Here is a 114,222-nt window from a genome sequence, read left to right on the forward strand (position 1 = left end):
GGCTGCGGCATGAACCGCCCTAAATGCTCGATGCATTGCGCCGCCTGTTCAAAACGACCGGCGAAGAGCAATGCAGCTGTAATCAGACCGACCAGCTGCGGCGTGCTCAGGGTCAACTCTTCACCCTGATGCTCATGCAATTGCAGTAACAGGACCACGGTTTGCTCTTCAAACAAATGCTCGAAACTGAAGTGCTGCAACAGGCTGACGGCGATTTCATGTTCTTCGGCGAGCAAGGCTTGCTCGAAGGCCGAACGCCAATCCTGCCGCCAGGAAAACCACTGGCACGCCCGCCGATGCCAGGAACGACCTGCGGGCCATTGTTCGTCGCGCATCACCCGCGACAACGGTGGAAAAACCTGCAGCCAGTCGGCCGAGTCGTGCCACGGCTCGATAAAGCAGCCCAGTGTTTGCAACGTGCGCAGGCACTGTGCGCCCTCCCCGGCGCCGAACAGATGCTCACACAACTCGGCATTGAAGCGCGGCAAATGCGCGAGCACCCGCCAGTTCTCGGCCAGCTCCGGCGTGAGGCTATTGAAGAGTTCGTGTTGCAGATAATCCAGCAGCGTATCTACCCGTTGCTGCGGCTGATTACTTTGTGACCAGTCACACTTTTGCAGCAGCGCCATGCGCACCCCGGCGCACCAACCGCCGGTACGCTGGACGATACGTGCAGCAACACTGCCAGCCTGCTCGGGCGACAGATGTCGCAGCGCCTGGGCGATTTCGTCCGGGGTCAGGGCCAGTGTCGGGGATTCGCATTCGTACAGTTCGTCGTCGAGCAACAGCCGCGGCCAGTTGCATTGCGGCCGTCGACGGGTGCCGATCCACCAGGTGAGCGCCGGACTACTGACCGTCAGCAAGCGGTCGAGCAACGCATCCAGCGCTGGATCCGGCAGCCGACAGTAGTCATCGATAAACAGCCAAGTCGGCAACGACCAGCGACTCAGCGCAGCCACCAGGCCGGACTCCGTTGTGTCTGCCAGTCCCAACGCCCGTGCCAATCGCAGACAAAATTCGTCGACCCTCATTGCGGCACCCGCCAGCGGTAGCCAGCACACTTCGCAGTGTGGCGGCGCCTGAAGCAGGCACTCGGCGAGCAACGCGCTTTTGCCGCTGCCGGCGGGCGCACAGATGAGCCTGACCCGTGCCACCGATTCCAGCAATGGCTCGCTCAATCGCGTGCGTTTTTGGTGATGGGAGGACAGTCTGGGGAGAAAACCGGGGCGATCCAGACAAGCTGTCATGGCGGTCATCGGATGAGCCTTTTTATAGTTGTGAGCTCACCCTAGCCCTCTCCCGACAGCTTGTTGACAAGTATTCAGCACGCTGATTGGCGGCCATAAAAAAGGCGACCATGCGGTCGCCTTTTTTATGGCCGATGTATCAGAACCGTTACCGCACACCCTCTGCACGCAGGGCCGATGGCGTGTAGTCGGCAGCCTTGGCTTCGAAGCCGAATTCATAGCTGTGCTTCTCTTCGTTCTTCATCCCCAGCGCGATGTAGCGGCCGGCAATAATGTCGTAGAGCGCTTCGAGGGTGTAGGCCTGAGTCTGGTGATCGTAGTAGTACTCAGCGTGACCTTCGGCGACGCGCCACAGTTGTCCGCGACCGTCGTAGTGATCGGCGAGCGCCACTTGCCAGCTGTCTTCGTCGATGTACATGTGGCGCTTGGCGTAGATGTGCCGCTCGTTCGCCTTGACCGTGCCGATCACTTCCCAGACGCGATGCAGCTCATAACGCGTCAGGTCCTGATTGATGTGCCCGGCCTTGACGATGTCGTCGTACTTGAGCTTCGGCGAGTCGAGTTTGTAGCTGTTGTACGGAATGTACATTTCCTTTTTGCCGACCAGTTTCCAGTCGTAACGATCCGGCGCACCGGAGAACATGTCGAAGTTGTCCGAAGTGCGCAGGCCATCGGCGGCGGTCCCCGGGCCGTCGTAGGCCACTTGCGGGGCGCGACGTACGCGACGCTGACCGGCGTTGTAAATCCATGCCAGGCGCGGTTCCTTCACCTGATCGAGGGTTTCGTGCACCAGCAGCACGTTACCGGCCAGCCTTGCCGGAGCCGTCACCGACTGCTTGAAGAAGGTCAGCACGTTGGCGGCTTTTTCCGGATCGATATCCTTCATCAGTTGCGGCACGGCGATCTCTTCTTCGAAGCGGATCGGCGTGTAGCTGCCGTTGGTTTGCGGCGTCACCTGGGTGATGATCCGCTTCACGTTGCCGCCGTGATAACGGGTGATGTGGTTCCACAAGACTTCCACGCCATTCTTCGGAATCGGGAAGGCGTAGTAGCGATTGCCGGTGAAGTTGGCCAGGCCGTTACCGTCGTTGATGGTGGTGACGTTAAGGGCGCTGCGCTTGGCCGATTCGTAGATTTCCGGTGGTGCGGCGACGGTACGATGGGTCGGATAGACCGGGATCTTGTAAGTCTGCGGATAGCGTTTGAACATCGCTACCTGACCTTCGGAGAGTTTGCTTTTGTACTGATCGACGTTGGCGGCGGTGATGGTGAACAGCGGTTTTTCATTGGCGAACGGGTCGGCAAGAAAGCCTTTACTGTCTACCGCTCCGGCGTTTTTCGCGAGGCCGCCCGTCCATGCCGGGATCGAGCCGTCGGCGTTGCCGGCCTTCTCGGCGCCGAGCGGGGTCAGGCTGGTGCCGAGTTTGTTCGCCTCATCCGGCGACACCGCCGCCATCACGTTGGCCGCCAACAGACTCAGGGCCAGCACACCGCATTGCAGAATCATTTTGCGCATTGCTTTCATCCTTCTCGGGCAGATCAGAAGTTCACGCCGAAGCTCAGAGCGACGAAGTCACGGTCTTCGAGGACGTTGTAGTCGCCACCGAAAAAGTCGGTGTAGCTGAGGCTCGCGGTGTAGGTGTTGCGGTAGTCGGCATCGACGCCGACGCTGATCGCTTTGGCGCCTTCGTTGAACAGGCCGTTGGGGCCGTAACCGGCAACGTCGTGCGACCACGACAGGTTGGGTTTGAGGTTGATCCCGCCAATCACGTTGGCGTAGTCGAGGATGGCGCGGCCGCGATATCCCCACGAAGTCGAGGTGACGAAACCGTCCGTGTCACCACCAAACCCGTACTGGCCGTACACCGAATCGCGGCCATAACGCAGCTTGCTGCGCGACTCCAGACCACCGACCCGCACCACCGCCGCTTCACCGACCAGGGTCAGGCGTTGGGCGCCCAGCACTTGGTCGAAGAAGTGTGTCAGGGTGCTCTGGATCTGCGTCACTTCCTTGCGCCGGTATCCCGTGTTGTCCGAACCCGGCGAGGTGGCGATTGGCGAAGCTGCGCCGCCGGCGATCGGGTTGAGCAATGCCAGCGTCAGGTCATTGGTGCTGACTTGCACCGGAGCGTTCGGCCGGTAGCTGATCTCGCCGGTCCATGCGGTGCCGGTGGGCAGCGTGGTAGAGAAACTGGCGCCGTACAGGCGAATGTCTTCCGGGTATTCGAGGTAGTAGCCACCGCGCCCGAGCATCACACTTTGCGCCAGGCCCGAACCGCTGCCGGGTGCCAACTGGTTGGCGATGCCGACCATGCCCGGCAATGCCGCCAGAGTCGAAAGCCCTGCCGTGGTGGTGCCGACTGTTGGCGTGCGGCTGTGGTAGTTCATGAAATAGAGGCCGTACTCGGTGTCGTCGCCGAGCCAGCGCAGTGCCGTGCCCCACTGCCCGGAATCCCGCGCATCGCGGTCGCCGCCACGCGGTATGACCACGCCTTCGCGGGTGACCTGAATGCCCTGGCCAAACGCGGTGGTCAACGGCACCAACGGCGCAATGGCCGGGTTGCCGACGGTGTAGCCGCTGGTGCAGCCGTCCGCCACCACGTCGACGCCGAAGAAAGTGCCGCAGTTGTCGACAACGGTCTGGTCCCACTCCAGTTGATAGAAGCCTTCGATGCTCAACTGGTCAGTCAAGCCCTGGGAGCCGAACAACATGTTCACCGGAATCAAGCCTTCCTTGATCTCCGCACCGGGGCGACGGAATGCCGACACGTCGATCGGGTTGATGCTGTTGATCGAGTTGCCGATGAAAGTACTTTCGCCCCAACTGACCACTTGTTTACCGGCGCGCACCGTGCCCGGCAGATCGCCGATGGAATAGTTGTGATAGACGAATGCATCGAGAATCTGCGCGCCGGATGATTTGGCGCCTTCCTTGCGGCCACTGTCGCTGATCTGCTTGAACTCGCGGTTTTCGTCCTTGAGTTCGAAGTCATACCAATACTTGCCACGGACGAACACACCGGTATCGCCGTACTTCAGTTCGAGGTCGTGAATGCCTTTGACTATTTTCGAGAAGGTTTCGCCCTTCTTGAAGTTCAGGCGTCCGTCATCACCGGTCGAGGATTGCCCGGTCCCACCGTTGACCGTACCGACCAGCGACTTGTCGGCATCGCGCATGCCCCAACTCGCACCGACCGACAACGACGAATCGAACGTGCCTTCGATTTCTCCGATATTAAAAGCGACCGCGTGCGCCTGGGCACAGCAACCCAGAGCCACCGCGGCTGCCAGCGCCTGCGGTGTGAAGATGGCGCGCATTGTTTTTGTTGTCATGCGTCTTCCCCAGTGAGTGACAGAAGGCCTCACCCTACTGCCGCGTGACCGGGTCGATAAGCGCACCAAGGAGGTATTCGCGCTGTCGCTCGAAAGGATGAACGCCCATGCACTACGCGGCTTTGCATCGACCATGGATCGGCTGGATAGAGGATCATCAGTGCCGCGCATGGTGCACATCAGCCTTTGCAGACTGTTGCATGCCCCGTAACAGTGCATGTCTGGAATCGGTATTTTTCCTACAGGGCTGAAACCGTATTCTGAGCGGGCTTTCACGGCATGCGCCGAAAGCCCCCAGCCTTGGCTACTGAGCAATTCAGGCCACTGTTGACAGATTTCAGATGAATCGATGATTCGGTTTATCGCCCCAGTGTTCACTGACGTTGATTTGTAGCTCCTTGATCCAACGTCTTACCTTGGCCGCTGCGTTTGCAGCGGCCTTTTTTATGGGCGATCGATTTTCAGGCAGAGGAGGCAGTGCGGGGCGACAGGACTTGAGCAAGCCCTGTCGAAGAGCAATCGCGATCAGAGTGAATACTTCTGCAAATTAGCCATCATTTCCTTTAGCGCCTCAATATTGTCCTTCGGATGCGCCGCCCCTTCGAAATCACAAATCTGCTGCCAGTGCGCCGCTACATCTTCCGGCGAGAAGCCTTCGCGCGGATCGAACCCGGCACCGAGGCTGCGTTCCCAGCGCACCTTGCCCATCCAGCCACCGCCGACTTCGAACAATCCGGAAGTCTCCTGGCACTGCTCACTGGCCAGATACACCACCAACGGGCTGACCAGTTCCGGTTTCAGTTGCTCGAACACTTGCGGCGGGATCAGTCCTTCGGTCATGCGCGTGCCGCCGGTTGGCGCGATGGCGTTCACCAGGATGTTGTTCTTGCGGCCCTCGATGGCCAAAGTGCGGGTCAGCCCGTATAGACCGAGCTTGGCCATGCCGTAGTTGGATTGGCCGAAGTTGCCATAGATGCCCGAGGTCGAAGCGGTAAAGATCACCCGACCGTAGTTTTGCTCGCGCAGGTGCGGCCATGCGGCGCGGGTGACTTTGTAGGCGCCTTCGACGTGGACGCGGTAGACCAGATCCCAATCGGCGTCGTCCATTTTGTGGAAGGTCTTGTCGCGCAGGATCCCGGCGTTGTTGACCACGACGTCGACGCGGCCGAAAACATCCAGCGCGTTCTGCACCAGTTTGTCGCCGTCGGTAACCGAGTCGTGGTTGGCTTCGGCGATGCCGCCGGCTTCACGGATTTCCGCGACCACGCGATCAGCCGCAGAAGCGTTGGCGCCTTCGCCCTGAGTCGAGCCGCCGAGGTCGTTGACCAGCACCTTGGCGCCCTGTTTGGCGAACAGCAAAGCGTGCGCCCGTCCGAGGCCGCCGCCGGCTCCGGTGACAATCACGACTTTATCTTCGAAACGCACAGACTCATTCATCGCGGCAACTCCAGCAGGCCAAGGGACAGTGACCCCGAGTGTCAGGCACGGGGCTTTCGGTCACAACAAACACGGCTGGGCCTGAATGGTGCGCGATAAGGCTGAGGGATGATGTGCAGCGCAATTAAAAGACCAAAAGATCTGTCAGGAACACGCCACTTTGCGCGGTGGCAGCGCAAAACGGTCACGAAACGCCAGGTAGTGCCTGAGCACCTGCACCGGCGCTTCGATCTGCGGATAGTGGCCAATATTCGGCAACAGCACGGTGTCGGCATCCGGTATCAACTCCCGGTAGCGCTCGACCATGTGCGCACCCGAAATCGGATCGAATTCACCATCGATGACCCGCATCGGCACTTCGCCGCGCTGCATCGCAGCCACCCAACGATCACGCTGCACCCGCCGTTCGGGGATGTAGTTAATCAGCTTGTGCATGATGCGCGGGCCGTGATTGCTGTCGACCAGGCTCCAGAAGTCGTCCAGCTCGCTCTCGGTCGGCCCTGTCTGCGGACCGAAAATCTGGCGAAAGCTTTTCACCAGTGCATCGCGGGTAAAGGCACGGCCGATCATCCAGCCCAATGGGCTGAGCAACAGTTTTTGCATCAGTACCGGACGATGGGTTTCCGGAAACAAACCACCGTTGAGGAACACGCAACTGGCAATCTCGATCTTGTCTTCGTAGTGCCGGGCTAGCAGCTCCTGCGCGACGCTATCGCCATAATCGTGAGCGAGGATGTGAACAGGCTGTTCGACCTGCAAATGCGCGAGCAACGCCTGTTGCAGATCGGCCTGCTCAAGCAGGCTGTAGCGGTGATTGGCCGGTTTGGCCGAATCGCCGAAACCCAGCATGTCGCAAGCGATCATTCGATAACGCTGGGCCAGTGGTTGCCACAGGTAATGCCAATCCCAACTGGCGGTCGGGAAGCCATGGATCAGCAGCAGCGGCTCACCCTGCCCCGTCATCCAGTAACGGATCGTCTGACCTCGAAAGACAAACGTCTGGCTGCGTTTACGCCAGACACACAGTGGAATCTCGGCAAGAGGCATTAGAGTTTATATCCAGGGTCGTGTTTATCGAGTTTGCGCAGCAGAGCCGGCCAGGCCAGCGCTCCACCCATGCCTTGAGCACTTTTGGTCACGCCGGCGATCATTGCCTTGGCGCCTGCCAGAATCTGCGGTTCGATGGCGATCAGTTCAGCGCCGCCGGTCTGGGCCATCACCTGAATGTCGCAGGCGCGCTGGAAGGTGAACATCATCAGGAAGGTATCAGCGATGGTGCCGCCACAGGTCAGCAGACCGTGGTTATGCAGCATGAGGAAATTGTTCTCGCCAAGGTCGGCCTGCAAGCGCGCCTTCTCTTCGTGGTTCAGCGCCACGCCCTCATAGCCGTGATACGCCAGGCTCGACAGCACGAACAGCGACTGTTGGCTGATCGGCAACACGCCTTGCCTTTGCGCCGACACCGCCACGCCCGAAGCAGTGTGCGTATGCAGCACGCAAACCACATCGTGCCGCACTTCATGCACGGCGCTGTGGATGGTGTAGCCGGCCGGGTTGATTTCGTATGGGCTGTCCATGAGTTTGTTGCCGGCCTGATCGACTTTCACCAGGCTCGACGCGGTGATTTCGTGGAACATCAGGCCGAACGGATTGATCAGAAAATCTTCGGTGCCGGGCACCTTGGCAGAAATGTGCGTGAAGATCAGATCGTCCCAGCCATGCGACGCGACCAGACGATAGCAAGCGGCGAGATCGACGCGGGTCTGCCACTCGGCGGCGCTGACCTGCTCTTTGACATTAAGGGACGACTGGACGGGGGCTACGCTCACTGTGTGCACCTCTGCGTTCTTATTGTTCTGCTCGTGTCAGCAGTCTAGTCGGCGCAGTCGATCGCGTAGTTGCATTGCCAGCCAGCTTGATGACTGAACGGGTCAGCCATGCAAACTCCTTGGATCCATGTCAAAGCAACGACGCCAACAAAGGTGCGGCGAATAAATTAAGCAAGCCGGTCAAGACCATCACCAGGCCCGCCACGGAGCCTTCTTCGCCACCCACTTCATGGGCCCGGCTGACACCGGCGCCGTGCGCACCGACACCAAACAGCGCGCCGCGCGCCAAGGCACTGCGCAACGGCAGCCACTTCAGCAACACGCCACCGAGCATCGCGCCAAACACGCCAGTGAACATCACGAACACCGCGGTCAGTTCCGGCACGCCCCCCAGATCCTGGGCCATAGGCATAGCAAACGGCGTGGTAATCGAGCGCGGCACCAGTGACATCGTCACCGAACTGTCGAGCGCCAGCGCCTTGGCCAGGCCGAACGAAGTCGCGATCGACGCAGCACTGCCGGCCAGCATGCCCAGCAGCAACGCCGACCAGTGCCGCATCAACAAGCGCCGCTGCTGCCAGATCGGCACGGCGAAGGCGACGGTAACAGGACCGAGCACCAGCATCAGCCAGTGGGTGTTGCTCGAATATTCGGCGTAAGCGGTGTGCAGCGGCACGGCGAGCGCCAGCAGCAGCGCCGGCACCAGAATCAGCGGCGACAACAGATAACGCCCGGTGCGGCGATAAATCCAGCGGCTGAACAGGTAAGCCAACAACGTGAAGGCCAGCCAGAACATCGGCATCAGTTCAAGTTTCATGGGAACGCCTCATGCGCACGGCCAGTTCCACGGTGAACGCGGTCACCAGCATCACCATCAACGTGCTGGCAGCAATGACCAGCAGGATCCGCCAGCCGTCATTGCGCAGCAAAGTGCCGTAATCGAGCAGACTCATCAGCGCAGGAATGAAGAACAGCAACATCTCGGCCATCAGCAAGCCAGCGCCCAATTGCAATGCCGCCGGTTTGACCCAACCGAAAGCGAAAGCGAGCAGCAACAGCACCATGCCGATAACACCCCCGGGAATGGGCCAGGCCAGCCATACCGCCAGCTGACAGCCGAGCAGGTAAAGACCGAGCAGCACGGCGAGTTCGGTCACCAGACGGGAAAGGTATTTGAGGGTAGCGGTGTTCATGATCAGCTCCTTACAGAGGCTCATTTTACGAAGCGCTCTACCATCCCTAAAGCGAATTGTTAGACTCACAACCATTCCAAAATGGAATCCGCTTATGGAATTCAAACAGCTGCGCAGTTTTGTCGAAGTCATGCATCAGGGCGGCTTCACTCAAGCCGCAAAAACCTTGCACATCAGCCAGTCGGCTGTGAGCAAACAGGTCGCACAACTGGAGCAAAGCATTGGCACGCCATTGCTTGAGCGCCTTGGCTCACAACTGCGCCTGACGGCCGCCGGCAGCGTGGTATTGCAACGCGCCGAAGGCATGCTGCGTCTGCGTAATGAGTTGCTCAGCGAACTGGATGACCTGAGTCAGCTGGCGCGTGGGGAACTGCGCCTCGGTTTGCCGTTGCTGGGCAGCGATGCGCTGTTCGCCGGAGCATTCGCCGAATACCGACGGCGCTATCCGAACATCAGCATTCAGTTGCTTGAGGGCGGCAGTCGCAACATCGAGCAAGCGGTGTTGAGTGGCGAACTGGAGTTGGGCGGCAGCCTGATGCCGAAGGATGCGCAGTTCGACTGTCAGCCGTTTTGTGACGAAAAACTCGACGCCCTGCTGCCGGTGGATCATCCACTGGCGAATCGGGGCGAGATCGGGCTGGAGGAGTTGGCCGACACGCCGTTCCTGCTGTATCAACGCAGCTTCGTGCTCAATGACCGCTTGCTCCAGGCGTGTCAGCAAATGGGCTTTACGCCCAAGGAAGGCGGGCGCAGTGGTCAGGCGGATTTTCTCGCGGCGCTGGTCGCCGCCGGGCAAGGCGTGGTGCTGTTGCCCAGCGTCGTGGCGCGCGGTCTGGTGCGACCAGGCGTCGTACGCCTGGCCTTGCGAGCGCCGGATTATTTGCGCTGGGACATCGCTTTCATCTGGCGCCACGGCGCCTATCTGTCGAAGGCCGCGCAAGCCTGGCTGGCGCTGCTGCGCGAGCGGGCGATCAGCCCTTGAGCGCGCCGATCAGATCCGCCAGCCACGGCTCGGCGTCGGTTTCCGGGGTGACGCTTTCGCTGGCATCGAGGCGCAGCATGTCTTGCACTTCACGCAGGCCGAGCTCGCTGAAAAACAGTTCGCGCATTTGCTCACCGCCACCGCAGAAGGTGTCGCCGTAACTCGCATCGCCCAACGCAATCACCGCACCGGGCAAACCACGCCAGGCGGCCGGCAATTGATCGCGGATCATCGAATACAACGGTTGCAGGTTGTCCGGCAACTCGCCCATGCCGGTGGTCGAGGTCACGGCGAGAAACGCTTCAGGCGCGAAAGCCTGAACCTCGGCCAGACTGGCGCGCGAGCTGTAGAAGGTTTCAAAGCCAGCGGCTTTCAGCAGGTTCTGGGCGTGGCGGGCGACTTCTTCGGCGGTGCCGTAGACCGAACCGGAGAGGATGGCGACTTTCATCAATCTGATCCTGAAGCTGAAAAAAAGAACGGCGATAGTAACAGCCTCAGCCGTGAAGTTGCGATTCGCTCTCAATGAGCGCTGATGGCCTATGGACAGGCATCGCCGATCTTCTAGAATGCGTGCCACTGACAGCTCTGAGGGGAATCACGGATGATCAGCGCCAGTTTGCTGCAAATGATGATCAACGCATCGAACGACGGAATTTCGGTCGCGGAAAGGGAGGGCGAACGGGACAACATCCTGATTTACGTCAACCCGGCCTTCGAACGCCTGACCGGTTACACCAGCGAAGAAACCCTCTACCAGGACTGCCGTTTTCTGCAGGCCGGAGACCGTGACCAGGAGAGCCTGAAATTCATCCGCGAAGCATTGCGTACCAACGGCTCGTGCCGGGAGGTGTTGCGTAACTACCGCAAGGACGGCACGCCGTTCTGGAGTGAATTGTCGCTTTCAACGGTAAAAAATGCCGATGACGGGCAGACGTACTTTATCGGCGTGCAAAAGGATGTGACGATTCAGGTCAAGGCTCAGCAACGTGTCGCGCAGCTGGAAGCCAAGGTCGCTGCCCTGGAAGCGGAAATCGCCGCTTTGAAAGCGACAAACGGTTAAAACAAACCATCGAACTTGTTGTCATTAACTACAATCACCAATGACTTTGTAACTATTCCTTTCGAGTTAGCCATGCAACGCGACGCACTCCTGACCCAGGATGAGCTGGATTTTATCCAGACCATGCAGCACAACCCGCAGCTCAATGTGCGGGATGCGACGTCGAGCCTGCTGGTTAACGGCGGTTCGCAAATCCGTGATTTGCTCACACGTCTGGCCGCTCACGAACAAGTGACTATTCAGGCCAACTTCGAAAACCAGCAAATGACGTTTCCGCTGCATCTGGTGGAAGACGAATTTCATGCGCTGCACCTGCGTCTCGGTGTGCCAAGCATCTACGAAGATGGCCCGATGGTTCGTCCGTGGCGGCTGGCACTTGAAGAGCCAGTGGCGCTGGAGAATGCCAAAGGCCAGGCGGGCACGCTGTGGGTTCACGAGGTTTCACACAAAGGCGTACTGCTGGAAGTGCGCAACAAGACCAAACCGCCCAAGCACTTCGCTCTTTGGTTCAGCCCTTCGGGTTATGAGCGGATCGCATTGCGCGGCAGTTTCGAGCGCGAAACCGAAAGTGGTTTCTACGCCTACGAGCTCAGCCAGACAGACAGCGACGAAACCGAGCGTCTTCGACAATTCATCCTGCAGCAACATCGTCTGACACACCCTGCCCTGCACACCTGATTCTCAGGTATCAAGCTTCCCCGCCAGAAACTGAGTCATGCGCTGACGCATGTTCGCCCCTTCATTACCCAGGCACGCCACTGATGTTCCGGCCAGGCTCTCTTGCGCCAGATCAGACGCATCGCCAGCGAGCATCAGCTGACAATCAAGACTCAAGGCGAGTCGATTCAGACGCCGGGGCAAATCGGCACTCGGGGCGTGATTGGAAAACAGCACCAGTGCGTCAGGTTTGGTCTTTTCGCAAATGAGGGTCAGCTCATCGAGCGGCTGGCCGGTGGTCAACACCCGAACGCCCGAGTCATTGCCACTCAGAAACAACGCCGCCACCAGCAACTCAAGCTCCCGGCATTGCCCGGCCAGTGCACTGACGATCACCCGTCGCGGTTGCGAGCCACGCAGGGTGATGATCCGATGCAACACACGCGCCCGAAGAAATCCGTCAAAGAACAGCCATTCGCTGGTCTGCCCGAAGGCATCCTGACGCTGCAACAATTGCAGCCACAACGGCATCAGGATGTCTTGAAATACAACGGGCAACGCATAAGAAGAAAAGATCTGACCGTAGACCTGGTCCAGTAGCTGATCATCGAAAGAGCTGATCGCCTGCTGGAGTTGCACCTGCCATTGCAGATAGTCGGCTTGCACCAGTTCATCGGGAATGATGTGCGCGAGGACTTTCAGCGGTTCGGTCTTGGCGAGGATCTTGCCGATCTTGCTGACCGCCACACCGCGATCAATCCAGTCGACGATGCTGCGAACACGCTCGATTTCGGTCATCGAATACAGCCGATGCCCACTGTCGGTGCGCACCGGCTGGATCAAGCCATAGCGACGTTCCCAAGCGCGCAGGGTGACCGGATTGACCCCTGTCACCTTCGCGACTTCGCGGATAGGGAAAAGGTCCTCGCACTCAAGCGCAGCAGATGTCTGAGAATCAGCGTGCGCGTCTGTCATCACAGGCATTTGGCCAACTTCCGGTCTTGTGAATTGGATCCCATTCTACCTCTGATGCCCTGTTTGCGTTCAAGTGGAGATATGCGACGAAAGTCTCTGGTTTAAACACGAAAATCAGGAATAATCCTTGCTTGCTGAAAAGCGCAGGCCTCCACCCCGGCCTTGCGTCAGGCGAAACTCCTACCCGGAGTGACGCAATCGAGATACGGAGATACACAATGTCTACTTCCCCCGTCACGCTGATGGTTGCGCGTCGCGTCGCCGATGGCCGCTATCAGGATCTGATCGCCTGGCTGCGCGAAGGCGAACAACTGGCCACCGATTTCCCCGGTTATCTGGGCTCCGGCGTGCTCGCACCGCCGCCTGGCGATAACGAATTCCAGATTATCTTCCGTTTTGTCGATGAACAGACTTTGCATGCCTGGGAGCATTCGGCCTCGCGTACCGCCTGGCTGGATCGTGGCAGCGATCTGTTTGCCCACCCCAAAGAGCATCGTGTCAGTGGCATCGAAGGCTGGTTCGGTACAAGCGTAGTCGGCCAGCGCCCGCCGCGCTGGAAACAGGCGATTGCGATCTGGCTGGCATTCTTCCCGGTGTCGCTGTTGTTCAATTTTGTCGTGGGCCCGTTGCTCGCTGACATGAGCCTTTTGCCGAAAGTGTTGATCAGCACGGCGTGCCTGACGCCGCTGATGGTTTATTTCTTTATCCCGTTGTCGACGCGGTTGCTGGCGAACTGGTTAAACAGCACGCCAGCGCGTCCGCTGCCGGTTACGCCGTCCGCGCAGAACCGCTAAAAGATCGCAGCCTCGTTGCACTCGAGTGCTCCTGCACAGCTGCAACATTGACGCAGTGCAGGAGCTGGCGAAGGCTGCGATCTTTTCAGGCCCGCCGCTGTTATAGTTTTTGCACCCACCGCGACGCGAGCCGTTCATGACTACAACCTCCGCCCCGATCCTGATCACTGGCGCCGGCCAACGCGTCGGTCTGCACTGCGCGCAGCGTTTGCTCGAAGACGGCTACAGCATCATTTTCACCTACCGCAGCGATCGTCCCGGGGTGCAAACGTTGCGTGATCTGGGCGCCATCGGGGTATTCGCGGATTTCTCCAGCGAAGCAGGCATCCTCGCGTTCATCGCCGAACTGCACACCCACACCGACAGCCTGCGGGCAATCGTGCATAACGCCTCCGACTGGCTCGCGGAAACCCCGGGCAGCGAAGCCGAAGCGTTCAACCGCATGGTCAACATCCACATGCTCGCGCCCTATCTGATCAACCTGCACTGCGCCGACCTGCTCAAGCAGTCGACACCCGCCGACATCATCCACATCAGCGACGATGTCACCCGCAAAGGCAGCAGCAAACACATCGCCTATTGCGCCAGCAAAGCCGGGCTCGACAGCCTGACCCTGTCGTTCGCCGCCCGTTATGCGCCGGCGATCAAGGTCAACGGCATTGCGCCGGCCCTGCTATTGTTCAATCCCGACGACGACGCGGCGTACCGCGCCAAGGCCTTGGCCAAATCCGCGCTGGGCATCGAACCCGGCAGCGAAGTGATCTACCAGAGCCTGCGCTACCTGCTCGACAACCCTTACGTCACCGGCACGACCCTGACCGTCAATGGCGGAAGGCACGTCAAATAACGCTGTCCCGCGAGGATGTTCGATGACCCGCTCCCTGCCCGAGAACTACCGTGAAATCCTCATTGGCCTCGGTGAAGATCCCGACCGTGAAGGATTGCTCGATACGCCGGCGCGGGCGGCCAAGGCCATGCAATACCTGTGTCACGGCTACGAGCAGAGCGTGGACACGATCGTCAATGGCGCGCTGTTTGCCTCTGACAGCGACGAGATGATCATCGTCGCCGACATCGAGTTGTATTCATTATGCGAACATCACCTGCTGCCCTTCATCGGCAAGGCCCATGTGGCTTATATTCCCACTGGCAAAGTGCTGGGGCTGTCGAAGATCGCGCGACTGGTGGACATGTTCGCCAGACGCCTGCAAATTCAGGAAAACCTCACCCGGCAAATTGCCGATGCGGTGCAACAGGTTACCGATGCCGCCGGTGTTGCGGTGGTCATCGAGGCCAGACACATGTGCATGATGATGCGCGGTGTCGAAAAACAGAATTCGACCATGAACACCTCGGTCATGCTCGGCGCCTTCCGCGACTCGAGCAACACCCGTCAGGAGTTCCTGCAATTGATTGGACGGAGCAAGTAAATGCCACAACTTCAGCCGGGAATGGCGCGTATCCGGGTCAAGGATCTGCGCTTGCGTACCTTTATCGGGATCAACGAGGACGAAATCCTCAACAAGCAGGATGTGCTGATCAACCTGACCATCCTTTACGCCGCGCAAGAAGCGGTGCGTGACAATGACATCGACCACGCGCTCAATTACCGCACCATCACCAAGGCAATCATCGCCCACGTCGAGGGCAATCGTTTTGCCCTGCTCGAGCGCCTGACCCAGGAATTGCTCGATCTGGTGATGACCAACGCATCGGTGCTGTACGCCGAAGTCGAAGTCGACAAGCCGCACGCGCTACGATTTGCCGAGTCGGTGTCAATCACGCTCGCGGCAAGCCGCTGAGCTTCAAGTTTCAAGCTTCAAGCTTCAAGCTTCAAGCGGTAAGCTAACAGCCGACCCGACCCGATCCAATCTTGCAGCTTGAAGCTTGCCGCTTGAAGCTGTCTCGCAGAGACTCCCATGAACGAGCAACAACGCCTCGAACTCGAAGCCGCCGCCTTCCGCCGACTGGTTGCGCACCTGGACAGCCGCAAGGACGTACAGAACATCGACCTGATGAACCTCGCCGGGTTCTGCCGCAACTGCCTGTCGAAGTGGTACAAGGCCGAAGCCGACGAGCGCCAGATCGAGGTCAGCCTCGACGACGCCCGCGAAGTGGTTTACGGCATGCCGTACGCCGAGTGGAAAGCCCAATTTCAGCAAGAAGCCAGCGCTGAGCAACAAGCGGCGTTCGCCAAAGGAAAAACCCATGAGTGACCTGAACACCCTGCGCGCCAGCCTCAAGAGCGGCGAACACGCTTTCGCCGACACCCTGGCCTTCATTGCCGCGGGCTATGACTACCAGCCTCAGGCGTTCAACAACGGTGGCGTGGAAAACGCCGCCGGGCAGAACGAAGGCTCGTGCAAGACTCTGGGTCTGGCGCTGCTGGAAGGCTTGAGTGACGAAGAAGCGCTGCTGGCGTTCGGCGAGCATTACCGCTCGGTAGTGGCCACGCCTGAGGGCAGTGATCACGGCAATATTCGGGCGTTGATCCAGCATGGCCTGGGCGGCGTGAAATTCACCGCCCAGCCCCTGACCCGCCGCTAACTTCAGCTGCAAACCCAATTCCTGTGGGAGCGAGCCTGCTCGCGAATACGGACTGACATTCGACATTGATGTCGACTGAAACAGCGCATTCGCGAGCAGGCTCGCTCCCACATTGGAACTGTGTTGAACCTGAAACCCGAGCACAAAAAAACCGGCCAATCGGCCGGTTTTTTTATGTCTGCGATTTAGAACGAAGCGTTCTGCAGACCGTCCAGGTAACGCTCGGTATCCAGTGCCGCCATGCAACCGGCGCCGGCCGAGGTGATGGCCTGACGGTAAACATGGTCGGCCACGTCGCCGGCGGCGAAGATGCCTTCTACGCTGGTCGCAGTAGCGTTGCCGTCGCGGCCGCCCTGCACTACCAGATAACCGTCTTTCAAGGTCAACTGGCCTTCGAACAGCGAGGTGTTCGGAGTGTGGCCAATGGCGATGAACACGCCGTCGACAGTGATTTCGTCGAAGCTGCCGTCGTTGTTCTTCAGACGTGCACCGGTCACGCCCATGTTGTCGCCCAACACTTCGTCGAGGGTGGCGTTGAGCTTGAGGATGATCTTGCCTTCAGCCACGCGAGCGTTGAGCTTGTCGATCAGGATCTTCTCGGCGCGGAACGTTTCGCGACGGTGGATCAGGGTCACGGTGCTGGCGATGTTGGCCAGGTACAGGGCCTCTTCAACAGCGGTGTTACCGCCGCCAACCACTGCAACCGGTTTGTTGCGGTAGAAGAAACCGTCGCAGGTCGCGCAGGCCGAAACGCCTTTGCCCATGAACGCTTCTTCCGACGGCAGGCCCAGGTAACGAGCGCTGGCACCGGTGGCGATGATCAGGGCGTCGCAGGTGTAGGTCGCGCTGTCGCCGGTCAGGCTGTAAGGCTTGGAAGCGAAGTCGACGGCGTTGATGTGATCGAAAACGATCTCGGTTTCAAAACGCTCGGCGTGCTCGCGCATACGCTCCATCAGCACCGGACCGGTCAGACCGTGGACGTCACCCGGCCAGTTGTCGACTTCGGTGGTGGTGGTCAGTTGACCGCCAGCCTGCATGCCGGTGATCAGCAGTGGCTTGAGGTTGGCACGCGCGGCATACACCGCAGCGCTGTAACCGGCAGGGCCGGAACCGAGAATGATCACTCGCGAATGACGGACTTCAGACATGAATCTGCTCCTGTTGACCGGCCAATACAGCTGGCGCGGACGCCGGACTGCCGGCGGAATAAAAAAGGACTGTGGATAACCTTGGGGAAGGCATTAGCTCGACAGTCCTGTAAAAAGTTGGGTGCAGCGTATCGAGGGGGGCAAGATTAAGGAAATACGGTTTAACAATCCAGCTCATAGGTGGTCTCTATGCCGAGACACTGACGAGATGGACGTCTTTGTTACAGTGAATGTCGATCGCTCTGCCGCGCTTTCGCACGTGGTGCAAAGTCGGTAAGGTCGGCGCGTTTTCCCTTGCTCGGAGCACCCTATGCCCGCCCCTGTTCTGTCTGGCCCGCAATACCTGCGTGAAGGCCTCAAACTGGTTCTCAGTCCCGGCCTGCGCCTGTTCGTGTTGCTGCCGCTGGCGATCAACCTTGTGCTGTTCGTCGGATTGATCTATCTGGCCGGCCACCAGTTCAGCCTGTGGGTCGACACGCTGATGCCATCGCTGCCCGAGTGGCTGAGTTTCCTCAGTTACATCCTGTGGCCGCTGTTCGTGGTGCTGGTGGCGTTGATGGTGTTTTTCACGTTCACCATGCTGGCCAATATCATTGCTGCGCCGTTCAACGGTTTCCTCGCGGAAAAAGTCGAAGTGGTGGTGCGTGGCACCGACGACTTCCCGGCCTTCAGCTGGGGTGAGCTGGTCGCCATGGTCCCGCGTACCCTGGCCCGGGAAATGCGCAAACTCGGCTACTTCCTGCCTCGGGCGCTCGGCCTGTTCATTCTCTCGTTCATCCCCGTGGTGAACATCATCGCCGCGCCGCTGTGGCTGTTGTTCGGCGTGTGGATGATGGCGATCCAGTACATCGACTACCCGGCGGACAACCACAAACTGGGCTGGAACGAGATGCTCGCCTGGCTGCGCGAGAAGCGCTGGCAGAGCATGAGCTTCGGCGGGATCGTGTATCTGGTGCTGCTGATTCCGGTGGTCAACATCCTGATGATGCCGGCCGCGGTGGCCGGGGCGACGCTGTTTTGGGTGCGTGAGCGCGGTGCCGAGAATCTGGTGACTCAGCGCTGAGGCGCTCAAAAACAGCCCGTCACAAATCCATCATCCGAACGTCACAAGCACGACATGGCCTCAGCCGACACTGAGGTCATGACGACAGCTCTATATATCACTCTGATCAGCGAAACCTTCCCACCGGAAATCAACGGCGTGGCCAATACCCTTGGCCGCTTGTGCGATGGACTGCGCGCGCGTGGACATCGTGTCGACCTGATACGCCCACGTCAGGCCGACGATCCGCAGCGTACTGAAGACGATGGCTTGCTCCTGTGCCGGGGCTGGCCGCTGCCGGGCTATCCAGGATTGCAATGGGGCCAGTCGTCGATGCACAAGTTGCTGCGGCGCTGGAAGCACCAGCGTCCGGACGTGCTGTACATCGCCACTGAAGGCCCGCTCGGTCTGTCGGCGTTGCGAGCGGCGCGGCGTCTGGGGATTTCGGTGGTCAGTGGCTTCCATACCAATTTCCAGCAATACACCAGCCAGTACGGCCTCGGCTTGCTGACGCGGCTCCTGACGCATTATTTGCGCTGGTTCCACAACCGTTCGGCGCTGACACTGGTGCCGAGTATCAGTCAGCGACTTGAACTGGAGCGACGGCATTTCGAGCGACTGGCGTTGCTGTCCCGCGGTGTGGACAGCCAGTTGTTTCACCCGGCCAAACGCCTGAACGCCCTGCGTGAGCAATGGGGACTGGGCGAGCGCGATATTGCGGTGATTCACGTAGGAAGGCTCGCGCCAGAGAAAAACCTTGGTTTGCTCAAACGCTGCTTTGAAAAGCTGCGCGACACTTATCCACAGCGCACTCTGAAGCTGATCGTGGTCGGTGACGGGCCGCAACGCATGGCGCTGGAGAAAGATCTGCCCGAGGCGATTTTCTGCGGGTCGCAGCGCGGTGAAGCGTTGGCCGCGCACTATGCGTCCGGCGATGTGTTTCTGTTTCCGAGCCTGACCGAAACCTTTGGCAATGTCGTGCTCGAAGCGCTGGCGTCAGGGCTTGGCGTGGTGGCCTACGATCAGGCAGCGGCGGCGCAGCATATTCGCCACGGCTACAGCGGCGTGCTGGCGATGCCGGGCGATGAAGAGGCGTTTTGCGATGCGGCGGCGTGGTTGCTGGAGAAGTATGAAACGTTGCGCTGCGTGCGCCTGAATGCTCGCCAGCATGCGAGTCGCCAGGGGTGGGCGGCGATTATCGAGCAGTTTGAAGGGCATTTGCGCGGGGCGTGCGTCGGGGAGCAGGTTGTCCCTAATGCACAGACATTGCCATAGATTTTTACTGGTCTTGAAGCCACCTTCGCGAGCAGGCTCGCTCCCACAAGGGATCTCCAGTGAACACAGGATTTGTGAATACCGGCGAAACCTGTGGGAGCGAGCCTGCTCGCGAAGGGGTCAGTAATGGCGCCGCTTAAACCAGCGTCATCAACGCTTCACGGCTGAACGGCAGAATGTCCTGCTCACGCCCTTCGCGCACTTTCAGTGCCCAATCCGGATCGACCAGCAGTGCGCGCCCCACCGCGACCAGATCGAATTCCTCTTTGTTCAGACGCTCGAGCAGGTTCTCCAGACTGGCCGGCTCTGCGACCTTGTCGGTGTTGACCATGAACTGCAGGAACTCGCCATCCAGGCCTACGCTGCCGACAGTGATGGTCGGTTTGCCGGTCAGCTTACGCGTCCAGCCAGCCAGGTTCAGCTCGGAGCCGTCGAATTCCGGCTCCCAGAAACGCCGCGTCGAGCAATGGAAAATGTCCACGCCAGCGTCGGACAGCGGCTTGAGGAATTCACCCAAGGCTTCCGGGGTTTGCACCAGCCGTGCGGTGTAATCCTGCTGTTTCCATTGCGAGAAACGGAAGATGATCGGGAAACCCTCGCCGACGGCTGCACGCACAGCCTGAATCAGCTCGATGGCAAAGCGCGAACGGTTGGCCAGACTGCCGCCGTATTCGTCAGTGCGCTGGTTGCTGCCTTCCCAGAAGAACTGGTCGACCAGATAACCATGGGCGCCGTGGATTTCCACGCCGTCCATGCCGATGCTTTGGGCATCCTTGGCCGCTTGGGCGAAGGCGCCGATCACGTCCTGGATGTCCTGCTTGGTCATGCCGTGCACTACGACCTGACCGTCCTTGAGTTTTTCCGACGGACCATAACCCGGCACGCTGGCGTCCGGTTCGGTGCCGATGCGGCGCACGCTACCGACGTGCCACAGCTGCGGAACGATCTTGCCGCCCTCGGCATGTACCGCGTCGACGACTTTTTTCCAACCGGCCAAGGGTGCTTCACCAAAGAACTGCGGCACATTCGGGTAACCGTTGGACGCAATATGGCCGACGGTGGTGCCTTCAGTGATGATCAGGCCGACGCCAGCAGCAGCGCGACGACGGTAATACTCGATGACTTTGGAGTTCGGCACGCCACCCGGAGAAAACGAACGGGTCATCGGTGCCATGACTACACGGGTCGGCAGTTCGAGAGTGCCGAGGTGGAACGGTTTGAACAGGGCTTGAACCGGCATGGGAAGACTCCGCAGGGAATGACTTTATGACGGCGATAATATTGATCGGCAAGCGCCTTGAACAGCACTATTGATCTGAATGATTAAGGCATAGAAACGAAAAGATCGCAGCCCCAGCAGTCCCCTGTAGGAGCTGCCGAAGGCTCGGGCCGCGATCGGACGATCTCTTGATCTTGATGGTTTTAGCCCAGCGCTTTCTCGATTGCAGCAATCACGGTCGGATCATCCGGCGCCGTGCGCGGCGAGAACCGGGCCAGCACGCGACCGTCCTTGCCAAGCAGGAACTTCTCGAAATTCCAGGTGATGTCACCAGGAAACTCCGCGCCCTCGCCCGCCAGCAGCCGATAGAGCTGATGACGCTCGTGACCATTGACTTCGAGCTTGCTCGACAAAGGGAACGTCACGCCATAGTTGAGGCTGCAGAAATCCTGGATTTCCTGTTCGGTGCCTGGCTCCTGACCGGCAAACTGGTTGCACGGCAGGCCCAATACACTGAAGCCTTTACCCTTGAATTGCTGATAGAGGTTTTCCAGCGCCGCGTACTGAGGGGTCAACCCGCATTTGGAGGCGACGTTGACCACCAGCACGACTTGGCCCTTGAAGGGCGCCAGCGGTAGCTCCTGACCATCCAGGGCTGTCAACTTAAGATCGTGAAAAGCACTCATGACGAACTCCAGATTCCCGTGTTCTACTCGAAACAGCCACTTGGCGAGACCACCAAGGACAGCCGCGGACTAAAAAAGGCGCCCGCAGGCGCCTCTCCAGTACTCGAAGCTTAGCGCAGAAAATCAGTGCTGATGGCCACCTTCGCCATGGACGTGACCATGAGCGACTTCTTCCTGGCTGGCATCACGGATAGCAACGATCTTCACTTTGAAGTTCAGGCGCTGACCGGCCAATGGGTGGTTGCCGTCGACAGTGACGTCGTCGCCGTCCAGGTCACGGATGGTGACGATTTGCATCTGGCCGTCCGGCGCCGAAGCGTGGAACTGCATGCCAACTTCCAGCTCGTCAACGCCTTCGAACATGCTGCGGCTCAGGGTGCTGACCAGTTCGGCAGCGTATTCGCCGTAAGCGTCTTCCGGTTCAACGGAAACTTCCAGTTCGTCACCAACAGCTTTGCCATCCAGGGCTTTTTCCAGGCCCGGGATGATGTTGCCTGCGCCTTGCAGGTAGACCAGCGGAGCGCCGCCGGCGGAGCTGTCGATGACCTCACCAGCGTCGTTGGTCAGGGTATAGTCGATGGAGACAGCCTTATTGGCGGCGATCAGCATGGGGCGAGACCTTTTGCAGAAGAATATAGAAAGACCAAGTTTAGCGAAGCAAACGCGCGAAAGCGAACACAACCCGGACAAACGGGATTCGACGATTACCGGCTTCCATCAGGACGAGGACGGTCACTGGGTGGCCGAGCTTTCCTGTGGCCACACTCAGCACCTGCGTCACCAGCCACCGTGGCAATCGCGCGCGTGGGTGCTGGACCCGGCGCAACGTATTGAAAAAATAGGCCAACCCTTTGCCTGCGGTTGGTGCGCTCAAGGCTCGGTTAGCGATAACCTTGGCGACTGAATTTCGGTAGGCAGTCACGTATAGATCGCCACCATTGCCATGCACCCTTAGAGAATTCGCATGCAAACTTTTTTTATCGCACCCACCGATTTTGGTGTGGGTCTGACCTCCATCAGCCTCGGGCTGGTGCGTACGCTGGAGCGGGCCGGGCTGAAAGTCGGTTTCTTCAAACCGATCGCCCAACCGCATCCGGGCGACACCGGCCCTGAGCGCTCCACCGAACTGATGGCGCGCACCCACGGCCTGAAACCACCACAGCCGCTGGGTCTGGCCCATGTCGAGCGGATGCTGGGCGATGGCCAGCTCGATGAGCTGCTCGAAGAAATCATCACCCTGTATCAGCAAGCAGCCGTCGGCAAAGACGTGCTGGTGGTTGAAGGCATGGTGCCGACCCGCAGCGCCAGTTACGCCGCACGGGTCAATCTGCATCTGGCGAAAAGTCTGGATGCCGAAGTGATTCTGGTCTCGGCGCCGGAAAACGAAGTGCTCGCCGAACTCTCCGGCCGCGTCGAATTGCAGGCGCAATTGTTCGGGGGTCCGAAGGACCCGAAAGTCCTCGGTGTGATCCTCAACAAGGTCAAGACCGACGAGAGCATGGAAGCGTTTGCCGCACGTCTGAAGGAGCACTCGCCGTTGCTGCGCAGCGGTGATTTCCGTCTGCTCGGCTGCATCCCGTTCCAGCCTGAACTCAATGCGCCGCGGACCCGCGACGTCGCCGATCTGATGGGCGCACAAGTGCTCAACGCCGGCGACTATGAAACCCGCCGGATGACCAAAATCATCATTTGCGCACGCACCATGCGCAACACCGTCGAGCTGCTCAAGCCCGGTGTGCTGGTGGTGACGCCGGGGGATCGTGACGACATCATCCTTGCGGTCAGCCTCGCGGCGATCAACGGCGTGCCGCTGGCCGGCCTGTTGCTGACCAGCGACACCCTGCCCGATCCGCGCATCATGGATTTGTGCCGTGGCGCCTTGCAGGCCGGACTGCCGGTGTTGTCGGTGAGCACGGGCTCCTACGACACCGCCAACCTGCTCAACGGCTTGAACAAGGAAATCCCGATCGATGACCGCGAGCGAGCGGAGATCATCACCGATTTCGTCGCCAGCCACCTCGACGCCAACTGGCTGCACCAGCGCTGCGGTACACCGCGCGAGATGCGCCTGTCGCCGGCGGTGTTCCGTTATCAACTGATTCAGCGCGCCCAGGCCGCCAACAAACGCATCGTCCTGCCTGAAGGCAGCGAGCCATTCACCGTGCAGGCGGCGGCGATTTGTCAGGAACGCGGGATAGCCCGTTGTGTGTTGCTGGCCAAACCCGAAGACGTCGAAGCGGTCGCCCGCGCCCAAGGCATCGTATTGCCACCGGGGCTGGAGATTCTCGATCCGGATCTGATCCGCGAGCGCTACGTCGAGCCGATGGTTGCCCTGCGCAAGACCAAAAGCCTCAACGCCCCAATGGCCGAGCAGCAACTGGAAGACACCGTGGTGATCGGCACCATGATGCTCGCTCTGGATGAAGTCGACGGCCTGGTTTCCGGCGTGATCAACACCACCGCCAATACCATCCGTCCGGCCCTGCAACTGATCAAGACCGCGCCGGGCTGCACGCTGGTGTCGTCGGTGTTCTTCATGCTGTTCCCGGAGGAAGTGCTGGTCTACGGCGACTGCGTGATGAACCCGCACCCGAGCGCCACCGAACTGGCAGAGATCGCCCTGCAAAGCGCCGACTCGGCCGCAGCATTCGGCATCACCCCGCGCGTCGCGATGATCAGTTACTCCAGCGGCGAATCGGCCACTGGCGAGGAAGTCGAGAAAGTCCGCGAGGCCACCCTGCTCGCCCACGAACAACAGCACTCGCTGCTGATCGATGGCCCGCTGCAATACGACGCCGCTGCCAACGAAACCGTCGCTCGGCAACTGGCACCGAACAGCCCGGTGGCCGGTCGCGCCACAGTGTTTGTGTTCCCCGATCTGAACACCGGCAACACCACACACAAAGCTGTGCAGCGCAGCGCCGACTGCGTCAGCCTCGGCCCGATGCTGCAAGGCCTGCGCAAACCGGTGAACGACCTGCCGCGCGGCGCGCAAATCGACGACATCGTCTACACCATCGCCCTCACCGCGATTCAAGCCGCCAACCGACCTATGGATGTGTAAATGCTGGATTTCCTACCTGCGCCGCTGCGCGGCGTGATCGCCTCACTGTTGTTGGCGCTCAATACGATTCTGCTGTGCTCGTTCCTGTTCTGCGTGGCGCTGATCAAGGCCTTGCCGTTCGCCTTCACCCAGCGCATCGCCGGTTGGCTGATGAGCCACACCCACGAAGCGTGGATCAGCAATAACAAGGGCTGGATGAATCTGGTGCGGCGCACGCGCTGGCACATCAGCGGCCTGCAAGGTCTCGACTACAACCACTCCTATCTGATTACCAGCAACCATCAGAGCTGGGTCGACATCCTGGTGCTGCAATACGTACTCAACCGTCGCATCCAGCCGCTGAAGTTCTTCCTCAAGCAAGAACTGATCTGGGTGCCGGTGATTGGTCTGGCGTGGTGGGCACTGGGCTTCCCGTTCATGAAGCGCTACTCCAAGGCCTATCTGGAAAAACACCCGGAGAAAAAAGGCAAAGACCTCGAAACCACCCGCAAGACCTGCGCGAAATTTCGCAACAACCCGGTGGGAATCTTCAACTTCGTCGAAGGCACGCGCTTCACCACTGGCAAGCATGCACAGCAACAGTCGCCGTTCAAATACCTGCTCAAGCCGAAGGCTGGTGGCATTGCGTTCGTGCTGGATGCAATGGGCGAACAGTTGGAGTCGATCGTCAACGTGACCATCCACTACCCAGCCGGGCGCCCGGGATTTTGGGATTTACTTTGCGGCAACGTGCGAGACGTAGTGGTGCACTTTGAAGAGCTGAAGATTCCTCAGCAGTTCATCGGCAAGAATTACGATCAGGACGGTGAGTATCGTTTGCAGTTCCAGGGCTGGATCAATCAGCTGTGGCTGGATAAAGACGCGCTGCTCGAACAGATGCACCGCGAGTATCCAGCGAAGTCTTGAAGCGTCTGTTCTGACCTCATCGCTGGCAAGCCAGCTCCCACAGCTTTCTCTGCCTTACACAAAATTTGTGTGCGCTGAAAATCCCTGTGGGAGCTGGCTTGCCAGCGATAGCCATCTAAAGGTCAAAAAAAAGCCCGCCGATGATTGCACATCGGCGGGCTTTTTCTTGCAGCTTGAAACCAGAAGCTTGCAGCTGCTTTATCGCTTAAATCGCGCCACGTTGACGCAGCAGATCCAGCACTTGCTTGACGCTCTCTTCCAGCGACAGCGCCTGAGTGTCGATCACCAGGTCAGCATTCAACGGCACGTCATACGGGAAGGACTCACCCGGAATATTATCGCCGCCCGCCGCATACAACCCCTGCGGATCACGCTCTGCACATACCGTCGGCGAAGCCTGCACATAAACCGTCAGTAGACGATCCTTGCCAATCAGTTCCTTGGCCTGCTCGCGCCCTTCAGCACTCGGCGCCACGAACGCCGCCAGAGTCAGCAAACCAGCCTCGTTAAACTGACGCGCCACATGCGCGGCACGACGCCAGTTCTCGGTACGACCAGCACGATCCTGTGGCAGACCTTTGTTCAGGTCCTGACGCAGATTCTGGCCATCGAGTACAAACACCGCACGACCGAGGTCGAACAACTTGCGCTCGACCGCATAAGCCAGCGTGCTCTTGCCCGCGCCCGACAGACCGCTGAACAGCACGGTGGCCGGTTGCTGACCAAAGCGCTGCGCACGTTCTTCAGTCGCCACATGCGCCAGTTTGCCGTGGTGTGTCGTGGTGCCATGCGAAACAGGCTGAGCGACGATCATGCCAGCGCCAACGGTGCCGTTGGTCAAACGATCGATGATGATGAACGCGCCGGTGGTGCGGTTGCTTTCGTATCCGTCGAGGGCAATCGGCGCATCAAGCGCGATCCTGACCTTGCCGATTTCGTTGAGCTGCAAAGCGCTCGCCGGGCCTTCTTCCAGCGTGTTCACGTCGACCTTGTTGATGATGCTGGCAATCGAGCCCGGCACGTAACTGGTCGCCCGTTTGATGTCGTACTTCTTGCCCGGCAGCATCGGCTCTTCAGCCATCCAAACCAGCATCGCTTCGAAGCTGTCAGTGACCGGCGGCACGTTGTCGGCATGCACCAACAGGTCGCCGCGAGAGATGTCGATTTCGTCTTCCATGGTCAGCGTCACCGCTTGACCAGGACCCGCATGCTCCAGTTCACCTTCGAAAGTGACAATGGATTTCACGCGGCTGCTCTTGCCCGACGGCAGCACCACGACCTCGTCACCCTTTTTGACGATGCCGCTGGCGAGGGTGCCGGCGAAACCGCGGAAGTTCAGGTTCGGACGGTTGACGTACTGCACCGGGAAACGCAGATCGGTGAAGTTGCGGTCGCCCGCCACTTCCACGGTCTCGAGAATTTCCATCAGCGACTGACCGGTGTACCACGGCGAGCGCTCGGATTTGTTCACCACGTTGTCGCCTTTCAGCGCAGACATCGGCACAAAGTGCATGCTGGTCGGCTTCATCTTCAAGCCTTCGGCGAACTTCAGGTAATCAGCCTTGATCGACTCGAACACGCCTTCATCGAAGTCCTTGAGGTCCATCTTGTTGATGGCGACAACGATGTGTTTGATCCCCAGCAAGGACGCGATGAAGCTGTGGCGACGGGTCTGGGTCTGCACACCGTAACGGGCGTCGACCAGTATGATCGCCAGGTCACAGGTGGACGCACCGGTGGCCATGTTGCGGGTGTACTGCTCATGGCCGGGGGTGTCGGCAATGATGAATTTGCGCTTGGCGGTGGAGAAATAACGGTAGGCGACATCGATAGTGATGCCCTGCTCACGCTCGGCCTGCAGACCGTCGACCAGCAACGCCAGGTCGATATCATCGCCAGTAGTGCCGACTTTCTTCGAATCGCGGGTGATGGCTTCCAGATGATCTTCGTAGATCATTTTGGAGTCGTGCAGCAGGCGCCCGATCAGGGTGCTCTTGCCGTCATCGACGTTACCGCAGGTCAAAAAGCGCAGCAGCTCTTTACGTTCGTGCTGGCCCAGGTAGGCGAGGATGTCCTCGCTGATCAAATCAGATACGTGGCTCATTGCATTCAAGCTCCGAGCTGTAAGCTTCAAGCGGCAAGCTTGTCGGCGTACAGCTAGTCAGAAATTTTGTTGATCAACCCGACCAGCATTCTAGAAAGCTCTCGGGTTTCCATAATCCAATTTTCAGCCAGCGGTCCTGCGATGTAAGCGATATCTCGGCCTATCAGGATTTGGGTTCGCAACTCGCCACAAGAAGCCTTCGCGATCCAAAGAAAATGAACCTTCTCTTTGCAACTCCGACGCTCCATGCCTTCAGCAATATTGGAAGGCACTGACAGTGCAGAGCGGGTGATCTGATCCTTGAATCCAAAATCCCCGCATCGCGCAAACTCTCTAAAAATCCTCACCGCTAGACATTTGCTTCGCTGCCAAACAACCAGTTTCTCGAAATCCATTACGAGGCATCCGATCCCGGCTCACAGCAACCGGCCGCAAGCGCCAAACCGCAAAGTTACGCATACCGCCTTTAACTTGCAGCTTGCCGCTTGTAACTCGAAGCTTAAAAGTATCCCTGACGTTTTTTGTCTTCCATGGAGCCTGCGCCATCGTGGTCGATGACCCGGCCCTGGCGCTCGGAAGTTCGCGTCAGGAGCATTTCCTGAATGATGTCCGTGAGGCTCTCGGCCTCGGACTCCACCGCGCCCGTCAACGGGTAGCAACCAAGGGTACGGAAACGCACTTTCTTTTTGACGATGCGCGCTTTGTCTTCGTCGGACAGGTGCTCGAGGATGCGCTCGTCGTCGATCATGATCAGCGTGCCGTTCTTCTCGATCACTTCACGCTCGGCGGCGAAGTACAGCGGCACAATCGGGATGCCTTCGAGGTAGATGTACTGCCAGATGTCCAGCTCGGTCCAGTTCGACAACGGGAACACACGAATGGATTCGCCCTTGTTGACCTTGCCGTTGTAGACGTTCCACAGCTCCGGGCGCTGATTTTTCGGGTCCCAGCGGTGCTTGCTGTCGCGGAACGAATACACGCGCTCTTTGGCGCGGGATTTCTCTTCATCGCGACGGGCACCGCCGAACGCTGCGTCGAAACCATGCTTGTCGAGCGCCTGTTTCAGGCCCTCGGTTTTCATGATGTCGGTGTGCTTGGCGCTGCCGTGGGTGAACGGGTTGATATTCTGCGCCACGCCATCCGGGTTGATGTGCGTGATCAGGTCCAGACCAAGCTCTTCGACCATCTTGTCGCGGAACTTGTACATTTCCTGGAATTTCCAGCGGGTGTCGACGTGCATCACCGGAAACGGCAGTTTGCCCGGGAAGAACGCCTTGCGTGCCAGGTGCAGCATCACGGCGGAGTCTTTACCGATGGAGTACAGCATCACCGGGTTATCGAACTCGGCGGCCACCTCGCGGATGATGTGGATGCTTTCCGCCTCCAGCTGTTTCAGATGCGTCAGTTTGTCGACCATGGCTACTCACGAAAGCTTTCTTATGAACGGCCAGCGGGCCGTGTTCGAGCGGGGAATCCTAGCACAGCGACCTCTTCTAATCAGGACGCCAACTAGAACGAAAGGACATATGAATATGCCCACTCGTTTGGGCGAAGGCATTCAATGTGGGAGCGAGCCTGCTCGCGAAAGCGTCGTGTCAGGCAGCGCTGTATTGAAGCGTAAATCGTATTCGCGAGCAGGCTCGCTCCCACCAGGGTTTGTGCTGGATTCAAATGGGATTCGGGCAGTCGATGAAGATGTGCTCGAGAGCGAAGCGTTTTGCCAAATAGTCGCCCAGCGCCTGCACGCCGTAACGCTCGGTGGCGTGGTGGCCGGCGGCGATAAAGCTGATGTCGTTTTCCCGGGCGCTGTGGAATGTCTGCTCGGAAGCTTCACCGCTGAGAAACAGATCGACACCCGCCGCCACGCCGTGATCGATGTAGCCCTGACCACCGCCAGTGCACCAGCCTACCCGGCGGATCATCCCGCTGCCTTCAACCAGCAGCGGTTCACGGCCCATCACTTCCTGGACCTTGCGGGCGAAATCGCGCGGGGTCATTGGCTCGTTCAGCGAACCGACAAGCCCGACTATTTTCAGATTATCCGGATCCAGAGGCCCTTCAACGGTGATGTCCAACTGACGCGCCAACTGCACGTTGTTGCCGACATCCGGGTGCAGATCCAGCGGCAAGTGATAGGCGAGCAGGCTGATGTCGTGCTTGAGCAAAGTCTTCAAACGACGCTGCTTCATGCCCGTGACGCAGGGGTTTTCGCCCTTCCAGAAGTAACCGTGGTGCACCAGCACCAGATCGGCCTCGGCCTCGACGGCGGCATCGAGCAACGCCTGGCTCGCAGTGACGCCGCTGACGATGCGCATCACTTGCGGACGGCCTTCGACCTGCAAGCCGTTAGGGCAATAATCGGCAATTTTTGCACTGGCCAGGTATCGGTCGGCTTCTTCGACGAGGGTGCTGAGGGCAACGGCCATGAAAGACTCCTAAATATCCCGTTCAGAGGCACGCGCGGCCTCGTATAATGCGCGACATTATGGGCGGTCTGACTTCGCCTGCAACTTTTCCAGGACGTGTTTAATGTTCAAGGCGCTGCGTTTTTTTGGCTGGCCATTGTTGGCCGGTGTGCTTATCGCTCTGTTGATTATTCAGCGATACCCGCAGTGGGTCGGGCTGCCAAGCCTCGACGTCAACCTGCAACAGGCGCCGCAGACCACCCTTGTGCAGCAGGGGCCGGTGTCCTATGCGGATGCGGTGACGATCGCCGCGCCGTCGGTGGTCAACCTGTACACCACTAAAGTCATCAACAAGCCGGCGCATCCTTTATTCGAGGATCCACAGTTCCGCCGTTTCTTTGGTGACAACTCGCCGAAGCAGAAGCGCATGGAGTCGAGCCTCGGTTCCGGCGTGATCATGAGCCCGGAAGGCTACATCCTGACCAACAACCACGTTACCAGCGGCGCCGACCAGATCGTCGTAGCACTCAAGGATGGCCGGGAAACCCTGGCCCGAGTGATCGGCAGCGATCCGGAAACCGATCTCGCCGTCCTGAAAATCGACTTGAAAAACCTGCCAGCGATCACTGTCGGCCGTTCCGACAGCATCCGCATCGGCGACGTTGCGCTGGCCATCGGCAACCCGTTTGGCGTCGGCCAGACCGTGACCATGGGCATCATCAGCGCCACCGGGCGTAATCAGTTGGGCCTGAACAACTACGAAGATTTCATCCAGACCGACGCGGCCATCAACCCGGGCAACTCCGGCGGTGCACTGGTGGATGCCAACGGCAACCTCACCGGCATCAACACGGCAATTTTCTCCAAGTCCGGTGGCTCGCAGGGCATCGGTTTTGCCATCCCGGTGAAACTGGCGATGGAAGTGATGAAGTCGATCATCGAGCATGGACAGGTGATTCGCGGCTGGCTCGGCATCGAAGTGCAGCCATTGACTCAGGAACTGGCCGAATCGTTTGGCTTGTCCGGGCGTCCGGGCATTGTGGTGGCGGGGATCTTCCGCGACGGCCCGGCACAGAAGGCCGGCCTGCAACTGGGCGACGTGATCCTCAGCATTGATGGCGAGCCGGCCGGCGATGGTCGTCGCTCGATGAACCAGGTCGCGCGCATCAAACCGACCGACAAGGTCACGATTCAAGTGATGCGTAACGGCAAGGAGATCAAGCTCTCGGCAGAAATCGGCTTGCGTCCACCGCCGGCGCCGGTGCAGGAAAAACGAGAGTAAAAATTTATTCGCGTCAGCGGCGCGAATAAAAGACATTCTCAAAAGGCATGTTATATTGTTTCAATCTAACAATTGGAACAACATAACATGTCGTCTCGAACAAAGGCCTCCCTGCTTGGCCTGACTCTCGGTCTACCCCTTGCCTTGCTGGGCGATGCGGCCTTTGCCGAAGAGCCGCAACCGCTCGAACTTGACGCGATCAGCGTCACCTCCGATTACGAATCCCCCACTGGTCCAGTCAAGGGCTACCGTGCCACGCGCTCATCCAGTGCGACCAAAACCGACACGGCGATCCGCGATATCCCCCAGGCAATCAGCGTGGTGCCTGCCAGCGTGCTCAAGGATCTGGGCAGTACCAGCGTCGAGCGCGCACTGGATTTCGCTGGCGGCGTATCGAAGCAAAACAACTTCGGCGGCCTGACGCTCTACGAATACAGCGTGCGCGGTTTCACCACCTCGGAGTTCTACAAGGACGGCTTCAGCGCCAATCGCGGGTACCCGAGCACACCGGACGCAGCCAATATCGAGCGTATCGAAGTGCTCAAAGGCCCGGCGGCCAGCCTATATGGCCGTGGCGACCCGGGTGGCACGGTGAACATCGTCACCAAAAAACCACAGCCCGAAGCCTTTACCACGTTGCAGACCAGCGCTGGCAGCTGGGACCGTTATCGCACGGCGCTGGACGTCAACACGCCGCTCGATGAACAGGGTGACGTGCTCTCGCGGATCAACCTTGCAGTCGAGGACAACCACAGCTTTCGCGATCACGTCGACAGCAAACGCGTATTCGTCGCGCCATCGATCAGCTGGCAACTGAACCCGGACACGTCGCTGTTGGTGGAAAGCGAAATCGTCCGCCACAGCTCGACGTTCGATCGTGGCATCGTCGCGCCTGGCAATAAATGGAGCGGTGTTTCTCGTTCGACGTTCCTCGGTGAACCCAACGACGGCAACGTCGACAACCACAACAACCTGCTTCAGGCGACGCTCGAGCATCACCTTAACGACAGCTGGAAACTGCGTCTGGCCAGCCATTACAAGGAAGGCAAACTGTGGGGCGACGCTTCCGAAAGTCGCCCGCTGAATGCCGACGGTCATACCGTCAACCGCCGTTACCGCGAGCGCGACACCAACTGGCACGACAGCATCACCCAACTGGAATTGCGTGGTTTGTTCGACCTCGGCCCATGGCAGCACGAACTGCTGATCGGCACCGAATACGAGAACTTCCGCAAGAACGAGCGCGTCACCACCATCGCCGGCGGCCCCTACGCCATCGACATCTACAAGCCGATCTACGGCAAGCCGAAACCCAACGGCGCACGCTCGGGCACTGACACTTTCGAGCACCTCGAAAGCCACGCGCTGAACCTGCAGGATCAAATCGTCTTTACCGACAAATTGCGCGGGATGATCGGCGCACGTTTCGAACACTTCGAACAAAACATCGATGACCACAGCCGCAACGCCAGCAGCCGCCAGACCCACGACGCTCTTACCCAGCGCGCCGGCCTGCTCTATCAACTGACGCCCAACACTGGCCTGTTCGCCAACGCCTCGACCTCGTTCAAACCAAACAACGGCCTAGATGCGGCCGGCAAATCCTTCGATCCGGAGGAAGGTGTCGGCTACGAAATCGGCATCAAAAACGAACTGTTCGACGAACGTCTGAGCAGCACCCTCGCCTTCTTTCACATCGACAAGGAAAACGTCCTCGCGCTCGACCCCGCCACCGACACCAACCGCGCGATGGGCAAGGCACGCAGTCGCGGCTTCGATCTGCAGGTGACCGGTCAAGTCACCGATGCCCTGCGGGTGATTGGCGCCTTCGCCTACATCGACGCCGAAGTGACTCAGGGTGACGCCGTGATTCCCACCGGCAGCCGCATCCTCGGCGTGGCCAAACGCAGCGGCAGTCTGCTGGGTGTTTATGAATTTCAGGACGGGCATCTGCGCGGCTCGGACGTTGGCGCAGCGTTCACTTACGTCGGTGATCGCTCGGGCGAATCCGGCAGCGATTTCGAATTGCCGGCGTATCACACCGTCGACCTGCTGGCCCATTACAAGGCCAGCGACAACGTCACCGTCGGCCTGAACCTGAACAACGTATTCGACGAAAAATACTACGAGCGCTCTTACAGCAATTACTGGGTCAACCCCGGCGAGCCGCGCAATTTCACCGTCAGCCTGTCACTCAATCTGTAAAAGGAAGTCACCATGCAATACGGCAAAACCCTGCTGGTCATCGCCGCGCTGTTCGCCGGACAAGCCTCGGCCCATGGTCTGTGGACCGAACAACGGCGCGGCAACATCGAAGTGATCTACGGTCACGGCGCCGAAGACAACGCCTTCAAGGCCCAGAAAATCAGTGGCGCGTGGGCCTACGACGCCAGCGGCAAGATGATCCCGGTCAGCGTCGAGCGCCTGCCCGATCACGCCCGCCTCAAACCGTTGAAAACACCCGCAGTAATGGCCGTGGCGTTGAATAACGGGATGTGGTCGCAGACCGCTGACAAGAAGTGGATCAACGAAGGGCGCAGCAAAGTGCCGGGCGCCGTCGAGGGGACGCAGACGTTCAAGTACAGCCTGGCGATCTATCAACCGGGGGCAAAGTTGCCCAAGCTGGATCAGATCAAGTTGCTGATTCTGCCGGAAGTTGATCCGCTGACGGTCGGGCCAGGCAAATCATTGCCGGTGCGCGTGTTGCTTGATGGCAAACCGGCGGCGGGCGTCAAGTTGATCGGCGATTACCGCAACGCACCCAATACCCTGAGCACCGAGACCGACAAGGACGGCCGCGCGCAGGTGCTGGTGCGAAATGAAGGGTTGAATGTGATTGCGGCGCAGGTTGAGGTGCCGGTGAAGGACAGTGTTGATGTGAACAGTCGCGGGTTGTTCAGTTCGCTGACGTTCCTGGGCGAGCCGCATCACGAATAAAAAACTCACCCTCATCGCAAACGCCGCCCGCCCAGCCCTCTCCCGGAGGGAGAGGGAACCGACCGAGTTGTCTTGCGGAATACAACGACCTGAAATACCGAGTCGATTATAGATTCGGTAAAGCATTCCCCAGGTCGGTGTAACGCTGAAGCATCCCCCAATCAGTCCCCTCTCCCTCCGGGAGAGGGGCAGGGTGAGGGGCTTTTGCCTTTACAGTTCACCAAGCCCATCGATCAATGCCTGATTCTGCTCCGGCGTGCCAATCGAAATCCGCAGGAACTGCGCAATCCGCTCCTGCTTGAAGTGCCGCACAATCACGCCCTGCTCACGCAGCTTGGCCGCCAGTCCTGCCGCATCATGTTGCGGGTGACGGGCAAAAATGAAGTTCGCCGCCGACGGCAACACCTCAAAACCCTTGCCCTGCAATTGCGCGACAACCCACTCGCGACTTTCGATGACCAAACGGCAAGTCTTGTCGAAATACTCACGATCCTCGAATGCCGCCGCCGCGCCGACGTTCGCCAGGCGATCCAGCGGATAAGAGTTGAAGCTGTTCTTGATGCGCTCCAGCGCCTCGATCAAATCCGGATGCCCCACCGCCAAGCCAACCCGCAGGCCTGCCAGAGATCGGGATTTGGACAGGGTCTGGGTCACCAGCAGGTTCGGATAACGATCCACCAGACTGATCGCCGTTTCACCACCGAAGTCGATGTACGCCTCATCCACCACAACTACCGAGTTCGGGCTGGCGATGAGAATCCGCTCAACCGCATCCAGCGCCAACAGGCAGCCAGTCGGGGCGTTCGGGTTAGGGAAAATGATCCCGCCGTTTGGCTTGGCGTAATCCGCCGGGTTGATCTGGAACTGCGCATCCAGCGGCACCGCGTCGAACTTGATGCCGTACAAACCGCAATACACCGGATAAAAGCTGTAGCTGATGTCCGGGAACAGAATCGGCTGATCGTGTTGCAGCAAGCCGTGGAAGATGTGCGCGAGCACTTCGTCCGAACCGTTGCCAAGAAACACCTGATTGGTCTGCACGCCGTAGTAAGTGGCGACAGCATTTTTCAGCAAATCGCTGTTCGGGTCCGGGTACAGGCGCAGGTTGTCGTTGAGTTCGGTCTGCATTGCCGCCAAGGCTTTTGGCGACGGGCCGTACGGGTTTTCGTTGGTGTTGAGCTTGACCAGTCTGGTAAGCTTCGGCTGTTCGCCCGGCACATAAGGCACCAGATCCTTGACGAACGGGCTCCAGAATTTACTCATGTTCAGTTCCCCTTCGTTTCGTCTTTGATGCGGTATTCGGCACTACGTGCGTGAGCGCTCAGCGACTCACCACGGGCCAGGACCGAAGCAGTTTTGCCCAGTTCGGACGCACCGGCCTCGGAGCAGAAAATGATCGAGGAACGTTTCTGGAAGTCGTACACACCCAGCGGCGAAGAGAATCGCGCGGTGCCGGAGGTCGGCAGCACGTGGTTCGGGCCTGCGCAGTAATCACCCAGCGCTTCGGAGGTGTGGCGCCCCATGAAGATCGCACCGGCGTGGCGGATCTGCGGCAACCAGGCCTGAGGGTCGGCAACCGACAGCTCAAGGTGTTCTGGCGCAATGCGGTTGGCGACTTCGATGGCCTGGGCCATGTCACGCACGTGAATCAGCGCACCGCGGCCATTGATCGAGGTTTCGATGATGGCTGCGCGATCCATGGTCGGCAGCAGCTTGTCGATGCTCGCGGCGACCTTGTCGAGGAACTCGGCGTCAGGGCTGACCAGAATCGCTTGCGCGTCTTCGTCGTGCTCGGCCTGGGAGAACAGGTCCATGGCGATCCAGTCCGGATCGGTCTGACCATCGCACACCACGAGGATTTCCGAAGGGCCGGCGATCATGTCGATGCCCACCTGGCCGAACACGTGGCGCTTGGCAGTGGCGACATAGATGTTGCCAGGGCCGACGACCTTGTCCACTTTTGGCACGCTTTCGGTGCCATAGGCCAGCGCCGCAACGGCTTGGGCGCCACCGATGGTGAACACGCGGTCAACGCCGGCAATGCACGCGGCAGCCAGCACCAACTCGTTGATTTCACCGCGCGGGGTCGGCACGACCATGACCACTTCGGTCACGCCGGCAACCTTGGCCGGAATTGCGTTCATCAGCACCGACGAAGGGTACGACGCCTTGCCGCCCGGCACGTAAAGACCGGCGCGATCCAGCGGCGTGACCTTCTGGCCCAGCACCGTGCCGTCGGCCTCGGTGTAGCTCCAGGAATCCTGTTTCTGTTTTTCGTGGTAGCTGCGCACGCGGGCCGCGGCTTTTTCCAGCGCTTCACGTTGCGCTACGGTGATGCGGGTCAGGGCCAGTTCCAGGCGTTCGCGCGGCAGAATCAGGTCAGCCATCGAGGCGACGTCGAGACCGTCGAACTTCTTGGTGAACTCGACCAGCGCCGCATCGCCACGCTCGCGCACAGCCTTGATGATGTCGAGTACGCGCTGATTGACCGAGTCGTCAGACACACTTTCCCAGCTCAGCAGATGATCCAGATGATGCGCGAAATCCGGGTCAGCAGCGTTGAGTCGGCGAATTGCAGTCGGTGCGGTCATAGCGAGAGCCTCATAGGATTGGCAAAAACTCAGGCGCCCGAAACTACCATTCGATCCGCTTGGGCACCTGAGAATTCTGGCTATGAGGCGGATAGACGGCGCGACCTGAGGTCGCGCAAGTAAATCAGCCGCGGTGTCGCGATTCCACTGCGTTGCGCAGGGTATCGATCAACGCCTGGATACGGGCGTGTTGCATTTTCATCGAAGCCTTGTTGACCACCAGGCGCGAGCTGATCGTTGCGATCAGTTCCTGAGGTTCCAGACCGTTGGCGCGCAGGGTGTTGCCGGTGTCGACCACGTCAATGATCTTGTCGGCCAGGCCAATCAGCGGTGCCAGTTCCATCGAACCGTAAAGCTTGATGATGTCGACCTGGCGGCCCTGCTCGGCGTAATAACGCTTGGCAACGTTGACGAACTTGGTCGCCACACGCAGGCGGCCCTTTGGCTCGGCGGCGCCGATCTTGCCGGCGGTCATCAGTTTGCACTGAGCGATCTGCAGGTCCAGTGGCTCGTACAAGCCCTGGCCGGTGTATTCCATCAACACGTCTTTACCGGCTACGCCGAGGTCGGCCGCGCCATGCTCGACATAGGTCGGCACGTCGGTGGCGCGCACGATCAGCAGGCGTACGTCTGGCTGCGTCGTGGGGATGATCAGCTTGCGGCTCTTGTCCGGATTCTCGGTCGGCACGATGCCCGCTTCAGCGAGAAGCGGCAGGGTGTCGTCAAGGATGCGGCCCTTGGACAGTGCGATGGTCAACATGGGAAACGTCAGTCCTTATCAAGGTACTCATGTCCGGTCGCAATCGGCGCCGAACACACATCGAGGTGTCTTTACTATTGAAAAGAACACCCTCGATTCGAAACGAATTCAACGGACACGTCCCTGTGTCCACATGCAGCGATCAGCCCGGAACGCGACGAATCTTGGCGCCCAGCATCTGCAGTTTTTCTTCGATGCACTCGTAACCACGGTCGATGTGGTAGATGCGGTCGATCAGCGTATCGCCTTCGGCAACCAGTGCCGAGATCACCAGGCTGGCCGAAGCACGCAGGTCGGTTGCCATCACTGGCGCGCCCTTGAGTTTTTCGATGCCGGTAACAATGGCCGTGTTGCCTTCAACCTGGATATGCGCGCCCATGCGGTGCAGTTCGTAAACGTGCATGAAACGGTTTTCGAAGATCGTCTCGATCACAGCACCGGTGCCTTCGGCAATGGCGTTGAGCGAGATGAACTGTGCCTGCATGTCGGTCGGGAACGCCGGGTACGGCGCAGTGTGCACGTTGACCGCTTTCGGACGCTTGCCGTGCATGTTCAGCTCGATCCAGTCTTCACCGCAGGTGATTTCTGCGCCGGCTTCACGGAGTTTTTCCAGAACGGCTTCGAGGATGGTCGGATCAGTGTCCTTGACCTTGACGCGGCCACCGGTCACGGCAGCAGCGACCAGATAGGTGCCGGTTTCGATACGGTCAGGCATGACTTTGTAGAAAGCCGAACCCAGACGCTCGACGCCATCAATGGTGATGGTGTCGGTGCCGGCACCGGAAACCTTGGCGCCCATGGCGTTCAGGAAGTTCGCCAGGTCAACCACTTCAGGCTCGCGGGCGGCGTTCTGCAACACGCTGCGGCCCCTGGCCAAAGCGGCGGCCATCATGATGTTTTCGGTACCGGTCACACTGACGGTATCGAAGAAGAAGCTTGCACCGCGCAGACCGCCCTCAGGCGCCTTGGCCTTGATGTAGCCGCCTTCGACGTCGATCACTGCGCCCATGGCTTCGAGGCCACGGATGTGCAGGTCAACCGGACGCGAACCGATCGCGCAACCGCCAGGCAGTGCGACTTCGGCTTCACCGAAGCGCGCAACCATCGGGCCGAGCACCAGAATCGACGCACGCATGGTTTTCACCAGTTCGTACGGGGCGATCAGGGTTTTGATGGTGCGCGGGTCGATTTCGACGCTGAGCTTCTCGTCGATCACCGGCTCGATGCCCATGCGACCGAACAGTTCGATCATGGTGGTGATGTCGTGCAGGTGCGGCAGGTTAGCCACCGTCACCGGGCCATCGCACAACAAGGTGGCGGCCAGGATCGGCAGGGCAGAGTTCTTTGCCCCGGAAATGCGGATCTCGCCATCAAGACGAGCGCCACCGGTAATAATCAATTTATCCATAAGAATCTCGACGCCCTTAGGCTCAGGTGCGCTCGGCCCAGGCCGCGCTGCTGAAAAATTTCATAGTAACCGCATGGATGCTGCCATCGGTGATCCATGGGTTCAAATGGGCATAGATCTGCTGCTGACGCTTCACCGGGCTCAACGCCGCCAGTTCATCGCTAATCACGTTCAGCTGGAAATTGCAGCCTTCGCCCTCAACTTCTACCAACGTTCCGGGCAGCTTTCCTTCTAGGAAGCTCTTCACTTCTACGGCCTGCATGCTCAACCTCAATCGGCGCCCTGTGCGCACGGGTCGGACATCATACAAAAAAGCCCCGCGCCTGCGAACCCCGCATGGCAGGACTCTGACGGGGGGCTTCTTTAATGATGCGGGTTCAGGGTTGCGCCAAGAGTTCGGTCAGTTCACTGACCTGAGCAATTTCGCGCATGTCTTCGGGCATCGCGCGGATGCTGACAGCCTTGCCGGCCGCCTGTGCATCGCGCATGAAACACAGCAGCAACGACAAACCGACGCTGCTGGATTTCTTTACGGCCGAGCAGTCGATGACCAGCGAAGACGCCTTGCTGGACTTGATCAGCGCCTGACCTTCCTTGCGCAGATCAGGCCCGGTGCGGTAATCCAGCACTCCGCTGAGCAAGAGCTCGTCTACATCACTCATACGAACTGCGGCCTCATTCATTGCGCTGGCTTCTCGGCAGCTTTCTCGGTGGTTTCCTTGGCCTTGGCCACTTCACCGGCCCAACCGTTGATGGTCGCGTCCAGATTGTTGCCATTGCGCTGCATCGCGTCAGCGAACTGATCACGGAACAGCTTGCCGATGTTGATACCGTTGATGATCACGTTGCGCAGTTTCCACTCGCCGTTGATCTTCTCCAGCGTGTACTGCACAGGATAGACCGCGCCACTGCTGCCCTTGACGGTCATGTTGACGCTGGTGCGATCACCCGACTCATCCTTGGCAGGATCAACGGTGATGCCCTGGTTGTTGTACTCGAGCAAGGCGTTGCCGTAGAACTGGAACAGACCTTTCTTGAAGTTTTCCTGGAAGGTTTGCATCTGCGCCGGCGTGGCCTTGCGCGAATACTTCACCGTCATGATGCTTTTCGAAATGCCCTCGGCATCCACCACCGGCCCGACAATATTGTTGAGCGCCGCGTAGAAATCGGTCGGATCCTGCTTGTATTTCTCTTTGTTGGCAGCCAGATCGGCCAGCAATCGGGTGGTTGTGTCCTGAACCAGTTCATGGGCCGACGTTGCAGCCACAGCGTTACCCATCAAAGGCAGAGCCGCCAGTAACACCAACAGGCTGCGTCGCAAGATAGAGATCATTCAAAAGCTCCTCATTTGGCGTCTTTGCTAACGGTATTGAGCAGGAATTTACCGATCAGGTCTTCCAGTACCAGAGACGACTGCGTGTCGTGAATGGTTCCACCATCCTTCAGAGCGGTGTCTTCCCCGCCTACGCTGATACCGATGTACTTCTCGCCCAGCAGACCAGCGGTCAGGATAGATGCTGTGGAGTCAGTCGGCAGATTGTCGACTTTCTTGTCCACTTGCAGTGTCACCCGACCGGTGAAGCTGTCGCGGTCCAGATCGATTGCCGTGACTTTGCCGATGGTGACACCGGCCATGGTCACTTTGGCTCTGACCGTCAGACCGGCGATATTGTCGAAGTAGGCATACAGTTTATAAGTGTCGGTGGTCGAAGTCGGAGACAGGCCACTGACCCGCAACGCAAGCAGCAACAAGGCCAGGATCCCTGCCAGCAGGAACAGGCCGACACCGATTTCCAGGGTGCGGTTTTGCATCAGAAATCTCCAAACATCAAAGCGGTCAGAATAAAGTCCAGACCCAGTACTGCCAGCGAGGCAAACACTACGGTCTTGGTGGTGGCACGACTGATCCCCTCGGAAGTGGGCTCACAGTCATAGCCCTGGAATACGGCGATCCAGGTGACGACGAAAGCGAAAACAATACTTTTGATGACGCCGTTGAGCACGTCACTGGTGAAGGTCACGCTGTTTTGCATGTTCGACCAGTAAGACCCTTCATACACACCCAGCCAGTCGACAGCGACCCACGAACCGCCCCAGATGCCCACCACGCTGAAAATCATTGCCAGCACCGGCAGGGAAATGAAACCGGCCCACAGACGCGGGGCAATAATGTATTTGAGCGGGTCGACACCGATCATTTCCAGGCTGGAAAGCTGTTCGGTGGACTTCATGTTGCCGATTTCCGCGGTCAACGCCGAACCGGCGCGCCCGGCGAACAACAGTGCGGTCACCACCGGGCCGAGCTCACGCAGCAGTGTCAGCGCAACCATCTGCCCTACCGCCTGCTCCGAACCGTAGCTCGACAGGATGCTGAACCCCTGCAAGGCCAGAACCATGCCGATGAAAACCCCGGAGACCACAATGATCACCAGCGACATGACGCCGACCGAATGCAGTTGCTTGACCAGCAGGCCAAATCCGCCGCTGATGCCGCCACGACCAACCAACGCGTGAAACAGGAACAGCGTCGCCCGACCGAACACCGCAATGGCGTCGATCGCCGCTTCGCCGAACCGGCGCACGCGTTCTATTAATGAAATTCTGCGCATCAGCGCTTCCCCAGAAGATCTGCGCGGTAGTCCGTCGCTGGAAAATGGTACGGCACCGGGCCATCGGGATTACCGGACATGAACTGACGGATACGCGGCTCATCCGAGTTCATCAACTCGTCCGGCGTACCCTGCCCCAGCACCTGACCGTCACCCACTACATAGATGTAGTCGGCAATGCTCGCGGTTTCAGCCAGATCGTGGGACACCACGATACTGGTGATGCCCAACGCATCATTGAGCAGACGGATCAGACGTACCAATACGCCCATGGCGATCGGGTCCTGACCGACGAACGGCTCGTCGTAAAACAGGATCTGCGGATCCAGCGCAATGGCACGGGCCAGAGCCACGCGACGCTTCATGCCACCGGACAGTTCATCAGGCATCAGCTCGATGGCACCGCGCAACCCCACTGCCTGCAATTTGAGCAAGACGATGTCGCGGATCATTTCTTCCGGCAACTCGGTATGAACGCGCAGGGGAAAAGCGACGTTCTCGAAAACATCGAGATCGGTGAACAGTGCGCCGCTCTGGAACAGCACACCCATGTGCTTGCGCGCATCGAACAGATCGCTGCGCGACAGCGTAGGCAGGTTCTGGCCGTTGACCCAGACTTCGCCGCTGGCAGGGCGCAACTGAGCCCCCATCAACCGCAGCAGCGTGGTCTTGCCACACCCGGAAGGTCCCATGATGCCGGTGACCTTGCCGCGCGGGATGCGAATATCGACGTTATTGAAAATGCTGCGCGCACCGCGCTTGAAGGAGACTCCCTTCAGCTCGACCGCGTAAGCGTTATCGGCACTCATCTAAACTCCTTGCGATGCAGCCTCTCACTCGGACGCCTGGCTTTGGTGAAAAAGCACGTACGTCCCGGGCAGGCCGAACTGGCGGCGAACTATATCACTGCAAAGGCCAAGCGCCCAAGGCTTGTGCCGGCCCGTATTCAGCGAGATGACAGGTGCGGAGGCGCTTTTGCCGGGTTTTGGTAACGCGGGATGACAAAGCATGACGAACTTGCGTGAGGCTTTGCTACATAACCGCTATAATCGCCGCCTTTTCATCGGGCTATACGATTTCTGACATGAGCCAATCCAGCGACCTGATTCAATCGGCACAACGCACCATTCGCCTCGAAGTGGAAGCCGTACAAGGCTTGTTACCCCATATCGACGCCGATTTCGTACGCGCCTGCGAGATGATTCTGGCCAGCAAGGGCCGTGTGGTCGTGGTCGGCATGGGCAAATCAGGGCACGTCGGCAACAAGATCGCCGCGACTCTGGCCAGTACCGGCACCCCGGCCTTTTTCGTTCACCCGGCCGAAGCCAGTCATGGCGACATGGGCATGATCACCCGCGACGACGTGATCCTGGCCCTGTCGAACTCCGGCTCGACCAACGAAATCGTCACACTGCTGCCGTTGATCAAGCGTCTGGGCATCCAGTTGATCAGCGTCACCGGCAATCCGGCCTCGCCGCTGGCCAAAGCCGCCGAAGTGAACCTCAACGTTCACGTCGAGCACGAAGCCTGCCCGCTGAACCTGGCGCCAACCTCATCGACCACCGCCGCTCTGGTCATGGGCGATGCGCTGGCCGTGGCATTGCTGGAAGCTCGTGGATTTACCGCTGAAGACTTCGCCTTCTCCCATCCAGGTGGCGCCCTTGGCCGCCGCCTGTTGCTGAAAGTGGAAAACGTCATGCACGCCGGGCAGGAGTTGCCGCAGGTTCAACGCGGCACGCTGCTCAAGGACGCCTTGATGGAAATGACTCGCAAGGGTCTGGGCATGACCGTCATTCTTGAAGCCGACGGCAAACTCGCCGGGATCTTCACCGACGGCGATTTGCGCCGCACCCTTGATCGCAGCATCGATATTCGCAGTGCGACCATCGACCAGGTGATGACAGCCCACGGCAAGACCGCCCGGCCCGAGATGCTCGCCGCCGAAGCGCTGAAAATCATGGAAGACCACCGAATCAATGCACTGGTAGTGGTCGACGAGGAGGATCGCCCGGTCGGCGCCTTCAACCTCTCCGATCTGCTGCGCGCAGGAGTCATGTAAATGAGCACCGATCTGCTGCAACGCGGCAAAGCCATCAAACTGGCAGTTTTCGACGTCGATGGCGTCCTGACTGACGGGCGCCTGTACTTTCTTGAAGACGGTAGCGAGTTCAAGACCTTCAACACCCTCGACGGCCAAGGCATCAAAATGCTCATGAACGCCGGCGTGCAGACCGCCATCATCAGCGGTCGCAAGACACCCGTGGTCGAACGCCGGGCGAAAAACCTCGGCATCCCACACCTGTTTCAGGGGCGCGAAGACAAATTGGTGGTTCTGGACGGTCTACTTGAGCAACTGGGCCTAAGCTATGAACAAGTCGCCTATCTGGGCGACGATTTGCCTGACCTGCCGGTGATCCGCCGCGTCGGGCTGGGCATGGCCGTTGCCAACGCCGCTGATTTCGTCCGCGAACACGCCCATGGCGTTACCCGTGCCCGAGGCGGTGAAGGTGCTGCCCGCGAATTCTGCGAATTGATCCTGCGCGCCCAGGGCCGCCTCGATGCGGCCAACGCCGCGTACCTGTGAGCCAAACCATGTTTAGCAAAAAATTTCGTAACTTCCTGCTGTTCGGCTGCATCGCTGCACTATTTGCAGCCGTCGGCTACTGGAACATCAGCCCGGAACGCTTCCTCGACAAGCCTCCGACCACGTCCGTGGAAAACCCTATCGACTGGTATGCGACCAACACGCGTACCGTGCAATACCTGCCGGATGGCAAAGTGCAGTATGAAATGACGTCCGACAAGGCCGAACACGTCAAGGCGACCGATGTCACGCTGGTTACCAAGCCCGACCTGAACATGTACCGCGGAACGGATTTCCCGTGGCATGTGACCAGCGAACGTGGCGAAGTGAATTCGGGCGGCACTGAAGTCGAATTGATCGATTCGGTACGCATCAAGCGCACCGATGAAAAGAACCGCGACACGCTGATCACTTCCACTCGCATGACAGTGTTCCCGCAGCGGGAATATGCGCAGACCGAGCAACCCGTTAGAATCGAGGGCGCTGGCGGTGTATCGACTGGCGTAGGAATGAAAGCGTACCTGAAGGAAAGCAGGATACACCTGCAATCGAACGTAAGAGGACAGTATGAGGCTCGTTAAAACCCTCCCTATTTTGCTCAGTCTGGGCGCAGCACTGGGAAGCGTGAGCGCCTGGGCTCTGCCGAACGATCAAGAGCAGCCAATCCGCATTCAGGCCGACGATGCCCAGCTGGACGACAAGAACGGCGTAGCCACCTATAAAGGTGACGTGATCATCACTCAGGGCTCGATGATCGTAAAAGGCAACACCGTGACCATCACCCGCACCTCGACCGGTGATATCGACGTTGTCACGTCTGTCGGCAACCTCGCCTACTTCGAACAACTGCAGACCGCCGGCGATTCCAAGCCTGTTCAGGGCTGGGGCGTGACGATTCAGTATCACGCCGCGCAAAATCGCGTCGTACTGATCGACAAGGCCAAGGTTGTCGATAAAGACAGCAACACCACCCAGGGCGAGAAAATCGTCTATGACACCGTGAAGAAACTGGCCAGCGCCGGTCGCGCTACCGGCAGCAAAGTCACCGAAGCGCGTCCGCGCATCGACATGGTGATCCAGCCGAAGAAGAAATCCGAAGAGAAAAACCAGTAATGGCAACTCTGAAAGCTCAGCACCTGGCCAAGGCCTATAAAGGCCGTCAGGTCGTGCGTGACGTCAGCCTGTCGATCGACAGCGGTCAGATCGTCGGCCTGCTCGGCCCCAATGGTGCCGGCAAGACCACATGCTTCTACATGATCGTCGGGCTGGTTCAGGCTGATCAGGGCCGCGTGCTGATCGACGATCTGGACGTCAGCCACCAGCCAATGCACGGTCGTGCAAAGGCCGGTATCGGCTATCTGCCGCAGGAAGCGTCGATCTTCCGCAAACTGTCGGTAGCCGACAACATCATGGCCATCCTCGAGACCCGTCAGGAACTCGACAAGGCCGGTCGTCGCAAGGAGCTGGAAAGCCTGCTGCAGGAGTTCCACATCAGCCACATCCGCGACAACCTCGGCATGAGCCTGTCCGGTGGTGAACGCCGCCGGGTGGAAATCGCTCGCGCGTTGGCGACTGCGCCAAAATTCATCCTGCTCGACGAACCGTTCGCCGGTGTCGATCCGATTTCGGTCGGCGACATCAAGCAAATCATCCACCATCTCAAAGCCAAGGGCATCGGTGTTCTGATTACCGACCACAACGTGCGCGAGACGCTGGATATCTGCGAAACCGCTTACATCGTCAACGACGGTCAACTGATCGCCGAAGGTGACTCCGCTACCATCCTGGCCAATGATCTGGTGAAGGAAGTGTATCTGGGCCACGAGTTCCGCCTGTAAGCGCAAAGGTGCCCGGTGAGCCGCCCTGGCGCTGTATCGATTCAAGCAGAATTTAATACGCTTTAATTGTTACAGCGCTCTAGGCAAACACTTCAGTTTCAGGCATATAATTTGCTTAAGTTTGGCGCTTCGGCGCCCTGTAGTGGATGGCGCATCGCGCCGGCGAATAAGGTGTTAAGCCCCTGCCATGAAACCATCGCTAGTCTTGAGAATGGGCCAGCAGCTGACGATGACACCTCAGCTGCAACAGGCTATCCGTCTGCTCCAATTGTCGACCCTGGACCTGCAACAGGAAATTCAGGAGGCTCTGGAATCCAATCCGATGCTCGAACGCCAGGAAGAAGGCGAAGACTTCGACAACACCGATCCCTTGGCTGACAACGCCGAACAGAAGCCCAACACCGATATCCAGGAACCCTCCTATCAGGAAACCGCCCCAACGGTGGATAACCTCGAGGAAGGCGACTGGAGCGAGCGCATCCCCAATGAACTCCCGGTCGACACTGCCTGGGAAGACGTCTACCAGACCAGCGCCAGCAGCCTGCCGAGCAGCGATGATGACGAGTGGGACTTCACCACGCGCACTTCAGTGGGCGAAAGCCTGCAAAGCCATCTGCTGTGGCAACTGAATCTGGCACCGATGTCCGACACCGATCGACTGATCGCCGTGACCCTGATCGATTGCATCAACAATCAGGGCTATCTGGACGAAACCCTCGAAGAAATTCTCGAAGCGTTTGATCCGGAACTGGACATCGAACTGGACGAGATCGAAGCCGTTCTGCACCGCATCCAGCAATTCGAGCCTGCCGGCATCGGCGCCCGCAATCTCAGCGAATGCCTGCTGCTGCAATTGCGCCAGCTATCGGCCAAGACGCCTTGGCTGGCTGAAGCGAAACGTCTGGTCAGCGATTACATCGACTTGCTCGGCAGTCGCGATTACAGCCAGTTGATGCGCCGCATGAAGCTCAAGGAAGATGAGTTGCGCCAGGTCATCGAGCTGGTACAAAGCCTCAATCCACGGCCGGGCTCGCAGATCGAATCGACGGAAGCCGAATACGTCGTCCCGGACGTCATTGTGCGCAAGGACAATGAACGCTGGCTGGTCGAGCTGAATCAGGAGTCGGTACCTCGTCTGCGAGTCAACGCCCAGTACGCAGGCTTTGTGCGTCGCGCCGATACCAGCGCCGACAATACGTTCATGCGCAATCAGTTGCAGGAAGCCCGCTGGTTCATCAAGAGCCTGCAAAGCCGCAACGAAACCCTGATGAAAGTGGCCACCCAGATTGTCGAGCATCAGCGCGGCTTTCTTGAATATGGCGACGAAGCCATGAAGCCGCTGGTGCTGCATGACATCGCCGAGGCGGTCGGCATGCACGAGTCGACCATTTCCCGGGTAACCACGCAAAAATTCATGCATACCCCGCGTGGTATTTATGAACTGAAATACTTTTTCTCCAGCCACGTCAGCACCTCCGAGGGCGGCGAATGCTCGTCCACGGCGATCCGCGCGATCATCAAAAAACTGGTTGCCGCGGAAAATCAGAAAAAGCCGTTGAGTGACAGCAAGATCGCTGGTTTACTGGAGGCACAAGGCATTCAGGTGGCTCGCCGCACCGTCGCCAAGTACCGCGAATCCCTCGGGATCGCGCCTTCGAGCGAACGCAAGCGGTTGATGTAAGCCACGTTACAGCGTTCCAGTGGCAGGCTTTTCGGCCTGCCGCTTTATGCACTGGCAACGAAGGAGAAGCTGTATGCAAGTCAACATCAGTGGACACCAACTGGAAGTGACCGAACCTCTGCGCGACTACATCAATGAGAAACTTCAACGATTAGAGCGACATTTCGACAAGATCACCAACGTGCAGGTCACGATGTGCGTCGAAAAGCTGAAGCAGAAAATCGAAGCCACCTTGCATATCCCCGGCAGTGAAGTGGTCGCCAACGCAGAACATACCGATATGTATGCCGCGATCGACGCCTTGACCGACAAGCTGGACAAACAACTCAAAAAGCATAAGGAAAAGACCCAGAGCCTGCTCCAGGGCGCGACCGGTCGATAACCCCCTACCCCATGATCCGACTTGAAAGTATCCTGACCCCCGGCCGTTCCCTCGTGAACGTGCCGGGCGGCAGTAAAAAGAAAGCCCTCGAACAGATTGCCAACCTGATCGCCCGCGAAGTGCCGGATCTGGAGATGCAAGATGTCTTCGAGGCTCTGATTGCCCGTGAAAAACTCGGTTCTACCGGTTTTGGCAACGGCATCGCCATTCCTCACTGTCGCCTCAAGGGTTGCCAGTCGCCGATCAGCGCTCTGATGCACCTTGAAGCCCCTATTGATTTCGACGCCATCGACGGTGCGCCGGTTGACCTGCTGTTCGTACTGCTGGTCCCCGAAGCCGCCACCGATGCGCATCTGGAGTTGCTACGCCAGATCGCCAGCATGCTGGATCGCAAAGAAGTGCGCGATAAACTGCGCACCGCTTCAAGCAATGAAGCCTTGTACCAGGTTGTTGTGGACGAGCAGAGCGGGCAGTAATCATGCGCTTGATCATCGTCAGTGGCCGTTCCGGCTCAGGTAAAAGTACCGCGCTGAATGTCCTTGAGGACAACGGTTACTATTGCATCGACAATCTGCCGGCAGGCTTGCTGCCGGAACTGGCTGAGCGCGCGCTGATTCACACTGAACTGGCGCAACCGCTGGTGGCGGTGTCGATCGATGCGCGCAACCTGCCAAGTCATCTCTCGCGTTTTCCCGAACTGCTTGAAGAAGTGCGCAGCCGCCATATCCAGTGCGATGTGCTGTATCTGGATGCCGACGAAGAAACCCTGCTCAAGCGTTTTTCGGAAACCCGTCGGCGCCACCCGCTGAGCAACGCCAATCGCTCGCTGGCCGAGGCGATCCAGGATGAAACTGCCCTGTTGGGGCCCATCGCCGATCTGGCCGATCTGAAGATCAATACCACCAATCTGAACCTGTACCAGTTGCGCGACACCATCAAGCTGCGTCTGCTGAGTCAGCCGGAGCCGGGCACGGCATTTCTGGTTGAGTCATTTGGCTTCAAACGCGGCATGCCGGTGGATGCGGATCTGGTGTTTGACGTGCGCTGCCTGCCCAATCCGTACTGGAAGCCTGAGCTACGTGCGCAATCGGGGCTCGATGAGCCGGTGGCCGAATACCTGGCAGCGCAGCCCGAGGTTGAAGAAATGTTCCAGGACATTTTCAGCTACCTGCACAAATGGCTACCGCGCTTCGCCGCGAGCAATCGCGCCTACGTTACTGTTGCCATTGGCTGCACCGGCGGGCACCACCGCTCCGTCTACCTGACCGAACGCCTGGGTCAGGCCCTGCAGAAAACTCTGAAGAACGTCCAGGTCCGCCACCGCGACCTCACCTAAAGGATTCACACCGCGATGCCTGCTCTGGAAATCGAAATCATCAACAAACTGGGTTTGCATGCCCGAGCGTCGGCGAAGTTTGTCGGGGTTGCCGGTCAGTATCCCGACTGTACGATCAGAGTGGGCCGCACACCAGAGACAACGGTTGATGGCAAAAGCATCATGGCAATGATGATGCTGGCGGCTGGCAAAGGCACCAAAATCTATCTGAGTACCGAAGGCCATCAGGAACAGGAAGCGCTGGATGCGCTGGTGGCGTTGATCAACAACTACTTCGACGAAGGCGGCTGACAGCCAAAATCAAAAGATCGCAGCCTGCGGCAGCTCCTACATTGGAATGCGCTTCCTGTAGGAGCTGCCGCAGGCTGCGATCTTTTGATCTTCAACCCAGCGCCGTATCCATCACCATCATCAAACAGAACCCGATCAGCAAACCAAGGCTGGACAGCTTGTCATGACCATTGCGTCGCGATTCCGGAATCACTTCGTGGGTCACCACCAGCAACATCGCCCCGGCCGCCAGCGCCAGGCCTAACGGCAACAGCACCTGCGCCAGACTGACCAGCCAGGCACACAACAGCGCAAACACCGGTTCGACCAGCCCTGACGCCGCGCCGATCAAGAACGCCTTGACCCGTGACATCCCCGCCCCAGCCAATACCAACGCAATTACCAGACCTTCCGGTACGTCCTGCAAGGCGATGCCCATGGCCAGACTGTCCGCGTCCGGCATGCCGCCGCCGGCCGATACCCCGACGGCCATTCCCTCAGGGATGTTATGGGCAATGATGGCGAACACGAAGAGCCAGATCCGCGGTGGAATCACCGGATGCTCGATGCTGCCCACGAACATTTCCGGTGAAGCACCGGACACCTTGCGATCCACCAGATACAGGCCGAACGCACCGAACATGATGCCGAAGCAGATCAGGCCACTCGCCGCCCACGGTGTCAGACCCAGGCTCTCTGCGGCAGCAATGCCCGGGACAATCAGCGAAAACGCCGTCGCCGCCAGCATCACCCCGGCACCGAACCCCAGCAGCGTATCGCTGAGCGCCTGAGGCATGCGCCGAATCACCAACACCGGCACCGCTCCGAGCGCGGTGCCGAGCGCGCAGAGTGCGCCACCCTGCAACGCCCGCGACAGCCTCGGTTCCAGATTCAGCCATTCCAGTCCGTGGACTGCCAGTAAGGTTAAGCCCGCCAGCAGCAACAGCGATCCCACTGCGTAACGAAACATACGCCCGCTTCCGACCGCCAGTGTCTCAGTGCCCATAGTCAGCCTTGAATTGTTTTTTTAGGAGACTTAAACCAGTGCAGCCTGATAGCGCGCAGCCACTTCAGGCCAATTGATCACGTTGTAGAACGCGTTGATGTATTCCGGCCGACGGTTCTGGTAGCGCAGGTAGTAGGCGTGCTCCCAAACGTCGAGGCCGAGAATCGGCGTGTTGCCGTTCATCAGCGGACTGTCCTGATTACCGCTGCTTTCCACGACCAGTTTTTTCTCCGGGGTCACACTCAGCCAGGCCCAGCCACTGCCGAACCGGGTCAGCGCAGCTTTGGTGAATGCCTCTTTGAAACTGTCGAGGCCACCCAGCTGTTCGTCGATGGCCTTGGCCAGCGCCCCGTCCGGTTTGCCGTCGCCGTTGGGCACCATGACTTCCCAGAACAGCGAGTGGTTGGCATGGCCGCCGCCCTGATTGATCACCGCCGCGCGAAGTTTTTCCGGCAACTGTTGAACGCTGGCCACCAGTTTTTCCACTGGCCATCCGGCATATTCAGTGCCTTGCACCGCAGCGTTGAGGTTGTTGATGTAGGTCTGGTGATGCTTGGTGTAGTGGATTTCCATGGTCTGCGCATCGATGTGCGGCTCCAGGGCATCGTAGGCATAAGGCAAGGCAGGCAAGGTAAAAGCCATTTCAATGGACTCCATGGTGATGTGGGGCTGGTGCGCGGCGCGCATTGCCGGTATCCGGATGCAACAGACGCTGGGTGCGTGGGTATTCGCCGTGGTCGCTGATGAAATTCAGCAGCTCGACGTAAGTTTTGCTGCTCTGGCGCAGCGCCGCTTCACGCAGCGCGAGGCGCTGACGTTCGTCCTGCATCGTCTGCAACAGCCGTTGATGAATGGCGCAAAGATATTCGGCGCTTTCCTCCGGCTGATTCAGGCGCAAGTGCAGATCCGCCAGGTTGTGATGGGAGATGACGCAGGCCGCCACCGCTTCGTCGGCATCGGCCCAGCGTTCGAACAGCACTTGCGCCAGGGCCAGCGCCTGCAGATAAGTTTCACGGGCATCGATCAGCTCGCCCAACATGAAGCAGCGATTGGCCCGTTCGATCGTGCGTTTCCAGTGCTCCATGGTGAGCCTCCAAAGCGGTTGCGGGGATTACACGCCGCCAGCGGTGAGTTTCTCGGGGTTGAGCAACTCTTCCAGCTGACTGCGCGACAGGTCGGTGTGCTCCAGCGCGACGTCGATCACCGGGCGACCCTGTTTATAGGCCTGCTTGGCGATCTCGGCGGCTTTCTGGTAACCGATGATCGGGTTGAGTGCGGTGACCAGAATCGGATTGCGCGACAGCGCTTCCTTGAGCCGCGACTCGTTGACCTTGAAGCTGGCGATAGCTTTGTCAGCCAACAGGCGACTGGAGTTGGCCAGCAACTCGATGCTGCTCAACAGGTTCTGGGCAATGATTGGCAGCATCACGTTCAGCTCGAAATTGCCCGACTGGCCGGCGATGGTGATCACCGAATCGTTGCCGATCACTTGGGCGGCAACCATGGCGGTCGCTTCCGGGATCACCGGGTTGACCTTGCCCGGCATGATCGACGACCCCGGCTGCAGGGCTTCGAGTTCGATTTCGCCGAGACCGGCCAAGGGCCCTGAGTTCATCCAGCGCAGGTCATTGGCGATTTTCATCAGCGACACAGCGATGGCCTTGAGCTGTCCGGAGACCGCTACGGCGGTGTCTTGCGAGCCGATCAGCGCGAACAGGTCTTTGCCTTGGGTGAACTGCACATGGGTCAACTGGCTGAGTTGACGACTGAACCGCGCAGCGAATTCCGGATGCGCGTTGATTCCGGTACCGACCGCCGTCCCGCCCTGCGCGAGGGATTGCAGGCTTGGCAGCAGGTCTTGCAAATGACCGATGTTGGCCTTCAGTTGCTGCGCCCAGCCGTTGAGCACCTGGCTCATACGCACCGGCATCGCATCCATCAAATGCGTACGCCCGGTTTTGACGTGGTGATGCACTTGCTCGGCTTTGTGCTCGATGACCTGCACCAGGTGCAACAGCGCCGGCAGCAGTTGTTCGTGCAGGGCCAGCGCAGCACTGACGTGGATGGTGGTCGGGATGATGTCGTTGCTGCTCTGGCCGCAGTTGACGTGATCGTTGGCATTGACCGGTTCGCCAAGCAGGCGGCTGGCCAGGGTGGCGATCACCTCGTTGGCATTCATGTTGGAGCTGGTGCCGGAGCCAGTCTGGAAGATATCCACCGGGAAATGCCGCATGAAATCGCCTTCAAGCAAGCCTTGCGCGGCGTCGCTGATGGCTTTGCCCTGAGCGGCGCTGATCTGGTTGAGTTCGACGTTGGCCCGGGCCGCGGCGGCTTTGGCCAGGATCAATGCGCGGATGAATTGCGTCGGCATCGGTTTGCCGCTGATCGGGAAGTTATCCACTGCACGCTGGGTTTGCGCGCCGTAGAGAGCGTCCACCGGTACCTGCAATTCGCCCATGCTGTCGCGCTCGATACGAGTGTTAGGGTCTGCCATCAGTAAATCCTTGGACTAATTCAATAAGAGGAATCGAGGGTTGCAACTCGCAGGTCGCCAGTTGCCAGGTGTAGCGTTGCCAGCGTTTGAGCCGGCATTTGCACAGCGACAGGCGCTCCATTTCACGCAAGGGGCGCCAGGCTTGATCGAGACAGAGGCTGCGCCAGTGCCACGGCAACGCAGTGTCGGTGGCCGTGTCGAGCAGCAATCGGAAGGAAGTTTCAGCGACGGTCCAGGGCGAGGTCGCTGTGCAACAGGACAGATACCGGCCCTCGGCCAGGTAATGTTCGATCAGGCGCGGTTCGTCAGGATCCATCGCGCATCGGATCTGACGACTCATCCAGCGCCAGCTTTCGAGGTACGGCTGCTCGTGCAAGGCAGAACTCATGATCCACAGCTCATTCGATAATGAGATTTATTATTAGATGATAATGAGAACCAACACAAGAGCGCTTTTTATAGGAGCTGCCGCAGGCTGCGCCTAAAAAAGCAGACATAAAAAAGGCGCGCCACCCGATGGGGTGGCGCGCCTGTTTGCGTAGAGAGTGGACGCTTAGCTGCCCGCCACCGTCATTCGCTCGATCAACACCGAGCCAGTGCGGATGTTGCTGCGCAGTTCCAGATCATTACCCACTGCGACGATCTGCTTGAACATGTCGCGCATGTTGCCGGCGATGGTCACTTCCTGCACCGCGAACTGAATTTCGCCATTCTCGACCCAAAAACCCGCCGCCCCGCGCGAATAGTCGCCGGTGACCATGTTCAATCCATGGCCCATCAACTCGGTAACCAACAACCCGCGGCCCATGCGCCGCAGCAGTGCCGCCTGGTCTTCGTCGCCATGAGTGACGAACAGGTTGTGCACACCGCCAGCGTTGGCGGTGCTCGGCATGCCGAGTTTACGGCCGGAGTAAGTACCGAGGATGTACGACACCAACTCGCCTTTCTCGACGAACGGTTTGGCGTAGGTCGCCAGACCATCACCGTCGTAGGAGGCGCTGCCCATGGCGCGCATCAGGTGAGGACGCTCATCGATGGTCAGCCACTCCGGAAACAGTTTCTGGCCCAGCGTGCCTTCCAGGAACGATGATTTTCGATACAGGCTGCCACCGGAAACCGCCGAGAGGAAACTGCCGAACAACCCGCCCGCCAGTTCGGCCGAAAACAGTACCGGCACTTCACAGGTCGGCACCGGACGCGCGCCCAAGCGACCCGCCGCCCGCTGCGCGGCACGTTGGCCGATGCTCACCGGGTCGGCCAGCAACTCGCCCTGACGGCTCACGTCGTACCAGTAATCGCGCTGCATCTGGCCATCGGCTTCGGCGATCATCACGCAACTCAGGCTGTGTCGTGTCGACGCATAGCCACCGATGAAACCGTGGCTGTTGCCATACACGCGGCAGCCCTGGTGGGTGCTGAGTGTGGTGCCGTCGGCGTTTTTGATCCGCGCATCGGCATCGAAAGCGGCCGCTTCACAGAGCAACGCTTTCTCGATGGCCTGTTCCGGGGTGATGTCCCATTCGTGGAACAAGTCGAAATCCTGCTGATCCCTGGCCATCAACGCCGCATCGGCCAAGCCTGAGGCTTCATCTTCGGATGTGTGCTTGGCGATCGCCAGTGCGGCAGCCACCGTCTCGCGAATCGCATCCGGCCCGGTGGCGGAGGTGCTGGCAGAGCCTTTGCGCTGGCCAACATACAACGTGATGCCAAAGCCCTGATCGCGGTTGAACTCGACTGTTTCGACCTCGCGCTGACGCACTGAGGTCGACAGGCCCTGCTCCAGCGACACCGCGACTTCACAGGCACTGGCGCCTTGGCGCTTGGCTTCGGCGATGATCTGCTCGACTTGTTCCTGCAGTGCCGGCAATGCCTGCGGGCCGACGCTTTGAACTGCACTCATGCTCATCTCCACTCAAATTCTGCTTTCGGCTGGGGCCATCGAGCGACCGGGCCGGACAAGCGGCCCCCGACTGGTTATCATGGCGGCGTTTCTTTGCGGACTGCCACCATGGTTGATTCTTACGACGACTCCCTCGATACGGGAGAAAAAAGCAAATCTCAGGTCAAACGCGAGCTGCATGCTCTGGTTGACCTTGGCGAGCGCCTTACAACACTCAAGCCTGACTTGGTGGCAAAACTGCCACTGACCGACGCGATGCGCCGTGCCTTGGCCGATGCGCCGAAGCACACCGCGAATATCGCGCGTAAACGGCATTTGCAGTTCATCGGCAAACTGATGCGCGATCAGGACACTGACGCGATCCTCATTTTGCTCGATCAACTCGATGCCTCCACTCGTCAGTACAACGAGCGTTTCCACAATCTCGAACGCTGGCGTGACCGCCTGATCGCCGGTGATGATGCCGTACTGGAGAAATTCGTCCTGGAATACCCGGACGCCGATCGCCAGCAACTGCGTTCCCTGATCCGTCAGGCTCAGCATGAGGTTGCGCAAAACAAAGCGCCTGCCTCAAGCCGTAAAATCTTCAAGTACATCCGTGAGCTGGACGAGACTCAACGCGGTCTGCGTTGATATTCGCCACCGGGTGGCCGCCCTGCGCGCCACCCGAAGCTCCATCCCTTGTTATGCGCCCGTGCCACCCACGGTGATCGCATCGATTTTCAGCGTCGGCTGGCCAACACCCACTGGTACCGACTGCCCATCCTTGCCACACGTTCCCACACCGCTATCGAGCGAAAGATCGTTACCGACCATCGAAACCCGGCTCATCGCCTCAGGGCCGTTGCCGATCAACGTCGCACCTTTGACCGGCGCGGTGATCTTGCCGTCTTCGATCAGATACGCCTCGCTGGTGGAGAACACGAATTTGCCGCTGGTAATGTCGACCTGGCCACCGCCAAGGTTGGCGCAGTAGATGCCTTTCTTCACCGAAGCGATGATTTCTGCCGGATCGCTTTCGCCGCCAAGCATGTAGGTGTTGGTCATCCGCGGCATCGGCAGGTGTGCATAGGATTCACGACGACCGTTGCCGGTACGGGCCACGCCCATCAGGCGCGCGTTGAGCTTGTCCTGCATGTAGCCCTTGAGCACGCCGTTTTCGATCAGCGTGGTGCACTCGGTCGGGGTGCCTTCGTCGTCGACGCTCAGCGAGCCGCGACGGCCGCTCAAGGTGCCGTCATCGACAATGGTGCAGAGCTTGGAAGCAACCATTTCGCCCATACGACCGCTGTAGGCGGAGCTGCCCTTGCGGTTGAAGTCGCCTTCCAGACCGTGGCCAACCGCTTCGTGCAGCAGCACACCGGACCAGCCCGAACCCAGCACCACCGGCAGCGTCCCGGCCGGTGCCGGAATCGCTTCCAGGTTCACCAGCGCCTGACGCAGCGCTTCACGGGCATAACCCATGGCGCGGTCTTCAGCGAGGAAATAACGGTAGTCGGTACGCCCGCCGCCGCCATGGCCGCCGCGCTCCCGACGACCGTTCTGCTCAACAATAACGCTGACATTGAAACGCACCAGCGGTCGAACATCCGCCGCCAGACCGCCGTCGGTGGAAGCCACGAGAATGCGTTCCCAGACCCCGGCCATGCTCACGCTGACTTGCTGGATACGCGGATCGAGCGCGCGCGTGGCGACGTCGATGCGCTTGAGCAGCTCGACTTTCTCGGCACGGCTCAACACTTCCAGCGGATTGTCCGGCGCATACAACTGGGCGACGTCCTGAGTGGTGAACGCCTGCACCGTGCCGTTCTGCCCGGCTCGGGAAATCGAACGGGCCGCACGCGCCGCAGCACCCAGCGCTTCAAGGGTGATCGCGTTGCTGTAGGCGAAACCGGTTTTTTCGCCGGACTGCGCACGCACACCGACACCTTGGTCGAGATTGAAACTGCCTTCCTTGACGATGCCGTCTTCCAGCGCCCAGGACTCGGAGATCTGGCCCTGAAAATACAGGTCGGCAGCATCGATTCCCGGGCCTGCCAAATCGCCGAGTACGCTTTGCAGGCTCTCGATCGTCACGCCGCCGGGCGCCAAAAGGTGATCACTGACTGAGGACAACAACTCGCTCATGGTTTAGGCCTTAAATTCGTGTTCTGAAGCAGGTCGCTGTGCGCCCTGCGAGAAAAACCGCCGATGACTCGTCACCGGCATCCGCGCCCTGATGGACGCTTGTTCATTGCTATCGCGTTCGGCCAGCAACACCGCTTCGCCTTGATCCTGACTCGCCAGCACTCGGCCCCATGGGTCGATGATCGCCGCATGCCCGAAGGTTTCTCGCGGTCCCGGATGGGTTCCGCCCTGCGCAGCCGCCAGCACATAACACTGTGTTTCGATGGCCCGCGCGCGAATCAATACGTCCCAATGCGCCGCGCCGGTCACGGCGGTAAAGGCCGATGGGGCAGTAATCAACTCGGCTCCGGCAGCGCGCAATTCGCTGTACAGCTCCGGAAAGCGCAGGTCGTAACATACGGTCAGGCCCACTTTGCCGACCGGTGTATCCGCAACCACCACACCACTGCCATAAGCATAGTCATCGGATTCGCGGTAACGGCCTCGATTGTCCGCTACATCCACATCGAACAGATGCAACTTGTCATACCGTGCAACGGTTTCGCCGTGATCGTCGACCAGCAGCGAACACGCGTGTGATTTGCCCATCGGCTGATCAACCGGCGGCAACGGCAATGTGCCGGCCACTATCCATAACTTGAGGTCGCGGGCGGTCTGTTTCAACCATGGCAGGATCGGTCCTTCGCCAACGGCTTCAGCGCGACCGATATCGGCGATGTCGCGACGACCCATGGCGGCGAAGTTTTCCGGCAGTACCGCCAGCTTCGCGCCACCGGCCGCTGCCTGCTCAAGCAGGCGTCGGGCCTGGGCCAGATTGGCCAGCACGTCACTCTGGCTGACCATTTGAATCACCGCTAAAGACATGGCCGCTCCTGATCTGCGATCAACATATTCCACTGTAGGAACTGCCGAAGGCTGCGATCTTTTGATCTTGATCGTTTAAAAGCAAAAGATCGCAGCGTGCCGCAGCCCCTACAGATTGGGCTAGCCTCATGCTACTCAAAAAGGCTTGTCGAAAGTGATTTTCGGCTCTTTCCACGGGCCCTTAACGGTGTATTTCACACTGGCAAAGCGTGACACACGGTCGCCGATGAGCTTGTCGATCAGGAACAGCGCCCCGCCGACCGCCGGAGCCCCCACGATCAGCGCGGCGATTGGCAGGTTGTTGGTCACCGGAAGCGTCACCAGCAACTTGGCGTCGACCTGCTCAGCCACCAGGTCCAACTTGCCGTTGAGCTCAATATTGCTCGATGGCCCGGTCAGGCGAATTGGCTCTTTGGTATCGTAAACACCGTTGGTCGCCACCAGCAGGCCTTTGACCCGGTCATAGCTCAGACCTTTGCCAAACAGATCGGAAAAGTCCAGGCGCAAACGGCGGCCAATGGAGTTGAAATTGAGCAGGCCGAACACTCGCAAAGCCTGCGCGCCGCCTTCTACCTCGACAAACTGGCCCTTGTTCAGCGACGCATCGAGGGTGCCGGAGAAACGCTTGGTCGCCAGCCACGCCGGCGAACCCGGCCAGCGGCCATCGACATCCATGTGGAATTCTTCGCTGGTCACACTCGGTGCGAAGCCCCAGCCTTTGAGGACATCGGCGAGGTTCTTGCCGCCGATCCGCCCCTTGAACCAGCTAGTGCTGGAACCCGCCACACCTTCCCAGCCGCCATTGCCCTGCAACAGGATGCCTTTGAGCCCCATGTCGAGATTGTTCATGGCGATCCCTCTGCTGGTGGGGCGGATCTTCAGCGACCAGCCACCGACCAGATCCTGGCCCAGGAACAGTTGATTGATGGTGATATCCAGCGCCGGGATTTTCGTTGGATCGACAGACGCCAACGGATCAGGTGAGTTCTCGTCAGCCTGCACCGTCGGATCCGACGCCGGCAGTCGCACGTACTGCAGGTTCACCGCAATCGGCGCGTTTTTGGCGTCTGGCAGGCCAGCAGTGCCTTTGGCCTGCTGACTGTCGAGCGCCAGATTCCACGCCCCCGGTTTGCGATTCAACTGGACCGAGGCCTGATCCAGCGTCGTGCCGAATGCCGTCAGTTTGCCAATCTTGAAATCGGCACTGCTCAACAGTTGCTTGGCATTGCCGCCCGGATCCTGTCCGGCGTATTTGCCAACCAGATCCTGCCAGGGTGCGACGTCCAGCTCCGACAGCACACCGCGAACCCGCAAACCCTTGGCACCCGGCAACACGGCTTCGCCCGCCCCGAGGAACAATTCACCGCGCCCCTGGGCAAAATCAGTCGGCGGCGCAGCAAAGGTAAAACTGGCCAGTTGACCGTAACTGACCCAATAACGCCGCTCCTGCCCTTGCAGGGTCATGCGGAAAACGGTGTCTCGACCGACATCCGCCGCCATGCCAAACGGTGCTGGCAGATCGACCGCAACACCTTTGAGATTGGAGCTGACCATCAACTGGCTGTCGTTACCGTCCAGATTCAGTTGCAACTGATAGGGAATCGTCCCGGACGCTGGCAACGGTTGAGTGACACCGAGCCAGTCAGTCAGTTTCTTGACTTCGACCTGCCCCGACGCAGCGACCCGGGTCTTGAGCTGGTTGGCGCTGCCATCAGCGAAAATCTGCGCAGTGACTGGCTTGTCGAACGCTCGGGCAGCGATATTCTGCCCGCTGAGACCCTTGGCGCTGTCGAAACGGAAATCACCCTTGAGCTGCGTCAGCTCCAGTTTCGGCTCCGCCAGCTTCAGCCGCGCGTTGGCGGTCTTGAAGTCGACGACGATTTTCGGCTGGTCGCCACCCTTGTCCAGCGGCACGTCGAGTTTGAGCTTGCCTTGCAGATCGCCCGCGCCTTCCCAACCGGCAAAGGTTTCACCGGTGCCGATCGGTGCATCCTGAAGAATCTTCAAACCGTCCCCCAGACAACCCGCGAACGCGCCGTCGAGGTACATATGGGTATGTTGTCCGGCCGGGACATGGGGAATGTTGACGAAGACGTTGCTGACCTGGGTGTCGAGCAATTGGCCTTTGCTGGCCCAGATCCGCACGCCGCTGTCCTCGATGAACACGTCGCCACTGACCTTGCTGACATGCGGCCAACCTGGCTGGAAGGCCAGTTCGGCGTCATGCACCTTGAAGAACAGACTGATGCTGCGATCAGCCTCCCCGGCGTTCTTGCTCAGCGAGCCTTGATACTGAAAGAAACCCTGATCCACCGCGCCCTTGAGAATCGCCGTACGTAGCCATTCATCCAGCGCCGGGCTCAACACTTCGGGCAGGTACTTGGCGGTATAGCGGCCGTCGCCGTCAACCAGACCGACCCGCAGATCCATGTAGTCTTCCTGGCTGTGATCGAAGTGCAGGCGAATCAGGAAGTCACCGGCAATCTTGCCCTCTTCGCCCAGTACCTTCAAATACGGTGCAATCAGGGTGAAGCCGTCCTTATCAAGCTTCCAGGTGAGGCGGGCGTTGGCCTGAATGTATTGCCAAGGCTTGGCGAAAATCGGATCGAGGTGCAGGACGAAATCCTTGCTGTCCATGCGCAACTCACCTCCATCGAGGTTGCCGCTCAGGCTACCGCTGACATTCCGCGCCGCCGGAGCGCCGTGATAGGCGTCAAAACCTACGGAATCGAGGTTGGCAGCGAAACCGAATTTGGTTCCGTCCGTGGCATTAGGGCGGAAATCCAGCAGGACATTGCGCAGGCCGCCGGTGACCTTCAGGCGCTCCACGGCTGTGGCGACACCCTGCGGCAACGGCCCCAGCGCGTTGAGCAGTGGGGTGATGGGGGTCAGGTCGAGGCGATCAGCCTGTAAGTGCCAGAGCTCCTCGACCTTGTCAGTGGCCCGGGTCTGCTGCACTTGTACCCGCGATTCCCAGCGGGTTTCGCCGACATTCATCGCCAGCGAATCGAAGGTAACCGTCGCGCCTTTGGCACTGTTTTCGTAATAGGCGTTGAGCGCCAGATTGTTGATCTGGATCGGCTTGCGCTCGGCGTAAGCACCGCTCAGTTGCGGGGCATTCAAACGAATCGCGGCACTTTGCAAAGTGCCCTCGGCCCAGTTCACCCAAAGCTCGCCGCCGGCTTTGATCTCGGAGAAATTCCACTGCTGGGTCAGACGCTCCGGCAGCCACTTCGACCAGTCGCTTTGCGGCAGGCTGGCGTAACCTTCCATCGTGCTGTCGCGTAACTGACTGGGGCGAATCCGCGTGCGCAGGCTCAACGCTACAGGTTGGCCGTCAGGCAAGGTCAAGCGTGCGTCAAGGCGTTGCCGACTGGCACCGGTCTTCAGATTGAGGCCGACATAGGTGAGCGTCATCGGTGGGTGATCCAGCGGCTGCAAGGTCACCTGGCTTTCGAGCACCGACAATTGCTGAATCATCTGCGAGCGGTTGAACAGTTGCTCGGGATCCAGCGGCTGATCCTTCTGCACCGGCAAACCTTCCAGCGCCCAGGTGCCGTCCTCGGCTTCCTTGAGGCTGATTTTCAAGCCATTGAGTTCCAGATGAGCGATGCGCACTTCGCGGGCCAACAGGCTGGCCCAAAGATCGGGCACTGCCCGCACACGATCGAGGCGCAAGGCATTGGCGCCATCGCCGACCATCACATCATGGGCCAACAGGATTGGCGCAAAACCGCTCCAGCTGCCTTCCAGTTCGCCAATCTGCAACGGCATGCCGAGGGCGGCGCTGGCCTTGTCTTCGATGTCGGCTCGATATTCGGCCACCAACGGCGTCAGTTCGCGGCCGAGACTGACGTACAACGCCATCAACACCAGAACCAACGCGCACAGGCCCAGCCCCCAACGGGTGAGTGCGGCCAAAATGCGTGTCAGACGGTCCATGTCAGTTGGCTCCCATGGCAAAAATACTGCGAAAAGCTGAGGCCAGCCGCTGTGAAAAAAGGGTGATGCAGGGGTTCAGAGCAGCACCACGTCATATTGTTCCTGGGAATACATGGTTTCCACCTGGAAGCGTATGGTGCGGCCGATGAACCCTTCAAGCTCGGCGACATTACCGGATTCTTCATCAAGCAGCCGGTCCACCACTTTCTGGTTCGCCAGCACCCGATAACCCTCGGCCTGATAGGCCCGGGCCTCACGAAGGATCTCGCGGAAGATCTCGTAACAGATGGTTTCCGCAGTCTTCAATTTGCCGCGACCCTGACAGCAACTGCACGGTTCGCACAGCACTTGCTCAAGGCTTTCGCGGGTGCGCTTGCGGGTCATCTGCACCAGGCCCAACTCGGTAATACCGATGATGTTGGTCTTGGCGTGATCGCGCTCCAGCTGTTTTTCCAGGGTTCGCAGAACCTGGCGCCGGTGCTCTTCATCTTCCATGTCGATGAAGTCGATGATGATGATCCCGCCCAGATTGCGCAGGCGCATCTGCCGGGCTATCGCGGTCGCCGCTTCGAGGTTGGTCTTGAAGATGGTTTCTTCGAGATTGCGATGACCAACGAAAGCGCCGGTGTTGACGTCAATGGTGGTCATGGCTTCGGCCGGATCGACCACCAGATAGCCACCGGATTTCAGCGGCACTTTGCGCTCGAGCGCTCTCTGGATTTCGTCCTCGACACCGTACAGATCGAAAATCGGCCGCTCGCCCGGATAGTGTTCCAGTCGATCGGCGATTTCCGGCATCAGTTCGGCGACAAACTGCGTGGTTTTCTGGAAGGTTTCCCGGGAATCGATGCGGATCTTCTCGATTTTCGGATTGACCAGATCACGCAACGTGCGCAAGGCCAGGCCGAGGTCTTCGTAGATCACGCTCGGCGCGGCGATGGTTTTGATCTGTTCGTTGATCTGATCCCACAGGCGCCGCAGGTAGCGGATGTCCATGAGGATCTCATCGGCCCCGGCACCTTCGGCGGCGGTCCGCAGAATGAAGCCGCCGGCCTCCTTGATGCCTTCTTTGGCGACACAATCGGTGACCACCTGCTTGAGGCGATCGCGCTCGGCTTCGTCTTCGATTTTCAGGGAAATGCCAACGTGGGCGGTGCGCGGCATGTACACCAGATAGCGCGATGGAATCGACAATTGCGTCGTCAGACGCGCACCTTTGGAACCGATCGGATCCTTGGTGACTTGTACCACCAGGCTCTGGCCTTCGTGCACCAGCGAGCTGATGCTTTCCACCGCCGGGCCTTCGCGCAGAGAGATTTCCGCGGCATGAATGAACGCCGCACGATCAAGGCCGATGTCGACGAAGGCTGCCTGCATACCCGGCAGTACCCGGACAATCTTGCCTTTATAGATGTTGCCGACGATCCCGCGCTTTTGCGTGCGCTCGACGTGGACTTCTTGCAGCACACCGTTTTCGACCACCGCCACGCGCGATTCCATCGGCGTTATGTTGATCAGAATCTCTTCACTCATGGCAGGATCTCGTTCAGGCGTGTTCACGATAATGGCCGCATCTTGTTCGTACGACGCTTATTGCGCGTTCAGGTTTTGCCAACAGGGTATGCCGAAATGGCCCAACAGTTCTGCGGTTTCGCAAACAGGCAGCCCGACCACCGCTGAATAGCTGCCATTGAGCCCCGCGACAAACACCGCGCCGAGCCCTTGAATGCCATAACCACCGGCCTTGTCCCGGGGTTCACCGCTGGCCCAGTAGGCAGCGGCCTCCTCGCGGCTGATCGGCCGGAACCGTACCAGACTGCGCACCACCCGCGACTCGCAGCGCTCGCCTTCGAGCACAGCGATGGCGGTCAGCACTTCATGTTCTTTGCCGGACAACATCATCAGCATGGCGCATGCGTCGGCTTCGTCCACCGGTTTGCCAAGAATTTTGCCATCGAGCACCACCGCAGTATCGGCGCCCAGAACGCAAAACGGCGCAGCCGATACAACCGTGCGCCGCCCGGCCTCGGCCTTGCCGCGCGCGAGGCGTTCGACGTAGGCCGCAGGTGATTCTTCAAGGAATGGCGTTTCATCGATGTCCGCACTGATGGCGGAAAAAGGAACGCCGATCTGCGTGAGTAACTCACGTCGACGCGGCGATCCGGAGGCGAGGTAAAGCAGTTTCATCAAAACATCCCCTGTTCAGTGCCCTGCTTCACCGGCTCAATTGATTTTGTAGCGGCGGCGTAATCCACGCAAAGCGAAGCTGATCCAGGGCCAGAGCAAGGCACTGGTCAGTGCCGGCAGCACCAGCGCCAGGGTCGGTTGACGGTTACCGGTCAAGGCACTGAGCCACAACTGCACCAGTTGCGCGAGCCCGAAAATCACCAGAATCACCAGGCACTGTTGCCACATCGGGAACATGCGCAGGCGCTGTTGCAATGACAGCACCAGGAAAGTAATCAGTGTAAGAACGAGCGCGTTCTGCCCAAACAGATCGCCTTGCAACACGTCTTCGGCCAGGCCCAGGCAGAATGCCGTGACCATACCGACCGCGTGCGGCATGTAAAGCGCCCAGAATGTCAGCAGCAAGGCCAGCCACAGCGGACGCAGGATTTCCATGAAGATCGGTAACGGCGAAACGCTGAGCAATATGCCGACAACGAAGGTCAGCCAGATGATCCAGCCATTTCGGGAGGCTTTGACACCGACCATTATTCTCGTCCCCCAGTGGTGGCTGGCGTCGTTGCCGGCGGTTTGGCAGGTGGTTTGCTGGCGGCAGGAGAAGACGCCGGGGGCTTGGTCGCCGCCGGTGCGGCCGCAGGCGGCTTGCTCGCGGCAGGTTTGACCGGGGTCGCGGCTGGCGTCGTAGCGGCCGGCGTTGGCTCGGTAGCCGGAGCAGCAGGCGCCGGCATGACCAACGGTCGGGAAACCACAGAGGCCGGCATCGGACCGCCGCCATGGGCATCCAGCGCTTCTTGAGCTTGCGCGGCGTCGTTGGCGCGTTCCTCGGCGGTGCGCGAGTCGCTGAACACCAGCAGCAGGTAGCGGCTGCGGTTCAAAGCAGCGGTCGGCACGGCACGGACGATCGCGAACGGTTGGCCCGAGTCATGGATCACTTCCTTGACCGTCGCCACCGGGTAACCGGCCGGGAAGCGCTGGCCAAGACCGGAGCTGACCAGCAAATCGCCTTCCTTGATATCCGCCGTGTCGGCGACATGCCGCAGCTCCAGGCGTTCAGGGTTGCCGGTGCCGCTGGCAATCGCCCGCAGACCGTTACGATTCACCTGCACAGGAATGCTGTGAGTGGTGTCGGTCAGCAGCAGTACACGGGAGGTGTAAGGCATCAACTCGACCACCTGCCCCATCAAACCGCGCGCATCGAGCACCGGTTGACCGAGCACCACGCCGTCGCGCTCACCTTTATTGATGATGATGCGATGGGTGAAAGGGTTGGGGTCCATGCCGATCAATTCGGCCACTTCGACCTTTTCGTTGACCAGCGCAGAAGAATTGAGCAACTCGCGCAGCCGAACGTTCTGCTCGGTCAGCGCGGCAAGCTTTTGCATGCGGCCCTGATACAGCAGGTTTTCGGTCTTGAGTTTTTCGTTTTCGGCGACTAGCTCGGTGCGACTGCCGAACTGACTGGCGATACCGTCCCACAGCCGTCCGGGCAGGTCGGTGATCCAGTAGGCGTCCATCAACACCAGCGACGCTTGTTTGCGCGCGGGCTTGAGCAGGTCGAAGCGGGCATCGACCACCATCAGTGCGACCGACAGCACGGCCAGCACCAGCAGGCGCACACCCAGCGAAGGGCCTTTGGCGAAAAGCGGTTTAATAAGCCGCTCCTCCCAGGCAAATGTTCTGTTTATTCATACGGCATCAAACCGGCCTGGATGAAGACTGACAGAAGATAAACGCCAACAGGCAGCACTGCAAAGTGCTGCCTGTGCGCTCACCCACGTATTGCCTCAGCGACTTATTCGCTCGAGAGCAGATCCATGGTGTGCTTATCCATCATTTCCAATGCACGGCCACCGCCGCGAGCAACACAGGTCAGCGGATCTTCGGCAACGATCACCGGCAGACCGGTTTCCTGGGCCAGCAACTTGTCGAGGTCACGCAACAGCGCGCCACCACCGGTCAGCACCAGGCCACGCTCGGCGATGTCGGAAGCCAGTTCCGGCGGCGATTGCTCCAGAGCACTCTTCACTGCCTGAACGATGGTGGCCAGGGACTCTTGCAGAGCTTCCAGCACTTCGTTGGAGTTCAGGGTGAATGCGCGTGGAACGCCTTCGGCCAGGTTACGACCGCGAACGTCGACTTCGCGAACTTCGCCGCCCGGGTAGGCCGTACCGATTTCCTGCTTGATGCGCTCTGCGGTGGATTCACCGATCAGGCTGCCGTAGTTACGGCGCACATAAGTGATGATCGCTTCGTCGAAGCGGTCGCCACCCACGCGCACGGATTCGGCGTAGACCACACCGTTCAGGGAGATCAGGGCGATTTCAGTGGTACCACCACCGATATCGACGACCATCGAACCGCGCGCCTCTTCAACCGGAAGGCCGGCACCGATCGCAGCAGCCATCGGCTCTTCGATCAGGAACACTTCACGGGCACCGGCACCGAGGGCCGATTCACGGATGGCACGACGCTCAACCTGGGTGGATTTGCATGGAACGCAGATCAGCACACGAGGGCTAGGCTGCAGAAAGCTGTTTTCGTGAACCTTGTTGATGAAGTATTGCAGCATCTTTTCGCAGACGCTGAAGTCGGCGATCACGCCGTCTTTCATCGGACGAATGGCAGCAATGTTGCCCGGCGTACGACCGAGCATGCGCTTGGCCTCGGTGCCGACAGCAACGACACTTTTCTGATTACCGTGTGTCCGAATGGCCACAACCGATGGCTCATTCAGAACGATACCGCGCTCGCGCACGTAAATAAGGGTGTTGGCAGTGCCCAGGTCAATGGAAAGATCGCTGGAAAACATGCCACGCAGTTTCTTGAACATGGGAAAGGGACCCTAGGCAACGCGTGGGTAAAAAAGTGCGGCAAACTCTAACAACGACAGGGATTTTGGGCAAGGCGCCAATATGTTAAATTGGCCGCTTTTCTGTGCACCAAGCCCCACAATCGCGGCCTTATGACCGTAGAAGTGCGGTAGTGTTCCGACAATCTAACACACGGACGCCGTCCGTTCTGTTTTCCACTGGAGAATCCCGATGGCACTAGAACGCTCCGACGTGGAAAAAATCGCGCATTTGGCCTGCCTTGGCCTTAATGATGCCGATCTTCCGCACATCACCTCGGCCCTCAACAGCATTCTCGGTCTGGTCGACGAAATGCAGGCTGTTAATACCGACGGTATCGAGCCATTGGCCCACCCGCTGGAAGCCAGTCAGCGCCTGCGCGCCGATGTCGTGACCGAAACCAATCACCGCGAGGCCTACCAGTCCATCGCACCAGCGGTCGAAAACGGCCTGTATCTGGTTCCGAAAGTCATCGACTAAAGGGAATGAGCCTGCAATGCATCAAATGACTCTGGCCGAGATCGCTCGTGGTCTTGCCGATAAAAAGTTTTCCTCCGAAGAGCTGACCAAAGTCCTGCTGGCGCGTATTTCCCAGCTCGATCCGCAGCTCAACAGTTTCATCAGCCTCACCGAAGACTTGGCACTTGAGCAGGCGAAAGCCGCTGATGCACGCCGGGCCAACGGTGAGAGCGGCGCCCTGCTGGGTGCGCCGATCGCCCACAAAGACCTGTTCTGCACCCAGGGCATTCGCACCAGTTGCGGCTCGAAGATGCTCGACAACTTCAAGGCTCCGTACGACGCCACCGTGGTCGCCAAACTGGCCGCTGCCGGCGCCGTGACCCTGGGCAAAACCAACATGGACGAATTCGCCATGGGTTCGGCCAACGAGTCGAGCTGGTACGGCGCGGTGAAAAACCCGTGGAATCTGGAACACGTGCCGGGCGGTTCGTCCGGTGGTTCGGCGGCGGCCGTTGCCGCTCGTCTGTTGCCAGCGGCCACCGCCACTGACACTGGTGGCTCGATCCGTCAGCCAGCCGCGTTCACCAACCTCACCGGCCTGAAACCGACGTACGGTCGTGTTTCGCGCTGGGGCATGATCGCCTACGCCTCCAGCCTCGATCAGGGCGGGCCGTTGGCGCGCACTGCCGAAGACTGCGCAATTATGTTGCAAGGTATGGCCGGTTTCGATCAGAACGACTCCACCAGCATCGATGAGCCTGTGCCGGATTACTCCGCCAGCCTGAACGAATCGCTGCAAGGCTTGCGCATCGGTGTGCCGAAGGAATACTTCAGCGCCGGTCTCGACCCGCGCATTGCCGAGCTGATCCAGAACAGCATCAAAGAGCTGCAGAAGCTCGGTGCCGTGATCAAGGAAATCAGCCTGCCGAACATGCAGCACGCGATTCCTGCGTACTACGTGATCGCGCCGGCAGAAGCCTCCTCGAACCTGTCGCGTTTCGACGGCGTGCGTTTCGGCCATCGCTGCGAGAACCCGGAAAACCTCATCGACCTGTACAAGCGCTCGCGTGGCGAAGGCTTCGGCCCTGAAGTACAGCGCCGGATCATGGTCGGTGCCTACGCGCTGTCCGCCGGTTACTACGATGCCTACTACCTCAAAGCGCAGAAGATTCGCCGCCTGGTGAAGAACGATTTCATGACTGCCTTTAATGAAGTCGACATCATCCTCGGCCCAACCACGCCGAACCCGGCCTGGAAACTCGGCGCCAAGAACAGCGACCCGGTCGCTGCCTATCTGGAAGACGTCTACACCATCACCGCCAACCTCGCGGGCCTGCCGGGCCTGTCGATGCCGGCCGGTTTTGTCGACGGTCTGCCGGTCGGCGTGCAGCTGCTCGCTCCGTATTTCCAGGAAGGCCGTTTGCTCAACGTTGCGCATCAGTACCAGTTGAACACCGACTGGCACACCCGCACCCCAACCGGCTTCTGAGGAGACACACATGCAATGGGAAGTCGTGATCGGGCTGGAGATTCATACCCAGCTCACCACCCGGTCGAAAATCTTTTCCGGTAGTTCGACCACGTTCGGCTCCGAGCCGAACACTCAGGCGAGCCTGATCGATCTGGGCATGCCCGGCGTATTGCCGGTGCTGAACCAGGAAGCAGTGCGCATGGCGGTGATGTTCGGTCTGGCGATTGACGCCGAGATCGGTCAGCACAACGTGTTCGCGCGTAAAAACTACTTCTACCCGGATCTGCCGAAGGGCTACCAGATCAGCCAGATGGAATTGCCGATCGTCGGCAAGGGCCACCTGGACATCGCCCTGGAAGACGGCACGGTCAAACGTGTCGGCATCACCCGCGCGCACCTGGAAGAAGACGCCGGCAAGAGCCTGCACGAAGAATTCAACGGTGCCACCGGCATCGACCTGAACCGTGCCGGCACGCCGCTGCTGGAAATCGTTTCCGAGCCGGACATGCGCAGCGCTAAGGAAGCCGTGGCTTACGTCAAGGCGATCCACGCGCTGGTCCGTTATCTGGGCATCTGCGACGGCAACATGGCCGAAGGTTCGCTGCGTTGCGACTGCAACGTGTCGATCCGTCCGAAAGGCCAGGTTGAGTTCGGCACACGCTGCGAGATCAAGAACGTCAACTCGTTCCGCTTCATCGAGAAGGCGATCAACTCCGAGATCCAGCGTCAGATCGAGCTGATCGAAGACGGCGGCAAAGTGATCCAGCAGACCCGTCTGTACGATCCGAACAAGGACGAAACCCGTCCGATGCGCTCCAAAGAGGAAGCCAACGACTACCGTTACTTCCCCGACCCGGATCTGCTGCCAGTGGTCATCGAAGAGTCGTTCCTCGGCGAGGTGCGCGCCACCCTGCCGGAACTGCCTCCGCAGAAACGCGAACGCTTCCAGGAGCAATTCGGTCTGTCGGTCTATGACGCCAGCGTTTTGGCCACCAGCCGCGAACAAGCTGATTACTTCGAGAAAGTCGCAGCCATCGGCGGCGACGCCAAACTGGCGGCGAACTGGGTGATGGTCGAGTTGGGCAGCCTGCTCAACAAGCAAGGCCTGGACATCGACGAGTCACCGGTTTCGGCCGAGCAATTGGGCGGCATGCTGCAGCGCATCAAAGACAACACCATCTCTGGCAAGATCGCCAAGGTTGTGTTCGAAGCGATGGCCAACGGTGAAGGCAGCGCGGACGAGATCATCGAAAAACGCGGCTTGAAGCAAGTCACCGACAGCGGCGCGATCTCGGCGGTGCTGGACGAAATGCTCGCGGCCAACGCCGAGCAGGTCGAGCAATACCGCGCGGCAGACGAAGCCAAACGCGGCAAGATGTTCGGCTTCTTCGTCGGTCAGGCCATGAAAGCCTCCAAAGGCAAGGCCAACCCGCAGCAAGTGAACGAACTGCTGAAAAGCAAGCTCGAAGGCTGACCACAATGGAGCCAGAGCAAAAGCCTGGTTCCGATCCCTGTGGGAGCGAGCCTGCTCGCGAAAGCGTCATGGCATCCAATAGAGATATTGAATGTGATGGTCTCTTCGCGAGCAGGCTCGCTCCCACATTGTTATTTGGGAACTTTCGAATGAAACACCTGCTAGGCGCCTGCGCGCTGCTCTCCTTACTCGCCGGTTGCGCCAGCACTGACATCATCGACCCGCATGGTTACGACCAGACCGGCGTCGCCTCCTATTACGGAGCCAAACACCACGGTAAACGCACCGCCAGTGGCGAAGCGTTCAACCAGAATGCCCTGACTGCCGCCCACCGCCAGCTACCCTTTGGTACCCGGGTCAAAGTCACCAACCTGAAAAACGATGAATCCGTCGTGGTCCGTATCAACGATCGCGGCCCGCACACCCGTGGACGCTTGATCGATGTGTCCCGCAAAGCCGCCGAACAACTCGGTATGCTGCGCAGCGGCACTGCACGGGTTCGTGTGCAGGCCCTCGACGACTGATGGAGCGCCCACCATTTTCGCCCTAGCCGATTTGCCTTTGATCAGCCTGATCGAACTGTTCGCCGGGCTGTGCCTGTTGATCTTCGGCGCCGAACTGATGGTGCGTGCGGCAGTGCGCCTGGCTGCTCGCCTGCATGTGCGGCCACTGATCATCGGTCTCACCGTGGTCGCGTTTGGCAGCAGTGCGCCGCAAATGGCCGTCAGCCTGCAAGCGGCACAGGCGCATACCCCGGACATTGCGGTCGGTAGCGTGATCGGCAGCAGCATCTTCAATATTCTGGTGACCCTCGGCCTGTCGGCGCTGATCATTCCGTTGCGCGTGTCGCGGCAGTTGGTGCGCCTCGACATTCCGCTGATGATCGGCGCCAGTCTGCTGGTGTTCTTGCTGGCCTGGAATGAAGAGCTCGGGCGCCTCGACGGCATCCTGTTGCTGAGCGCACTGGCGCTGTACCTGGGTTTGCTGTTGCGCCAGTCGCGGCATTCGGTACGACCGCATGCGGAACAGCCTGAAACGGCGCCGGCATCGTGGTTCGTCAGTGTGCTGATGATCATTGTCGGCCTGGCCATGCTGGTGTTCGCTGGACGCCTGTTGCTGGGCGCCGCTGTCGTGGTAGCCACTGACCTTGGATTCTCCGAGCGAGTGATCGGCCTGACCGTCGTTGCTGTCGGCACTTCGCTGCCAGAACTCGCGACGTCGCTGATTGCGGCTCTGCGCGGGCAGCGGGACATCGCCGTGGGCAACGTGATCGGTGCCAACTTGTTCAATCTGCTTGGGGTGCTTGGGCTTACTGCACTGATCGCACCGATGCCTTTGTCTGTCTCGCCCAATGCGCTGGATTTCGACCTGCCGGTGATGCTCGGGGTCGCCGTGTTGTGTCTGCCGGTGTTCTATTCCGGCTACCGCGTGACCCGCGTCGAAGGTCTGCTGCTGCTCGGTTTGTATCTGGTGTACGGGCTGCACGTGGTGTCGTTCACCACCGGCATGCCACTGGCCGGCAAACTGGAGCGGCTGATGCTGTTTTACGTTCTGCCGCCGCTGCTGGCGTTTCTGCTATTCACGTCCGTACGCGCCTGGCGCCGCCAACACCACAAGAGGGATATGCCATGACCGAATCGAAGAAGTCCGGGGTTGAAGTCCGCCGTCAGGTAATGGGCGATGTGTTCGTTGATCGCGCCTTGGGCAATGCCACCGAATTCACCCAGCCGTTGCAGGATTTCGTCAATGAACATGCCTGGGGTGGCGTGTGGAATCGCGAAGGTCTGCCGCTGAAAACCCGCAGCCTGATTACCCTCGCCGCGCTGACCGCGTTGAAGTGCCCGCAAGAGCTGAAGGGCCATGTGCGCGGTGCATTGAACAATGGCTGCACCGTGGAAGAGATTCGCGAAGCGCTGCTGCATTGCGCGGTGTACGCCGGGGTGCCGGCGGCGATTGATGCGTTTCGGGCGGCGCAGGAAGTGATCGACAGCTACCAGAAAAGCTAAAAGCTCGCAGCCTTCGGCAGCTCCTACAGTGAAATGTGCTCCCCTGTAGGAGCTGCCGAAGGCTGCGATCCTTTGATCTTACCCTTCAGATCCACCCACCCCACTGCAAAATGAAGATCCCGAGATTGGTGGTAATCGCCGCCATCAACGTGGTCAGCACAATAATCGCCGCCGCCAGTTCATGATTACCCTGCGCTGCCCGGGCCATGACAAAACTGGCTGCCGCCGTCGGGCTGCCGAAGTACAGAAACAGAATCCCCAGTTCCGCCCCGCGAAAACCCCATAACCATGCGCCAAGGGTCGCGAGCACCGGCAAGCCGATCATCTTCACCAGACTTGAGCTGAGCGCCATGTTGCCGCTCTTGCGCAGCGCCGCCAGCGACAGCGTGCCGCCAATGCAGATCAACGCCAGCGGCAAGGTGGTTTGCGCCAGATACTGGCCGGAGGTTTCCAGCCATCCCGGCAGACTGATCTTGAAGTAGGCAAACGGCGCCGCCGCAATCACGCTGATAATCAGCGGATTGCTGAACACACTTTTGCAGATGCTCCACGGGTCGGATTTGATCACCGGGCTGTAGACCGCCAGCACAATGGTCGAGAGTGTGTTGTAGAACAGGATCACCAGCGCCGCGAGAATCGCCCCAAGCGAAATCCCGTAATCGCCATACATGCTCGCGGCGAGTGCCAGGCCGATCACCCCGTTATTGCCGCGAAACGCGCCTTGGGTATAGATGCCGCGATCTGCGCGCGGACACTTGAAAATCGCCCAGCCCCAAGCAACGGCAAAACTCACCAGCGTGGCAATCGAGAAGTAGATCAACAGTGCCGGTTGCAACGCGGCGTGCAGGTCGGCATGCAGTATGCCGAGGAACAGCAGCGCCGGCATGGTGACGTTGAACACCAGCGACGATGCCGTGTGGATAAAGTTGTCGTTGATCCAGTCGATGCGCTTGAGCAGCACACCGAGAAACAGCATGGCAAACACCGGCGCGGTGATGTTCAGGGTTTCGAGGAAGATTGCCAGCATGCCGGGGAGCCTTGGGTGAGCGTCGTTAGGGGGCTAATGATAAGCCACAAGACCTCCGGCGTCTGTGGGATCGCCTTCGCGAGCAGGCTCGCTCCCACACTGGATCGCATTCGCACAGACAGAACGCGATCGAATGTGGGAGCGAGCCTGCTCGCGAAGAACGATAACCCGGTCTCAGGTAATCGGCGCCGGATTAAACAACGTAATGTCGTTATGCAGCTTGTGCTTCTCCGCCCACGTCTGCTGTTTGCCGCTGGCAACATCCAGGTAGTAGTGGAACAACTCCCAACCCAGCTCCTCGATAGTCGCCCTTCCGGTCGCAATCCGCCCGGCATCGATATCGATCAGATCAGGCCAGCGCTGCGCCAGCTCAGTACGTGTCGACACCTTCACCACCGGCGCCATCGCCAGCCCGTAAGGCGTGCCGCGCCCGGTGGTGAACACATGCAGGTTCATCCCCGCCGCCAGTTGCAACGTGCCGCAGACGAAATCACTGGCTGGGGTCGCGCAGAAAATCAAACCCTTCTGCTTGAAACGCTCGCCTGGGCCAAGGACACCATTGATCGCGCTGCTGCCGGATTTGACGATCGAACCCAGCGACTTCTCGACAATGTTCGACAACCCGCCCTTCTTGTTGCCTGGTGTGGTGTTGGCACTGCGATCCGCTTCACCCTTGGCCAGATAGCGGTCGTACCAATCCATTTCGCGCACCAGTTCCTCGGCGACGGTTTTGGTTTGCGCCCGAGAGGTCAGCAGATAAATCGCGTCGCGCACTTCGGTGACTTCGGAAAACATCACCGTCGCCCCCGCCCGCAACAGCAAGTCCGAGGCATAACCCAGCGCCGGATTAGCGGTGATCCCGGAAAACGCATCACTGCCGCCGCACTGCATACCCAGGATCAGTTCAGAAGCCGGCACGGTTTCGCGGCGGCGCTGGTCGAGCTTCTTCAGACGCACCTCCGCCAACGCCATGATCTGCTCGATCATCTCGGTAAAACCGTGACTGGAATCCTGCAAGCGATACAGCCATGGATCGCTGAGATCGACCGAAGCGTCGTCCTCGTGCATCACCTGCCCGGCCTGCAATTTTTCGCAGCCCAGACTGATCACCAGCGCTTCGCCCCCCAGGTTCGGGTTGCGTGCCAGATTGCGCACGGTGCGGATCGGGATGTAGGCGTCGGTGGCAGTGATCGCCACACCACAGCCGTAACTGTGGGTCAGCGCCACCACGTCATCGACGTGCGGATACTTCGGCAGCAGCTCGTCCTTGATGCGTTTTACCGCGTGATCGAGCACGCCGGTCACGCACTGCACAGTGGTAGTAATGCCGAGAATGTTGCGCGTGCCGACGGTGCCGTCGGCGTTGCGGTAACCCTCGAACGTGAAACCTTCCAGCGGCGCCTGCGCCTGCGGCACCTCGGTGGACAGCGGCAGGCTGTCGAGCGGTGGCGCGGTCGGCATGCGCAGTTGATCTTCCTTGACCCAACTGCCGCGCGGAATCGGCTGCAACGCGTAGCCAATGATCTGGCCATAGCGAATCACCTGGCCACCCTCGGCAATGTCCTCAAGGGTGACCTTGTGGCTCTGCGGCACAAAATCCACGGTCACCAGACCGTCCGGGAACTCGGTGCCGGCCGGTACGCCCTGGTCGTTGACCACAATCACTACGTTGTCCCGCTCGTGCAGGCGGATGTAGCGCGGCGAGTCGGAATGTTCAATCAACTGCATGACACCGCTCCTCAGGAATGCGCTTGAGACAATTTACCGCTGGCTTCGACACCGCCAGTGGTTGGCGGCTCTTTGAGCACCACACGTTTGATCGGGCCGACGATCACCAGATAGCTGAACACCGCCACCAGTGCGTTGGCACCCACGAACACCAGCGCCCATTTGAACGAACCGGTGGAGCTGATGATGTAGCCAATCACGATCGGCGTGGTGATCGAAGCGATGTTGCCGAAAGTGTTGAACAGGCCACCGCTCAGACCGGCGATCTGTTTTGGCGACGTGTCGGAAACCACTGCCCAACCCAATGCGCCAACGCCTTTGCCGAAAAATGCCAGCGCCATGAAGCCCACGACCATCCACTCAACATCAACATAGTTGCAGGCGACGATGCTGCTGGAAACCAGCAAGCCCGCGATGATCGGTGCCTTGCGGGCGAAGGTCAGCGAGTGCCCCTTGCGCAGCAGGTAATCGGAAATCACCCCGCCGAGTACACCACCGATAAAGCCGCAGATCGCCGGCAACGAGGCGATGAAACCCGCCTTGAGGATGGTCATGCCGCGCTCCTGCACCAGGTACACCGGGAACCAGGTCAGGAAGAAGTAGGTGATGCCGTTGATGCAGTACTGGCCCAGATATACGCCGAGCATCATGCGGTTGGTCAGCAACTGGCGGATATAGTCCCACTTCGGGCCGTCGGATTTTTTGCCGCGCTGGTCCATGTCGACCATGCCGCCGTTATCAGCGATGTGCTTGAACTCGGCATCGTTGATGCTCGGGTGTTCGCGCGGGCTGTGGATAACCTTCAGCCAGATCAGCGAGAAGACGATGCCGAGGATACCCATGACGATGAACACGTGTTCCCAGCCGAAGCTGTAGACGATCCAGCCCATCAGCGGCGCGAACAACACAGTGGCGAAATATTGTGCCGAGTTGAAGATCGCCGAAGCGGTGCCGCGTTCAGCGGTCGGGAACCAGGCCGCGACGATGCGCGCGTTGCCGGGGAAGGACGGCGCCTCGGCCAGGCCCACCAGAAAGCGCAGCATGAACAGCGCAACAATCGCCGTGGACATGCCGAATTCACCGACAAAGCCTTGCAGCACGGTGAACAGCGACCAGGTGAAAATGCTCAGGGCATAGACTTTTTTCGAGCCGAAGCGATCGAGCAGCCAGCCACCGGGAATTTGCCCGGCCACGTAGGCCCAACCGAAAGCGGAGAAGATATAGCCGAGGGTGACCGCGTCGATGCCGAGGTCTTTTTGCAGGCTGGAACCGGCGATCGCAATGGTCGCGCGGTCGGCATAGTTGATCGTGGTCACCAGAAACAGCATGAGCAGGATCAAATAGCGGACGTGGGTCGGCTTTTGAGTCGGTTGCATGTAGATGTACTCCCACTGATTATTTTTATGCGCGGGTGAATCTTCTTTGGTCTGGCTTTTGTGGGAGCTGGCTTGCCAGCGATGCAGGCGACGTGGTGTATCAGTCACTCCGCGATGATGCTATCGCTGGCAAGCCAGCTCCCACAGGTATTGCTGGATCAGGAGCCGATGTAGCTGGTTTTCACAACCGTGTAGAACTCCTGCGCATAGCGACCTTGCTCACGTGATCCATAGGACGAGCCCTTACGGCCACCGAACGGAACGTGGTAATCCACGCCGGCAGTCGGCAGGTTGACCATCACCATCCCGGCCTGGGAGTGACGTTTGAAGTGGTTGGCGTACTTCAGCGACGTGGTAGCGATACCGGCCGACAGGCCGAACTCGGTGTCGTTGGCCATGGCCAGCGCAGCCTCGTAATCGGCGACGCGGACGATGTTGGCCACCGGGCCGAAAATCTCTTCGCGGCTGATGCGCATCGATGCTTCGCTGTCGGCAAACAGCGTTGGCGCGAGGAAGTAACCCTCGGTGTCGCAGGTCACCAGACCGCCGCCGCTGACCAGACGCGCACCTTCGGACTGGCCGATGTCGATGTATTTCATGTCCTGTTCAAGCTGTGCCTGCGAAACCACCGGACCGATATCGATGCCGGATTTCAGCGCGTGGCCGACCTTGATCGACTTCATGCGGTCGGCCATGGCTTCGACGAATTTGTCGTGAATCCCGGCGGTAACGATCAAACGACTCGACGCCGTGCAACGTTGGCCGGTGGAGTAGAACGCACTCTGCACCGACAACTCGACCGCTTGCTTGAGGTCGGCGTCGTCGAGAATGATCTGCGGATTCTTGCCGCCCATTTCCAGCTGGACCTTGGCCTGGCGCGACACACAGTTGACCGCGATCTGACGGCCAACACCGACAGAACCCGTGAAGCTGATGCCATCGACTTTCGGGCTGTTGACCAATGCTTCGCCGACCACACGGCCGCTGCCCATCACCAGGTTGAACACGCCGGCCGGGAAGCCTGCGCGGGAGATGATTTCGGCCAGCGCCCAAGCGCAGCCCGGTACCAGATCCGCAGGTTTCAACACCACGCAGTTGCCGTAGGCCAGGGCCGGAGCGATTTTCCATGCAGGGATGGCGATCGGGAAATTCCACGGGGTGATCAGACCGACCACGCCCAGTGCTTCGCGGGTCACTTCGACGTTGACGCCCGGGCGCACCGACGGCACGTAATCGCCGGACAACCGCAGGCATTCTCCCGCGAAGAACTTGAAGATGTTACCGGCGCGGGTCACTTCGCCGATGGCTTCGGGCAGGGTCTTGCCCTCCTCCCGGGCCAGCAACGTACCGAGCTCTTCGCGACGAGCGAGGATTTCCGAGCCGACCTTATCCAGCGAATCGTGACGAGCCTGAATACCTGAAGTCGACCAGGCCGGGAACGCTGCGCGCGCAGCGTCGATGGCAGCGTTGACCTGAGCCAGATCTGCCTTGGCGTAGTCGCCAATGGTGTCGCTCAGCTCGGACGGGTTGATGTTGGCCGAGTAATCGGAACCGGCGACCCATTCACCGTTGATGTAGTTGTCGTAGCGTTTTGAATCAGTCACTGAAATCGCTCCTCACGCAAAAGGCCGCTGATTGCTCAGCGGCCTTGGTTTGTCGGGTGTTATTGCGCACCTTGCTTGTCGATCAGCGCGGCGAGCATTTCGTACTCTTCGCCAGTCAGATCGGTCAGCGGCGCCCGCACCGGGCCCGCGTCATAGCCGGCGATTTTTGCGCCTGCCTTGACGATGCTCACGGCATAACCGGCCTTGCGGTTACGGATGTCGAGGTATGGCAGGAAGAAGTCGTCGATGATCTTGCCGACAGTGGCGTGATCTTCGCGGGCAATGGCGTGGTAGAAATCCATCGCGGTTTTCGGAATGAAGTTGAACACCGCCGAGGAGTAAACCGGCACGCCCAGCGCCTTGTAGGCGGCGGCGTAGACTTCGGCGGTCGGCAAGCCCCCCAGATAGCTGAAGCGATCACCGAGGCGGCGACGAATCGACACCATCAACTCGATATCACCCAGGCCATCCTTGTAACCGATCAGGTTCGGGCAGCGCTCGGCCAGACGTTCCAGCAGCGGCGCGGTCAGGCGGCAGACATTACGGTTGTAGACCACCACGCCGATCTTCACCGATTTGCACACGGCTTCAACGTGAGCGGCGACACCGTCTTGGCTGGCTTCAGTCAGGTAATGCGGCAGCAGCAACAGACCTTTGGCGCCCAGACGCTCGGCTTCCTGTGCATATTCGATGGCTTGACGAGTCGAACCGCCCACGCCCGCCAGAATCGGCACGCTGGTTTCGCAGGTGTCGACGGCAGTCTTGATGATTTCCGAGTATTCGCTGGCGGCCAGGGAGAAGAATTCACCGGTGCCACCGGCGGCGAACAGGGCCGAAGCGCCATACGGGGCCAGCCATTCCAGACGTTTGATATAGCCCGCGCGGTTGAAATCGCCCTGCGCGTTGAAATCGGTCACCGGGAAAGACAGCAGGCCGGCAGAGAGGATGGACTTCAGTTCTTGTGGATTCATTATTCGAACACCCTGGTAGCAACGTTTTTTGTGATTGGATCGTTCAGCTATTCGCCGAGGTTGTAGGTCATCGTACAACTTAAAAAATAACCGTCAACTGCATTTCATCGTTGCGGGGGCTTTTTTGTCGGACAAGATTGTTTTCGAAGGCGCGCCGCAGCTTTGCAATAAATGGAAATAGACGGTTTAAAACGACACAGGCGGGATTCTCGTACCGTGCAAACCCGCCGTGAATGGATCACGGCACACCTCGCATGGAGAGCGCCCCGATGGATTTTGCCCCACCCGAACTCCCGCAATTTCTGCCTCATTCGCCTGAAACGGCAACCGTGAACCTGTCGGCATTAAGCGACGAACTGATCGTGCAAGTGCCCGAATCCACCGATTTTGCGGCGAATTGGAGCGTCTACGCGATTCTGGGCGATGACCCCGAGGAGCCCGAATGGGCGAGCGAAGAAGTCAACACTGGCACCTGGGAAGACGCCGAGGACGAGATGGAAAAGCTGACGGGTATCGAACTGCACATTCCCAAAGAAGCGCTAATACCGTACCTGCACAGGGAAATTGAACTGCGCTACAAGTTTCTGGACGAGTCCAGCATCGAGCCTTTCTCTGAGCCGCTGACGTTACAAATCGAGCCCTGATTCAGGACGCGTTTGAAGGTCCGGAGCCCCCTTTCAAAGCGACCACCGTTCGTCGGAACTGGTATTTCTTACAGGTGCGAGCCACGTTTGATCCCTGCCCTAATTGCCAAGGAGCGAACGAGCCGGCTCCAGGGCGCATTGCATTCAATGCGCTCATTCAAAGGTTTGAATTCACAGAAAAAGGGACTTGATCATGACTGCACAAGAAAAAGCGCTGGAAGCTCCTTTTCTCAAAGAGGCAGTAGAAGGCGTACTTTACGTCGACCAACTCAAAGAATATGCCCACGGGCAAGTGGTGATTTTATCGGCCAGTTTAGAAGACAAGATCACTTTTAAGGTATGGACGACTACCGGTAACAATTGGAGTGAAACAAAAAGCGCGGAATCAGCACCGTCGGTAATGGTATTCGATATTCCCGCAGACATTTTTACAAAAAATATGCAACCAGGGGCCGGTGCTAACCTTCAATACTCCGTGAAGAGAGGAAAACAGGATCTAGGGGAGTCCCCAGCTACGAAGATCCGGCTCGAAAAATAACCATCAATCACCCCTGCGCTTGCGCCTCTTCATGGGCCTGGCGCAGTCTCTCGCGGCTGTTGGTCAGGTGCAGACGCATGGCCGCACGCGCTGCATCGGAATCCTGACGGGCAATGGCTTCGTAGATTTCTTCGTGCTCACGACTCAAGCGACTCATGTAATGCTGCTGATCATCATGGGCCAGACGCGCGGAATTCAGCCGCGTACGCGGAATGATACTGGTGCCCAGGTGGGTCATGATGTCGGTGAAATAGCGGTTGCCTGTGGAAAGGGCGATTTCCAGATGGAAAGCGAAGTCGGAGGCGACGGCGTCACTGGCGTGGGAAACGCTGTCGTTCAGCGCATCGAGCGCAGCGCGCATCGTCGCCAGTTGCTCGGGGCTGCGACGTTGCGCGGCAAGCCCGGCGGATTCCACCTCAAGGCTGATGCGTAATTCAAGAATGGCCAACACGTCACGCAGGGTGACGACGGTGGCCGGATCGATCCGGAAACCACTCGGGCTCGGTGTGTCGAGCACAAAAGTGCCGATGCCATGGCGGGTTTCTACCTGGCCTGCGGCCTGCAACCGGGAAATCGCCTCGCGCACCACGGTGCGGCTGACGCCATGGGCTTCCATGATCGCCGACTCGGTAGGCAATTTATCGCCACGCTTGAGCAGGCCGTCACGGATTTGCTCGCTGAGCACCGTCACCAATTCCTGAGCCAGGCTGCGGCGCTTGCGTGGGAAGCGCGGGGTGTCGATCAGGTTTTCCATGGTTGCATGTTGTCTCGAAAGTTCGGCTTGTGGGCATCATAGCTCAACCGGGTTGTACGATCACCGGCCGGATCACATCGGCCCTGTAGGAGCTGCCGCAGGCTGCGATCTTTTGACTTTGATTTTATAAACAAGATCAAAAGATCGCAGCCTGCGGCAGCTCCTACAGGGGATTTGTGTGGATCAAGCAGTTACTGTTTGCTCAACCAAGTGGCCGCTGTCGATTCGCACATGCCGTGGGTGGAACCGCTTGAGGCTGCTGCGGTGACCGACACTGACAATGCTCAAACCCGGCAACTGATCGATCAGTGCCTGGTACAGCGTGGCTTCGTCTTCCTCGTCCATCGCCGAAGTCGCTTCATCCATGTACAGCCAGTGCGGTGCATAAAGCATCGCGCGGGCGAAGGCCAGGCGCTGCTGTTCACCGGGCGAGAGCATCCGCTGCCAGTGATTGGCTTCATCCAGACGGGCGACCAGATGCGGCAAGCGGCAGGTTTCCAGCACTTGCGCGTAACGTTCTGCTGAATAGGTGTCACCCGCCTGTGGATAACTCAACGCCTCGCGCAGGGTGCCGATCGGCAGGTACGGTTTTTGTGGCAGGAACAGATAACGCGCCGCCGGCAGCCGAATACTGCCGTGCCCCGCTGGCCACAAGTGCCCCATCGCCCGCAGCAACGTCGACTTACCGCTGCCAGAACGGCCGCTGAGCATCACGCGATCACCCGGTTCAACGGTCATGTCGGCGTTGGTCAGCAAGTGACGACCGTCGGCCAGATCGAGCCCCAGGTTGTGGACTTTCAATTCACTGCCCTGATTCTGCACATCAATAGCCGGCGCACGTTGTTCATTGTCGGTCATGGCTTGACGGAAACTCAGCAGACGATCACAGGTGGCGCGCCAGGAAGCGAGGCTCTGGTACGCACTGATGAACCAGCTGAAGCTCTCCTGAACGTTGCCGAATGCCGAGCTGATCTGCATCAGCTCACCGAGTTCGATCTTGCCGGAGAGATAACGCGGTGAGGCCACGATGAACGGGAAGATAATCGCCGCCTGGCTGTAACCGGCGGTGAAGAAGGTCAGGCGCTTGGACACTTTCATGATGTCCCAGAAGTTGTGCCAGACATTCCCGAAGCGAGCGCTCAACCGACGATTTTCGTTCGGTTCGCCGTTGTACAACGCAATGCTTTCGGCGTTCTCGCGAATCCGCACCATGGAAAAGCGCAGGTCGGCTTCGAAGCGTTGTTGTTGGTTGTTCAGGCCGATCAAACGACGACCGATCAAATGCGTCAGCCAGCTACCGACCACGGCGTAAACCAGCACGCACCAGAACATATAGCCGGGAATGGTGATGCCAAAGACTTCGATGCTGCCCGACACGCCCCACAGAATGATCGAGAACGACACCAGGCTGACAATATTGCGCAGCAGCCCGATACCCAGTTCAAGGGTGTTGGAGGTGAAGTTATTGAGGTCTTCGGAAATTCGCTGGTCCGGGTTATCGGTATAACCGCCCTGCTCCAGCTGGTAGTAGTTCTTGTCGGCGAGCCAACGGGAGAAATGCTTTTCAGTGAGCCAGGCCCGCCAGCGAATCGTCAGCATCTGGGTCAAGTAAAGCCGGTACACCGCTCCGACAATCGCGACCGCCGCTATCGCACAGAAATACAGAATCAGCCGCCAGAACGCCGCCTCGTCCTTCTTTTGCAACGCGTTGTAAAAGTCCTTGTACCAGGTGTTAAACCACACCGAGATGCCCACGCTGAGCAGCGAGAGCACTATCACCGCAATCAGCAGCGTCCAGGCCTGGACCTTCTCTTCACTGCGCCAATAAGGCGTGATGATCGCCCATACTTTGCGAAAAAACTGCCCGCGCACAGCATCGTTGACCGCGGAGTATTCAGCGTTCTGATTCATGGATAAGGCTCAATATAGATAAGAACAGACACGCACCGATCATAGATGATCGGCGCGTTTTATCGCGAGGGCTGGCGATGGTCGTTCAGCGCTGGTTCAGCGACGAACCGGGCGCTTCTGCAGTTTGCGCTGCAGGGTGCGGCGGTGCATGCCCAGGGCGCGGGCAGTGGCGGAGATGTTGCCTTCGTGTTCGGTGAGCACGCGCTGGATGTGTTCCCACTGCAGGCGGTCGACCGACATCGGGTTTTCCGGCACCAGGCTGTCGAGGTCGGCGTGCTCGGAGAGCAGCGCGGCCAGAACATCGTCGGCATCGGCCGGTTTGCACAGGTAGTTGCAGGCGCCGCGCTTGATCGCCTCGACAGCGGTGGCAATGCTCGAATAACCGGTAAGGATCACCACGCGCATTTCCGGGTCCAGTTCCAGCAGCTTGGGCAGCAGCACCAGACCGGAATCGCCGTCCATTTTCAGGTCGAGCGCGGCGTAGTCCGGGATATCGGCCTGCGCGATGGTAATGCCTTCTTCGGCAGAACCTGCAGTGCTGACGCGAAAGCCGCGGCGGGCCATGGCACGGGCCATCACTCGGGTGAAGGTCGCGTCATCGTCGACCAGCAGCAAATGCGGCAGTTCTTCGCCTTCGACTTGGATTTCGTCACTCATGTTGGTCTCCTCGGGCGCCGTGGGGCAGGCGCAGCTCGGTGAGCGTGCCGCCTTCCTCATGACTATAGAGTTTCACTGAGCCGCCGGCGCGTGTCACGCTGGCCTTGCTCAAAAACAGGCCCAGGCCGAAACCTTTGCCCTTCGTGGTAAAAAATGGTTTGCCGATCTGCTCGGCGATGGCCAGTGGCACACCGGCGCCGTGATCGCGAATGCTGATGGTCAGGTTTTCCGTGTCCCAGTCCAGCGTCACTTTGAGATTTTCCGGGCAGGCATCGGCAGCGTTGTTGAGCAGATTCAACAGGGCCTGGGTCAGATCCGGCGGCGGCGCCATGCGCGGCACAGCGCCCTGACCGAGACAATGGAAGCGATAACTGGCTTCCGGACGCATCAGGTGCCAGCGGTTCAGCGCTTCGTCGAGCCAGACGGTGACGTCCTGCATCTCCACCGCCAGACGACGATTCGCCTCAGCGGCGCGCACCAGTTGCTGCAAGGTCTCCTTGCACAACTTGACCTGATCCTGCAGCACTTTCAGGTCGTCCTGCAGCAGCGGATCGGGATGATCCTGCTGCATCTCCTTGAGCAACACGCTCATGGTCGCCAGCGGCGTGCCCAGTTCATGGGCGGCACCGGCAGCTTGCGTGGCGACGGCGAGCAATTGCTGATCGCGCAGGCCTTCTTCGCGACGAATCGCACGCAGCTCTTCCTGACGACGCAACTCTTCAGCCATGCGCGCAGCGAAGAAAGTGATCACCGCCGCCGCGAGCGCAAAGCTCAGCCACATGCCGTAGATCTGCAGGTTTTCGCGGGCGACCGGCAGGGTTTCCAGCGGATAGAACCGCGTCAGCATCACGGTGTACAAGGCCAGCGCGATGCCGGACAGGATCACCGAATAGCGCCATGGCAGCGTCACCGCAGCAATGGTCAGCGGCACCAGATAATAGGAAACGAACGGGTTCGTGGAACCACCGGAGAAATACAGCAGCGCGCTGTGGATAACCAGATCACAGGCCAGTTGCAGGGCGTATTCCAGCTCGGTCACCGGCCATGAAGTACGCAAGCGCACCGCGGTGAACGCGCACAGCAATATCGAGCAGCCGAGGGTCATCGCCAGTTGCACCCACGGCAACGGCAACAGCTCCAGCCAATAGGCCAGACCTACGGAACCTGCCTGCGCGGCGAGCACCAGCGTGCGGATGAAAGTCAGCCGCCAGAGGTTCTGGCGAGTGGCGGAAGTCAATTGTACGGGGGCGAGCATGAGCTCTCCTGATGAGCGCTCCAGGCGGATCGCACGGAGTATAACCAAGCCGCGGCCTCCAGAGGCGAAAGTGCGGCAAACGACCACACCGAATAAGCTGCCAGTTTCGAGCTGCAAGCTACAAGTGAAAGCGTTTGGCTTGGCAGCTTGAGGCTTGCAACTTGAAGCTGCTTTCTGGAGTCTGATGGTTTCACGCAGGCCCGAACCAACACCTGCGCCCTCATCAAGGAGCTTTCATGCATACATTTCGCCGCAGCGCCGCCCTCCTCGCCCTGACCGTCGGCAGCGTCGCCAGCCTTCCAGCCCTGGCCGCCGATGAGTTGCACTACAACCAGATTTCCCTGCGCGCCGAAGTCAGCCAGGAAGTTGCCCGCGACCTGATGATCGTGACCCTCTACACCGAAGAGCAAAACACCGACCCGGCCAAACTCGCCGCCGACGTCAGCACCACCATGAACAAGGCGCTGGCCCAGGCCAAGCAAGTCAAAGACATCACCCTGCGCCAGGGCAGCCGCAACAGCTACCCGATCTACGACACCAAGGGCCAGAAAATAACCAGCTGGCGTGAACGCGCCGAACTGCGCCTGGAAAGCGCCGACTTCGCCGCCCTGTCCAAACTCACCGGCGAACTGCTGGGCGACCTGAAAATGGGTGGCATGGACTTCGCAATCGCCAACCCGACCCGCAAAGCCAGCGAAGACGCGCTGCTCAAAGAAGCCGTCACCGCCTTCAAGGCCCGTGCGCAACTGGCCACCGACGCCCTCGGCGGCAAGGGCTACAAAATCGTCAACCTGAACCTCAACGCTAACGGTTACCCACAACCGTACATGCGCGCGCCGATGATGATGAAAGCCGCCGGCATGGATTCGGCACCGGTGACGCCTGAAGTTGAGGCCGGCACCAGTCAGGTCAGCATGACCGCTGATGGCTCGATTGAAGTGCTGATGCAGTGATGTGATGTGGGCTGAATGACAAACCGGCGATCAGCGAATGATCGCCGGTTTTTTTGTGCCTGGATTTTGTGGTGAATGCTCCGCCGCCATCGCTGGCAAGCCAGCTCCCACAAGGTCACGCGTCGATTTCAAAATCAGCACAAAAACCTGTGGGAGCTGGCTTGCCAGCGATGAACGATAACGCGGTCTCAAGCCTGCGGATCAACCCGATCCAGCGCCCGGCTCACCGCCAGTTCGGCCAGCATAATGATCTGCTGAATACCGAGCACCGTATTGCGCTGCGTGCCGCCCAACTCGTTGGCAAAGTTGCTGGCTGCCGCGCTGGCAGAGGCCAGTGATTCACAGGCGTGGGCGAGCAGGCTTTCGGTGTCGACGTTGGGACAGACCATGAACATCGTGCTGGGTTGGCGCGGTTTTCTGGTTTCGGGGATGAGATAGAAATCGAGGGCGCGTTTGATGGCTTCGCGGTTTCGGGCGAGGTCTTCGGCGCGGAGGGATGCTTCGAGTGGGGTTTCGAGGGGTGGGTCGGGGATCAATTTATCCATGGAGCATTTCCTTACGAATGACGCCATTCATTTCCGATCTCACTCGAGAAACGAGGTGGCAACTATGTACGGAGTGAGATTACCGGTAAGGAAACCAACCCGGCCGAACCGAAGTCCGCCCGTACATAGCCGCCATAAAGAACTGCCGACAGCATGAACTGGCGGCGATTATGGAGCGGCTTTCGCAGGTTTCCAAATTCAATAACCGGGAATCTCACCTCCCGATCGCAGAGTCTTCTGCGACAACCCAAGCCTAGAGAGCGAGCGTCCGACGGACAACCTGAAAACCTTGTGGGAAGGTTCTGGTTATTTCAAACACCTCTAAACACAGCAAAGTAATCGGGTGACTGTGTGGGCCTCTTCGCTGGCAAGCCAGCTCCCACAGAAAGCGAAAGCCAGATCAAAAGATCGCAGCCTGCGGCAGCTCCTACAGAGGAGACAAGTACAACCCGCACGCGGCGCATGCCGCCCCACTCAACAGGATGAGCGTTAGCTCGGCTGCAGCTTTTGATCTTGATCCACGGGCGACGTCGGAAGGCTGAGCGGAGGGATTGATCCGGGGGTGGGAGCGCAGCGACCGTTTGGCGAAGCCAAACACAGCGAAAGGAGGTGCAGCGAAGCAAACCGGAGACGCTGCGCCCGGATCGATCCTGGAGCGAAGGAACCCCGAGCCCCAGCGAGCGGGCCGCACGCAGGAGCAAGCCTTTTTGGTTACTTTTTCGGCGCCTGGAAAAAGTGACCCGCCGTAAGGGCGGAACCCCAAGCAGCCATGACCGCAGCAACGGATATACCCACAACAAAAGCCGCCACATATACCGAGATAGACACTCCCCCAAGAAAAACGATATTTCCGAAACCCCACAATTCCCCGCTAATCTCAACCCAAAACCACCTCCATACCCCCGGGGACTACATGCCAAGATCCACCCTCAAACCGCTCTTGATCTCCCTGGCCCTGGCCACAACCGCCCCCCTGGCAAACGCAGCCACAACATTGGTCTACTGCTCCGAAGCCAGCCCCGCAGGCTTCGACCCCAGCCAATACACCAGCGGCACCGACTTCGACGCCTCCGCCGAAACCGTCTTCAATCGCCTCACCCAATTCCAGCGCGGCGGCACCGACATCGAACCGGGCCTGGCAACAAAATGGGACGTCTCCAACGACGGACTCCAATACACCTTCCACCTGCGCCAGGGCGTGAAATTCCACACCACGCAATACTTCACCCCAACCCGCGACTTCAACGCCGACGACGTCCTGTTCACCTTCCAGCGCCTGCTCGACCCGCAAAACGCTTTCCGCAAGGCCTACCCCGCCGAATCCCCGTACTTCACCGACATGGGTCTGAACACCACGATCAAATCGGTCGAAAAACTCGACGAGCAAACCGTGCGCTTCAACCTCAACAACGTCGACGCCGCGTTCGTGCAAAACCTCGCCATGAGTTTCGCCTCGGTGCAATCGGCCGAATACGCAGCGCAGTTGTTGAAGGAAGGCAGGGCCGCCGACCTCAACCAGAAACCGATCGGCACCGGCCCGTTCGTGTTCAAGCGCTATCAAAAGGATTCACAAATCCGCTACAGCGCTAACACGGCCTACTGGAAACCCGAGGATGTGAAGATCGACAACTTGATCTTCTCGATCACCCCGGACGCCGCCGTACGCCTGCAGAAACTCAAGACCGGCGAATGCCAGGTCAGCGGTTACCCGCGCCCGGCCGACATTGAAGTGATGGAAAAAGACCCGAACCTGCGCGTGCTGAAACAGGCCGGTTTCAACCTCGGTTTCCTCGCCTACAACACCACTCACCCGCCGCTGGATCAGCTCAAGGTGCGCCAGGCCCTGGACATGGCCATCGATAAACCGGCGATCATCAAAGCCGTTTATCAAAGCGCCGGCCAGTTGGCCCAGAACGCCTTGCCACCCGCGCAATGGTCATTCGACCCGAACATAAAAGACGCGCCGCACGACCCGGTAAAAGCCAGGGCGCTACTGAAAGAAGCAGGGGTTGCACCGGGTACAACCATCAACCTCTGGGCAATGACCGTGCAGCGCGCCTCGAACCCGAATGCGCGGATGTCGGCGCAGATGATTCAGCAGGATTGGGACAAGATCGGCATCAAGGCCAACATCGTCAGCTATGAGTGGGGCGAATACATCAAACGCGCCAAAAATGGCGAACATGACGCGATGATTTATGGCTGGACCGGTGACAACGGCGACCCTGACAACTGGCTCGGCGTGCTGTACAGCTGCGCGGCAGTCAAGGGCAGCAACTACGCCAAATGGTGCGACCCGGCCTACGACAAACTGGTACAGCAGGCCAAGGTGTCCACCGACAAAACACAACGGGTACAACTGTATCAACAGGCGCAACTGATCCTTAAACAACAAGTGCCGATAACCCCGATTGCCAACTCCACGGTGTTCCAGCCGCTGCGCAAGGAAGTCACAGACTTCCGTATCAGCCCGTTCGGTCTAACCCCTTTCTATGGCGTGGGTATAAATAAGTAACACCAGGCCCCAAGGCGGCGCGCACAACGTGACCAACGCACCGTTTTGGGGCTTGATTTGCACCGTAAAAACCACCCGCAAACGGTCAAATGCGTCAGAAGTTACACAGATGCGACATTAAGGTACGTTCGTGCCACCGTTTGAGGCCGCCGACCGCTCTGGATCTTGCATTGGGTATGGCGCCTGCATAAGTATCCGCAGGCACGACTCACGAGGTCGTACCTCAAATCAAAAAATGACAACAAATCATGAGGCCAACATGCTTAAACACGCGGTCATTCCGTTTTTAGTCGGCGCAGGCTTGTTAGCCTCCGCACCTTTCGCATCCGCTGCGACTAACCTGGTGTTCTGCTCCGAAGGGAGCCCGGCCGGTTTTGATCCAGGCCAGTACACCACCGGAACAGACTTCGACGCCTCTGCCGAAACCATGTTCAACCGCCTGACCCAGTTCGAGCGCGGCGGCACCGCCGTGATTCCTGGTCTGGCGACCAAGTGGGACATCTCCGAAGATGGCCTGACTTACACCTTCCACCTGCGTGAAGGCGTCAAGTTCCACACCACCCCGTACTTCAAGCCGACCCGTGAGTTCAACGCCGACGACGTGCTGTTCACCTTTAATCGCATGATTAACAAGGATGACCCGTTCCGTAAGGCGTACCCGACCGAATTCCCGTACTTCACCGACATGGGGATGGACACCAACATCACCAAGATCGATAAAGTCGACGACCACACCGTCAAGTTCACCCTCAAGGAAGTTGATGCCGCGTTCATCCAGAACATGGCCATGAGCTTCGCCTCGGTGCAGTCCGCCGAGTACGCAGCCCAGCTGCTCAAGGATGGCAAGCCTGCCGACATCAACCAGAAACCGGTCGGCACCGGCCCGTTCGTGTTCAAGAGCTACCAGAAAGACTCCAACATCCGCTTCACCGGGAACAAGGACTACTGGAAGCCTGATGACGTGAAGATCGACAACCTGATCTTCGCCATCACCACCGACCCGTCGGTACGTATTCAGAAGCTGAAAAAGAACGAGTGCCAGGTCACCCTGTTCCCACGTCCGGCCGACCTGAAAGCGCTGAAAGAAGACAAGTCGCTGAAGATGCCTGACCAGGCCGGTTTCAACCTGGGCTACATCGCTTACAACGTGATGGACAAGGTCAAAGGCAGCGACGAGAAAAACCCTCTGGCTGACCTGCGCGTTCGTCAGGCCTTGGACATGGCCGTCAACAAGCCGCAGATCATCGATTCGGTTTACCAGGGCGCGGGCCAACTGGCCGTCAACGCCATGCCGCCGACCCAGTGGTCTTACGACACCACCATCAAGGACGCCAAGTACGACCCTGAGAAAGCCAAGCAGCTGCTTAAGGAAGCCGGCGTCAAGGAAGGTACCGAAATCGTCCTGTGGGCGATGCCGGTTCAGCGTCCGTATAACCCGAACGCCAAGCTGATGGCTGAAATGCTCCAGTCCGACTGGGCCAAGATCGGCTTGAAAGTGAAGATCACCAGCTACGAATGGGGCGAGTACATCAAGCGCTCCAAAGGTGGTGAGAACCAGGCCATGATCATTGGCTGGAGCGGTGACAATGGTGATCCGGACAACTGGCTGAACGTGTTGTTTGGTTGCGACTCGCTTAGCGGCAACAACTTCTCCAAGTGGTGCGACAAGAAATTTGATGGCCTCGTCAAAGAAGCCAAGCGCACTACAGACCAGGGCAAGCGCACCGAACTGTACAAACAGGCGCAACACGTCCTCAAAGATGCAGTCCCAATGACACCTATCGCTCACTCGACGGTGTATCAACCCATGCGCGCCAACGTGCAGGACTTCAAGATCAGCCCATTCGGCTTGAACTCCTTCTACGGCGTCAGCGTCAGCAAGTAAAAAAAGCAGCGGCGACGATTTCAGCGTCGCCGCTGCTTTTTCTGCCGATTAGTTAGGAATTTGCCTACATCTGTTTCCACCCTGCTTTACCAGGGAGATACAGAATGTGTTGCCATTTCCTACGAGTCTTTAGGACTCAACGCATTTACTGCCAGATCCACGGTCCCTACCGTCGGGTTCTGACCAGTGCCTGTGTGGGCTAACGGTTTTGCTTTTCGTACTGGTTTGAGCTTGATGCAGCCACAACGTCCCTGGACGGGACCGCGGCGCATCGAAACAACACTAATAAAGAGGGAGCGTCATGCGCCATACCTTGGTTTTTTCCGCACTGCTGGGCGCCGGCCTGTTGGCCGCCACGTCCGCCAGCCACGCCGCCAGCGATAGTCTGGTGTTTTGCTCCGAAGGCAGCCCGGCGGGTTTTGATACTGCGCAATACACGACGGCCACCGATAACGACGCTGCAGAGCCGCTGTACAACCGCTTGGTAGAGTTCGAAAAAGGCGCGACGAATGTCGTACCGGGCCTGGCCACCCAGTGGGATATTTCCGAGGACGGCCTCAAGTACACCTTTCACCTGCGTGAAGGCGTGAAATTTCATACAACGCCTTACTTCAAGCCAACCCGCGATTTCAACGCCGACGACGTGCTGTTTACGTTTAATCGCATGCTTGATGCGCAACAGCCATTCCGTAAGGCTTATCCCACCGAGTTCCCGTATTTCAACGGGATGAGCCTGAACAAGAACATTGCCAAGGTCGAGAAGACCGGGCCGCTGACCGTGGAGTTCACGCTCAACAGCGTCGACGCCGCGTTCATCCAGAACATCGCCATGAGTTTCGCCGCCATCCTGTCCGCCGAATACGCCGACAAGCTGATGGCCGAAGGCAAGCCGAGCGACATCAACCAGAAGCCGATCGGCACCGGGCCGTTCGTGTTCAAGAGCTATCAGAAAGACTCGAACATCCGCTACACCGGCAACCCGCAGTACTGGGACCCGAGCCGGGTAAAACTGAAAAACCTGATCTTCGCGATCAACACCGACGCCTCGGTGCGCGTGCAGAAACTCAAGGCCGGCGAATGCCAGATCACCCTGCATCCGCGCCCGGCCGATGTTGAAGCACTGAAGGCCGACCCGAAGCTGCAACTGATCTCCAAGCCAGGTTTCAACCTCGGCTACATCGCCTATAACGTGCGCCACAAACCGTTCGACCAGCTCGAAGTGCGTCAGGCGCTGGACATGGCGGTGAATAAACAAGGGATTCTCAACGCTGTTTATCAAGGCGCCGGCCAACTGGCCGTCAACGCCATGCCACCGACACAATGGTCCTACGACGACACCATCAAGGACGCCGCCTTCAACCCGGAAAAAGCCAAAGAACTGCTCAAGGCTGCCGGCGTGAAGGAAGGCACCGAGATCACCCTGTGGGCAATGCCGGTTCAACGTCCGTACAACCCGAACGCCAAGCTGATGGCCGAAATGCTTCAGGCCGACTGGGCCAAGATCGGTCTGAAAGTGAAAATCGTCAGCTATGAATGGGGCGAGTACATCAAGCGCACCAAGAATGGTGAGCATGACATCAGCCTGATCGGCTGGACCGGCGACAACGGTGACCCGGATAACTGGCTCGGCACGCTGTACAGCTGCGACGCCATTGGCGGCAACAACTACTCCATGTGGTGCGATCCGGCTTACGACAAGCTGATCAAGGAAGCCAAGGTCGTCACCGATCGCGACCAGCGCACCGTGCTCTATAAACAGGCTCAGCAGTTGCTTAAACAGCAAGTGCCGATCACGCCTGTCGCCCACTCGACGGTCAACCAGCCGTTAAGCACACGGGTTGAAGGGTTCAAGGTGAGCCCTTTCGGCCGCAACGTGTTCTCGGGTGTCAGTATCGATTAACCCAACCGATTAGCCGCAACGCTGAGGGGGACTGTCTACCCCCCTCACGCAAGCGCTTTGCCTAAATTCGCCAATTTGGCCTTTTGCAAACGTTTGCGATGTGTGAACGAGTTCTAAACCAATAACCGGCCAACCCAAATAAGCCGGCATAAAAAGAAAGTAAAGGAGCTTCACCCATGAAACTGAGCAGCACCGCGATACTGGCCCTGGCCATAAGCAGCATCACAGCCACGGCTTATGCTGAAACGCAAAGCCAGGCGTTCACCCCGGTGACCGTCAACACCAAGAGCGCCCAGGCTGAAGCGACCGGCTTCGTTGAAGGTCAGTCGATCACGGGTTCGACCCGTAACTGGTACGCCAACGAGCAACTGAAACGTGGCGGCAAATTCGCCTATAAAAAGAATGGTTCGCTGGCCGAAACCGACCGCCGGATCAACTGGGTTCAGGGCACCATCGTCAAGTACAACTCTGGCTTCACCGAGGGCACCGTCGGTATCAGCACCGAAGTGGCAGCGTACAACGCTGTAGCGCTGGAGCGTGACCGCAAAAATCTGGCATCGGGCAATGGTGGCGCACCAAAGACCGGCGACGGCTCCGGTAACAACCGTACCCTGACTCACAAGAACAACGGTGAGGCCGTCGATCAGTGGAGCAAAGTGGGCCTGGCCAACATTAAGGCGCGCGTTTCCAACACCACGCTGACCGCCGGACGCATGGGTTTCAGCAGCCCGCAAGTCGACGTGATAGGCAACCGTGCGCTGCCTTCGAGCTTCGAAGGTGTTGCCCTGCACAGTGAAGAACTGAACAACCTGTCCTTCGATCTGGCCACGTTCGATCGCGTATCGCCGCGTTCTGAACAAAGCCTGCAAAAATTCCGCGCGGAATACGCCAACGGCCGTGTTGAATCCGACAAGGTCAACACCGCCGGTATCAGCTACCAGCCACTGGCCAGCCTGAAAACCAGCCTGTGGGGCACTCAGGTTGAAGACCTGTGGAACCAGTACTACTTCGGCGCCACCCATGAACTGGGTGACAGCAATGTCCTCGCCCTGACCACCGGCCTGAACTACTACAAAACCGTCGACGAAGGCAAAAAGCTTCTGGGCGACATCGACAACGACACCTACTCGCTGTCGTTCGGCCTGACCCACCAGGCGCACAACCTGACGTTCTCGTACCAGCAAGTGAACGGTAACGAGTACTTCGACTACCTGCACGAAACCAACGGCATCTACCTGGCCAACTCCCTGCTGTCGGACTTCAACGGCCCGAACGAGAAGTCCTTCCAGGTTTCCTACGCCATCAACATGGCCGAATACGGCGTGCCAGGCCTGAAGTTCAACATCTATCAGGCTCGCGGCTGGGGTATCGACGGTACTCATTACGACGGCAATAAAGGCGTGGCCAAAAAAGGCTACGACGGCATCCAGGAACAGGATGGCGAGCACCACTATGAATACGGCATCGGCGCGACCTATGCGGTACAAAGCGGTCCGCTGAAAGCCACCACCATTCGCGGCACTTACACCGCGCACCGTGCGAGCGAGTTCCAGTCCGACGGCAGCATCAACGAGTTCCGTCTGGTAACCACCATTCCATTCAACATCCTGTAAAAACGCCAACCGACGGCTGACTCATGATGAGTCGGCCGTTCGGTTTTTTGTCTTCAACCGATTGCAGAGGGTTATCGATGAAAATGCTTCCCCTACGTGCGGCCGTCGCTGCCGCGTTGTTGAGCGCCGCCATCGGCGTCTCGGCCAAACCCTTGGTGGTCTGCACCGAAGCCAGTCCGGAAGGCTTCGACATGGTCCAGTACACAACTGCAGTCACTGCCGATGCGGTGGCCGAAACGATCTTCAACCGTCTGGTCGACTTCAAGCCTGGCACCACCGAATTGGTACCGGCACTGGCCGACTCCTGGGAAATCAGCGATGACGGTCTGACGTACACGTTCCACCTGCGCAAAGGCGTCAAGTTTCACACCACCGAATACTTCAAGCCGACCCGTGACATGAATGCCGACGATGTGCTTTGGAGCTTCCAGCGTCAGCTGGACCCGAATCACCCTTGGCACAAACTGTCGAGCGTGGGCTTCCCGTACTTTGAAAGCATGGGCTTCAAGGAACTGCTCAAGAACGTGGAAAAGGTCGACGACTACACCGTCAAGTTCACCCTGACCCGCCGCGAAGCACCTTTCCTGGCCGACGTTGCCATGCCGTTCACCGCGATCTACTCCGCCGAGTACGCCGATCAGTTGCTCAAGGCCAACAAGCCCGGCGACCTCAACAACAAGCCTGTCGGCACCGGCCCGTTCATCTTCCAGCGCTATGCCAAGGATGCGCAGGTTCGCTTCAAGGCCAACCCGGAATACTTCCGTGGCAAGCCGCCGGCCGACGCGTTGATCCTGGCAATCGCCACCGACAACAACGTGCGCCTACAAAAGCTCAAGGCCAACGAGTGCCAGATCGCGCTGTATCCCAAACCTGATGACATCCCGAGCATCAAGAAAGACAGCAACCTGAAGGTTGATGAACTGAACGCGATGACCGTTTCGTACATCGCCATGAACACCCAGCACAAATACATGAGCGACGTGCGCGTGCGTAAGGCGATCGACATCGCCTTCGACAAAGCCGCTTACGTCAATGCGCTGTTCGGCAAGGGCAACGCGACCGTCGCGGTCAACCCGTACCCGGACACCCTGCTCGGCTACAACACCGAGCTGAAAAACCCGCCACGTGACCTCGACAAGGCGCGCGCCCTGCTCAAGGAAGCCGGGGTTCCGGAAGGCACGGTGTTTACCCTGTTTACCCGCAACGGCGGCGGCCCGACCAACCCGAACCCGATGCTCGGCGCGCAGATGATGCAGGCTGACCTGGCGAAAGTCGGGATCAAGGTCGACATCCGCGTCATGGAATGGGGCGAAATGCTTAAACGCGCCAAGGCCGGCGAGCACGACATGGTCTCGGCCGGATGGGCGGGCGACAACGGCGACCCGGATAACTTCCTGACGCCTATGCTCAGTTGCGAAGCCGCCAAGAACGGCGAAAACTACGCGCGCTGGTGCAACGAGAAATTCCAGGCACTGATCGACGAAGCACGGGCTAAAGTAGATCCGGCCGAACGCGCGAAGCTCTACGAACAGGCACAAGTGCTGTTTAATCAGGATCAACCGTGGATCAGCATGGCCCACACGCGGATGTTTACTGCAATGCGCAACAACGTAGAGGGCTATCACATCAGCCCCCTGACAACTAATAACTTCGCCACCACCCAGGTGAAGTAGATAAGAAACTCCCGGCCTCCCTGATCCCAGGGAAGCCGGGCACGCCTAACCGGCTGATGAGGTACCACACAAGATGTTTAGTTTTATTGCCCGCCGACTGGGGTTGTTGATCCCCACGTTTTTCGGCATCACCCTGCTGACTTTCGCGTTGATTCGCATGATTCCTGGCGACCCCGTGGAAGTGATGATGGGCGAACGTCGGGTCGACCCCGAAATGCACGCTCAGGCAATGGAACGCCTAGGTCTGAACAAACCGTTGTATGCCCAGTATCTGGACTACATCGGCAAACTGGCCCAAGGCGATCTCGGCGAATCCCTGCGCACTCGTGAGAGCGTATGGACCGAGTTCACCTCTCTCTTCCCGGCGACCCTGGAACTGTCCATGGCCGCCCTGCTGTTCGCCGGCATTCTGGGCCTTCTGGCCGGGGTGATCGCGGCACTCAAGCGAGGATCATTATTCGACCATGGGGTGATGGGCATCTCCCTCGCGGGTTATTCGATGCCGATCTTCTGGTGGGGCCTGATCCTGATCATGTTCTTCTCGGTGAGCCTGGGCTGGACGCCGGTATCCGGGCGGATCGACCTGCTCTACGACATCGAGCCACGTACCGGTTTCATGCTGATCGATACGCTGCTGGCCGATGACATGGGCGCATTCCTCGATGCCCTGCATCACCTGATCCTGCCGGCCATCGTGCTCGGTACCATTCCGCTGGCCGTTATCGCGCGGATGACCCGTTCGTCGATGCTCGAAGTGCTGCGCGAAGACTACATCCGTACCGCCAAGGCCAAAGGCCTGTCGCCATCGCGCGTAGTGTTCGTCCACGGTCTGCGTAACGCGCTGATCCCGGTGCTGACGGTTGTTGGTCTGCAGGTCGGTACTTTGCTGGCCGGTGCGGTCCTGACCGAAACCATTTTCTCCTGGCCCGGCATCGGCAAATGGCTGATCGAAGCCATCGGCGCCCGGGACTATCCGGTCGTGCAAAACGGCATCCTGTTAATCGCCTGCCTGGTGATTCTGGTCAACTTCGTGGTGGACATCCTCTACGGCTTTGCCAACCCACGCATCCGTCATCAGCGCTGAGATCATGACCATGACCACTCCAGCTTCAACTCAAAATCAAGCGGTAGCAGTCGATCAAAGCCTGCTGTATCCGTCCCCGTACAAAGAATTCTGGCAAGCGTTTTCCAAGAACAAAGGTGCCGTTGCCGGCCTGATGTTCATGTTGCTGGTGATTTTCTGCGCGCTGTTCGCCCCTTGGGTGGCGCCCCATAACCCGAGCGAGCAATACCGTGACTTCCTGCTGACGCCACCGGCGTGGCTTGAAGGCGGGCAGATGCAATTTTTGCTCGGCACCGATGAACTGGGCCGTGACCTGCTGTCGCGTCTGATCCAGGGTTCGCGCCTGTCGCTGCTGATCGGCTTGTCGTCGGTCGTGATGTCGCTGATCCCGGGGATTCTGCTCGGGCTGTTCGCCGGTTTCTTCCCGAAGATGATTGGCCCGACCATCATGCGTCTGATGGACATCATGCTGGCCCTGCCGTCCTTGCTGCTGGCTGTGGCGATTGTCGCCATCCTCGGCCCCGGCCTGATCAACACCGTGATCGCCATCGCTGTGGTGTCCCTGCCGTCGTATGTGCGTCTGACCCGCGCAGCGGTGATGGGCGAACTGAACCGCGACTACGTGACCGCCGCGCGCCTGGCCGGTGCCGGTCTGCCACGCCTGATGTTCATCACCGTGCTGCCCAACTGCATGGCACCGCTGATCGTTCAGGCAACCTTGAGTTTCTCTTCGGCGATTCTCGATGCCGCGGCCCTGGGCTTCCTCGGTCTTGGCGTACAACCGCCAACCCCTGAGTGGGGCACCATGCTGGCCTCGGCCCGCGATTACATCGAACGCGCCTGGTGGGTGGTGAGCCTGCCTGGTTTGACCATTTTGCTCAGCGTGCTGGCAATCAACCTGATGGGCGACGGTCTGCGCGATGCGCTGGACCCGAAACTCAAGAATGCCGCCTGAGGAGATTCAAATGTCACTGTTGGAAATCAAGAATCTCAACGTTCGTTTCGGCGACAAGAACGCTGTGCCGGTGGTCGATGGCCTCGACATCAGCGTCGACAAGGGCGAAGTGCTGGCCATCGTGGGCGAGTCCGGTTCGGGCAAATCCGTGACCATGATGGCGCTGATGGGCCTGATCGAGCACCCGGGGATCGTCACCGCCGATGCGCTGAATTTCGATGGCAAGAACATGCTCAAGCTGAGCAACCGTCAACGTCGGCAGATCGTCGGTAAGGACCTGGCGATGGTCTTTCAGGACCCGATGACTGCGCTCAACCCGAGCTACACCGTCGGTTTCCAGATCGAAGAAGTGCTGCGCCTGCACCTGAAAATGTCCAGCAAGCAAGCACGCAAACGCGCCATCGAACTGCTGGAAAAAGTTGAAATCCCGGGCGCGGCCAGCCGCATGGACGCCTACCCGCATCAACTATCCGGCGGTATGAGCCAGCGCGTGGCAATCGCCATGGCAATTGCCGGCGAGCCGAAACTGCTGATCGCGGATGAGCCGACCACTGCACTCGACGTGACGATTCAGGCGCAGATCATGGATCTGCTGCTGGCGTTGCAGAAAGAGCAGAACATGGGTCTGGTGCTGATCACTCACGACCTCGCCGTCGTCGCTGAAACCGCCCAACGTGTGTGCGTGATGTACGCCGGCCAGGCTGTTGAAGTCGGTCAGGTACCACAGCTGTTCGACATTCCGGCGCACCCGTACAGCGAAGCGCTGCTCAAGGCGATTCCGGAACACAGCCAGGGTGCTGACCGTCTGGCGACACTGCCGGGCATCGTTCCCGGCCGTTACGACCGTCCGCAAGGGTGCCTGTTGTCGCCGCGCTGCCCGTACGTGCAGGAAAGCTGCCGCGCGCAGCGTCCGACCCTTGATCCGAAAAGCCACAGCCTCGCCCGCTGCTTCTACCCGCTGAACCAGGAGGTGGCGTAATGGCCGTCGTACTTACCGCCCGCGACCTGACCCGTCACTACGAAGTGTCCCGAGGCCTGTTCAAGGGCCACGCGACCGTGCGCGCGCTTAACGGCGTGTCATTCGAACTGGAAGCCGGCAAGACTCTCGCGGTTGTAGGCGAGTCGGGTTGCGGCAAATCCACTTTGGCGCGCGCCCTGACCCTGATTGAGGAGCCGTCGTCCGGCTCGTTGAAAATCGCCGGCCAGGAAGTTGCCGGCGCCGACAAGGCCCAGCGCAAGCAACTGCGCAAAGACGTGCAGATGGTGTTCCAGAGCCCGTACGCCTCGTTGAACCCACGGCAGAAAGTCGGTGATCAACTGGCCGAACCGCTGTTGATCAACACCAACCTGTCCGCCGCCGAACGTCGCGAGAAAGTCCAGGCGATGATGAAGCAGGTCGGCTTGCGTCCCGAGCACTACCAGCGTTATCCGCACATGTTCTCCGGGGGGCAGCGCCAGCGTATTGCGTTGGCTCGGGCGATGATGCTGCAACCGAAAGTGCTGGTGGCGGACGAACCGACCTCGGCGCTGGACGTGTCGATTCAGGCGCAGGTGTTGAACCTGTTCATGGACCTGCAGCAGGAGTTCAACACCGCTTACGTGTTCATCTCGCACAACCTTGCGGTGGTGCAACACGTGGCCGATGACGTGATGGTGATGTACCTCGGTCGCCCGGTGGAAATGGGCCCGAAGAACGACATCTACGAACGCCCTCTTCACCCGTACACCCAAGCGCTGCTGTCGGCGACCCCGACCATTCACCCGGACCCGAACAAGCCGAAAATCAAGATCGTCGGCGAACTGCCCAACCCGCTGAACCCGCCACCAGGCTGCGCTTTCCACAAGCGCTGCCCGTACGCAACCGAGCGCTGCAGCACGGAAGAGCCGGCATTGCGCTTGCTCGACAATCGGCAGGTGGCTTGCCACTACGCCGAGCAGTTCCTCGACGGTGCGGCGTAAGCAGATCCGGGGAAAAGGCAAAAACCTCGGGGAACGGGCCTGCCCGCGATGACGTCGTGCCAGTCACCTGATTTGTCGACTGATACACCGCAATCGCGGGCAAGCCCGCTCCCACAGGGGATGATGTTGAATTCAGCGATGGCGTAACAAGCAAACCCCATCTACCTCGACGACTCATCAGTCGAGGCAGACGGGGTTTTTCTTTGCCTGCAATCTACGTCTGGCTGTCGCCTTCATCCGGATCATCAGAGTCCGGCTCGTCTGTCATCGAGTCATCGTCATCAGCAGTTCCACCCTGCCCCTGATCACCCGGCTCGGACTCGGATTTGGCGAGCATCAGCCCGCTATGCCCCACCTGCCCGTTAAAGGCCTGGGAATCATGATCCTCGCACTCGGCCCAGGCCGTCGCAGTCCCGAGAGACAGCATGACCATCACTTTCAACAGCAATAAAACACGCAGCAACCTGTTTTTCATGATCGATTCCATCCTGTGCAGGTGAAACACAATGCCGATCCGGCGCTGAATGAAATCTAGTTCCGATCAGCCGGGTTCACCAGATAGGACGCGACTGAACCCGCAGAAATGCCCTCAACCGACAGACAGGTTTCGAATAACAACCATAACCAATGCTGCTAGCCCATGTATGAGCTGCCGAAGGCTGCGATCTTTTGATTCTGTTCTAAAAACAAGAGCGAAAGATCGCAGCGTGCCGCAGCTCCTACAGGGTTGGAAGTGGCAATAAAAAACCCCGCAGCTTTCGCGACGGGGTTTTGGGTGCTGCGGCCTGACGCTTAGTGATGCTCACGCGTCGCACGGAATTTCACGTCCGGCCAGCGCTCTTCCATCAGGGCCAGGTTGACCCGGGTCGGGGCGAGGTAGGTCAGGTGACCGCCGCCGTCGACTGCAAGGTTTTCCACTGCCTTGTTGGAGAATTCCTCGAGCTTCTTCTTGTCGCTGCATTCGATCCAGCGCGCGGAGTACACGGTGATTGGCTCGTATGAGCACTCAACCTTGTATTCCTCTTTCAGGCGGCTGGCGACCACATCGAACTGCAGCACACCCACGGCGCCGAGGATGATGTCGTTGCTGCGCTCCGGGAAGAACACCTGAGTGGCGCCTTCTTCGGCCAGTTGTTGCAGGCCCTGGCGCAGTTGCTTGGATTTCAGCGGATCGCGCAGACGCACGCGGCGGAACAGTTCCGGGGCGAAGTGCGGGATGCCGGTGAAGCTCAGGGCTTCGCCTTCGCTGAAGGTGTCGCCGATCTGGATGGTGCCATGGTTGTGCAGACCGATGATATCGCCGGCAAACGCTTCTTCCAGTTGCTCACGCTCGGAGGAGAAGAACGTCAGGGCGTCGCCGATGCGCACGTCCTTGCCGGTGCGCACGTGGCGCATCTTCATGCCTTTCTCGTACTTGCCGGAGCAAATGCGCATGAAGGCGATGCGGTCGCGGTGTTTGGGGTCCATGTTCGCCTGGATCTTGAAGATGAAGCCCGAGAACTTCTCTTCAACCGGCTCCACGGTGCGCTCGTTGGCGACACGGGCCAGCGGACGCGGTGCCCAATCGACGACGGCGTCAAGCACGTGATCAACACCGAAATTGCCCAGCGCGGTACCGAAGAACACCGGGGTCAGTTGACCGTCGAGGAACTCCTGCTGGTTGAATTCGTGGCAGGCGCCCTGTACCAGTTCCAGCTGATCGACGAAGCGATCGTACTCGTCGCCCAGATGCGCGCGCGCTTCGTCGGAGTCGAGCTTTTCGATGATTCTGGTTTCGGTGCGTTCGTGACCGTGGCCGGCGGTGTAGACAATGATGTAGTCGTCGGCCAGGTGATACACGCCTTTGAAGTCGCGGTAGCAACCGATCGGCCAGGTGATCGGCGCAGCCTTGATCTTCAGGACAGCTTCGATCTCGTCGAGCAGTTCGATCGGGTCGCGGATGTCACGGTCGAGTTTGTTGATGAAGCTGACGATCGGCGTGTCACGCAGACGGCAGACGTCCATCAGCGCAATCGTACGCGGCTCGACACCTTTACCGCCGTCGAGGACCATCAATGCCGAGTCCACCGCCGTCAGGGTGCGATAGGTATCTTCGGAGAAGTCTTCGTGGCCCGGGGTGTCGAGCAGGTTGACCATGTGGTCGCGATACGGGAACTGCATGACCGACGTGGTAATGGAAATACCCCGTTGCTTCTCCATCTCCATCCAGTCGGATGTCGCATGGCGGTCGGATTTACGGGATTTCACCGTGCCCGCAATCGCAATCGCCTTGCCCATCAACAGGAGCTTTTCGGTGATCGTCGTCTTACCGGCATCGGGGTGGGAAATAATGGCGAAAGTGCGGCGTTTCGCGACTTCGGCGGCCTGGTTGGTCATGGGAAATCGCCTGGCGGTGATTCAAAAAAGGGCCGCGATTATAGCCCAAGTCAATGTAATAACCGAACCGTTGAGCACATTAAGGGTGGCCAAATGCTGCCTTAGGTGGGAACCTTTTAAAGCACGGAGACGTCCATCCCCTGTTACAAATTTTCGTCAGGGGCTGAAAAATCAGCAAGTTAGCCTGACGAGGCTGCGCTCATGGCTCGCTTTCAGACCGCTTTTTGCCGGTGCTGAGGGAGCTGCTTTTCGCGAACGTTTATTCCCGGCAGCCAGGCATGGCATGTGGCCGGGGTGGTCAATTTTGTTGGCTCAAATTCGGATGCCAGAAGTTCATAGCCAAGGCGCTGTGACGAGTCATAGCCCGCTATGGCGAGGAACAGCAACGCAGGATATGAGCTTATGGCGCCGAAGTTGGGCTAACAAAATTGACCACCCCGGCCACTGAACACGGGACGGCGTTCGCCGACTATAAAAAAGGAGTCCGCCTGTGGCTATCCGCTATGGCAAAGGGCTGATGGGAGGTGCGGTGGTGATCGCGCTCCTGGCCCTGCTGGTCCACTGGATCGGCATCAACACGATCGAACACTACCGCGACGATTTGTTGTTTTACCTGCAAGCTCATCTGATTCTTGTCCTCGCTTCAATGCTGGCCGCCCTTGTCGTGGGCATCCCCGCCGGCATCTTTCTCAGTCGTCCGACCATGGTTGGCCGCGCTGAACGCTTCATGCAAATCTTCAATATCGGCAACACCGTGCCACCGCTGGCCGTACTCGCGATCGCTCTGGGGATTCTGGGCATCGGCAGTGGCCCGGCGATCTTCGCTCTGTTCCTCGCTTCTTTGTTGCCGATTGTGCGCAACACCTATGAAGGCCTGAAAAACGTCCAGGGTTCACTCAAGGAAGCGGCCGTCGGCATCGGCATGACTCCGGGTCAGGTGCTGTGGCGCGTCGAATTGCCCAACGCCGTGCCGATCATTGTCGGTGGTGTGCGTGTGGCTCTGGCGATCAATGTCGGGACAGCGCCGCTGGCGTTCCTGATCGGCGCCAACAGCCTCGGTAGCCTGATTTTCCCTGGCATCGCCCTGAACAATCAGCCGCAACTGCTGCTCGGCGCCGTCTGCACCGCGCTGCTGGCCCTGCTGCTCGATGGCGTGGTCACCCTCGCCAGCCGTCTCTGGCTGGAACGCGGTTTGCGCCCGTCTTAAGGCCTCGGCAAAGGAATTCACATGAAACGACTTAGCTTTATCCTAGGCTGCATCCTGCTGTTCGCAGGAATCGCCCAAGCCGCCGACAAACCGGTTATCCGCCTCGGCGCCCGCGTGTTTACCGAACAGACGCTGCTCGCCGAAATCACCGCGCAATACCTGCGCAGCAAAGGCTACGACGCGCAGATCACCGGTGGGCTGGGCAGCAACCTCGCCCGCAGCGCTCAAGAAAGTGGCCAGTTGGACATGCTCTGGGAATACACCGGCGTGTCGCTGGTGGCCTACAACCATGTCACCGAAAAACTCGACAGCGCTCAGTCCTACGCCCGGGTGAAAGAACTCGACGCGAAAAAAGGCCTGATCTGGCTGACACCGTCCAGGTTCAGCAACACCTACGCCCTCGCGCTGCCGAAAAAAGTCGCCGAGCAATATCCGCAGATCAACAACATCAGTCAGTTGAACGAGGTGTTGCAGGCTGAAACCAAGACCAATCACCTGGTGGCACTGGACACCGAGTTCGCTAACCGCTCGGACGGCCTGCTCGGCATGGTCAAGCTCTACGACATGAACCTGAGTCGCAAAAACATCCGCCAGATGGATGCGGGCCTGGTCTATACGGCGCTGCGCAACGGCCAAGTGTTTGCCGGTCTGGTCTACACCACGGATGGTCGCTTGAATGCTTTCGGCCTGAAGCTGCTGGAAGACGACAAGCACTACTTCCCCGACTACACCGCCGCACCGGTGGTGCGTCAGGCAACGCTGGACGCAAACCCGAAACTGGCCGAGCAGCTCAAGCCACTGGCCGAACTGTTCGATGACGAAACCATGCGCCAGCTCAACGCGCGGGTCGATGTCGATCACGAAAGCCCATCTGCTGTTGCCGCCGATTTTCTGCGCCAACATCCGTTGAATTAAGGGAGGAAAAGTCATGGAATTTTTGAACGCCTTTTCCCATCTCGACTGGCAACAGGTGATGCACCTGACCTGGCAGCACATCACGCTGGTTGGCATCGCTGTCACGCTGGCGATCCTCGTCGGGGTGCCGCTGGGCATTCTGATGACGCGCTTCCCGAGCCTCGCCGGCCCGTTGCAGGCCAGCGCCACGGTGTTGCTGACCGTGCCGTCGATTGCACTGTTCGGCCTGCTGCTGCCGTTCTACTCAAAGTTCGGCCAAGGCCTCGGCCCAATGCCGGCGATCACCGCGGTGTTCCTTTATTCACTGCTGCCGATCATGCGTAACACCTACCTGGCGTTGACCGGCGTTGAGCCGGGTATCCGTGAAGCCGCACGCGGCATCGGCATGACCTTCGGCCAGCGCCTGCGCATGGTCGAGTTGCCGATTGCGGTGCCGGTGATCCTCGCCGGTGTGCGCACCGCCGTGGTGATGAACATCGGCGTGATGACCATCGCCGCGACCATCGGCGCTGGCGGCCTCGGCGTGTTGATCCTCGCCTCCATCAGCCGCAGTGATATGTCGATGCTTATCGTCGGCGCGCTGCTGGTCAGTCTTCTGGCGATCTTCGCCGACCTGTTTTTGCAATGGCTGCAACGCTCGTTGACTCCAAAAGGATTACTCAAATGATCGAACTTCAAAACCTCAGCAAGACCTTCCAAAGCAACGGCAAAGATGTCAAAGCCGTGGATTCGGTGAGCCTGACCGTCAATGAAGGCGAAATCTGTGTGTTCCTCGGGCCATCGGGTTGCGGCAAAAGCACCACGCTGAAGATGATCAACCGTCTGATCAAACCGACCTCGGGCAAGATCCTGATCAACGGCGAAGACACCACCGATCTGGACGAAGTGACCCTGCGTCGCAACATCGGCTACGTGATCCAGCAGATCGGTCTGTTCCCGAACATGACCATCGAAGAGAACATCGTCGTGGTGCCGAAACTGCTCGGCTGGGACAAGCAGCAATGCCACGACCGCGCCCGCGAACTGATGAGCATGATCAAGCTTGAACCCAAGCAGTATCTGCATCGTTACCCGCGCGAGTTGTCCGGTGGTCAGCAACAGCGTATCGGCGTGATCCGCGCATTGGCGGCAGATGCGCCGCTGTTGCTGATGGACGAACCGTTCGGTGCGGTCGACCCGATCAACCGCGAGATGATCCAGAACGAATTCTTCGAGATGCAGCGCGCGCTGAACAAGACCGTGATCATGGTCAGCCACGACATCGACGAAGCGATCAAGCTGGGTGACAAGATCGCGATCTTCCGCGCCGGCAAGCTGCTGCAGATCGATCACCCGGACACGCTGCTGGCGCATCCGGCGGACGAATTTGTCAGCAACTTTGTCGGTCAGGACAGCACGCTCAAACGTCTGTTGCTGGTGAAGGCTGAAGACGCGGCGGACAACGCGCCGTCGGTGAGCCCGGAAACCCCGGTGGCTGATGCGCTGGAATTGATGGACGAGCATGACCGTCGCTACGTCGTCGTCACCTGTGCCGAGAACAAGGCGCTGGGTTATGTGCGTCGTCGCGATCTGCACCGTCAGACCGGCACCTGCGCGCAATATCTTCGCGAGTTCAACGCCACGGCGGCGTACGACGAGCATTTGCGCATCCTGCTGTCGCGCATGTACGAGTTCAACCGCTCGTGGCTGCCGGTGATGGATGCCGACCGGGTGTTCCTGGGTGAGGTAACGCAAGAGTCGATTGCCGAGTACCTGAGCTCCGGCAAATCTCGCGGCGGCAAGACCAGCATCGTCTCGCCGGCTGAGGCGGTAGTCGCGTAAAACACGAAACCTGAGGGAGCGAGCCTGCTCGCGAATGCGCAATATCAGTCAACCATGATGCTGGCTGTGAAAATGCCTTCGCGAGCAGGCTCGCTCCCACAGGATCTGCGTGATTTTTCCCTCATTCGCCAACTGGAAAAGAATCTCAACACACGCCACTCAAACAACACACCGAAAAGCGCTTCGCAAACAACCTAAACCCCCTTCATACGCACCTCTCGCCGCCAACGTCGCCGATGTTGCACCCATCACACTTACCCGCGACTTCGCTGACAAAAGCAGCGAACGTGCAGGTATTTTTAACACTGCAAAGTTCGCGGGGAACATCTGCCCGTCATATCGGTCGGCTACAAAGAGTGATATCCGCGTCGCACGTCAGAAGCGTGCAAAAACGCGACATTTTTAGTTGATCTCAGGCCCCTCACGCCCTAAAGTTCGCGCCGAACGTCCATGCTGGAAACGATCCATCCGGCTCAAGTACTGACGACGAGACAGCAAGGCCAAGGGAAGCTGCACACCCGTGGCCTTTTTGCTTTCGGCGACATGCCTTGGGAAGTAGGCGAACCAAAGTGGGGATACGGAGGACGTTCATTTTTACCCATGTTTATTATTGTTTGCCCTTAGGAGTTCCCAGCATGTCGATCAACGTCGAAGATTATTTCGAGCGCGCCACTTTTGACAAAATGAAGGCGTTTGCCGACAAGCAAGAAACCCCGTTCGTGGTCATCGACACCGCGATGATCAGCCAGGCCTACGATGACCTGCGCGCCGGTTTCGAATTCGCCAAGGTCTATTACGCAGTCAAGGCCAACCCGGCCGTCGAGATCATCGACCTGCTCAAGAACAAAGGTTCGAGCTTCGACATCGCTTCGATCTACGAGCTCGACAAAGTGATGGATCGCGGCGTCAGCCCCGACCGTATCAGCTACGGCAACACCATCAAGAAATCCAAGGACATTCGCTACTTCTACGAGAAAGGCGTGCGTCTGTTCTCCACCGACTCCGAAGCCGACCTGCGCAACATCGCCAAAGCGGCGCCGGGCTCGAAAGTCTACGTGCGCATCCTGACCGAAGGTTCGACTACGGCTGACTGGCCTTTGTCGCGCAAATTCGGCTGCCAGACCGACATGGCCATGGACCTGCTGATCCTCGCCCGCGACCTTGGCCTGGTGCCTTACGGCATCTCGTTCCACGTTGGCTCGCAGCAGCGCGATATCAGCGTGTGGGACGCGGCAATCGCCAAGGTCAAAGTGATCTTCGAGCGCCTGAAAGAAGAAGACGGCATTGAACTGAAGCTGATCAACATGGGCGGCGGCTTCCCGGCCAACTACATCACCCGCACCAACAGCCTGGAAACCTACGCCGAGGAAATCATCCGCTTCCTCAAAGAGGATTTCGGTGATGACCTGCCGGAAATCATTCTGGAGCCGGGCCGTTCGCTGATCGCCAACGCCGGCATCCTGGTCAGCGAAGTGGTATTGGTTGCACGCAAATCCCGCACTGCCGTCGAGCGTTGGGTTTATACCGACGTGGGCAAGTTCTCCGGCCTGATCGAAACCATGGACGAAGCGATCAAGTTCCCGATCTGGACCGAGAAGAAAGGCGAGATGGAAGAAGTCGTCATCGCCGGCCCGACCTGCGACAGCGCCGACATCATGTACGAGAACTACAAGTACGGCCTGCCGCTGAACCTGGCGATCGGTGACCGGATGTACTGGCTGTCGACCGGCGCGTACACCACTAGCTACAGCGCCGTTGAATTCAATGGCTTCCCGCCGCTGAAGTCGTATTACCTTTAACTGACGCGTTAAATGAAAAGGCCCATGTATGGGCCTTTTTTTATTTGCGCAGCCAATTCTCAAGTTGGTCAACCATGGCCATGAACGCGTCAGCCAACTCCTTGGTCGCGGCCAATTTGAAATTCAACTCGCCCAGTTTCGACACGCGTTCAGCCCTTAATAACTCGTAGATCGCCGTGTCCATGTGCGATCCCGTTGCCTCAAGAAACAGACTGACTCGCGAACTCACGGACGCCAGTCCGTTGAACAAAATGCCAATATCAGTTTTGTATTCTGCGGCCCGGATCACTGCATCCGCGGAAGAATAAGTGATATCCCAAAACGGCATGGTGCGGGCTTCGCGGAACAACTCCTGGACAACCGTTGGCTGGGCATGGCACTGGCAGGAGCGATGATCCATTGCCTTAGTAAACACCGACCTGAGCCCGAACGACTCGTCATGCACCTCGGCGATGGTGTATTTCAGTTGTTGAATCATCGCCCTGAGTTGATAAAACCGCAGTGCCAATTCGTGAACCAGGTCGGGTACATCATTAGGCGGAAGCAGCCTCCAGGTCGGCGACCGGGACAAACTGTACCCCTTGAAATCCACCTTGCTGAGGGGCTCACTCCTTGATGTACGACGGGTCATTTCCCGGGTCTCTTGCGCAAACGTATTGAGATCCGCGACGTAAGCACGGCACAAATTCCGAGCTTCTTTTGTGCGCTCCCAGAGTTCTTGCAAATAGCGCTCATTGAATCGGGCATTGTTCAGGCGCGAATCACTAGCCAATACCGCGGGTGCATGACCGCTGGCTTTTCGACGGGCAAATACCACGGGGATGTTGTTGAAGGTCGGGTGAAGAGAGCCGAGAAATCTTGTATAGCGATCCAGCACGCGCCGCTGCGCGGCAGAGAGGTCATAGGAAAGTATGTTCATGACTATTCAAGAAGCGATGGGCGCGCAGCCCACCGCCCCCACTCCTTATTGTTGAACAGACTTCAGATACCTCACGACTTCGGTGATCCGGGCAATCGCGGCATCGGCACGCTCCTCGACAGGTTGTGACTTGTCCTGCCTGAAGTCTTGGCGGAACGAGTCAAAACCGTTAACCAGATTCGAATACTCGTTCACATAGCCCCAACGCCCCTCGTCCAGTTGATCCAGAGCGTTGACCAATTGAATTTTCCCGTCTGTCCGGGCGATGTCGCTTTTGTATTTCTTCAACTGCACCCGCAAGTCAGCGGCTTTATCCCTGAGCTTGTTGTAAGCATCCAGCATGTTCAGAAACGAAATCGCTTCACCAATACCGGAGATGATTTTTTTCAGGGTGTCGATCGCCAGCATTGCAATTTGAACCTGCGGCGGTGCCAAACCCAGGGCTTTGAGATTATCCAGCGTTAATTGCGCTTCCTGGCCGATCTTCTCCACACCGGCTTTGGCGATCAGGTCGATCCCTTCGGATGCCGATTTCATCTGTTTTTCCAGATCGGTCAATTTCTCGTCGGATTTGACCTTCAGTGCTTCGGTTACATCCCGATCCTGTTGCAGTGTTGCAATCCATTGCTGCGAAGTGGCCCGGTCATACGCAGTACTCAGGCTGCTGCGAATGACTTTGAGGTCTTCATAACGCTCGGAGATCTTGTTGGAAGTACTCTTGAGTTCGTTTTCCATGTCTTCACGAACTTCTTCCACATCCTCGGGATAGGCAAGTTCGGCCTGATATCCTTTCAGCTTTTCTCGCGCACGCTCCAGATGAATGATGTCTGTCCGGGCCTGGCTACGCATATCAAATGTTGCTCTCTGAACAGCAATCGACAAATCATTCATGTTGCGGACAATGCCAGGCATATAGTTAAACTGTTCAAAAAGCATTTGCGCAGTGGTATTGCTTTTCTGCATGGCGGCCGAGTGAGCACGCAAAGCGGCCACATTGACTTGCGGATAAGTTTGATTATTTGGCAGCGAAAACATGATTCTCTTGCTCCTGAATGACTGAAATTTGTTTCCATACTCTTTATCCGCTGCTGCAAACACGTCGAGCAGTTGATCAGCACTGGATTTTATTTGCTCCCACGGATCGATAATGGCGAGAATCTGATTCTTGAACCTGCGCAACGACGTGGCCTCATGCAGCGAATCGACCTCTTTGATGGAGGCCGTGATGTAAGTGCTCAATGCATTCCATACCAACATCAGATTTTGAGTTGCAACTTCAGCTTCGATCGCTACGTAGTCGAGGTTTTGCAAGTCATCCCGTATCTTGTTCAAAGAAGCCAACGTTTGACTCTTGCTGGCCATTTTCTGATTGGCAGCCTGTTGTTCGGCTTTGAGATTGTTGCGCTTCTTGCGGATCTCTTCTGCCTTTACGCCCTGATAGATACCGAGAATCAATCCTGCGACGTTAAAGGTCGCAGCAGCCGCGATGGCCTCCTGTACCAGTTGATCATATTGTTTATTGAGTTCATCAATCTCCTTCGAGCGCTGATCGATCTCCCCTTGCAGTACCTGAATGTCCGCCTGATAGGTATTCCTCGAAACAAACTCCAGACGCAGTTTGATCTCGGGCAAGACTTTCTCGCGCATGTCCTTGCCAAAGCTGTCCAGCTGCTCCCGGACCCGTTCAGCTTTCTGATGGCATTGCCTGACTTTGCCCAGCATGTCATTAAGGTAGGCTTTTATCTCCGGAACATCGCCCTCCGGCAACGCGAGATCAGGAAGATTGGGGATCTTTCGCTTGAGTTCCAGATACTGTTCAGGGGTACTTATATTGTGTTCTTCCAGGTATCTGGACACTTTGAGATCTTCATAGATCTCGACTATTCCGCTGCCTGTACGGATGATACTGCCGGCAAAAATCTTCAGATCGGTCCCCGTGAGCATGATTTTTTCACGCAACGGCGACCATCGTTTGGCGTGATCATAAGTCGTGCTGAATGTACGCAGAAAGTCTACTGGCTTGAGGCCGAGGCCGCCGCTATCACCTGCGCCATAGTTCAAGTACGCAATAACATCCTGCAAGCGCACGGGCAAAGACAACCCAAGAACTTCATATTTTCTCAAACTGATAATCTGCTCTTTGGTTAGCTGAATACCGGTATCACGATTGTATTCATTACCCTCACCAAGCGAGGCGCTGATAAACACGGCAGGTGCTTTCGTGGCGTTTTCGACAATCTTGTTATCTATCCTGAATCCCATAAGAGACTCCTTGTCTGCTTTGGATATTATTAAAGTCAATTGCGATTCGAGCTTGTCGAGTTTTAGGTCAACTCGATCACGGCCATCGCAAAACAACCTTAGGACAACAAGATAAAAACCAACAAGCGCTTAAATATTAGCAATCACGACAACATAATTACTTACTCAAGTCATTAACGCCTGGCAAACCACTCACATCACTTGAACAACTAACGATAAAAGCAAATCATTACGACGCCATCAACTGCGACAAGCGCAGCTTATAAGCGTCGGCCATTGCGCGAATGCGTAAGTGCGGTGCATTCATCAGCGATTCGCCTGCAACCCGCAGAAAGTTCGCATTGCCCCCCGCCAGCGCCTTGCGCAGCCAGACAAGGGCATCATCGATCCGGCCGTCGTCGGCGAGCATCGCCGCGTGGCTGAACTGCCCACGAAAATCACCGCCCTCGGCCGCACGGCGATACCAATCACGCGCGGCCAGTGAATCCTGCGGACAATGGCGTCCCTCCTCCAGGTAACGACCTAACAGATTCATTGATTTGGCGTGGCCCAACGCCGCAGCACGACGATACAAGATCAGGGCGTGCGCCTGGTTTTCGGCGATGCCGCGACCGGTGGCGAGCAGGTTAGCGAGGTTGTACATCGCCCAGTCCAGCCCGGACTCGGCGGCGATTCGATAATGCTCCACCGCAACCGCAGCATCCGCCTCACAGCCCCAGCCATGTTCGTTGCAACGGCCGAGCATGTTGCGCGCCATCAGATGCCCTTGCCCGGCAGCAATGCCGAACCAGCGCAGTGCCAAGGGTTGATCCTGCGCGATACCCTGACCATCGAGCAGGATCTGCCCAAGCAACGCCTGCGCTTGAACAACTCCCTCGCCCGCCGCCAACAGAATCGCCTGCGCCGCACGACCCGGGCTCTCTTCAAGCATGGCGCTGAGCTGTTCGCCGTCGAGGACTTCCTGACGGCGCAGATGAAAACTCATACCTCGACCCAGCGCCGCAACAAGTTGTGATAAGTACCGGTGAGGCGAATCAGCGAAGGGTGATCGGGCAGGTCTTGCGTGAGCTGCTGAATCGCCCCGTCCATCTCGAACAGCAACGCACGCTGGCTGTCTTCGCGCACCAGACTTTGCGTCCAGAAGAATGAGGCGTAACGCGCGCCGCGAGTAACCGCGTTGACTTTGTGCAGGCTGGTGCCGGGGTACAGCACCATGTCGCCGGCGGGCAATTTCACCTGTTGAGTGCCGAAGGTGTCCTGGATTTCCAGTTCGCCGCCGTCGTAATCCTCAGGTTCGCTGAAGAACAGCGTGGCCGACAGATCGGTACGCACCCGCTCGATGCTGCCCTTGGGCTGGCGCACGGCATTGTCGATGTGGAAATCGAAACTGCCACCGGCCGTGTAACAGTTCACTAACGGAGGAAACACTTTGTGCGGCAGCGCGGCAGACATGAACAGCGGATTTTTCCACAGCCGCTCGAGCATCGCCGCGCCGATTTCCTTGGCCAGCGGATGGCCTTCGGGCAGTTGCAGATTGTGCTTGGCCTTGGCCGATTGATAGCCGGCGGTGATCTTGCCGTCAGCCCAATCTGCCTGTTCCAGCGCCTCACGAATGCGCTGCACTTCGTCCTTTTCAAACAGACCGGGGATGTGCAGCAGCATGGCAATGTCACCTGATGGCAAAGAGGCGGCAATGGTATTGATTCTTATTGTCTGTGTAAAACCCACGGGACGAATGAACAGGTAAAAACCGTAAGGCCAAATTGTAAAGAATGTAAATTCAGTGCGAATAACAATATTTCGCAATTGATACGAATACCCGTTTACCCTATATTCCGCCGCCTCAAATCCTTGGGGAGGGGAATAAAAATGGCACGTCAACCCGCACAATTACCGGTCAGTTCACCACGTCTGCTCGCTTCTGCAATTGGCGTGGCAATCACCGCCGGTTCCGCCGGCCACATGGTGTTTGCCGCCGAAAAGACTGACAGCAAAGCCTCCGGCAATGCCATCGCCCTGGACGCCACCGCCATCACTGGCGAAGCGCAGGACTCGACGTCCTACCAGGTCGAGAAAGCCTCCTCGCCCAAGTACACCGCGCCGCTGATCGACACGCCGCGCTCGGTCACCGTTATTCCGCAGCAAGTCCTGAAGGACACCGGCGCCCTGAACATGCAGGACGCCCTGCGCACCGTGCCGGGTATTACCTTCGGCGCCGGTGAGGGTGGCAACCCGCAGGGCGACCGTCCGTTCATCCGTGGCTTCGACGCCCAGGGCGACACTTACCTCGACGGCGTGCGCGACACGGGCTCGCAGAGCCGCGAAATCTTCGCCGTAGAAAACATCGAAGTCAGCAAGGGCCCGAACTCCGCCATCGGCGGTCGTGGCGCGGCGGGCGGCAGCATCAACCTGGTGAGCAAGAAGGCTCACTTGGGTAATTCGTTCGACGGTGGCTTCACCTGGGGCTCCGACCAGACTCAGCGTTACACCCTCGACGGCAACTACCAGTTCAGCGATACCGCCGCTGGCCGTCTGAACCTGATGAGCCACGAAAGCAACGTCGCCGGTCGCGACAAAGTCGATTACGACCGTTGGGGCATCGCGCCTTCCCTGGCCTTCGGTCTGGGCACCGACACCCGCGTCAACCTTGATTACTACCATCTGGAAAGCAACGACACGCCGGACTCGGGTATCCCGTACAGCTTTTCGAGCCCGCGCACCAAGTCCAATCCGGACAAGCCGTATGCCGGTGGCGACGACAGCAACTTCTACGGCCTGGATCGCGATTTTCGCAAGGGCCGCACCGACACCGCGACATTCGCCATCGAGCATGACCTGAGCGACTCGCTGACCATCAAGAACACCCTGCGTCACGGCACCAGCATGCAGGATTACATCCTCACCCAGCCGGACGACAGCAAGGGCAACGTCAACAACGGCAGCTTGTGGCGTCGGGCGAATACGCGGGTCAGCAACACCGAGACCACCACCAACCAGACTGACCTGTTCGGCAATTTCTACGTCGCCGGCTTCAAGA

Annotated in this window: 110 protein-coding genes (2 of these 110 only partly in view); 52 read left to right on the forward strand and 58 right to left on the reverse strand. The window is 58.9% G+C overall.

All coding sequences use genetic code 11. The annotated features are described in order from the left end of the window. The 8 genes from JJD74_RS02580 to JJD74_RS02615 form a co-directional block, all read right to left on the reverse strand. Positions 1-1,256: the beginning of a helix-turn-helix transcriptional regulator gene (locus JJD74_RS02580; protein ID WP_200611103.1), read on the reverse strand. 1,300 nt of this gene lie to the left of the window's left edge; only the first 1,256 of its 2,556 coding nucleotides appear in the window; its start codon is at positions 1,254-1,256; the stop codon falls past the left edge of the window. A gap of 139 nt (positions 1,257-1,395) precedes the next feature. Next, on the reverse strand, positions 1,396-2,763 hold the full coding sequence (locus tag JJD74_RS02585; protein ID WP_200611106.1) for a DUF1329 domain-containing protein: 1,368 nt from the start codon (positions 2,761-2,763) through the stop codon (positions 1,396-1,398). 23 nt (positions 2,764-2,786) lie between these two features. Beyond that, complete coding sequence (locus tag JJD74_RS02590; protein ID WP_200611108.1) at positions 2,787-4,580, reverse strand: DUF1302 domain-containing protein; 1,794 nt, start codon at positions 4,578-4,580, stop codon at positions 2,787-2,789. A 525-nt stretch (positions 4,581-5,105) separates the two neighbouring features. Further along, complete coding sequence (locus JJD74_RS02595) at positions 5,106-6,017, reverse strand: SDR family oxidoreductase (protein WP_042557707.1); 912 nt, start codon at positions 6,015-6,017, stop codon at positions 5,106-5,108. Between the two features lie 144 nt (positions 6,018-6,161). Further along, positions 6,162-7,064, reverse strand: a complete 903-nt coding sequence (locus JJD74_RS02600; protein ID WP_200611110.1) for an alpha/beta fold hydrolase — start codon at positions 7,062-7,064, stop codon at positions 6,162-6,164. Further along, a complete protein-coding gene (locus JJD74_RS02605; RefSeq protein ID WP_042557705.1) occupies positions 7,064-7,846 on the reverse strand; it encodes a class II aldolase/adducin family protein in 783 nt (260 codons plus the stop codon). Before JJD74_RS02605 ends, JJD74_RS02600 begins: the two co-directional genes overlap by 1 nt. 130 nt (positions 7,847-7,976) lie before the next feature. Beyond that, on the reverse strand, positions 7,977-8,663 hold the full coding sequence (locus JJD74_RS02610; protein WP_200611115.1) for an LrgB family protein: 687 nt from the start codon (positions 8,661-8,663) through the stop codon (positions 7,977-7,979). Continuing rightward, positions 8,653-9,039, reverse strand: coding sequence for a CidA/LrgA family protein (locus tag JJD74_RS02615; protein ID WP_042557703.1), 387 nt, complete (start codon positions 9,037-9,039; stop codon positions 8,653-8,655). The genes JJD74_RS02610 and JJD74_RS02615 overlap by 11 nt, the downstream gene beginning before the upstream one ends. 94 nt (positions 9,040-9,133) lie before the next feature. Between JJD74_RS02615 and JJD74_RS02620 the strand changes: the two genes are divergently transcribed. Then, positions 9,134-10,021, forward strand: coding sequence for a LysR family transcriptional regulator (locus JJD74_RS02620; RefSeq protein ID WP_047299793.1), 888 nt, complete (start codon positions 9,134-9,136; stop codon positions 10,019-10,021). Here JJD74_RS02620 and JJD74_RS02625 read toward each other — a convergent pair. Next, positions 10,011-10,469, reverse strand: coding sequence for a flavodoxin (locus JJD74_RS02625; protein ID WP_042557701.1), 459 nt, complete (start codon positions 10,467-10,469; stop codon positions 10,011-10,013). The genes JJD74_RS02620 and JJD74_RS02625 overlap by 11 nt on opposite strands. 153 nt (positions 10,470-10,622) lie before the next feature. Between JJD74_RS02625 and JJD74_RS02630 the strand changes: the two genes are divergently transcribed. Continuing rightward, entirely contained in the window at positions 10,623-11,081 is a 459-nt protein-coding gene (locus JJD74_RS02630; protein ID WP_042557700.1) for a PAS domain-containing protein, read from the forward strand. A 72-nt stretch (positions 11,082-11,153) separates the two neighbouring features. After that, a complete protein-coding gene (locus JJD74_RS02635; RefSeq protein WP_042557699.1) occupies positions 11,154-11,759 on the forward strand; it encodes a hypothetical protein in 606 nt (201 codons plus the stop codon). A 3-nt stretch (positions 11,760-11,762) separates the two neighbouring features. Here the strand turns inward: JJD74_RS02635 and JJD74_RS02640 are convergent, their stop codons facing one another. Next, complete coding sequence (locus tag JJD74_RS02640; RefSeq protein WP_042557698.1) at positions 11,763-12,722, reverse strand: MerR family transcriptional regulator; 960 nt, start codon at positions 12,720-12,722, stop codon at positions 11,763-11,765. Between the two features lie 209 nt (positions 12,723-12,931). On the opposite strand from JJD74_RS02640, the gene JJD74_RS02645 reads away from it, so the two are divergent. The 6 genes from JJD74_RS02645 (at position 12,932) to JJD74_RS02670 (ending at position 16,054) form a co-directional block, all read left to right on the forward strand. Next, on the forward strand, positions 12,932-13,507 hold the full coding sequence (locus JJD74_RS02645; protein ID WP_042557697.1) for an antibiotic biosynthesis monooxygenase: 576 nt from the start codon (positions 12,932-12,934) through the stop codon (positions 13,505-13,507). A 136-nt stretch (positions 13,508-13,643) separates the two neighbouring features. Continuing rightward, entirely contained in the window at positions 13,644-14,354 is a 711-nt protein-coding gene (gene folM, locus JJD74_RS02650) for a dihydromonapterin reductase (protein WP_115147447.1), read from the forward strand. Positions 14,355-14,376: 22 nt separating this feature from the next. Beyond that, the gene (folE, locus tag JJD74_RS02655; protein ID WP_042557695.1) at positions 14,377-14,937 is read left to right on the forward strand and encodes a GTP cyclohydrolase I FolE; all 561 of its coding nucleotides are present in this window, start codon (positions 14,377-14,379) and stop codon (positions 14,935-14,937) included. Then, positions 14,938-15,309 carry a dihydroneopterin triphosphate 2'-epimerase gene (gene folX / locus JJD74_RS02660; protein WP_016771653.1) on the forward strand — a complete coding sequence of 124 codons (372 nt, stop codon included), beginning with the start codon at positions 14,938-14,940 and terminating at the stop codon, positions 15,307-15,309. A gap of 117 nt (positions 15,310-15,426) precedes the next feature. After that, complete coding sequence (locus JJD74_RS02665) at positions 15,427-15,723, forward strand: DUF1244 domain-containing protein (RefSeq protein ID WP_042557694.1); 297 nt, start codon at positions 15,427-15,429, stop codon at positions 15,721-15,723. Then, on the forward strand, positions 15,716-16,054 hold the full coding sequence (locus JJD74_RS02670; protein ID WP_200611118.1) for a HopJ type III effector protein: 339 nt from the start codon (positions 15,716-15,718) through the stop codon (positions 16,052-16,054). The genes JJD74_RS02665 and JJD74_RS02670 overlap by 8 nt, the downstream gene beginning before the upstream one ends. A 185-nt stretch (positions 16,055-16,239) precedes the next feature. On the opposite strand, the gene trxB is transcribed toward JJD74_RS02670, so the two are convergent. After that, complete coding sequence (trxB, locus tag JJD74_RS02675; protein ID WP_042557693.1) at positions 16,240-17,202, reverse strand: thioredoxin-disulfide reductase; 963 nt, start codon at positions 17,200-17,202, stop codon at positions 16,240-16,242. Between the two features lie 310 nt (positions 17,203-17,512). On the opposite strand from trxB, the gene cysZ reads away from it, so the two are divergent. Together cysZ and JJD74_RS02685 are read left to right on the forward strand one after the other, a co-directional pair. Next, positions 17,513-18,265: a sulfate transporter CysZ gene (gene cysZ, locus JJD74_RS02680; protein ID WP_047299788.1), complete on the forward strand. Its 753-nt coding sequence runs from the start codon at positions 17,513-17,515 to the stop codon at positions 18,263-18,265. Between the two features lie 54 nt (positions 18,266-18,319). Next, entirely contained in the window at positions 18,320-19,519 is a 1,200-nt protein-coding gene (locus JJD74_RS02685) for a glycosyltransferase family 4 protein (RefSeq protein ID WP_200611121.1), read from the forward strand. Positions 19,520-19,655: 136 nt separating this feature from the next. Here the strand turns inward: JJD74_RS02685 and JJD74_RS02690 are convergent, their stop codons facing one another. The 3 genes from JJD74_RS02690 to JJD74_RS02700 form a co-directional block, all read right to left on the reverse strand. Further along, the gene (locus JJD74_RS02690; protein ID WP_042557690.1) at positions 19,656-20,759 is read right to left on the reverse strand and encodes an NADH:flavin oxidoreductase; all 1,104 of its coding nucleotides are present in this window, start codon (positions 20,757-20,759) and stop codon (positions 19,656-19,658) included. A 182-nt stretch (positions 20,760-20,941) separates the two neighbouring features. Then, entirely contained in the window at positions 20,942-21,424 is a 483-nt protein-coding gene (locus JJD74_RS02695; protein ID WP_042557689.1) for a glutathione peroxidase, read from the reverse strand. 123 nt (positions 21,425-21,547) lie between these two features. Next, a complete protein-coding gene (locus JJD74_RS02700; RefSeq protein WP_042557688.1) occupies positions 21,548-22,033 on the reverse strand; it encodes an FKBP-type peptidyl-prolyl cis-trans isomerase in 486 nt (161 codons plus the stop codon). On the opposite strand from JJD74_RS02700, the gene JJD74_RS02705 reads away from it, so the two are divergent. Genes JJD74_RS02705 through JJD74_RS02715 form a run of 3 tightly spaced genes read left to right on the forward strand, consistent with a single transcriptional unit; the run spans position 22,002 to position 25,394 of the window. Next, positions 22,002-22,328, forward strand: a complete 327-nt coding sequence (locus tag JJD74_RS02705; protein ID WP_200611123.1) for a DUF3565 domain-containing protein — start codon at positions 22,002-22,004, stop codon at positions 22,326-22,328. The genes JJD74_RS02700 and JJD74_RS02705 overlap by 32 nt on opposite strands. Positions 22,329-22,388: 60 nt before the next feature. Next, positions 22,389-24,488 carry a phosphate acetyltransferase gene (pta, locus tag JJD74_RS02710; protein ID WP_200611125.1) on the forward strand — a complete coding sequence of 700 codons (2,100 nt, stop codon included), beginning with the start codon at positions 22,389-22,391 and terminating at the stop codon, positions 24,486-24,488. Further along, the gene (locus tag JJD74_RS02715) at positions 24,489-25,394 is read left to right on the forward strand and encodes an acyltransferase (protein ID WP_042557685.1); all 906 of its coding nucleotides are present in this window, start codon (positions 24,489-24,491) and stop codon (positions 25,392-25,394) included. 205 nt (positions 25,395-25,599) lie between these two features. Here JJD74_RS02715 and cysN read toward each other — a convergent pair whose 3' ends face one another. From cysN to JJD74_RS02735, 4 genes are all read right to left on the reverse strand, one after another. Beyond that, the gene (gene cysN, locus JJD74_RS02720) at positions 25,600-27,498 is read right to left on the reverse strand and encodes a sulfate adenylyltransferase subunit CysN (protein WP_200611127.1); all 1,899 of its coding nucleotides are present in this window, start codon (positions 27,496-27,498) and stop codon (positions 25,600-25,602) included. A 53-nt stretch (positions 27,499-27,551) separates the two neighbouring features. Further along, positions 27,552-27,893 (reverse strand): four helix bundle protein, encoded by a 342-nt coding sequence (locus tag JJD74_RS02725; RefSeq protein WP_200611129.1) that lies wholly within the window; start codon positions 27,891-27,893, stop codon positions 27,552-27,554. A 104-nt stretch (positions 27,894-27,997) separates the two neighbouring features. Then, positions 27,998-28,915 (reverse strand): sulfate adenylyltransferase subunit CysD, encoded by a 918-nt coding sequence (gene cysD / locus JJD74_RS02730; protein WP_007912374.1) that lies wholly within the window; start codon positions 28,913-28,915, stop codon positions 27,998-28,000. Between the two features lie 250 nt (positions 28,916-29,165). After that, the gene (locus JJD74_RS02735; RefSeq protein ID WP_042557683.1) at positions 29,166-29,924 is read right to left on the reverse strand and encodes a Nif3-like dinuclear metal center hexameric protein; all 759 of its coding nucleotides are present in this window, start codon (positions 29,922-29,924) and stop codon (positions 29,166-29,168) included. Between the two features lie 103 nt (positions 29,925-30,027). On the opposite strand from JJD74_RS02735, the gene algW reads away from it, so the two are divergent. The 3 genes from algW (at position 30,028) to JJD74_RS02750 (ending at position 34,122) form a co-directional block, all read left to right on the forward strand. Then, a complete protein-coding gene (algW, locus tag JJD74_RS02740) occupies positions 30,028-31,185 on the forward strand; it encodes a Do family serine endopeptidase AlgW (protein WP_042557682.1) in 1,158 nt (385 codons plus the stop codon). Positions 31,186-31,272: 87 nt separating this feature from the next. Continuing rightward, a complete protein-coding gene (locus tag JJD74_RS02745; RefSeq protein WP_047299782.1) occupies positions 31,273-33,390 on the forward strand; it encodes a TonB-dependent siderophore receptor in 2,118 nt (705 codons plus the stop codon). 12 nt (positions 33,391-33,402) lie between these two features. Further along, positions 33,403-34,122, forward strand: a complete 720-nt coding sequence (locus JJD74_RS02750; protein ID WP_200611131.1) for a DUF4198 domain-containing protein — start codon at positions 33,403-33,405, stop codon at positions 34,120-34,122. A 210-nt stretch (positions 34,123-34,332) separates the two neighbouring features. On the opposite strand, the gene hisC is transcribed toward JJD74_RS02750, so the two are convergent. The 10 genes from hisC to JJD74_RS02800 all read right to left on the reverse strand — a co-directional run bounded on the left by hisC (position 34,333) and on the right by JJD74_RS02800 (position 42,299). Continuing rightward, positions 34,333-35,385 carry a histidinol-phosphate transaminase gene (gene hisC / locus JJD74_RS02755; protein ID WP_042557679.1) on the reverse strand — a complete coding sequence of 351 codons (1,053 nt, stop codon included), beginning with the start codon at positions 35,383-35,385 and terminating at the stop codon, positions 34,333-34,335. A 2-nt stretch (positions 35,386-35,387) separates the two neighbouring features. Beyond that, positions 35,388-36,713: a histidinol dehydrogenase gene (hisD, locus tag JJD74_RS02760; RefSeq protein WP_042557678.1), complete on the reverse strand. Its 1,326-nt coding sequence runs from the start codon at positions 36,711-36,713 to the stop codon at positions 35,388-35,390. 124 nt (positions 36,714-36,837) lie between these two features. Continuing rightward, complete coding sequence (gene hisG / locus JJD74_RS02765) at positions 36,838-37,473, reverse strand: ATP phosphoribosyltransferase (RefSeq protein WP_008085048.1); 636 nt, start codon at positions 37,471-37,473, stop codon at positions 36,838-36,840. 142 nt (positions 37,474-37,615) lie between these two features. Beyond that, the gene (gene murA / locus JJD74_RS02770) at positions 37,616-38,881 is read right to left on the reverse strand and encodes a UDP-N-acetylglucosamine 1-carboxyvinyltransferase (protein ID WP_200611133.1); all 1,266 of its coding nucleotides are present in this window, start codon (positions 38,879-38,881) and stop codon (positions 37,616-37,618) included. Positions 38,882-38,903: 22 nt separating this feature from the next. Beyond that, a complete protein-coding gene (locus JJD74_RS02775; RefSeq protein WP_007912386.1) occupies positions 38,904-39,143 on the reverse strand; it encodes a BolA family protein in 240 nt (79 codons plus the stop codon). Between the two features lie 115 nt (positions 39,144-39,258). Continuing rightward, positions 39,259-39,564 carry an STAS domain-containing protein gene (locus JJD74_RS02780; RefSeq protein WP_042557676.1) on the reverse strand — a complete coding sequence of 102 codons (306 nt, stop codon included), beginning with the start codon at positions 39,562-39,564 and terminating at the stop codon, positions 39,259-39,261. Continuing rightward, complete coding sequence (locus JJD74_RS02785; protein ID WP_042557675.1) at positions 39,561-40,214, reverse strand: MlaC/ttg2D family ABC transporter substrate-binding protein; 654 nt, start codon at positions 40,212-40,214, stop codon at positions 39,561-39,563. Before JJD74_RS02785 ends, JJD74_RS02780 begins: the two co-directional genes overlap by 4 nt. A gap of 11 nt (positions 40,215-40,225) precedes the next feature. Next, positions 40,226-40,693: an outer membrane lipid asymmetry maintenance protein MlaD gene (gene mlaD, locus JJD74_RS02790; RefSeq protein WP_042557674.1), complete on the reverse strand. Its 468-nt coding sequence runs from the start codon at positions 40,691-40,693 to the stop codon at positions 40,226-40,228. Then, the gene (mlaE, locus tag JJD74_RS02795) at positions 40,693-41,490 is read right to left on the reverse strand and encodes a lipid asymmetry maintenance ABC transporter permease subunit MlaE (protein ID WP_042557673.1); all 798 of its coding nucleotides are present in this window, start codon (positions 41,488-41,490) and stop codon (positions 40,693-40,695) included. The genes mlaD and mlaE overlap by 1 nt, the downstream gene beginning before the upstream one ends. Continuing rightward, entirely contained in the window at positions 41,490-42,299 is an 810-nt protein-coding gene (locus JJD74_RS02800; RefSeq protein WP_042557672.1) for an ATP-binding cassette domain-containing protein, read from the reverse strand. The genes mlaE and JJD74_RS02800 overlap by 1 nt, the downstream gene beginning before the upstream one ends. A gap of 275 nt (positions 42,300-42,574) precedes the next feature. Between JJD74_RS02800 and JJD74_RS02805 the strand changes: the two genes are divergently transcribed. The 10 genes from JJD74_RS02805 to JJD74_RS02850 all read left to right on the forward strand — a co-directional run bounded on the left by JJD74_RS02805 (position 42,575) and on the right by JJD74_RS02850 (position 49,602). Continuing rightward, positions 42,575-43,549: a KpsF/GutQ family sugar-phosphate isomerase gene (locus tag JJD74_RS02805; protein ID WP_047299779.1), complete on the forward strand. Its 975-nt coding sequence runs from the start codon at positions 42,575-42,577 to the stop codon at positions 43,547-43,549. Next, positions 43,550-44,074 (forward strand): KdsC family phosphatase, encoded by a 525-nt coding sequence (locus tag JJD74_RS02810; RefSeq protein ID WP_042557670.1) that lies wholly within the window; start codon positions 43,550-43,552, stop codon positions 44,072-44,074. Between the two features lie 8 nt (positions 44,075-44,082). Beyond that, positions 44,083-44,655 (forward strand): LPS export ABC transporter periplasmic protein LptC, encoded by a 573-nt coding sequence (gene lptC / locus JJD74_RS02815; protein WP_042557669.1) that lies wholly within the window; start codon positions 44,083-44,085, stop codon positions 44,653-44,655. Then, on the forward strand, positions 44,642-45,187 hold the full coding sequence (gene lptA / locus JJD74_RS02820; RefSeq protein ID WP_042557668.1) for a lipopolysaccharide transport periplasmic protein LptA: 546 nt from the start codon (positions 44,642-44,644) through the stop codon (positions 45,185-45,187). The genes lptC and lptA overlap by 14 nt, the downstream gene beginning before the upstream one ends. Next, positions 45,187-45,912, forward strand: a complete 726-nt coding sequence (lptB, locus tag JJD74_RS02825) for an LPS export ABC transporter ATP-binding protein (RefSeq protein ID WP_042557667.1) — start codon at positions 45,187-45,189, stop codon at positions 45,910-45,912. The genes lptA and lptB overlap by 1 nt, the downstream gene beginning before the upstream one ends. A gap of 187 nt (positions 45,913-46,099) precedes the next feature. Then, a complete protein-coding gene (locus JJD74_RS02830; protein ID WP_042557666.1) occupies positions 46,100-47,593 on the forward strand; it encodes an RNA polymerase factor sigma-54 in 1,494 nt (497 codons plus the stop codon). Between the two features lie 73 nt (positions 47,594-47,666). After that, on the forward strand, positions 47,667-47,975 hold the full coding sequence (hpf, locus tag JJD74_RS02835) for a ribosome hibernation-promoting factor, HPF/YfiA family (RefSeq protein WP_047299778.1): 309 nt from the start codon (positions 47,667-47,669) through the stop codon (positions 47,973-47,975). Between the two features lie 11 nt (positions 47,976-47,986). After that, positions 47,987-48,451 carry a PTS IIA-like nitrogen regulatory protein PtsN gene (ptsN, locus tag JJD74_RS02840; protein WP_200611136.1) on the forward strand — a complete coding sequence of 155 codons (465 nt, stop codon included), beginning with the start codon at positions 47,987-47,989 and terminating at the stop codon, positions 48,449-48,451. 2 nt (positions 48,452-48,453) lie between these two features. Then, positions 48,454-49,311, forward strand: coding sequence for an RNase adapter RapZ (gene rapZ, locus JJD74_RS02845; protein ID WP_042557663.1), 858 nt, complete (start codon positions 48,454-48,456; stop codon positions 49,309-49,311). Between the two features lie 15 nt (positions 49,312-49,326). Next, positions 49,327-49,602, forward strand: coding sequence for an HPr family phosphocarrier protein (locus JJD74_RS02850; RefSeq protein WP_008085079.1), 276 nt, complete (start codon positions 49,327-49,329; stop codon positions 49,600-49,602). A gap of 91 nt (positions 49,603-49,693) precedes the next feature. On the opposite strand, the gene JJD74_RS02855 is transcribed toward JJD74_RS02850, so the two are convergent. The 6 genes from JJD74_RS02855 to pmbA form a co-directional block, all read right to left on the reverse strand. Continuing rightward, positions 49,694-50,587, reverse strand: coding sequence for a ZIP family metal transporter (locus JJD74_RS02855; protein WP_200611139.1), 894 nt, complete (start codon positions 50,585-50,587; stop codon positions 49,694-49,696). A 30-nt stretch (positions 50,588-50,617) separates the two neighbouring features. Further along, positions 50,618-51,229: a superoxide dismutase gene (locus tag JJD74_RS02860; protein ID WP_200611142.1), complete on the reverse strand. Its 612-nt coding sequence runs from the start codon at positions 51,227-51,229 to the stop codon at positions 50,618-50,620. A gap of 1 nt (position 51,230) precedes the next feature. Next, entirely contained in the window at positions 51,231-51,671 is a 441-nt protein-coding gene (locus tag JJD74_RS02865) for a hypothetical protein (protein WP_200611145.1), read from the reverse strand. Positions 51,672-51,698: 27 nt separating this feature from the next. Then, the gene (locus tag JJD74_RS02870; protein ID WP_047299774.1) at positions 51,699-53,081 is read right to left on the reverse strand and encodes a class II fumarate hydratase; all 1,383 of its coding nucleotides are present in this window, start codon (positions 53,079-53,081) and stop codon (positions 51,699-51,701) included. Further along, a complete protein-coding gene (locus JJD74_RS02875) occupies positions 53,068-53,469 on the reverse strand; it encodes a hypothetical protein (protein ID WP_047299773.1) in 402 nt (133 codons plus the stop codon). The genes JJD74_RS02870 and JJD74_RS02875 overlap by 14 nt, the downstream gene beginning before the upstream one ends. A 165-nt stretch (positions 53,470-53,634) precedes the next feature. Then, positions 53,635-54,981 (reverse strand): metalloprotease PmbA, encoded by a 1,347-nt coding sequence (gene pmbA / locus JJD74_RS02880; protein WP_042557657.1) that lies wholly within the window; start codon positions 54,979-54,981, stop codon positions 53,635-53,637. A 108-nt stretch (positions 54,982-55,089) separates the two neighbouring features. Here pmbA and yjgA point away from each other — a divergent pair, with 108 nt between their 5' ends. Beyond that, positions 55,090-55,614: a ribosome biogenesis factor YjgA gene (yjgA, locus tag JJD74_RS02885; RefSeq protein WP_042557656.1), complete on the forward strand. Its 525-nt coding sequence runs from the start codon at positions 55,090-55,092 to the stop codon at positions 55,612-55,614. Between the two features lie 51 nt (positions 55,615-55,665). Here the strand turns inward: yjgA and tldD are convergent, their stop codons facing one another. The 8 genes from tldD to mreB form a co-directional block, all read right to left on the reverse strand. Next, positions 55,666-57,108, reverse strand: coding sequence for a metalloprotease TldD (gene tldD, locus JJD74_RS02890; protein ID WP_042557655.1), 1,443 nt, complete (start codon positions 57,106-57,108; stop codon positions 55,666-55,668). 3 nt (positions 57,109-57,111) lie between these two features. Further along, positions 57,112-57,972 (reverse strand): carbon-nitrogen hydrolase family protein, encoded by an 861-nt coding sequence (locus tag JJD74_RS02895; protein WP_200611148.1) that lies wholly within the window; start codon positions 57,970-57,972, stop codon positions 57,112-57,114. Between the two features lie 135 nt (positions 57,973-58,107). Continuing rightward, on the reverse strand, positions 58,108-61,914 hold the full coding sequence (locus tag JJD74_RS02900) for a YhdP family protein (RefSeq protein WP_200611154.1): 3,807 nt from the start codon (positions 61,912-61,914) through the stop codon (positions 58,108-58,110). Positions 61,915-61,989: 75 nt separating this feature from the next. Further along, a complete protein-coding gene (gene rng, locus JJD74_RS02905; RefSeq protein WP_042557652.1) occupies positions 61,990-63,447 on the reverse strand; it encodes a ribonuclease G in 1,458 nt (485 codons plus the stop codon). A gap of 57 nt (positions 63,448-63,504) precedes the next feature. Next, a complete protein-coding gene (locus tag JJD74_RS02910; protein WP_047299771.1) occupies positions 63,505-64,101 on the reverse strand; it encodes a Maf family protein in 597 nt (198 codons plus the stop codon). A gap of 36 nt (positions 64,102-64,137) precedes the next feature. Continuing rightward, complete coding sequence (gene mreD, locus JJD74_RS02915) at positions 64,138-64,629, reverse strand: rod shape-determining protein MreD (protein ID WP_042557650.1); 492 nt, start codon at positions 64,627-64,629, stop codon at positions 64,138-64,140. Then, positions 64,629-65,753, reverse strand: coding sequence for a rod shape-determining protein MreC (mreC, locus tag JJD74_RS02920; RefSeq protein ID WP_200611471.1), 1,125 nt, complete (start codon positions 65,751-65,753; stop codon positions 64,629-64,631). The genes mreD and mreC overlap by 1 nt, the downstream gene beginning before the upstream one ends. A gap of 140 nt (positions 65,754-65,893) precedes the next feature. Beyond that, positions 65,894-66,931, reverse strand: a complete 1,038-nt coding sequence (gene mreB / locus JJD74_RS02925) for a rod shape-determining protein MreB (protein WP_002555108.1) — start codon at positions 66,929-66,931, stop codon at positions 65,894-65,896. A 211-nt stretch (positions 66,932-67,142) separates the two neighbouring features. Between mreB and gatC the strand changes: the two genes are divergently transcribed. The 6 genes from gatC (at position 67,143) to JJD74_RS02955 (ending at position 72,360) form a co-directional block, all read left to right on the forward strand. Further along, a complete protein-coding gene (gene gatC / locus JJD74_RS02930; RefSeq protein ID WP_007901429.1) occupies positions 67,143-67,430 on the forward strand; it encodes an Asp-tRNA(Asn)/Glu-tRNA(Gln) amidotransferase subunit GatC in 288 nt (95 codons plus the stop codon). Between the two features lie 16 nt (positions 67,431-67,446). Beyond that, positions 67,447-68,898 (forward strand): Asp-tRNA(Asn)/Glu-tRNA(Gln) amidotransferase subunit GatA, encoded by a 1,452-nt coding sequence (gene gatA, locus JJD74_RS02935; RefSeq protein WP_115147464.1) that lies wholly within the window; start codon positions 67,447-67,449, stop codon positions 68,896-68,898. A gap of 10 nt (positions 68,899-68,908) precedes the next feature. After that, the gene (gene gatB / locus JJD74_RS02940; RefSeq protein WP_042557647.1) at positions 68,909-70,354 is read left to right on the forward strand and encodes an Asp-tRNA(Asn)/Glu-tRNA(Gln) amidotransferase subunit GatB; all 1,446 of its coding nucleotides are present in this window, start codon (positions 68,909-68,911) and stop codon (positions 70,352-70,354) included. Between the two features lie 149 nt (positions 70,355-70,503). Beyond that, a complete protein-coding gene (locus tag JJD74_RS02945; protein ID WP_042557646.1) occupies positions 70,504-70,878 on the forward strand; it encodes a septal ring lytic transglycosylase RlpA family protein in 375 nt (124 codons plus the stop codon). Between the two features lie 46 nt (positions 70,879-70,924). Beyond that, the gene (locus tag JJD74_RS02950; RefSeq protein WP_115147491.1) at positions 70,925-71,986 is read left to right on the forward strand and encodes a calcium/sodium antiporter; all 1,062 of its coding nucleotides are present in this window, start codon (positions 70,925-70,927) and stop codon (positions 71,984-71,986) included. Beyond that, complete coding sequence (locus tag JJD74_RS02955; RefSeq protein ID WP_042557645.1) at positions 71,983-72,360, forward strand: carboxymuconolactone decarboxylase family protein; 378 nt, start codon at positions 71,983-71,985, stop codon at positions 72,358-72,360. The genes JJD74_RS02950 and JJD74_RS02955 overlap by 4 nt, the downstream gene beginning before the upstream one ends. An 85-nt stretch (positions 72,361-72,445) precedes the next feature. Here the strand turns inward: JJD74_RS02955 and JJD74_RS02960 are convergent, their stop codons facing one another. From JJD74_RS02960 to kdgD, 5 genes are all read right to left on the reverse strand, one after another. Next, positions 72,446-73,387, reverse strand: coding sequence for an AEC family transporter (locus JJD74_RS02960; protein WP_200611163.1), 942 nt, complete (start codon positions 73,385-73,387; stop codon positions 72,446-72,448). 174 nt (positions 73,388-73,561) lie between these two features. Next, positions 73,562-75,115, reverse strand: coding sequence for a galactarate dehydratase (garD, locus tag JJD74_RS02965; RefSeq protein WP_200611177.1), 1,554 nt, complete (start codon positions 75,113-75,115; stop codon positions 73,562-73,564). An 11-nt stretch (positions 75,116-75,126) separates the two neighbouring features. After that, complete coding sequence (locus JJD74_RS02970) at positions 75,127-76,578, reverse strand: MFS transporter (protein ID WP_215729555.1); 1,452 nt, start codon at positions 76,576-76,578, stop codon at positions 75,127-75,129. A gap of 71 nt (positions 76,579-76,649) precedes the next feature. Beyond that, positions 76,650-78,095, reverse strand: a complete 1,446-nt coding sequence (locus JJD74_RS02975; protein ID WP_200611180.1) for an aldehyde dehydrogenase family protein — start codon at positions 78,093-78,095, stop codon at positions 76,650-76,652. 59 nt (positions 78,096-78,154) lie between these two features. Then, entirely contained in the window at positions 78,155-79,066 is a 912-nt protein-coding gene (kdgD, locus tag JJD74_RS02980) for a 5-dehydro-4-deoxyglucarate dehydratase (protein WP_042557640.1), read from the reverse strand. A 269-nt stretch (positions 79,067-79,335) separates the two neighbouring features. On the opposite strand from kdgD, the gene JJD74_RS02985 reads away from it, so the two are divergent. Both JJD74_RS02985 and JJD74_RS02990 read left to right on the forward strand, forming a co-directional pair. After that, complete coding sequence (locus tag JJD74_RS02985; protein WP_200611182.1) at positions 79,336-79,710, forward strand: hypothetical protein; 375 nt, start codon at positions 79,336-79,338, stop codon at positions 79,708-79,710. A 193-nt stretch (positions 79,711-79,903) separates the two neighbouring features. Then, positions 79,904-80,248: a hypothetical protein gene (locus JJD74_RS02990; protein WP_042557638.1), complete on the forward strand. Its 345-nt coding sequence runs from the start codon at positions 79,904-79,906 to the stop codon at positions 80,246-80,248. Between the two features lie 7 nt (positions 80,249-80,255). Here JJD74_RS02990 and JJD74_RS02995 read toward each other — a convergent pair whose 3' ends face one another. The 4 genes from JJD74_RS02995 to JJD74_RS03010 form a co-directional block, all read right to left on the reverse strand. Then, positions 80,256-81,002 (reverse strand): FadR/GntR family transcriptional regulator, encoded by a 747-nt coding sequence (locus tag JJD74_RS02995; protein WP_047299761.1) that lies wholly within the window; start codon positions 81,000-81,002, stop codon positions 80,256-80,258. A 183-nt stretch (positions 81,003-81,185) separates the two neighbouring features. Beyond that, positions 81,186-82,913: an ABC transporter ATP-binding protein/permease gene (locus JJD74_RS03000; protein ID WP_115147467.1), complete on the reverse strand. Its 1,728-nt coding sequence runs from the start codon at positions 82,911-82,913 to the stop codon at positions 81,186-81,188. Positions 82,914-83,009: 96 nt separating this feature from the next. Continuing rightward, positions 83,010-83,570: a response regulator transcription factor gene (locus JJD74_RS03005; RefSeq protein ID WP_042557635.1), complete on the reverse strand. Its 561-nt coding sequence runs from the start codon at positions 83,568-83,570 to the stop codon at positions 83,010-83,012. Then, entirely contained in the window at positions 83,563-84,825 is a 1,263-nt protein-coding gene (locus JJD74_RS03010) for an ATP-binding protein (protein ID WP_200611184.1), read from the reverse strand. Before JJD74_RS03010 ends, JJD74_RS03005 begins: the two co-directional genes overlap by 8 nt. Before the next feature lie 236 nt (positions 84,826-85,061). On the opposite strand from JJD74_RS03010, the gene JJD74_RS03015 reads away from it, so the two are divergent. Further along, positions 85,062-85,778 (forward strand): SIMPL domain-containing protein, encoded by a 717-nt coding sequence (locus JJD74_RS03015; RefSeq protein ID WP_200611199.1) that lies wholly within the window; start codon positions 85,062-85,064, stop codon positions 85,776-85,778. A gap of 188 nt (positions 85,779-85,966) precedes the next feature. On the opposite strand, the gene JJD74_RS03020 is transcribed toward JJD74_RS03015, so the two are convergent. Further along, positions 85,967-86,323, reverse strand: a complete 357-nt coding sequence (locus JJD74_RS03020; RefSeq protein ID WP_200611202.1) for a DUF6124 family protein — start codon at positions 86,321-86,323, stop codon at positions 85,967-85,969. Positions 86,324-87,236: 913 nt separating this feature from the next. Between JJD74_RS03020 and JJD74_RS03025 the strand changes: the two genes are divergently transcribed. The 9 genes from JJD74_RS03025 to JJD74_RS03065 all read left to right on the forward strand — a co-directional run bounded on the left by JJD74_RS03025 (position 87,237) and on the right by JJD74_RS03065 (position 99,886). Then, the gene (locus JJD74_RS03025; protein WP_200611205.1) at positions 87,237-88,838 is read left to right on the forward strand and encodes an ABC transporter substrate-binding protein; all 1,602 of its coding nucleotides are present in this window, start codon (positions 87,237-87,239) and stop codon (positions 88,836-88,838) included. A gap of 259 nt (positions 88,839-89,097) precedes the next feature. Then, a complete protein-coding gene (locus tag JJD74_RS03030) occupies positions 89,098-90,723 on the forward strand; it encodes an ABC transporter substrate-binding protein (protein WP_042557630.1) in 1,626 nt (541 codons plus the stop codon). Between the two features lie 301 nt (positions 90,724-91,024). Beyond that, positions 91,025-92,623 carry an ABC transporter substrate-binding protein gene (locus JJD74_RS03035; RefSeq protein ID WP_150595068.1) on the forward strand — a complete coding sequence of 533 codons (1,599 nt, stop codon included), beginning with the start codon at positions 91,025-91,027 and terminating at the stop codon, positions 92,621-92,623. 176 nt (positions 92,624-92,799) lie between these two features. Then, on the forward strand, positions 92,800-94,236 hold the full coding sequence (locus JJD74_RS03040) for an OprD family porin (RefSeq protein WP_200611208.1): 1,437 nt from the start codon (positions 92,800-92,802) through the stop codon (positions 94,234-94,236). Between the two features lie 77 nt (positions 94,237-94,313). Further along, on the forward strand, positions 94,314-95,909 hold the full coding sequence (locus JJD74_RS03045) for an ABC transporter substrate-binding protein (protein WP_200611210.1): 1,596 nt from the start codon (positions 94,314-94,316) through the stop codon (positions 95,907-95,909). Between the two features lie 73 nt (positions 95,910-95,982). After that, the gene (locus JJD74_RS03050; protein WP_042557626.1) at positions 95,983-96,993 is read left to right on the forward strand and encodes an ABC transporter permease subunit; all 1,011 of its coding nucleotides are present in this window, start codon (positions 95,983-95,985) and stop codon (positions 96,991-96,993) included. 4 nt (positions 96,994-96,997) lie between these two features. Then, positions 96,998-97,927 (forward strand): ABC transporter permease subunit, encoded by a 930-nt coding sequence (locus JJD74_RS03055; protein ID WP_390896398.1) that lies wholly within the window; start codon positions 96,998-97,000, stop codon positions 97,925-97,927. 10 nt (positions 97,928-97,937) lie between these two features. After that, entirely contained in the window at positions 97,938-98,906 is a 969-nt protein-coding gene (locus JJD74_RS03060) for an ABC transporter ATP-binding protein (RefSeq protein ID WP_042557624.1), read from the forward strand. Continuing rightward, a complete protein-coding gene (locus tag JJD74_RS03065; protein WP_042557623.1) occupies positions 98,906-99,886 on the forward strand; it encodes a peptide ABC transporter ATP-binding protein in 981 nt (326 codons plus the stop codon). Before JJD74_RS03060 ends, JJD74_RS03065 begins: the two co-directional genes overlap by 1 nt. A gap of 214 nt (positions 99,887-100,100) precedes the next feature. Here JJD74_RS03065 and JJD74_RS03070 read toward each other — a convergent pair whose 3' ends face one another. Both JJD74_RS03070 and JJD74_RS03075 read right to left on the reverse strand, forming a co-directional pair. Beyond that, positions 100,101-100,361, reverse strand: coding sequence for a hypothetical protein (locus JJD74_RS03070; protein WP_042557622.1), 261 nt, complete (start codon positions 100,359-100,361; stop codon positions 100,101-100,103). Positions 100,362-100,678: 317 nt separating this feature from the next. After that, positions 100,679-102,262, reverse strand: coding sequence for a peptide chain release factor 3 (locus tag JJD74_RS03075; protein WP_042557621.1), 1,584 nt, complete (start codon positions 102,260-102,262; stop codon positions 100,679-100,681). 517 nt (positions 102,263-102,779) lie between these two features. Here JJD74_RS03075 and JJD74_RS03080 point away from each other — a divergent pair. The 5 genes from JJD74_RS03080 (at position 102,780) to JJD74_RS03100 (ending at position 108,004) form a co-directional block, all read left to right on the forward strand. Continuing rightward, the gene (locus JJD74_RS03080; RefSeq protein WP_200611487.1) at positions 102,780-103,469 is read left to right on the forward strand and encodes an ABC transporter permease; all 690 of its coding nucleotides are present in this window, start codon (positions 102,780-102,782) and stop codon (positions 103,467-103,469) included. 21 nt (positions 103,470-103,490) lie between these two features. Beyond that, positions 103,491-104,384 (forward strand): glycine betaine ABC transporter substrate-binding protein, encoded by an 894-nt coding sequence (locus JJD74_RS03085; protein WP_200611222.1) that lies wholly within the window; start codon positions 103,491-103,493, stop codon positions 104,382-104,384. Between the two features lie 13 nt (positions 104,385-104,397). Continuing rightward, positions 104,398-105,051: an ABC transporter permease gene (locus tag JJD74_RS03090; protein ID WP_042557618.1), complete on the forward strand. Its 654-nt coding sequence runs from the start codon at positions 104,398-104,400 to the stop codon at positions 105,049-105,051. Then, positions 105,048-106,205, forward strand: a complete 1,158-nt coding sequence (locus tag JJD74_RS03095) for an osmoprotectant ABC transporter ATP-binding protein OsmV (protein WP_200611225.1) — start codon at positions 105,048-105,050, stop codon at positions 106,203-106,205. Before JJD74_RS03090 ends, JJD74_RS03095 begins: the two co-directional genes overlap by 4 nt. 635 nt (positions 106,206-106,840) lie before the next feature. Beyond that, complete coding sequence (locus JJD74_RS03100) at positions 106,841-108,004, forward strand: type III PLP-dependent enzyme (protein ID WP_042557616.1); 1,164 nt, start codon at positions 106,841-106,843, stop codon at positions 108,002-108,004. 40 nt (positions 108,005-108,044) lie between these two features. On the opposite strand, the gene JJD74_RS03105 is transcribed toward JJD74_RS03100, so the two are convergent. The 4 genes from JJD74_RS03105 to JJD74_RS03120 all read right to left on the reverse strand — a co-directional run bounded on the left by JJD74_RS03105 (position 108,045) and on the right by JJD74_RS03120 (position 112,847). After that, a complete protein-coding gene (locus JJD74_RS03105) occupies positions 108,045-108,923 on the reverse strand; it encodes a hypothetical protein (protein ID WP_115147474.1) in 879 nt (292 codons plus the stop codon). 45 nt (positions 108,924-108,968) lie between these two features. Further along, the gene (locus JJD74_RS03110; protein WP_200611240.1) at positions 108,969-111,185 is read right to left on the reverse strand and encodes an alpha-xenorhabdolysin family binary toxin subunit A; all 2,217 of its coding nucleotides are present in this window, start codon (positions 111,183-111,185) and stop codon (positions 108,969-108,971) included. A 229-nt stretch (positions 111,186-111,414) separates the two neighbouring features. Then, on the reverse strand, positions 111,415-112,170 hold the full coding sequence (locus JJD74_RS03115; RefSeq protein ID WP_200611243.1) for a tetratricopeptide repeat protein: 756 nt from the start codon (positions 112,168-112,170) through the stop codon (positions 111,415-111,417). Continuing rightward, entirely contained in the window at positions 112,167-112,847 is a 681-nt protein-coding gene (locus tag JJD74_RS03120) for a Fe2+-dependent dioxygenase (protein WP_042557612.1), read from the reverse strand. Before JJD74_RS03120 ends, JJD74_RS03115 begins: the two co-directional genes overlap by 4 nt. A 207-nt stretch (positions 112,848-113,054) precedes the next feature. Between JJD74_RS03120 and JJD74_RS03125 the strand changes: the two genes are divergently transcribed. Next, on the forward strand, positions 113,055-114,222 hold the 5' portion of the coding sequence (locus JJD74_RS03125; protein WP_200611247.1) for a TonB-dependent receptor. Its footprint extends 1,142 nt past the window's final position; the window shows 1,168 of its 2,310 coding nt (coding positions 1-1,168); its start codon is at positions 113,055-113,057; its stop codon lies beyond the right edge, outside the window.

Source organism: Pseudomonas sp. MF6776, from assembly GCF_016613125.1.
In the GTDB taxonomy this organism is placed as follows: Bacteria; Pseudomonadota; Gammaproteobacteria; order Pseudomonadales; family Pseudomonadaceae; genus Aquipseudomonas; species Aquipseudomonas iridis.

Excerpts from the sequence above, each read along its gene's own strand:
- JJD74_RS02585 (WP_200611106.1), bottom strand. The coding sequence starts at position 2,763 with ATGCGCAAAATGATTCTGCAATGCGGTGTGCTGGCCCTGAGTCTGTTG.
- JJD74_RS02590 (WP_200611108.1), bottom strand. The coding sequence starts at position 4,580 with ATGACAACAAAAACAATGCGCGCCATCTTCACACCGCAGGCGCTGGCA.
- JJD74_RS02595 (WP_042557707.1), bottom strand. The coding sequence starts at position 6,017 with ATGAATGAGTCTGTGCGTTTCGAAGATAAAGTCGTGATTGTCACCGGA.
- JJD74_RS02600 (WP_200611110.1), bottom strand. The coding sequence starts at position 7,064 with ATGCCTCTTGCCGAGATTCCACTGTGTGTCTGGCGTAAACGCAGCCAG.
- JJD74_RS02610 (WP_200611115.1), bottom strand. The coding sequence starts at position 8,663 with ATGAAACTTGAACTGATGCCGATGTTCTGGCTGGCCTTCACGTTGTTG.
- JJD74_RS02615 (WP_042557703.1), bottom strand. The coding sequence starts at position 9,039 with ATGAACACCGCTACCCTCAAATACCTTTCCCGTCTGGTGACCGAACTC.
- JJD74_RS02620 (WP_047299793.1), top strand. The coding sequence starts at position 9,134 with ATGGAATTCAAACAGCTGCGCAGTTTTGTCGAAGTCATGCATCAGGGC.
- JJD74_RS02625 (WP_042557701.1), bottom strand. The coding sequence starts at position 10,469 with ATGAAAGTCGCCATCCTCTCCGGTTCGGTCTACGGCACCGCCGAAGAA.
- JJD74_RS02630 (WP_042557700.1), top strand. The coding sequence starts at position 10,623 with ATGATCAGCGCCAGTTTGCTGCAAATGATGATCAACGCATCGAACGAC.
- JJD74_RS02635 (WP_042557699.1), top strand. The coding sequence starts at position 11,154 with ATGCAACGCGACGCACTCCTGACCCAGGATGAGCTGGATTTTATCCAG.
- JJD74_RS02640 (WP_042557698.1), bottom strand. The coding sequence starts at position 12,722 with ATGCCTGTGATGACAGACGCGCACGCTGATTCTCAGACATCTGCTGCG.
- JJD74_RS02645 (WP_042557697.1), top strand. The coding sequence starts at position 12,932 with ATGTCTACTTCCCCCGTCACGCTGATGGTTGCGCGTCGCGTCGCCGAT.
- folM (WP_115147447.1), top strand. The coding sequence starts at position 13,644 with ATGACTACAACCTCCGCCCCGATCCTGATCACTGGCGCCGGCCAACGC.
- folE (WP_042557695.1), top strand. The coding sequence starts at position 14,377 with ATGACCCGCTCCCTGCCCGAGAACTACCGTGAAATCCTCATTGGCCTC.
- folX (WP_016771653.1), top strand. The coding sequence starts at position 14,938 with ATGCCACAACTTCAGCCGGGAATGGCGCGTATCCGGGTCAAGGATCTG.
- JJD74_RS02665 (WP_042557694.1), top strand. The coding sequence starts at position 15,427 with ATGAACGAGCAACAACGCCTCGAACTCGAAGCCGCCGCCTTCCGCCGA.
- JJD74_RS02670 (WP_200611118.1), top strand. The coding sequence starts at position 15,716 with ATGAGTGACCTGAACACCCTGCGCGCCAGCCTCAAGAGCGGCGAACAC.
- trxB (WP_042557693.1), bottom strand. The coding sequence starts at position 17,202 with ATGTCTGAAGTCCGTCATTCGCGAGTGATCATTCTCGGTTCCGGCCCT.
- cysZ (WP_047299788.1), top strand. The coding sequence starts at position 17,513 with ATGCCCGCCCCTGTTCTGTCTGGCCCGCAATACCTGCGTGAAGGCCTC.
- JJD74_RS02685 (WP_200611121.1), top strand. The coding sequence starts at position 18,320 with ATGGCCTCAGCCGACACTGAGGTCATGACGACAGCTCTATATATCACT.
- JJD74_RS02690 (WP_042557690.1), bottom strand. The coding sequence starts at position 20,759 with ATGCCGGTTCAAGCCCTGTTCAAACCGTTCCACCTCGGCACTCTCGAA.
- JJD74_RS02695 (WP_042557689.1), bottom strand. The coding sequence starts at position 21,424 with ATGAGTGCTTTTCACGATCTTAAGTTGACAGCCCTGGATGGTCAGGAG.
- JJD74_RS02705 (WP_200611123.1), top strand. The coding sequence starts at position 22,002 with ATGGAGACAGCCTTATTGGCGGCGATCAGCATGGGGCGAGACCTTTTG.
- JJD74_RS02700 (WP_042557688.1), bottom strand. The coding sequence starts at position 22,033 with ATGCTGATCGCCGCCAATAAGGCTGTCTCCATCGACTATACCCTGACC.
- pta (WP_200611125.1), top strand. The coding sequence starts at position 22,389 with ATGCAAACTTTTTTTATCGCACCCACCGATTTTGGTGTGGGTCTGACC.
- JJD74_RS02715 (WP_042557685.1), top strand. The coding sequence starts at position 24,489 with ATGCTGGATTTCCTACCTGCGCCGCTGCGCGGCGTGATCGCCTCACTG.
- cysN (WP_200611127.1), bottom strand. The coding sequence starts at position 27,498 with ATGAGCCACGTATCTGATTTGATCAGCGAGGACATCCTCGCCTACCTG.
- JJD74_RS02725 (WP_200611129.1), bottom strand. The coding sequence starts at position 27,893 with ATGGATTTCGAGAAACTGGTTGTTTGGCAGCGAAGCAAATGTCTAGCG.
- cysD (WP_007912374.1), bottom strand. The coding sequence starts at position 28,915 with ATGGTCGACAAACTGACGCATCTGAAACAGCTGGAGGCGGAAAGCATC.
- JJD74_RS02735 (WP_042557683.1), bottom strand. The coding sequence starts at position 29,924 with ATGGCCGTTGCCCTCAGCACCCTCGTCGAAGAAGCCGACCGATACCTG.
- algW (WP_042557682.1), top strand. The coding sequence starts at position 30,028 with ATGTTCAAGGCGCTGCGTTTTTTTGGCTGGCCATTGTTGGCCGGTGTG.
- JJD74_RS02745 (WP_047299782.1), top strand. The coding sequence starts at position 31,273 with ATGTCGTCTCGAACAAAGGCCTCCCTGCTTGGCCTGACTCTCGGTCTA.
- JJD74_RS02750 (WP_200611131.1), top strand. The coding sequence starts at position 33,403 with ATGCAATACGGCAAAACCCTGCTGGTCATCGCCGCGCTGTTCGCCGGA.
- hisC (WP_042557679.1), bottom strand. The coding sequence starts at position 35,385 with ATGAGTAAATTCTGGAGCCCGTTCGTCAAGGATCTGGTGCCTTATGTG.
- hisD (WP_042557678.1), bottom strand. The coding sequence starts at position 36,713 with ATGACCGCACCGACTGCAATTCGCCGACTCAACGCTGCTGACCCGGAT.
- hisG (WP_008085048.1), bottom strand. The coding sequence starts at position 37,473 with ATGTTGACCATCGCACTGTCCAAGGGCCGCATCCTTGACGACACCCTG.
- murA (WP_200611133.1), bottom strand. The coding sequence starts at position 38,881 with ATGGATAAATTGATTATTACCGGTGGCGCTCGTCTTGATGGCGAGATC.
- JJD74_RS02775 (WP_007912386.1), bottom strand. The coding sequence starts at position 39,143 with ATGCAGGCCGTAGAAGTGAAGAGCTTCCTAGAAGGAAAGCTGCCCGGA.
- JJD74_RS02780 (WP_042557676.1), bottom strand. The coding sequence starts at position 39,564 with ATGAATGAGGCCGCAGTTCGTATGAGTGATGTAGACGAGCTCTTGCTC.
- JJD74_RS02785 (WP_042557675.1), bottom strand. The coding sequence starts at position 40,214 with ATGATCTCTATCTTGCGACGCAGCCTGTTGGTGTTACTGGCGGCTCTG.
- mlaD (WP_042557674.1), bottom strand. The coding sequence starts at position 40,693 with ATGCAAAACCGCACCCTGGAAATCGGTGTCGGCCTGTTCCTGCTGGCA.
- mlaE (WP_042557673.1), bottom strand. The coding sequence starts at position 41,490 with ATGCGCAGAATTTCATTAATAGAACGCGTGCGCCGGTTCGGCGAAGCG.
- JJD74_RS02800 (WP_042557672.1), bottom strand. The coding sequence starts at position 42,299 with ATGAGTGCCGATAACGCTTACGCGGTCGAGCTGAAGGGAGTCTCCTTC.
- JJD74_RS02805 (WP_047299779.1), top strand. The coding sequence starts at position 42,575 with ATGAGCCAATCCAGCGACCTGATTCAATCGGCACAACGCACCATTCGC.
- JJD74_RS02810 (WP_042557670.1), top strand. The coding sequence starts at position 43,550 with ATGAGCACCGATCTGCTGCAACGCGGCAAAGCCATCAAACTGGCAGTT.
- lptC (WP_042557669.1), top strand. The coding sequence starts at position 44,083 with ATGTTTAGCAAAAAATTTCGTAACTTCCTGCTGTTCGGCTGCATCGCT.
- lptA (WP_042557668.1), top strand. The coding sequence starts at position 44,642 with ATGAGGCTCGTTAAAACCCTCCCTATTTTGCTCAGTCTGGGCGCAGCA.
- lptB (WP_042557667.1), top strand. The coding sequence starts at position 45,187 with ATGGCAACTCTGAAAGCTCAGCACCTGGCCAAGGCCTATAAAGGCCGT.
- JJD74_RS02830 (WP_042557666.1), top strand. The coding sequence starts at position 46,100 with ATGAAACCATCGCTAGTCTTGAGAATGGGCCAGCAGCTGACGATGACA.
- hpf (WP_047299778.1), top strand. The coding sequence starts at position 47,667 with ATGCAAGTCAACATCAGTGGACACCAACTGGAAGTGACCGAACCTCTG.
- ptsN (WP_200611136.1), top strand. The coding sequence starts at position 47,987 with ATGATCCGACTTGAAAGTATCCTGACCCCCGGCCGTTCCCTCGTGAAC.
- rapZ (WP_042557663.1), top strand. The coding sequence starts at position 48,454 with ATGCGCTTGATCATCGTCAGTGGCCGTTCCGGCTCAGGTAAAAGTACC.
- JJD74_RS02850 (WP_008085079.1), top strand. The coding sequence starts at position 49,327 with ATGCCTGCTCTGGAAATCGAAATCATCAACAAACTGGGTTTGCATGCC.
- JJD74_RS02855 (WP_200611139.1), bottom strand. The coding sequence starts at position 50,587 with ATGGGCACTGAGACACTGGCGGTCGGAAGCGGGCGTATGTTTCGTTAC.
- JJD74_RS02860 (WP_200611142.1), bottom strand. The coding sequence starts at position 51,229 with ATGGCTTTTACCTTGCCTGCCTTGCCTTATGCCTACGATGCCCTGGAG.
- JJD74_RS02865 (WP_200611145.1), bottom strand. The coding sequence starts at position 51,671 with ATGGAGCACTGGAAACGCACGATCGAACGGGCCAATCGCTGCTTCATG.
- JJD74_RS02870 (WP_047299774.1), bottom strand. The coding sequence starts at position 53,081 with ATGGCAGACCCTAACACTCGTATCGAGCGCGACAGCATGGGCGAATTG.
- JJD74_RS02875 (WP_047299773.1), bottom strand. The coding sequence starts at position 53,469 with ATGAGTTCTGCCTTGCACGAGCAGCCGTACCTCGAAAGCTGGCGCTGG.
- pmbA (WP_042557657.1), bottom strand. The coding sequence starts at position 54,981 with ATGAGTGCAGTTCAAAGCGTCGGCCCGCAGGCATTGCCGGCACTGCAG.
- yjgA (WP_042557656.1), top strand. The coding sequence starts at position 55,090 with ATGGTTGATTCTTACGACGACTCCCTCGATACGGGAGAAAAAAGCAAA.
- tldD (WP_042557655.1), bottom strand. The coding sequence starts at position 57,108 with ATGAGCGAGTTGTTGTCCTCAGTCAGTGATCACCTTTTGGCGCCCGGC.
- JJD74_RS02895 (WP_200611148.1), bottom strand. The coding sequence starts at position 57,972 with ATGTCTTTAGCGGTGATTCAAATGGTCAGCCAGAGTGACGTGCTGGCC.
- JJD74_RS02900 (WP_200611154.1), bottom strand. The coding sequence starts at position 61,914 with ATGGACCGTCTGACACGCATTTTGGCCGCACTCACCCGTTGGGGGCTG.
- rng (WP_042557652.1), bottom strand. The coding sequence starts at position 63,447 with ATGAGTGAAGAGATTCTGATCAACATAACGCCGATGGAATCGCGCGTG.
- JJD74_RS02910 (WP_047299771.1), bottom strand. The coding sequence starts at position 64,101 with ATGAAACTGCTTTACCTCGCCTCCGGATCGCCGCGTCGACGTGAGTTA.
- mreD (WP_042557650.1), bottom strand. The coding sequence starts at position 64,629 with ATGGTCGGTGTCAAAGCCTCCCGAAATGGCTGGATCATCTGGCTGACC.
- mreB (WP_002555108.1), bottom strand. The coding sequence starts at position 66,931 with ATGTTCAAGAAACTGCGTGGCATGTTTTCCAGCGATCTTTCCATTGAC.
- gatC (WP_007901429.1), top strand. The coding sequence starts at position 67,143 with ATGGCACTAGAACGCTCCGACGTGGAAAAAATCGCGCATTTGGCCTGC.
- gatA (WP_115147464.1), top strand. The coding sequence starts at position 67,447 with ATGCATCAAATGACTCTGGCCGAGATCGCTCGTGGTCTTGCCGATAAA.
- gatB (WP_042557647.1), top strand. The coding sequence starts at position 68,909 with ATGCAATGGGAAGTCGTGATCGGGCTGGAGATTCATACCCAGCTCACC.
- JJD74_RS02945 (WP_042557646.1), top strand. The coding sequence starts at position 70,504 with ATGAAACACCTGCTAGGCGCCTGCGCGCTGCTCTCCTTACTCGCCGGT.
- JJD74_RS02955 (WP_042557645.1), top strand. The coding sequence starts at position 71,983 with ATGACCGAATCGAAGAAGTCCGGGGTTGAAGTCCGCCGTCAGGTAATG.
- JJD74_RS02960 (WP_200611163.1), bottom strand. The coding sequence starts at position 73,387 with ATGCTGGCAATCTTCCTCGAAACCCTGAACATCACCGCGCCGGTGTTT.
- garD (WP_200611177.1), bottom strand. The coding sequence starts at position 75,115 with ATGCAGTTGATTGAACATTCCGACTCGCCGCGCTACATCCGCCTGCAC.
- kdgD (WP_042557640.1), bottom strand. The coding sequence starts at position 79,066 with ATGAATCCACAAGAACTGAAGTCCATCCTCTCTGCCGGCCTGCTGTCT.
- JJD74_RS02985 (WP_200611182.1), top strand. The coding sequence starts at position 79,336 with ATGGATTTTGCCCCACCCGAACTCCCGCAATTTCTGCCTCATTCGCCT.
- JJD74_RS02990 (WP_042557638.1), top strand. The coding sequence starts at position 79,904 with ATGACTGCACAAGAAAAAGCGCTGGAAGCTCCTTTTCTCAAAGAGGCA.
- JJD74_RS02995 (WP_047299761.1), bottom strand. The coding sequence starts at position 81,002 with ATGGAAAACCTGATCGACACCCCGCGCTTCCCACGCAAGCGCCGCAGC.
- JJD74_RS03000 (WP_115147467.1), bottom strand. The coding sequence starts at position 82,913 with ATGAATCAGAACGCTGAATACTCCGCGGTCAACGATGCTGTGCGCGGG.
- JJD74_RS03005 (WP_042557635.1), bottom strand. The coding sequence starts at position 83,570 with ATGAGTGACGAAATCCAAGTCGAAGGCGAAGAACTGCCGCATTTGCTG.
- JJD74_RS03010 (WP_200611184.1), bottom strand. The coding sequence starts at position 84,825 with ATGCTCGCCCCCGTACAATTGACTTCCGCCACTCGCCAGAACCTCTGG.
- JJD74_RS03015 (WP_200611199.1), top strand. The coding sequence starts at position 85,062 with ATGCATACATTTCGCCGCAGCGCCGCCCTCCTCGCCCTGACCGTCGGC.
- JJD74_RS03020 (WP_200611202.1), bottom strand. The coding sequence starts at position 86,323 with ATGGATAAATTGATCCCCGACCCACCCCTCGAAACCCCACTCGAAGCA.
- JJD74_RS03025 (WP_200611205.1), top strand. The coding sequence starts at position 87,237 with ATGCCAAGATCCACCCTCAAACCGCTCTTGATCTCCCTGGCCCTGGCC.
- JJD74_RS03030 (WP_042557630.1), top strand. The coding sequence starts at position 89,098 with ATGCTTAAACACGCGGTCATTCCGTTTTTAGTCGGCGCAGGCTTGTTA.
- JJD74_RS03035 (WP_150595068.1), top strand. The coding sequence starts at position 91,025 with ATGCGCCATACCTTGGTTTTTTCCGCACTGCTGGGCGCCGGCCTGTTG.
- JJD74_RS03040 (WP_200611208.1), top strand. The coding sequence starts at position 92,800 with ATGAAACTGAGCAGCACCGCGATACTGGCCCTGGCCATAAGCAGCATC.
- JJD74_RS03045 (WP_200611210.1), top strand. The coding sequence starts at position 94,314 with ATGAAAATGCTTCCCCTACGTGCGGCCGTCGCTGCCGCGTTGTTGAGC.
- JJD74_RS03050 (WP_042557626.1), top strand. The coding sequence starts at position 95,983 with ATGTTTAGTTTTATTGCCCGCCGACTGGGGTTGTTGATCCCCACGTTT.
- JJD74_RS03055 (WP_390896398.1), top strand. The coding sequence starts at position 96,998 with ATGACCATGACCACTCCAGCTTCAACTCAAAATCAAGCGGTAGCAGTC.
- JJD74_RS03060 (WP_042557624.1), top strand. The coding sequence starts at position 97,938 with ATGTCACTGTTGGAAATCAAGAATCTCAACGTTCGTTTCGGCGACAAG.
- JJD74_RS03065 (WP_042557623.1), top strand. The coding sequence starts at position 98,906 with ATGGCCGTCGTACTTACCGCCCGCGACCTGACCCGTCACTACGAAGTG.
- JJD74_RS03070 (WP_042557622.1), bottom strand. The coding sequence starts at position 100,361 with ATGAAAAACAGGTTGCTGCGTGTTTTATTGCTGTTGAAAGTGATGGTC.
- JJD74_RS03075 (WP_042557621.1), bottom strand. The coding sequence starts at position 102,262 with ATGACCAACCAGGCCGCCGAAGTCGCGAAACGCCGCACTTTCGCCATT.
- JJD74_RS03080 (WP_200611487.1), top strand. The coding sequence starts at position 102,780 with ATGGGAGGTGCGGTGGTGATCGCGCTCCTGGCCCTGCTGGTCCACTGG.
- JJD74_RS03085 (WP_200611222.1), top strand. The coding sequence starts at position 103,491 with ATGAAACGACTTAGCTTTATCCTAGGCTGCATCCTGCTGTTCGCAGGA.
- JJD74_RS03090 (WP_042557618.1), top strand. The coding sequence starts at position 104,398 with ATGGAATTTTTGAACGCCTTTTCCCATCTCGACTGGCAACAGGTGATG.
- JJD74_RS03095 (WP_200611225.1), top strand. The coding sequence starts at position 105,048 with ATGATCGAACTTCAAAACCTCAGCAAGACCTTCCAAAGCAACGGCAAA.
- JJD74_RS03100 (WP_042557616.1), top strand. The coding sequence starts at position 106,841 with ATGTCGATCAACGTCGAAGATTATTTCGAGCGCGCCACTTTTGACAAA.
- JJD74_RS03105 (WP_115147474.1), bottom strand. The coding sequence starts at position 108,923 with ATGAACATACTTTCCTATGACCTCTCTGCCGCGCAGCGGCGCGTGCTG.
- JJD74_RS03110 (WP_200611240.1), bottom strand. The coding sequence starts at position 111,185 with ATGGGATTCAGGATAGATAACAAGATTGTCGAAAACGCCACGAAAGCA.
- JJD74_RS03115 (WP_200611243.1), bottom strand. The coding sequence starts at position 112,170 with ATGAGTTTTCATCTGCGCCGTCAGGAAGTCCTCGACGGCGAACAGCTC.
- JJD74_RS03120 (WP_042557612.1), bottom strand. The coding sequence starts at position 112,847 with ATGCTGCTGCACATCCCCGGTCTGTTTGAAAAGGACGAAGTGCAGCGC.